The sequence below is a fragment of the Rhodococcus sp. YH1 genome, from assembly GCF_009939605.1.
In the GTDB taxonomy this organism is placed as follows: domain Bacteria; phylum Actinomycetota; class Actinomycetes; order Mycobacteriales; family Mycobacteriaceae; genus Rhodococcus; species Rhodococcus aetherivorans.
In genome coordinates this window covers 1-112,297 of record NZ_WVTE01000211.1, presented here as the reverse complement: position 1 = coordinate 112,297, position 112,297 = coordinate 1, and the positions used below count along the sequence as shown (strand labels likewise).

93 protein-coding genes, 6 pseudogenes, 1 CRISPR repeat array and 1 other annotated feature are annotated in these 112,297 nt (G+C 69.0%); of the genes and pseudogenes, 47 read left to right on the top strand and 52 right to left on the bottom strand.

What is annotated here, in order from left to right:
* Positions 1-117, top strand: a pseudogene (locus AIIKEEIJ_RS33105) (NYN domain-containing protein); the annotation flags it as partial.
* Between the two features lie 55 nt (positions 118-172).
* On the opposite strand, the gene AIIKEEIJ_RS15700 reads toward AIIKEEIJ_RS33105, so the two are convergent.
* The 3 genes from AIIKEEIJ_RS15700 to AIIKEEIJ_RS15690 all read right to left on the bottom strand — a co-directional run bounded on the left by AIIKEEIJ_RS15700 (position 173) and on the right by AIIKEEIJ_RS15690 (position 3,463).
* Positions 173-1,159, bottom strand: coding sequence for an NYN domain-containing protein (locus tag AIIKEEIJ_RS15700; protein ID WP_010596688.1), 987 nt, complete (start codon positions 1,157-1,159; stop codon positions 173-175).
* A gap of 1,452 nt (positions 1,160-2,611) precedes the next feature.
* Positions 2,612-3,235, bottom strand: coding sequence for a Fic family protein (locus tag AIIKEEIJ_RS15695; RefSeq protein ID WP_161996046.1), 624 nt, complete (start codon positions 3,233-3,235; stop codon positions 2,612-2,614).
* 36 nt (positions 3,236-3,271) lie between these two features.
* Positions 3,272-3,463 (bottom strand): hypothetical protein, encoded by a 192-nt coding sequence (locus tag AIIKEEIJ_RS15690; protein WP_017682291.1) that lies wholly within the window; start codon positions 3,461-3,463, stop codon positions 3,272-3,274.
* A 572-nt stretch (positions 3,464-4,035) separates the two neighbouring features.
* On the opposite strand from AIIKEEIJ_RS15690, the gene AIIKEEIJ_RS15685 reads away from it, so the two are divergent.
* The 7 genes from AIIKEEIJ_RS15685 (at position 4,036) to AIIKEEIJ_RS15660 (ending at position 16,434) form a co-directional block, all read left to right on the top strand.
* On the top strand, positions 4,036-4,668 hold the full coding sequence (locus AIIKEEIJ_RS15685; RefSeq protein ID WP_161996045.1) for a hypothetical protein: 633 nt from the start codon (positions 4,036-4,038) through the stop codon (positions 4,666-4,668).
* Between the two features lie 161 nt (positions 4,669-4,829).
* Complete coding sequence (locus AIIKEEIJ_RS15680; RefSeq protein WP_238406413.1) at positions 4,830-11,801, top strand: DEAD/DEAH box helicase family protein; 6,972 nt, start codon at positions 4,830-4,832, stop codon at positions 11,799-11,801.
* A gap of 62 nt (positions 11,802-11,863) precedes the next feature.
* On the top strand, positions 11,864-12,295 hold the full coding sequence (locus tag AIIKEEIJ_RS33100) for a hypothetical protein (protein WP_238406411.1): 432 nt from the start codon (positions 11,864-11,866) through the stop codon (positions 12,293-12,295).
* Positions 12,228-13,501, top strand: a protein-coding gene (locus tag AIIKEEIJ_RS15675; RefSeq protein ID WP_119699219.1) for an IS3 family transposase whose coding sequence is annotated in 2 segments (ribosomal slippage) — positions 12,228-12,504 and positions 12,504-13,501 — 1,275 coding nt in all. Because the reading frame shifts where the segments join, the coding sequence is not laid out codon by codon here. Before AIIKEEIJ_RS33100 ends, AIIKEEIJ_RS15675 begins: the two co-directional genes overlap by 68 nt.
* Positions 12,500-12,631: a sequence feature (AL1L pseudoknot), on the top strand. It overlaps the preceding gene by 132 nt.
* 83 nt (positions 13,502-13,584) lie before the next feature.
* Positions 13,585-15,198: a hypothetical protein gene (locus AIIKEEIJ_RS15670; RefSeq protein WP_238406410.1), complete on the top strand. Its 1,614-nt coding sequence runs from the start codon at positions 13,585-13,587 to the stop codon at positions 15,196-15,198.
* Positions 15,199-15,278: 80 nt separating this feature from the next.
* Positions 15,279-15,467 (top strand): hypothetical protein, encoded by a 189-nt coding sequence (locus AIIKEEIJ_RS15665; RefSeq protein WP_029547296.1) that lies wholly within the window; start codon positions 15,279-15,281, stop codon positions 15,465-15,467.
* Between the two features lies 1 nt (position 15,468).
* Positions 15,469-16,434: a Fic family protein gene (locus tag AIIKEEIJ_RS15660; protein WP_238406408.1), complete on the top strand. Its 966-nt coding sequence runs from the start codon at positions 15,469-15,471 to the stop codon at positions 16,432-16,434.
* 184 nt (positions 16,435-16,618) lie between these two features.
* On the opposite strand, the gene AIIKEEIJ_RS15655 is transcribed toward AIIKEEIJ_RS15660, so the two are convergent.
* The 5 genes from AIIKEEIJ_RS15655 to AIIKEEIJ_RS15635 all read right to left on the bottom strand — a co-directional run bounded on the left by AIIKEEIJ_RS15655 (position 16,619) and on the right by AIIKEEIJ_RS15635 (position 21,271).
* A complete protein-coding gene (locus AIIKEEIJ_RS15655) occupies positions 16,619-17,431 on the bottom strand; it encodes a hypothetical protein (protein ID WP_161996044.1) in 813 nt (270 codons plus the stop codon).
* Positions 17,424-18,419 carry a hypothetical protein gene (locus AIIKEEIJ_RS15650; RefSeq protein WP_161996043.1) on the bottom strand — a complete coding sequence of 332 codons (996 nt, stop codon included), beginning with the start codon at positions 18,417-18,419 and terminating at the stop codon, positions 17,424-17,426. The genes AIIKEEIJ_RS15655 and AIIKEEIJ_RS15650 overlap by 8 nt, the downstream gene beginning before the upstream one ends.
* Positions 18,420-18,599: 180 nt before the next feature.
* A complete protein-coding gene (locus AIIKEEIJ_RS15645; protein ID WP_338020964.1) occupies positions 18,600-20,051 on the bottom strand; it encodes a plasmid pRiA4b ORF-3 family protein in 1,452 nt (483 codons plus the stop codon).
* A complete protein-coding gene (locus tag AIIKEEIJ_RS15640; RefSeq protein ID WP_238406402.1) occupies positions 20,009-20,584 on the bottom strand; it encodes a hypothetical protein in 576 nt (191 codons plus the stop codon). Before AIIKEEIJ_RS15640 ends, AIIKEEIJ_RS15645 begins: the two co-directional genes overlap by 43 nt.
* A gap of 114 nt (positions 20,585-20,698) precedes the next feature.
* Positions 20,699-21,271: a hypothetical protein gene (locus tag AIIKEEIJ_RS15635; RefSeq protein WP_161996042.1), complete on the bottom strand. Its 573-nt coding sequence runs from the start codon at positions 21,269-21,271 to the stop codon at positions 20,699-20,701.
* 248 nt (positions 21,272-21,519) lie between these two features.
* Between AIIKEEIJ_RS15635 and mobF the strand changes: the two genes are divergently transcribed.
* The 4 genes from mobF to AIIKEEIJ_RS15615 all read left to right on the top strand — a co-directional run bounded on the left by mobF (position 21,520) and on the right by AIIKEEIJ_RS15615 (position 28,433).
* Positions 21,520-25,797, top strand: coding sequence for a MobF family relaxase (mobF, locus tag AIIKEEIJ_RS15630; RefSeq protein ID WP_161996041.1), 4,278 nt, complete (start codon positions 21,520-21,522; stop codon positions 25,795-25,797).
* 48 nt (positions 25,798-25,845) lie between these two features.
* Positions 25,846-26,964 (top strand): hypothetical protein, encoded by a 1,119-nt coding sequence (locus AIIKEEIJ_RS15625; protein ID WP_161996040.1) that lies wholly within the window; start codon positions 25,846-25,848, stop codon positions 26,962-26,964.
* A 333-nt stretch (positions 26,965-27,297) separates the two neighbouring features.
* Complete coding sequence (locus tag AIIKEEIJ_RS15620; RefSeq protein WP_029547237.1) at positions 27,298-27,648, top strand: hypothetical protein; 351 nt, start codon at positions 27,298-27,300, stop codon at positions 27,646-27,648.
* The gene (locus tag AIIKEEIJ_RS15615) at positions 27,645-28,433 is read left to right on the top strand and encodes a hypothetical protein (protein ID WP_029540258.1); all 789 of its coding nucleotides are present in this window, start codon (positions 27,645-27,647) and stop codon (positions 28,431-28,433) included. Before AIIKEEIJ_RS15620 ends, AIIKEEIJ_RS15615 begins: the two co-directional genes overlap by 4 nt.
* 97 nt (positions 28,434-28,530) lie before the next feature.
* On the opposite strand, the gene AIIKEEIJ_RS15610 is transcribed toward AIIKEEIJ_RS15615, so the two are convergent.
* The 17 genes from AIIKEEIJ_RS15610 to AIIKEEIJ_RS15530 form a co-directional block, all read right to left on the bottom strand.
* Entirely contained in the window at positions 28,531-29,031 is a 501-nt protein-coding gene (locus AIIKEEIJ_RS15610) for a DUF4913 domain-containing protein (protein WP_010596717.1), read from the bottom strand.
* Between the two features lie 4 nt (positions 29,032-29,035).
* Positions 29,036-31,027 carry a type IV secretory system conjugative DNA transfer family protein gene (locus AIIKEEIJ_RS15605; RefSeq protein ID WP_010596718.1) on the bottom strand — a complete coding sequence of 664 codons (1,992 nt, stop codon included), beginning with the start codon at positions 31,025-31,027 and terminating at the stop codon, positions 29,036-29,038.
* Between the two features lie 15 nt (positions 31,028-31,042).
* Positions 31,043-31,591, bottom strand: a complete 549-nt coding sequence (locus AIIKEEIJ_RS15600; protein WP_010596719.1) for a hypothetical protein — start codon at positions 31,589-31,591, stop codon at positions 31,043-31,045.
* A gap of 14 nt (positions 31,592-31,605) precedes the next feature.
* Positions 31,606-33,237, bottom strand: a complete 1,632-nt coding sequence (locus AIIKEEIJ_RS15595; protein WP_161996039.1) for a peptidoglycan DD-metalloendopeptidase family protein — start codon at positions 33,235-33,237, stop codon at positions 31,606-31,608.
* Entirely contained in the window at positions 33,234-33,548 is a 315-nt protein-coding gene (locus AIIKEEIJ_RS15590) for a hypothetical protein (protein ID WP_161996038.1), read from the bottom strand. Before AIIKEEIJ_RS15590 ends, AIIKEEIJ_RS15595 begins: the two co-directional genes overlap by 4 nt.
* Positions 33,545-35,305, bottom strand: a complete 1,761-nt coding sequence (locus AIIKEEIJ_RS15585; RefSeq protein ID WP_161996037.1) for an ATP-binding protein — start codon at positions 35,303-35,305, stop codon at positions 33,545-33,547. The genes AIIKEEIJ_RS15590 and AIIKEEIJ_RS15585 overlap by 4 nt, the downstream gene beginning before the upstream one ends.
* A 19-nt stretch (positions 35,306-35,324) precedes the next feature.
* Entirely contained in the window at positions 35,325-36,830 is a 1,506-nt protein-coding gene (locus AIIKEEIJ_RS15580; protein ID WP_161996036.1) for an SCO6880 family protein, read from the bottom strand.
* Positions 36,827-38,398, bottom strand: coding sequence for a hypothetical protein (locus AIIKEEIJ_RS15575; RefSeq protein ID WP_443217108.1), 1,572 nt, complete (start codon positions 38,396-38,398; stop codon positions 36,827-36,829). The genes AIIKEEIJ_RS15580 and AIIKEEIJ_RS15575 overlap by 4 nt, the downstream gene beginning before the upstream one ends.
* Complete coding sequence (locus tag AIIKEEIJ_RS15570) at positions 38,389-39,231, bottom strand: hypothetical protein (protein ID WP_161996035.1); 843 nt, start codon at positions 39,229-39,231, stop codon at positions 38,389-38,391. Before AIIKEEIJ_RS15570 ends, AIIKEEIJ_RS15575 begins: the two co-directional genes overlap by 10 nt.
* The gene (locus AIIKEEIJ_RS15565) at positions 39,228-39,836 is read right to left on the bottom strand and encodes a hypothetical protein (protein ID WP_161996034.1); all 609 of its coding nucleotides are present in this window, start codon (positions 39,834-39,836) and stop codon (positions 39,228-39,230) included. The genes AIIKEEIJ_RS15570 and AIIKEEIJ_RS15565 overlap by 4 nt, the downstream gene beginning before the upstream one ends.
* Positions 39,833-40,204 carry a hypothetical protein gene (locus AIIKEEIJ_RS15560; protein WP_161996033.1) on the bottom strand — a complete coding sequence of 124 codons (372 nt, stop codon included), beginning with the start codon at positions 40,202-40,204 and terminating at the stop codon, positions 39,833-39,835. The genes AIIKEEIJ_RS15565 and AIIKEEIJ_RS15560 overlap by 4 nt, the downstream gene beginning before the upstream one ends.
* 13 nt (positions 40,205-40,217) lie before the next feature.
* On the bottom strand, positions 40,218-40,511 hold the full coding sequence (locus AIIKEEIJ_RS15555; protein ID WP_161996032.1) for a hypothetical protein: 294 nt from the start codon (positions 40,509-40,511) through the stop codon (positions 40,218-40,220).
* 17 nt (positions 40,512-40,528) lie between these two features.
* Positions 40,529-41,101, bottom strand: a complete 573-nt coding sequence (locus tag AIIKEEIJ_RS15550) for a DUF6668 family protein (RefSeq protein WP_161996031.1) — start codon at positions 41,099-41,101, stop codon at positions 40,529-40,531.
* Positions 41,098-41,871 carry a hypothetical protein gene (locus AIIKEEIJ_RS15545; protein WP_161996030.1) on the bottom strand — a complete coding sequence of 258 codons (774 nt, stop codon included), beginning with the start codon at positions 41,869-41,871 and terminating at the stop codon, positions 41,098-41,100. The genes AIIKEEIJ_RS15550 and AIIKEEIJ_RS15545 overlap by 4 nt, the downstream gene beginning before the upstream one ends.
* Positions 41,868-42,971: a hypothetical protein gene (locus AIIKEEIJ_RS15540; protein ID WP_161996029.1), complete on the bottom strand. Its 1,104-nt coding sequence runs from the start codon at positions 42,969-42,971 to the stop codon at positions 41,868-41,870. Before AIIKEEIJ_RS15540 ends, AIIKEEIJ_RS15545 begins: the two co-directional genes overlap by 4 nt.
* A 103-nt stretch (positions 42,972-43,074) precedes the next feature.
* Entirely contained in the window at positions 43,075-44,199 is a 1,125-nt protein-coding gene (locus tag AIIKEEIJ_RS15535; RefSeq protein WP_202917088.1) for an insoluble domain protein, read from the bottom strand.
* A gap of 39 nt (positions 44,200-44,238) precedes the next feature.
* Complete coding sequence (locus AIIKEEIJ_RS15530) at positions 44,239-45,831, bottom strand: cutinase family protein (protein WP_238406416.1); 1,593 nt, start codon at positions 45,829-45,831, stop codon at positions 44,239-44,241.
* Positions 45,832-46,268: 437 nt separating this feature from the next.
* On the opposite strand from AIIKEEIJ_RS15530, the gene AIIKEEIJ_RS15525 reads away from it, so the two are divergent.
* Positions 46,269-46,958 (top strand): helix-turn-helix domain-containing protein, encoded by a 690-nt coding sequence (locus AIIKEEIJ_RS15525; protein WP_161996027.1) that lies wholly within the window; start codon positions 46,269-46,271, stop codon positions 46,956-46,958.
* Positions 46,955-47,374 carry a hypothetical protein gene (locus AIIKEEIJ_RS15520; RefSeq protein WP_006933563.1) on the top strand — a complete coding sequence of 140 codons (420 nt, stop codon included), beginning with the start codon at positions 46,955-46,957 and terminating at the stop codon, positions 47,372-47,374. The genes AIIKEEIJ_RS15525 and AIIKEEIJ_RS15520 overlap by 4 nt, the downstream gene beginning before the upstream one ends.
* Here the strand turns inward: AIIKEEIJ_RS15520 and AIIKEEIJ_RS15515 are convergent.
* The 3 genes from AIIKEEIJ_RS15515 to AIIKEEIJ_RS15505 are packed head-to-tail and all read right to left on the bottom strand — an operon-like array spanning position 47,361 to position 50,303.
* The gene (locus tag AIIKEEIJ_RS15515; protein WP_006933565.1) at positions 47,361-48,707 is read right to left on the bottom strand and encodes a cytochrome P450; all 1,347 of its coding nucleotides are present in this window, start codon (positions 48,705-48,707) and stop codon (positions 47,361-47,363) included. The genes AIIKEEIJ_RS15520 and AIIKEEIJ_RS15515 overlap by 14 nt on opposite strands.
* 19 nt (positions 48,708-48,726) lie before the next feature.
* Positions 48,727-49,854, bottom strand: coding sequence for a DUF6545 domain-containing protein (locus AIIKEEIJ_RS15510; RefSeq protein WP_006933567.1), 1,128 nt, complete (start codon positions 49,852-49,854; stop codon positions 48,727-48,729).
* Positions 49,851-50,303 carry a hypothetical protein gene (locus AIIKEEIJ_RS15505; protein ID WP_231386047.1) on the bottom strand — a complete coding sequence of 151 codons (453 nt, stop codon included), beginning with the start codon at positions 50,301-50,303 and terminating at the stop codon, positions 49,851-49,853. The genes AIIKEEIJ_RS15510 and AIIKEEIJ_RS15505 overlap by 4 nt, the downstream gene beginning before the upstream one ends.
* 316 nt (positions 50,304-50,619) lie before the next feature.
* On the opposite strand from AIIKEEIJ_RS15505, the gene AIIKEEIJ_RS15500 reads away from it, so the two are divergent.
* From AIIKEEIJ_RS15500 to AIIKEEIJ_RS15475, 6 genes and pseudogenes are all read left to right on the top strand, one after another.
* Complete coding sequence (locus AIIKEEIJ_RS15500; protein WP_029547261.1) at positions 50,620-50,823, top strand: hypothetical protein; 204 nt, start codon at positions 50,620-50,622, stop codon at positions 50,821-50,823.
* A gap of 286 nt (positions 50,824-51,109) precedes the next feature.
* Positions 51,110-52,909, top strand: a complete 1,800-nt coding sequence (locus AIIKEEIJ_RS15495) for a hypothetical protein (RefSeq protein WP_161996050.1) — start codon at positions 51,110-51,112, stop codon at positions 52,907-52,909.
* 346 nt (positions 52,910-53,255) lie between these two features.
* Positions 53,256-53,714, top strand: a pseudogene (locus AIIKEEIJ_RS33095) (dihydrofolate reductase family protein); the annotation flags it as partial.
* Between the two features lie 372 nt (positions 53,715-54,086).
* The gene (locus AIIKEEIJ_RS15485; RefSeq protein WP_044475753.1) at positions 54,087-54,869 is read left to right on the top strand and encodes a ParA family protein; all 783 of its coding nucleotides are present in this window, start codon (positions 54,087-54,089) and stop codon (positions 54,867-54,869) included.
* A 149-nt stretch (positions 54,870-55,018) separates the two neighbouring features.
* Positions 55,019-55,171 (top strand): hypothetical protein, encoded by a 153-nt coding sequence (locus AIIKEEIJ_RS33090; RefSeq protein ID WP_006933579.1) that lies wholly within the window; start codon positions 55,019-55,021, stop codon positions 55,169-55,171.
* Between the two features lie 133 nt (positions 55,172-55,304).
* Positions 55,305-56,375 carry a DUF2637 domain-containing protein gene (locus AIIKEEIJ_RS15475; RefSeq protein ID WP_238406400.1) on the top strand — a complete coding sequence of 357 codons (1,071 nt, stop codon included), beginning with the start codon at positions 55,305-55,307 and terminating at the stop codon, positions 56,373-56,375.
* An 886-nt stretch (positions 56,376-57,261) separates the two neighbouring features.
* Here AIIKEEIJ_RS15475 and AIIKEEIJ_RS15470 read toward each other — a convergent pair.
* The gene (locus tag AIIKEEIJ_RS15470) at positions 57,262-57,462 is read right to left on the bottom strand and encodes a hypothetical protein (RefSeq protein WP_155948114.1); all 201 of its coding nucleotides are present in this window, start codon (positions 57,460-57,462) and stop codon (positions 57,262-57,264) included.
* 627 nt (positions 57,463-58,089) lie between these two features.
* On the opposite strand from AIIKEEIJ_RS15470, the gene AIIKEEIJ_RS15465 reads away from it, so the two are divergent.
* The 6 genes from AIIKEEIJ_RS15465 (at position 58,090) to AIIKEEIJ_RS15445 (ending at position 62,901) form a co-directional block, all read left to right on the top strand.
* Positions 58,090-58,272, top strand: a complete 183-nt coding sequence (locus AIIKEEIJ_RS15465; RefSeq protein ID WP_006934733.1) for a hypothetical protein — start codon at positions 58,090-58,092, stop codon at positions 58,270-58,272.
* Positions 58,273-59,187: 915 nt separating this feature from the next.
* Entirely contained in the window at positions 59,188-59,709 is a 522-nt protein-coding gene (locus tag AIIKEEIJ_RS15460) for a hypothetical protein (RefSeq protein ID WP_006934725.1), read from the top strand.
* A gap of 138 nt (positions 59,710-59,847) precedes the next feature.
* Positions 59,848-60,156: a hypothetical protein gene (locus tag AIIKEEIJ_RS15455; RefSeq protein ID WP_044475832.1), complete on the top strand. Its 309-nt coding sequence runs from the start codon at positions 59,848-59,850 to the stop codon at positions 60,154-60,156.
* A gap of 368 nt (positions 60,157-60,524) precedes the next feature.
* Positions 60,525-60,653, top strand: a complete 129-nt coding sequence (locus AIIKEEIJ_RS33680) for a hypothetical protein (RefSeq protein ID WP_260325618.1) — start codon at positions 60,525-60,527, stop codon at positions 60,651-60,653.
* A 160-nt stretch (positions 60,654-60,813) separates the two neighbouring features.
* Complete coding sequence (locus AIIKEEIJ_RS15450) at positions 60,814-61,842, top strand: PDDEXK nuclease domain-containing protein (protein WP_161996026.1); 1,029 nt, start codon at positions 60,814-60,816, stop codon at positions 61,840-61,842.
* 216 nt (positions 61,843-62,058) lie between these two features.
* Positions 62,059-62,901, top strand: a complete 843-nt coding sequence (locus tag AIIKEEIJ_RS15445) for a hypothetical protein (protein ID WP_161996025.1) — start codon at positions 62,059-62,061, stop codon at positions 62,899-62,901.
* A gap of 768 nt (positions 62,902-63,669) precedes the next feature.
* Here AIIKEEIJ_RS15445 and AIIKEEIJ_RS15440 read toward each other — a convergent pair.
* Positions 63,670-65,042 (bottom strand): annotated as a pseudogene (locus tag AIIKEEIJ_RS15440) (ISL3 family transposase).
* Positions 65,043-65,135: 93 nt separating this feature from the next.
* On the opposite strand from AIIKEEIJ_RS15440, the gene AIIKEEIJ_RS15435 reads away from it, so the two are divergent.
* From AIIKEEIJ_RS15435 to AIIKEEIJ_RS15425, 5 genes are all read left to right on the top strand, one after another.
* Positions 65,136-65,462, top strand: coding sequence for a hypothetical protein (locus AIIKEEIJ_RS15435; RefSeq protein WP_161996024.1), 327 nt, complete (start codon positions 65,136-65,138; stop codon positions 65,460-65,462).
* Entirely contained in the window at positions 65,431-65,604 is a 174-nt protein-coding gene (locus AIIKEEIJ_RS32635; RefSeq protein ID WP_006944704.1) for a hypothetical protein, read from the top strand. The genes AIIKEEIJ_RS15435 and AIIKEEIJ_RS32635 overlap by 32 nt, the downstream gene beginning before the upstream one ends.
* 935 nt (positions 65,605-66,539) lie before the next feature.
* Positions 66,540-66,815 carry a hypothetical protein gene (locus tag AIIKEEIJ_RS33085; RefSeq protein WP_238406398.1) on the top strand — a complete coding sequence of 92 codons (276 nt, stop codon included), beginning with the start codon at positions 66,540-66,542 and terminating at the stop codon, positions 66,813-66,815.
* Positions 66,803-67,273, top strand: coding sequence for a hypothetical protein (locus AIIKEEIJ_RS15430; protein ID WP_238406396.1), 471 nt, complete (start codon positions 66,803-66,805; stop codon positions 67,271-67,273). The genes AIIKEEIJ_RS33085 and AIIKEEIJ_RS15430 overlap by 13 nt, the downstream gene beginning before the upstream one ends.
* A 644-nt stretch (positions 67,274-67,917) precedes the next feature.
* The gene (locus AIIKEEIJ_RS15425) at positions 67,918-68,526 is read left to right on the top strand and encodes a BPL-N domain-containing protein (RefSeq protein ID WP_338020961.1); all 609 of its coding nucleotides are present in this window, start codon (positions 67,918-67,920) and stop codon (positions 68,524-68,526) included.
* On the opposite strand, the gene AIIKEEIJ_RS15420 is transcribed toward AIIKEEIJ_RS15425, so the two are convergent.
* Genes AIIKEEIJ_RS15420 through AIIKEEIJ_RS15410 form a run of 3 tightly spaced genes read right to left on the bottom strand, consistent with a single transcriptional unit; the run spans position 68,501 to position 74,330 of the window.
* Positions 68,501-69,736 (bottom strand): heparan-alpha-glucosaminide N-acetyltransferase domain-containing protein, encoded by a 1,236-nt coding sequence (locus AIIKEEIJ_RS15420; protein ID WP_161996023.1) that lies wholly within the window; start codon positions 69,734-69,736, stop codon positions 68,501-68,503. The two genes, AIIKEEIJ_RS15425 and AIIKEEIJ_RS15420, sit on opposite strands and share 26 nt — an antisense overlap.
* The gene (locus AIIKEEIJ_RS15415; RefSeq protein WP_161996022.1) at positions 69,733-70,434 is read right to left on the bottom strand and encodes a BPL-N domain-containing protein; all 702 of its coding nucleotides are present in this window, start codon (positions 70,432-70,434) and stop codon (positions 69,733-69,735) included. The genes AIIKEEIJ_RS15420 and AIIKEEIJ_RS15415 overlap by 4 nt, the downstream gene beginning before the upstream one ends.
* Entirely contained in the window at positions 70,434-74,330 is a 3,897-nt protein-coding gene (locus tag AIIKEEIJ_RS15410; protein ID WP_161996021.1) for a Pls/PosA family non-ribosomal peptide synthetase, read from the bottom strand. The genes AIIKEEIJ_RS15415 and AIIKEEIJ_RS15410 overlap by 1 nt, the downstream gene beginning before the upstream one ends.
* Before the next feature lie 79 nt (positions 74,331-74,409).
* Here AIIKEEIJ_RS15410 and AIIKEEIJ_RS15405 point away from each other — a divergent pair, with 79 nt between their 5' ends.
* The 6 genes from AIIKEEIJ_RS15405 (at position 74,410) to AIIKEEIJ_RS15380 (ending at position 78,579) form a co-directional block, all read left to right on the top strand.
* Entirely contained in the window at positions 74,410-74,547 is a 138-nt protein-coding gene (locus AIIKEEIJ_RS15405; RefSeq protein WP_161996020.1) for a hypothetical protein, read from the top strand.
* 909 nt (positions 74,548-75,456) lie between these two features.
* Positions 75,457-75,837, top strand: a complete 381-nt coding sequence (locus tag AIIKEEIJ_RS15400) for a PLDc N-terminal domain-containing protein (protein WP_161996019.1) — start codon at positions 75,457-75,459, stop codon at positions 75,835-75,837.
* Positions 75,838-75,956: 119 nt separating this feature from the next.
* Positions 75,957-77,528, top strand: coding sequence for an alpha/beta hydrolase (locus tag AIIKEEIJ_RS15395; protein ID WP_161996018.1), 1,572 nt, complete (start codon positions 75,957-75,959; stop codon positions 77,526-77,528).
* 45 nt (positions 77,529-77,573) lie between these two features.
* The gene (locus AIIKEEIJ_RS15390) at positions 77,574-77,999 is read left to right on the top strand and encodes a DUF6325 family protein (protein ID WP_161996017.1); all 426 of its coding nucleotides are present in this window, start codon (positions 77,574-77,576) and stop codon (positions 77,997-77,999) included.
* Positions 78,000-78,032: 33 nt separating this feature from the next.
* Positions 78,033-78,305: an SHOCT domain-containing protein gene (locus AIIKEEIJ_RS15385; RefSeq protein ID WP_006944725.1), complete on the top strand. Its 273-nt coding sequence runs from the start codon at positions 78,033-78,035 to the stop codon at positions 78,303-78,305.
* A gap of 46 nt (positions 78,306-78,351) precedes the next feature.
* Positions 78,352-78,579, top strand: a complete 228-nt coding sequence (locus AIIKEEIJ_RS15380) for a LapA family protein (protein ID WP_006944726.1) — start codon at positions 78,352-78,354, stop codon at positions 78,577-78,579.
* A gap of 446 nt (positions 78,580-79,025) precedes the next feature.
* Here AIIKEEIJ_RS15380 and AIIKEEIJ_RS15375 read toward each other — a convergent pair whose 3' ends face one another.
* The 3 genes from AIIKEEIJ_RS15375 to AIIKEEIJ_RS15365 form a co-directional block, all read right to left on the bottom strand.
* Positions 79,026-81,434, bottom strand: coding sequence for a helix-turn-helix transcriptional regulator (locus AIIKEEIJ_RS15375; protein WP_338020960.1), 2,409 nt, complete (start codon positions 81,432-81,434; stop codon positions 79,026-79,028).
* A gap of 730 nt (positions 81,435-82,164) precedes the next feature.
* Complete coding sequence (locus tag AIIKEEIJ_RS15370; RefSeq protein ID WP_161996016.1) at positions 82,165-82,569, bottom strand: hypothetical protein; 405 nt, start codon at positions 82,567-82,569, stop codon at positions 82,165-82,167.
* A 135-nt stretch (positions 82,570-82,704) separates the two neighbouring features.
* Positions 82,705-83,229 (bottom strand): LysE family translocator, encoded by a 525-nt coding sequence (locus AIIKEEIJ_RS15365; protein ID WP_338020965.1) that lies wholly within the window; start codon positions 83,227-83,229, stop codon positions 82,705-82,707.
* 230 nt (positions 83,230-83,459) lie between these two features.
* On the opposite strand from AIIKEEIJ_RS15365, the gene AIIKEEIJ_RS15360 reads away from it, so the two are divergent.
* On the top strand, positions 83,460-83,840 hold the full coding sequence (locus AIIKEEIJ_RS15360; protein WP_161996015.1) for a hypothetical protein: 381 nt from the start codon (positions 83,460-83,462) through the stop codon (positions 83,838-83,840).
* On the opposite strand, the gene AIIKEEIJ_RS15355 is transcribed toward AIIKEEIJ_RS15360, so the two are convergent.
* From AIIKEEIJ_RS15355 to AIIKEEIJ_RS15335, 5 genes are all read right to left on the bottom strand, one after another.
* Positions 83,815-84,630 (bottom strand): cutinase family protein, encoded by an 816-nt coding sequence (locus tag AIIKEEIJ_RS15355; protein ID WP_161996014.1) that lies wholly within the window; start codon positions 84,628-84,630, stop codon positions 83,815-83,817. The genes AIIKEEIJ_RS15360 and AIIKEEIJ_RS15355 overlap by 26 nt on opposite strands.
* A gap of 468 nt (positions 84,631-85,098) precedes the next feature.
* On the bottom strand, positions 85,099-85,377 hold the full coding sequence (cas2, locus tag AIIKEEIJ_RS15350; protein ID WP_161996013.1) for a CRISPR-associated endonuclease Cas2: 279 nt from the start codon (positions 85,375-85,377) through the stop codon (positions 85,099-85,101).
* Positions 85,378-85,405: 28 nt separating this feature from the next.
* Entirely contained in the window at positions 85,406-87,256 is a 1,851-nt protein-coding gene (gene cas1, locus AIIKEEIJ_RS15345) for a CRISPR-associated endonuclease Cas1 (protein ID WP_161996012.1), read from the bottom strand.
* Positions 87,257-87,584: 328 nt separating this feature from the next.
* A CRISPR array of direct repeats spans positions 87,585-88,177; the repeat unit is 36 nt; unit sequence GTCGACACGCTCCATCCGGCCTACGGGCACAGAAAC.
* A gap of 213 nt (positions 88,178-88,390) precedes the next feature.
* Positions 88,391-88,987, bottom strand: coding sequence for an NYN domain-containing protein (locus AIIKEEIJ_RS15340; RefSeq protein ID WP_161996011.1), 597 nt, complete (start codon positions 88,985-88,987; stop codon positions 88,391-88,393).
* Between the two features lie 345 nt (positions 88,988-89,332).
* Positions 89,333-91,090, bottom strand: coding sequence for an IS1634 family transposase (locus AIIKEEIJ_RS15335; RefSeq protein ID WP_202917086.1), 1,758 nt, complete (start codon positions 91,088-91,090; stop codon positions 89,333-89,335).
* 162 nt (positions 91,091-91,252) lie between these two features.
* On the opposite strand from AIIKEEIJ_RS15335, the pseudogene AIIKEEIJ_RS15330 reads away from it, so the two are divergent.
* Together AIIKEEIJ_RS15330 and AIIKEEIJ_RS15325 are read left to right on the top strand one after the other, a co-directional pair.
* Positions 91,253-92,469: pseudogene (locus AIIKEEIJ_RS15330) on the top strand (integrase catalytic domain-containing protein).
* Positions 92,470-92,803: 334 nt separating this feature from the next.
* A complete protein-coding gene (locus tag AIIKEEIJ_RS15325) occupies positions 92,804-93,466 on the top strand; it encodes a CRISPR system precrRNA processing endoribonuclease RAMP protein Cas6 (RefSeq protein WP_161996009.1) in 663 nt (220 codons plus the stop codon).
* A 36-nt stretch (positions 93,467-93,502) separates the two neighbouring features.
* On the opposite strand, the gene AIIKEEIJ_RS15320 is transcribed toward AIIKEEIJ_RS15325, so the two are convergent.
* The 3 genes from AIIKEEIJ_RS15320 to AIIKEEIJ_RS15310 form a co-directional block, all read right to left on the bottom strand.
* Entirely contained in the window at positions 93,503-93,862 is a 360-nt protein-coding gene (locus tag AIIKEEIJ_RS15320) for a hypothetical protein (RefSeq protein ID WP_161996008.1), read from the bottom strand.
* A gap of 28 nt (positions 93,863-93,890) precedes the next feature.
* Positions 93,891-95,087, bottom strand: a complete 1,197-nt coding sequence (locus AIIKEEIJ_RS15315) for an OmpA family protein (RefSeq protein ID WP_161996007.1) — start codon at positions 95,085-95,087, stop codon at positions 93,891-93,893.
* 118 nt (positions 95,088-95,205) lie between these two features.
* On the bottom strand, positions 95,206-96,138 hold the full coding sequence (locus tag AIIKEEIJ_RS15310) for a hypothetical protein (protein ID WP_161996006.1): 933 nt from the start codon (positions 96,136-96,138) through the stop codon (positions 95,206-95,208).
* A 275-nt stretch (positions 96,139-96,413) separates the two neighbouring features.
* On the opposite strand from AIIKEEIJ_RS15310, the gene AIIKEEIJ_RS15305 reads away from it, so the two are divergent.
* Positions 96,414-97,490 (top strand): hypothetical protein, encoded by a 1,077-nt coding sequence (locus AIIKEEIJ_RS15305; RefSeq protein WP_161996005.1) that lies wholly within the window; start codon positions 96,414-96,416, stop codon positions 97,488-97,490.
* 166 nt (positions 97,491-97,656) lie between these two features.
* On the opposite strand, the gene AIIKEEIJ_RS15300 is transcribed toward AIIKEEIJ_RS15305, so the two are convergent.
* Positions 97,657-97,812, bottom strand: a complete 156-nt coding sequence (locus AIIKEEIJ_RS15300; RefSeq protein ID WP_161996004.1) for a hypothetical protein — start codon at positions 97,810-97,812, stop codon at positions 97,657-97,659.
* Positions 97,813-97,945: 133 nt separating this feature from the next.
* Here AIIKEEIJ_RS15300 and AIIKEEIJ_RS15295 point away from each other — a divergent pair, with 133 nt between their 5' ends.
* From AIIKEEIJ_RS15295 to AIIKEEIJ_RS15285, 3 genes are all read left to right on the top strand, one after another.
* On the top strand, positions 97,946-100,171 hold the full coding sequence (locus AIIKEEIJ_RS15295) for a hypothetical protein (protein WP_161996003.1): 2,226 nt from the start codon (positions 97,946-97,948) through the stop codon (positions 100,169-100,171).
* 153 nt (positions 100,172-100,324) lie between these two features.
* Positions 100,325-100,909 (top strand): hypothetical protein, encoded by a 585-nt coding sequence (locus AIIKEEIJ_RS15290; RefSeq protein WP_161996002.1) that lies wholly within the window; start codon positions 100,325-100,327, stop codon positions 100,907-100,909.
* 69 nt (positions 100,910-100,978) lie between these two features.
* Positions 100,979-101,446, top strand: coding sequence for a hypothetical protein (locus AIIKEEIJ_RS15285; protein ID WP_161996001.1), 468 nt, complete (start codon positions 100,979-100,981; stop codon positions 101,444-101,446).
* A 26-nt stretch (positions 101,447-101,472) separates the two neighbouring features.
* Here the strand turns inward: AIIKEEIJ_RS15285 and AIIKEEIJ_RS15280 are convergent, their stop codons facing one another.
* The 6 genes from AIIKEEIJ_RS15280 to AIIKEEIJ_RS15255 form a co-directional block, all read right to left on the bottom strand.
* On the bottom strand, positions 101,473-103,767 hold the full coding sequence (locus AIIKEEIJ_RS15280) for an RAMP superfamily CRISPR-associated protein (protein WP_161996000.1): 2,295 nt from the start codon (positions 103,765-103,767) through the stop codon (positions 101,473-101,475).
* Positions 103,764-104,402 carry a hypothetical protein gene (locus tag AIIKEEIJ_RS15275; protein WP_161995999.1) on the bottom strand — a complete coding sequence of 213 codons (639 nt, stop codon included), beginning with the start codon at positions 104,400-104,402 and terminating at the stop codon, positions 103,764-103,766. Before AIIKEEIJ_RS15275 ends, AIIKEEIJ_RS15280 begins: the two co-directional genes overlap by 4 nt.
* Positions 104,392-105,948 (bottom strand): RAMP superfamily CRISPR-associated protein, encoded by a 1,557-nt coding sequence (locus AIIKEEIJ_RS15270; RefSeq protein ID WP_161995998.1) that lies wholly within the window; start codon positions 105,946-105,948, stop codon positions 104,392-104,394. The genes AIIKEEIJ_RS15275 and AIIKEEIJ_RS15270 overlap by 11 nt, the downstream gene beginning before the upstream one ends.
* Positions 105,945-107,519 carry a hypothetical protein gene (locus tag AIIKEEIJ_RS15265; protein WP_161995997.1) on the bottom strand — a complete coding sequence of 525 codons (1,575 nt, stop codon included), beginning with the start codon at positions 107,517-107,519 and terminating at the stop codon, positions 105,945-105,947. The genes AIIKEEIJ_RS15270 and AIIKEEIJ_RS15265 overlap by 4 nt, the downstream gene beginning before the upstream one ends.
* The gene (locus AIIKEEIJ_RS15260) at positions 107,516-108,127 is read right to left on the bottom strand and encodes a hypothetical protein (RefSeq protein WP_161995996.1); all 612 of its coding nucleotides are present in this window, start codon (positions 108,125-108,127) and stop codon (positions 107,516-107,518) included. Before AIIKEEIJ_RS15260 ends, AIIKEEIJ_RS15265 begins: the two co-directional genes overlap by 4 nt.
* Positions 108,128-108,201: 74 nt before the next feature.
* Entirely contained in the window at positions 108,202-109,815 is a 1,614-nt protein-coding gene (locus AIIKEEIJ_RS15255; protein ID WP_161995995.1) for a hypothetical protein, read from the bottom strand.
* Positions 109,816-109,856: 41 nt separating this feature from the next.
* On the opposite strand from AIIKEEIJ_RS15255, the gene AIIKEEIJ_RS15250 reads away from it, so the two are divergent.
* Entirely contained in the window at positions 109,857-110,000 is a 144-nt protein-coding gene (locus AIIKEEIJ_RS15250) for a hypothetical protein (protein ID WP_161995994.1), read from the top strand.
* A 191-nt stretch (positions 110,001-110,191) separates the two neighbouring features.
* Here AIIKEEIJ_RS15250 and AIIKEEIJ_RS15245 read toward each other — a convergent pair.
* Positions 110,192-111,443: pseudogene (locus AIIKEEIJ_RS15245) on the bottom strand (IS3 family transposase).
* Positions 111,444-111,613: 170 nt separating this feature from the next.
* Between AIIKEEIJ_RS15245 and AIIKEEIJ_RS32630 the strand changes: the two are divergent.
* Positions 111,614-111,955, top strand: a complete 342-nt coding sequence (locus AIIKEEIJ_RS32630; RefSeq protein WP_202917085.1) for a hypothetical protein — start codon at positions 111,614-111,616, stop codon at positions 111,953-111,955.
* Positions 111,956-112,018: 63 nt separating this feature from the next.
* Positions 112,019-112,297 (top strand): annotated as a pseudogene (locus AIIKEEIJ_RS32625) (ISNCY family transposase); the annotation flags it as partial.

Genomic DNA, 112,297 nt, shown 5'->3' with positions numbered 1-112,297 from the left:
GAAAGCGCCACCGCCGACGAGAAGCTCGAGCTCGATCGGGCCAGGCCCTCGATCCCGCGGGAGATCGACCGGGCCCTGCTGCTCGACGCGTCCGTCGCGATGCAGCACTACGACATGCACCTCGACCATCCGGTCGGATGCGGACGAGCTGGGAGATGCCTACGGGTGGGTCTCAGCCCTCGTCGTACTTCTCCCAGAAGCGGGCCCGCAACCGGTACCGGCTGTCCTCGTCCAGGTCGTAGTGCTGCATCGCGACGGACGCGTCGAGCAGCAGGGCCCGGTCGATCTCCCGCGGGATCGAGGGCCTGGCCCGATCGAGCTCGAGCTTCTCGTCGGCGGTGGCGCTTTCCCGGAACGAGGCCAGCACCCGCATCACCACCTCGTCGATCGCGTGGTCGTCCTCGGTCTCGTCGTTGCGGTCGTAGCCCGGCAGCACCTGAGCGGGGGAGCCGGTGGTGCTGCTGTAGGCGAGCACACTGGTCCGACGCGGGGCCGACGAGGCCGGTACCCGCGCCGCCACGTCCAGAGGGGTCCGGCCAGCCGGCCGGACCGCCGGGACCACGGCGGGCGTGGGCGCCGGTGGCGTGGGAATCGGTGCGGGCACCGGTTGACGGTCGACCTTGAGCACCGCGTCATCGACGACTCCGCCGTCGATGACGTCGAGCTCGTCGGCAGCGCGGATCAGGTGCCGGCTGACCCCGTGCGAGGTGCCCACCGCGGTCGGGACGGCGAGCAGCACGACTTGAACGCCGTGAACCTGAGCCTCTTCGACGGCTTCGGTCAGGTCATCGTCGCCGGAGACGAGGAAGAACACATCCGAGGCTCCGTTGCGAGCGTGAGCCACCAAGTCCAGGCCGATACGCAGGTCCACGCCCTTCTGCTCGCCGTTGACACCGAAGCGGCCGAGGCGAAGCTTGACCTTGGCAAGCTCACCGATGCGTTCTTGCTGCGCGTCGGGGATGCCGTTGCGGGCCGAGTCGTACCAATACACCCGCAACACCGGCAGCCCCGACCGGTCCTGCGCGGTGTCCACCAGCGAGCTGATCAGCGTGGAGTAGTCGACGTGAATACCGCTGCGTAGCGACGTGCCGGTCACGCGAGTTGCAGCCGAGGCAAGCAGATATCCGGCATCGATGTAGAGCGAGCAGGTCGACCGCATGCGCTCACTATGACATGCAGAAACGACAGGGACGGCACACTGTGACCAGCCCATGCGCCCCTTTCACTGGTGGGAGCACGGGACAGCCTCGACCACCGCGAAGCGCCTGCCTGCAGGCGATGCTCGCACCCGGCGTCCTGGCAGGACTCGCGGTATGCCGCGTACGCGCGGTAAGCGGTGTGCGACTGGTATCGGGTAGCCGGAACGCAGAACCTTGCCTCTCCGCTGGTCACGGACGGTCTGCACACGGCAGCCGAGGTACCGAAGCGATGCCGCAGGGAAGGCCGAATGATGCATCGGATGCAATAACGGGCGTGCGAGTTGACATAATCACGCTTATCGGCATTTCGTGACAGGTTGTGCCACAGCAGGTTTCGTGGGATATCGGCGTTGTCTCGCGGGAACGAGGCGCGGGGCGGGCGCACCGGCGCGGTCAAGTCCACGGCGTCGGCGCGTCCCGGGCGCTGTTCGCTGCCGCCGACGCGGCTGGATCGACCGACTGGGACGGTCTCGGTCCTGGATGAGTCTGAATTCGTGTTCCTGCGCGACGGGCGTCGTCGGCGCCAAGGCATCTCGCAGCCCGCCGTTAAGTTCAGTCCTGTTGCACCGCAACATGAATCATGGATAATCGTGCTTATCCATCCCGGACAACCATGAGTGCACCGGCGACACTTCACTCCTTCGGGTCCTGATCGATGCTGCCTCGCACGCCAGGACCTAGGCGCCGACTCGGCGGGGCCGAATGGCCATGGCTCGTTGGTTGCGGCGCCGGGCACGAACGGGGACTGGCGGGACGAGCTTGCAGCGTCGCGTGGGCATGATGGTTCGACTCCTGTGACGGCCGGTAGCAGACAGGTATGGGCAGGGAACCTCACGGCGCCGTTGTCTGTTTCGGTAAGGTTTTCGCGTCACCGTCATACCCCTGCGCGGTGATCGAGGCCCTCGGAGTTGCCCCAAACTCTCTCCGGCGGGGCTTCTCGGTTCCATCTCAGGCCGATCTTGACCGAGCGCGCGACACTGCAGGGCGGCCGGGTCGGACTGCGCCGTGCAGGGGGTGGCACAGTGCGGGCCGGCTCTTGTCGTCTTCCGTCCGGAGTTCCGTCGGCGCTTGCGCTGACGGAACTGGATCCTCCACGTACTGGGAGGGTGGCGGTGTCCCCGACACGATGGATCGACGTACGCTGCCGGAAACATGCGTGCATTGCATGCACGCCACGCATGCAACCTTGCGTCGCCGTGGGCCGAGCCTCCAGTTCGACACCGCCGCCTCGGGTCTGCGCACTCGGTAAGCGCTTGTTTCGCTTGTGGTCGAGGTCCTCGGCCCCAGCTCGCAGCACAGCCGCGTTCGTACTCGCTCGGATCTCTGCTGTGCGTGCGTGTCCAGCATCTTCGACCGGAGCTCACGGGCGGCACCTGCTCCCCCGGATCGACGCTGCGTCGCGGGCAGGGCCCTCAGTCCTGATCGTCCAGTGATGCGAAACGAACGTCCCGCCAGAATTCGCACAGCAGGGTCAGCGACCTGTGCTGATCCCATTCCCGCAGCGCCGTCACATATCGGGCATGTTGGGTGGTGTCGCGTTCGACGCTGAGTTCGAGGACGGGAAAGTCCAGCCGCCGCATCGCTTCGGCGACCATCGCCCTCACCGCTCTACCGTTGAAATCCTCGAACGGATGCACGTGCAGTGCCTGAGCCTCCAGGTAGGCGAGGGCTTCGAGTTGAAGCTCGACGTCGTCGGCGCAGTAGTCGAGCCGGCCGGTGAAGCTGTGGAACAGCTCCCGCATCTGTCGGTCCACGTGGATGTGTTCCGGCGGATAGTGGCCTCCCACCCGGACCGGCTTGGTGCGCCACCGGCCGGCGATGTCGGGCATCACGTCGATCAGGATCCGGCGATGGAACTCGCGGAGCAAATCCACGTCCATCGCCTCGTCGGCGAAGCGACCGGAGGCCACCTCGTCGAGCAGCCGGCGTAGTGGCTCGGCGATCAGATCGGCGACCTCGTGGTAGGTCTTCGTGCCGAACAGTGTCTCGAACTGGCGGGTGCTGCCGGTATCGACCGGCTCCGGCGGCTCACCCACGGGCCACCGCTGCTGCGCGGGTCCGTGCGTGCACGATCAGTGCGAGCCCAGCACGGCCCGCTGACGCTGCCGTGCCTGCTCGATCCACCGGTCGGAGACCGGCTCGCCTTCCATCGCCATGCTGTGGATCACGTGATCGACCACGGCGGCGCGCCGCCGATAGACCTTCTCCTCGGTGGGCAGCGCACGCCACCGTGCGACCAGTGCCCGAACATCGTGTGTGGTCACGGCGTGCTCCCTTCCGTCTCGATCCGGTCCGCTGTACCCCCCCATGATGGCAGCCGGTGGCGACAGCGAGCAATCGAGACGGGCTCTGCCGGCCTGCGGACGTTGTGCGGACCGCGGCGTTGTCGGCGCCGTGGTGTAGGCACAGCTGGACGACGAGACGGCGGATGGGCCTGTCGCGCCCACCGAGGTAGGGGGATCGCATGGTTGTGCTGCTCATCTTCAATGTGCTCGGAATCGTGGCCGCGCTCGTCTGTGCGCACCGGTCGTATCGCCGGTACGGTCGCCCGGGTCGGGCGGTGGCGGCCGGCGTCGGAGGGCTTCTCGTTCTTCCGCTGATCGTCGTGGTGGCGGTCGCGGCGGCTGCCCCGCGGGCATCACGGACCGGCTAGTGGAACAACGGGTAATCGCAGTTCAGGACGTATTTCGAGTACAGTGCTCGAGTAGAATTGATCTTGAAATGTTCCCGGATTCGGGGGGAGCTCCGCCCAGGGTCGGGCGCAGTCGAGGAGGTCGCGTGGCGGACGAGAACGCCAACCAGGACACGTTCGGGACAGAGGATCAGGGAGGACGAAATGGCTCCGCAGAGCGAGGATTTCAGGGTGCAGGTCGAGGGGATCGACCTGACGATCGCGGCCGAGACCAGGCGGATTCTGGTCGAGTGGCTGGGGATCGATCCGGCGACCGAGCAGGAGCGGATCGACCGGGAAGCGCTGCGTCTGCAGCAGATGACCGAGGACGCGGCCGAGCAGTTCGAGCAGGCGACCCTGACGACCCCGGACGCGACGTACTGGGACGCGGTGCAGGCCAAGGCAACAGCGTGGCGGGCAGCGCGGGAGATGGTGCTGGAGGGCGAGCTGTATCCGCAGGTGACGCCGGAGATTCGGGCAGCGCAGGAGGAGTTCGAGGTGGGGCTCGATCAGCGGATCGAGGAACGCTGGGAGGCAGCCCGGGCAGCGCAGGATCCCGGTCGGTGGCGGACGCGGAACGTTCGGCCGAACCCGACCGCGGGTCGAGTCGTGGAAAGGGTGTGGGTGTCGAAGCCGGGATGGTTCCTGTCGCTGGCGGAGGCGCTGATCGCGCAGCGGATCGAGGACAACCTGCCGGTGCCGATGACCTCCCGCGATCCGTTGGCGGACGAGCTGGCGGCGATGATCGAGGACGAGATGCGGCGCAACCCGCCGCAGGACCCGGATCTGCCGTTCTGATCCAGGCACAGTGGGCGCAGGTCCGCGACGAACTGTTTGGCCTGCGTAAACAGGGCGAGAAGCTCGTTGATCGTCTGGCCGAGGCCAGGAAGGCTCTGGCGACCGCGCAGGAACGCGGACTGGGCCGTGGCGTCGACATCAACGGTCAGCGAGTCGCTGCGTTGACCGAGCACCTCGAACGTCTCCGTGGGCAATGGTGGGAGCTGCGTGGCCGGGAGAATCAGCTGCGCAGTGAGCTGCACGTTCTGGGGATCGACCCGGAGGGCGTCCCCAGGCCGGTGGTGGGTGAGGTCGCTTCTGCGCAACCGGCCTGGCGTGAACACCCCGCCACCGCCCGCCAGTTGCGGGCCCTCGAACGCCTTGCCCGCGAGACGGACGTGCCGTTCGTCGTCGAAGACGGCATCACCAAAGGCCAGGCCCACGATCTGATCGCGTCGCTGCTGGCTGGCAACATTCCGCAGGCACAGTTCCCCGACCGTCCCGCGGGGCCGATGTTCCTCCCGGCCGCGACACCGGCCGGGCCGGCCGCGCCGGACACTGCCCCGGCGCTTGAGCCGCCCCCGGCCGAGACTCCGCAGCCGGTGATCGATCCGGTGGCCGAGGTCGAGCGTCGTTTGCTCGAGCGTCTCGCCGAACCGGATGCCGAGGTCGATGTTGCCGTGAACCTCGAGGTCAACACGGCGGCGCAGTTCTTTTCCTGGGCCGACGGGCATTTCAAGGTCAAGGCCCAGGTCGCGCTGGCCGATCTGATGACCGACCGTGCCTCGCTGACCGACGAGATGTTCGTGGTGTGCCGGTCGATCCTGGCGGATCCGAAACGCTGGGGCGAACTCGGTCACCGCGCCGCCGAGGCGTACTGGCAGGCCCGCACCGGCGAGCCGGTGCAGCATCCGGTCACCGCCGAGGTGACCGACACGATCGTCGACGCCCGCGCCCGCGAGGACCGCGCCGTCGCCGAGGACTTCCTCGACACCACCCAAGTCGTTCTCGAGGCGCAGGAACCGGCCGAGCTCGACACTGTCGAGCAGCGCAGTGACCACGTCGATGCGGTGCTGGACGGCATCGACCGGGCCGCCACGGTCGAGGTCGAGCAGTGGTGGGCGCGGGGCCGGGCCGCCTACGACCCCGACGATCCGCTGACGCTGCCGCAGCCGGACACCGACCCGCAGGTCGCTGCCGCGCTCGAGGCGGTGCGCGGCCGCAAGGCCCGCGACGAGATCCGCGCCCAGTGGTTCGCCGGTGTCGAGCAGGGACGCCGTGAGGCCACCGCCGCGCAGCGCCAGGCCTTGATCGCCGAGGTCGCCGTCGCCCCGAGGCTCATCGCCAAGGTTGAGGGTCGGCGTCCGGACTACCTGCCTGCCGTCGCCCGCGACGACGCCAAGACCCTGATCGCCGAGGCCGCCCGCGCCGGCTCACCGCTGCGGCAGGCCGCAGCGAAAGTTCTGCTCGAATACCACCCGCTGCCGGCCGAGCTGTACGAGCGGGCCTACGCCGAATGGGACCGCCTCCACGGACCCGAGCTGACCTGGGACCAGGACACCGCCGGGGAGTGGACGGCGTGGATGACCCTGCAGCTGCGCCGCGACCCGCTGGTCGGGTCGTGGGCCGGTCTGCCGATGTGGACCCGCACCGATCTGATCGAGTTCGGTATCGAGACCGCCTTCGCGGTCATGGCCGAGGAACGCCCCGATCTGATCAAAGCCACCGCGGGCATTCCCCCCGAGCGTCTGGCTGCCGAGCTGCGCGGAAACATCATCCCGAACCTGCCGCAACCCGAGGCATCGGATGTCTCCGCCGGGTTCGTCGCGACCGGCGAATTCCGCCAACTCCGCTTGCGGGACTATGTGGAATCGAGGGTGCAGCACTACTCGATTCACGGGTGGGCATACACCCTCGACGGCGGCGGCACGTCCACCACCGCCGGCCACAATCCGCGGGTGGCGATCGGTGCGCTGCTCGACGCCCGCACCAAGCCGATCCCGGAGTGGATCGAACGCATCTACCGGCCCTACGCCCAGGCCCGCACCACCGTGGTGACCAGGGCGATCGCCTACGCCCGGAACAACGAGTTCTACCACGCTGCGGCCCGGTCGGATCTGCTGTGGAAGTACGACGAGTCCGGCACCTTCGTTGCCGCCCACTCGCTCCTCGAGGACGTGCGTAGCGGCATCATCGAGCAGCTGCGCAGCGCTGTCCCGGCCGAGGTCGACCTGCTCGAATCCCTCGGGATCGATCTGGAGTGGACCCTCGGTCACGACGTGGACCCGACGGTGCTGCGCGACATTCGGGCCGCAGGGGACGACCTGTACAGCCTCACCTCCACCGACCTGACCTTCGCCGGGGCGGGAGATGTGGTCGTTGGTGATCCTGACGGCCGGCACGTCACGATCCGCTCTGGGTGGGCACCGAACAGCAGTGACCACATTACCTACGTCGATCGTCAGTCCCGTCCCGAGCTGACGATGCGGGACGCGATCGCCGACGCCCGCGCCGTCCTCGCCGCCGACCCCCAGGCCGAACAGCTCGACCCAGAGCGCACCACCGGCGTCGAGGCCGAACTCGACACCGGCACCGAGGCTGAAGCCGAGGTGGATACCCACGACCAACCGACCATCGAGACCGAGCAACCGCAGGTCGGTGAGGAGGCCCCGCCGTCCCCCCGAGTCTTAACGCCTGCGGTCGAGGACACAGGCGCGGTGATCTTCGAAGCGGTCGAATCGGCTCCCACCGAGCCGTCGGACCCTCACCCGGCCGGCACCGACACGGCTGCGACCTCGTGGGTGCTCACCGATCGTCCGATGCTCGGCCACATCGGACCGACCACCGCACCCACCCCCGCGCCCGAACCGGAACCGGAACCGGAGGCTGCCGCCGAGCCGGCCTCAGTGCCGGCGCAGACCGAACCGGTTGCGGACACCGACGAGCTGGTCGTTCCCGACACCGAATACGGCGAGCCACTGACCAGCCCCCTGTGGCGAAACGGCGGTCTGGTCAAGGCCCGCAAGGAATCCGGCGGATACGTCTACCTCTCCCCGGCCACCGCCGCCCAGTACGCCGCTGCCGATGTGTCCGCCGAACCGCAGACCGCCGTTGAGCAGCCGCAAAGCGACGCCACTGCCGCGGCCGAGCTATCCGAGACTGTCGCGGAGGTCACCGCTCCTACCCCGGACACCGGTGGTGACCAGGCCGAACCGGAGACCGGCGCCGCGGCCGCGCAGACCGCCCCGCAGGTCGAGACCCCGGTGGTGCGTCCTGCACCGCCGACCGCGGCGGCGCAGGACTTCACCCTCGGTACCGAGGTGCTGGTCCCGTCCGGGGCGAAGGCCCGGGCGCGGGCGAACATCGCCGCCCTGCGCCTGGTGCGCCGGCTCGACGAACAGCAGCGACCGGCCACCGCCGCCGAGCAGGCGGTGCTGGCGCAGTGGTCCGGCTGGGGAGCGATCCCGGAGGTCTTCGACAACCGCGCGAAGATCCTCGCGCAGTGGGGCGACGAGCACGCCGAACTGCTCGATCTGCTCGGGGACAAGGGCTTCGCCCAGGCCCGCCAGACCACCCTCAACGCCCACTACACCGACCCGGCGATCGTCGCCGAACTGTGGCGGGCGGCGGCGCGGGCCGGACTGCCCGACGGTGCGCTGTTGCTCGAACCGGGCTGCGGGGCCGGTCATTTCGTCGGCACCGCCCCGGAGACGGTGCGCATGGTCGGCGTCGAGATCGAGCCGATCAGCGCGAAGATCGCGCACTACCTGTATCCCTCGCAGCAGATCCGCAACCACGGCTTCGAACGCAACTTCGCCCCCGCCGGCACCTTCACCGGGGCGATCGGCAACGTCCCGTTCGGCAAGTTCGCGCCCGTCGATCCGATCCACAATGCCGAGGGTCTGGCGATCCACAACCACTTCATCGCCAAATCCCTCGCGCTGACCGCCCCCGGGGGCTACGTCGCCGTGGTGACGAGCATGTTCACCTCGGATGCCCGCCGCGCCGAACAACGCGCCGTGATCACCGCGACAGGTGATCTGATCGGTGCGGTGCGTCTGCCCACCGGCGCGTTCGACCGGCAGGCCGGCACCGACGTGGTCACCGACGTGCTCATCTTCCGCCGCCGCGAGGACGGAGCCACCCCCACCGAGGACACCCTCGAATGGGCACAGCCCGCCGTGCAGGTCGAAGCAGTCGACGCCAAGACCGGTGAACAGGCCCGGACCTGGATCAACCCGTACTTCGCGAAGTACCCGGAGCGGGTGCTGGGCACCCTCACCGTCGGCGGCGGCATGTATGCCGGGGGCTCGCTGCGGGTCACCGCGCACACCGGCGCCGCCCTGGCCGAGCAGCTGCGCACCCAGCTCGATCCGCTCATCGACCGGGCCGTCGCCCGCGGTCTCGGGTTCACCGCCCCGGCCCCCGATCCGGCGGGGGTAGAAGCGTTCACCACGCCGGGGCTGCGCACCGGAACAGGTCTCGACTCCAACGAGGTGCTGCCCGGCGCGATGCGATTCAACGAGACCGAGAATCGCTTCGAGCAGTTCACCCTCGGCCGGGGCTGGGCCGAGGCCGGCTGCCGCGGCAAGGACCTGGCGCGGCAGTGGAAGGTGCTCATCGCTCTCGGGGAGACGGTGATGGAGCTGTCCGAGGCCAGCCGCTCCCGCACGCATACCGTCGCCGACCGTGACGTGATCCGGGGCCGGCTGAACTCGCTCTACGACGGCTATGTGCGCCGGTGGGGGCCGCTGAACCGGTTCAAGCTCACCGACCCGACCCCGCTGTCGGAGGCGAAGATCGCCGCTCGCCTGGACAAGGCGATCACCGAGTGGCGGCTCGAGACCGGCCGCGACGAGGCTATTGCCGACGGCCTCGACCCGAAGGATGCCGGACCGTACACCGGATCGATTCCCGACGAGGTGTACGAGGAGCTGCGCGAGAAGGCGGCCGAGCAGCCACAGCCGCGGCGGTATTCCGCGCATCTGCAGGGCGCGATCGCCCGCGACCCGCGCCTGGGCATGGTGCTGGCGATCGAGAACTTCCAGTCGCGCTTCGACGGCAGCGAGGCGGTGGCGACCAAGACGGCGATCTTCACCGAGGACACCACCCCGTTCAAGGACAAGGCCACCGGCGCCGCCGACCTCGACGAGGCGTTGGCGATCTGCTTCGACGAGCTCGGACACATCGCCCCGCACCGGGTCGCCGAGCTGCTGAACCTGTCCGTCGAGGACGCCCTCGACCAGGCCCAGGGCCGGATCTATCCGTCCCTGCACGCCGATGACCAGTGGGAACTCGCCACCGTCGCGTTGTCCGGGCAGGTCCGCGACAAGCTCGCCCTCGCCCGGGTCAAGGCCAACCAGGACCCCCGCTACGCCCCGCTGGTGCAGGCCCTCGAATCGGTGGTGCCGGCGGATGTGGACCCCGCCGACATCGGGGTGCGCATCGGCGCGACCTGGGTGCCGATCGAGGACTATCGCGCGTTCCTGATCCACGAGTTCGGGCTGCGCCCGGACCGGCTCACCGTCGAGCACGACAAGGTCAGCGGCAGCTGGGAGATCTCCACCGACCAGAAAAGCCGCCACGAGTTCTCCAGCGGCTATCCCGACAAGTACGGCACCGGCCGGCTCCCCGGGGTGAAGATGTTCGAGCTGCTCGCCAACAACAAACCCATCCAGGTGACCAAGACCGCCGACGAGCTCGAGCGCTCCCCCAAGCCGCGGTTCCACGTCAAGCTCACCGAACAGGCCCACGCCTCCGCTGGTGCGCTGGCCGAGCGGTTCGAGAAGTGGCTGTGGGAGGACGGTGACCGCTATCTGCGCCTGGCCGCCACCTTCAACGAGCGCTACAACTCGTTCGTCAAGCCGGTCCACGACGGACGCAGCAAGTCTTTCCCCGGCCTGAATCCGAAGTACACGCCCTACGACTATCAGGCCGCCGCGGTGCAGCGGTTCCTGCACGACGAGACGATCCTGCTCGACCACGTGGTCGGGGCCGGCAAGACCCTGACGATCACCGCCTCGTGCATGGAAGCCACACGTCTCGGGCAGATCCGCCAACCGTGGATCGTGGTGCCCAACCACCTGCTCGCGCAGTGGTCGGTCGAGGCCCGCGACGCCTACCCGAACGCGAACATCCTCGTCGCCTCCGAACTCGACGGCCGCGATGACCGGCAACGCTTCGTCGGGCAGAGCGCCGTCGGCGACTGGGATCTGGTGATCGTGCCGCAGTCGGTGTTCGGCAAGATCGCCATGCGCCGCGAAGCGCAGATCGAATACCTCGACAGCGAAATCTCCGAACTACGGCAGGCTCTCGACGCCGCCAACAGCCAAGGAGCGGAGTTCACGGTCAAGCAGATCGAGAACGCGATCAAGGCCGCCGAAGGCCGCATCGAGAAGATCATCGACGCCAAGGCCACCGACGACGGGCTGACCTTCGAGCAATCGGGCTGCGATTTCCTGTTCGTCGACGAGGCCCACGACTACAAGAACCTCACCCGCCCGTCCAACAGCGCCGACCTGGCGGTCCCGACCGGCTCCCAACGCGCCACCGACCTGGAGATGAAAGCCAAGTATCTGCGCGAGCAGGCCCGCGCTCGCAACGCCGAGCAGGGGATGCCGCACGCGCCGGCCAAAGCGATCGCGTTCGCCACGGGCACCCCGATCACCAACTCGCTGTCGGAGATCTGGGTGATGACCAAGTACCTGCGCCCGGACCTGCTGCACGCCGCCGGCCTCGGGCGCATCGACAACTGGGCGGGCACCTTCGCCAAGCCGGTGTCGGTGGCGGAGATGAACACCACCGCCACCCGCATCCAGATGCGCACCCGCATGGCCGAATACGCCAACGTCCCCCAGCTGGTGGCGATGTTCGACCAGTTCCGCGACGTGGTGACCGCCGATCGCATCCCGGTGCGCCTGCCCACCCTCGACGGCGGCACGCCGCAGATCGTCGAGTTCGACCTGGGCCCCGACGCCCTCGACGCGATGGCCGACCTCGATGTGCGTATGTCCCAGATTCAGGGTGATCGGATGGACCTGGACAACAGCCTCAAGATCGCCACCGACGGGCGGAATCTGACGATGTATCCCGCGCTGGCGAACCTGGGCGCCCCGAGCCCGAGCACAGCCGCATCGAACACGCCGCCGATCTGATCTGGCAGGTCCACCGCGACCACGCCGACCTGCACATCCCGGCCGACAAGTACGGCCCCGAGATGACCGGGGTGTTCCAGCTGGTGTTCTGCGACCGCGGCACCCCCAAGGCCGGAGCCGGCCCCAAGGCACGCAACCTCTACACCGAGCTGCGCGACGCCCTGGTGACCCGGGGAATGCAGCCCGACGAAATCGCGTTCATGCACGACTACGAGGGCCCCAAAGCCAAAGCGAGGCTGGTCGAAGCGTGTGCGGACGGGCGAATCCGGGTGCTGCTCACCTCCACCAAGAAGGGCGGCACCGGCCTGAACGTCCAACGGGCACTCAAGCAGATGATCAACCTCGACCCGGCGTGGACCGCCGCCGACATGGAACTGAATCGTCCCGGGTTTGATGCACACCTTCTTTCTTGGGAAGGTGAACCTTATGCCGAATGTCTATCCAGCCGAGGTACGGGAGAAGGCCGTGCGCCTGGTCCTCGAGCACCGTGGTGACTACGCCTCGGAGTACGAGGCGATCCGCACAATCGCCGAACGGATGTCACTGAAGACGGAGACCGTACGGGTGTGGGTCCGCAAGGCCGAAGCGGCGGGTGACGGCACCCATGCCGCGTCGGCGTCCGAGGCGGAGATCGAACTGCGGGCATTGCGCCGGAAGAACGCCGAGCTCGAAAAGACCATCGAAATACTCAAAGCCGCAACATCTTTCTTCGCGCGGGAGTGCGACCCGCCACGCAAGTGATCTGCCGATTCATCGCCGAACACCGCGATCAGTTCGGGGTCGTACCGATCTGCCGCGTGCTCACCGAGCACGGGTGCACGATCGCCCCGAGAACCTTCTACGCCTGGCTGGCGCGCCCGCTGTCGAAGCGCGCCTTGTGGGACGCCACCATCACCGCGGTGCTGGCCTCGTACTACGTCGAGCGGGACGAGTACGGCAGACGCAAACCGGAGTCGTTGTACGGCTCGCTGAAGATGTGGGCCCACCTGCGGCGTCAGGGCATCGAGGTGGCCCGCTGCACCGTGGAGCGGCTGATGCGCGTGGGCGGGTGGCGCGGCGCCACCCGGGCGAAGAGGGTCCGCACCACGATCGCGGAGCCGTCGGCGCCGCGGCCACCGGACCTGGTCGACCGGAACTTCCGGGTCGACCGGCCCGATGCGCTCTATGTCGCCGACTTCACGTACGTGCGGATGGTGCCCTGCTTCGCGTACACCGCGTTCGTGATCGATGCGTTCGCCGGCACGATCGTCGGTTGGGAGGTGTCGACGTCGAAGGAAACCGCGTTCGTAGAGCGGGCGGTGAATCAGGCCTGCATGCTGCGGTCGATGCAAGGCAATCCGTTGCGCGAGAGGACTATTCACCACTCGGATGCGGGCTCTCAATATACGGCTCTGCGCTTCGGGGAAACCCTGTTCCTGCAAGGACTTCGGCCGTCGATCGGGTCGGTAGGTGACGCCTACGACAACGCCCTCGCGGAGACGACGATCGGGCTCTACAAGGCCGAGTGCGTCGCCGATGATTCCCCGTTCCGCAAGGGGCCGCTGCGCACCATCGGTGACGTCGAGGAGGCCACCTCGGCGTGGGTGCATTGGTATAACACCGGCCGGCTCATGCATCGTCTCGGGCGGATCCCACCGGCCGAGTACGAAGCCAAGTACTACGCTGAACACGGTGCCGATCAACCGGTCGCACACAAATGACAGTGTGTGCATGAGACCCGGGATGGTTCAAACAACGCCTCGGCCGCATCATCCGCCAGGGCAACGTCCACGAGACCGTCAGCGTGGTCAACCTCGTGGCCCGCCGCTCCTACGACGCGATGATGTACCAGTACGTGGCCCGCAAATCGAACTTCGTCGCCATGATCCGCAAGGCCGACGTGCCCCCCACGATGGAAGACCTCGGCGGCGACCTGACCGTCTCATGGGCACAGAGCAAGGCCGCCGCCACCGGCGATCCGGTCTTCGTCCAACAGGTCGAAGCCGACCAGCAAGTCGCCGAACTCGAAGCCCGCCGCGACGCCGTCCAGGGCGCCAACGCCGCCCGCAGCGCCGCGATCCGGGCCTTGAGCAAGTCCATCACCACCGACGAGACCCGGCTGCCCGACGTCCGCGCCACGGTCGACAAGCTCGCCGCCTGGAACAGCATCGACGACCGCGCCACGAAGATCTGGAACTTCCCCCACGCCGCGATCCCCGACTCGGAAACCGCCGACCTGGCCGACGCGCTGCGAAGCTCGTTGATCCGACTCGAGGAGGAGGTGACCCGCAGCAACGACGAGGTGGTCTTCGGGGCCATAGGCGGCGTGCCCCTCGAACTCGGCTACACCCAGGTCCTCGGCCAGTTCTACATCTCCGTTGGCGAGGAGATCGCCTGGTACGACCGCGACCGGTTCCTCAACGCGGTCGAGAAAACCAGTGGGGCGCAGGGGATGCTGACCACCCTCCGCAATCTCGCCGAGAAGGCCACCCGACAGCTGCCGGTCATCGAAGCGCGGATCGAACACAACCGGGGCCGGCTCGCCGACGCCGAGGCCGAACCGGAACTCGAGTTCACCGCCACGGCCGAACTCGAGGCCGCGAAACTGCGGGCCGAAGAGCTGCGGCTCGAGGTCAACGCCCGCGAGAACTCCCCCGACGCACTGCGCCGAGCCCGCGAAGAACGCGAGCGCCGGGCCGCGGACGGGCAGTACCCGCAGTGGACCCTCGACCTGAACCCCACCGATGCCTGGGCCGCAGAACACAGCATGAGCAAAGAAGACCTCATCGCCTCGGTCCCGGCCCGCATGGCCGCCGCCCGGCAGGAATGGCTCGACGGCGCCGAGCAGCGCGACGCGAACCGCAAGGCCGACCCGTGGGTGGCTCTCGACGAGACCGAAGCGCTCTGGCAGTACGGCTTCGACACCGGCACCGGCCGGCCCGGTGCCCGGGTGTACTGGGACGATCGGCAATGGCACCTCGAAGCCTGGGACGGGGACGGCGCGCTCGACCGCGACGCGGTCAACACCCGAGGCGAGGCATTCAGCCTCGGCATCCGCGTGGTCGAACAGTTCGCCGCCGACCGGCAGATCCCCCGCGAGGCGATTCACCAGGTCGGCATCGACCGCCGCGAACGCCGCGACAACGCCGCGTCCCCCACGACGGTGGAACCGACCGCCGCGGTGGTCGAACCCGCCGACGCGATCGTGGAGCCGACCGAGACGATCAGCGCCGCCACCGGCACCTTCGAGCTCGATGACACGCTCGCCCACGGATTGCGTGCCGCAGGCGACGTTCGCCCACTGCACAAGTTCAATCCCCACGGCACGCGGCCGCAACAGCAGCAGCACATCGACCCGACACGGCAGTACGAAGCCGAATACGGAGGTGGATACGAGGAAGACGGCCGCGCCGTCTGACCGCGTCTCCAGCCTCGACACCACCGGTGGGGCAGGACCCGACGGTCCTGCCCCACCACACCACCGACCAGGGGGAACCTGTGACACCACGCAAGACCGAAGCCGAAGCCCGCGCCGCCGTCGCCGCGATGGAACCGATCATGGCCATCGAAGGCCGCGAGATGAGCGACGCCGACAAGGAACTGCTGGTCGAACTGATCCAAGGCACCACGACCATCGACGAAGTCACCAAGATCATGGCTCGCGAAGCCGGCTACGAGATCGACTGACATGGCCCCGCGCTACTCCCGCGAATGGCTCGACTACTTCATCCCCGACACGGTCGACTGGCACCCGGACGGAATGCCCGACACCAGCCGCGCCGTGATGAAAAGCCTGGTCCTGCGATCGGACAAATGGCCGCACGGCATCCCCGACGCCGACCTGCTGCACCGCACCGAAGGCGTCATCAGCTACATGCGCATGCAGGAGCTGGCCGACGATCCGATCCCCGGCCGGTTCGACCTGCCACACTTCCAACGCATCCATCACCACCTGTTCCAGGACGTCTACCCCTGGGCCGGGCAACTGCGCACCGCACCACGGGACTGGCCGATGGTCAAGATGGGGCCGGACGTCGCGGCCGTGCGCAACGGTCAGCGCCGGGTCACCGAGATCCCGCATTCGTACTTCAAGGCCCGCGACGTCCCCGAGGCCAGCGCCCTGGTTCTCGATCGCATCGCCGCCAAGGACAACCTCCGCGGACTCGGACGAGAACAGTTCCTCGACGAGCTGACGAAAGTGTGGGTGCGGATCAATCACGTTCACAGCTTTCGCGAGGGCAACACCCGAAGCCAATTCGCGTTCTTCCGGCAGCTGTGCACCGAGGCCGGCTACACCCTTCACACCGACCGCTTCATCGCCGTCAAGAAAGCCGACCTCACCCACAACCCTCTGCTCGGAGACCTCCGCGAGCAATTCGTCTGGGGGCGCTTCGAGTACATGCAGACCGGCGACACCCGCCTGATGCGCGAAGTACTCGACATGGCGATCATCGACGCCGGCGACCCGCTGCCCGTCGGTCCGATCATCGACCACGGCGTCGATCTGCGCGCCCTTGCCGCCGCGACCCTCGGCCACCCCCGATCACCACGAGCGATGGTCGACAGCGCACCCTCACCTGATGGAGACCCCACGAACGCCGTCGTCACCGAACCCGGTCGCACCCACCAGCAAGGCCGTGGCCTCGGCTTCTGATCGAGGTGCACGGAATTCAGTGGTCCAGCTCGAGGCCGGAACCCCGCCGGTGGCCGTGGTCGGGGTTCGGTGCACCGTCGCCCAGGATCGATGTCGCCCGCCGAGGAGGGGCTGTCGACGCCGCAGACAAGGGGGCGAGTCGTCTGTTACGTCCTTCGGGCGTGTTCGAATCCTACTGGATGACTTAGGTGTTCGATCCGTATGGGCCGAGGGAGCCGGGCGCCGGTGGTGTGGCCGGATCGGCGACGTAGCGCCGGATCAGGGCGGCGAGCCGGGCCGGCACCATCGTCAGTCCCTCGATCTGCTGGTGCCGCTCGATCATCGCGACGAGATCGTAGAGCGCGCGAGCGGCGTCGCCTCGCGCGCCTTTCCGGACGGTGTCGAGCTTCCACCCGGCCAGGTCGTTGCGGTGCTCGAACACGATCGTCATCAGTGCACACAGGTCCCCGACGTCCTTCGCGGCGAGGCGAGAGCGCCAGGCGAGCGCCTTGAGGACGACGGCCGCCTCGACGTCGGGGACCGGCACGTCGAAGACCACCGTGTCGTCGGTGGTCAAGCGCGCATGGACCCGCACCTCGAGCGGCTCGGACGACAGGGCCAAATGCAGCCCGGGTATGGCATCGAAACCGCGACCGTCGTGCTCGACCCTCTCCCACCGTCGGCCGCTGGTGCTGGGCACCAGCAGGTCGACGGCCAGGGTTCCCTCGGAGCCCGAGGATGCTTCGTAGTGGTTGCCCCGCACGCGGCGGTACCCGCGTCGCACGAGGGCTTCGTGCAGGTCGGCGCCGGCGGCGACCACGGGGTCCATGCCGGCATCGGCGTCGGCGGTGACGCGGGCACTCTGTTCGGCGGTGGGGTAGACCCGGCCGAGAAGGTGCACCATGTGCCCGCCGATGACCCGGTAGTTGCTGCCGTGGGCGGCGGCGGCGAGATCCGCCAACGCGCGCAGGCCCCGATCGGCGGCGTTCGACGCTGCGAGGAGGTGTACCTCAGCCACGGAAGGTGCCCTCCTCGATCGCTCTGCGCAGGTGCCCGGCGGCATCGCGGGCGTCGGGTCCGGAGCTGCGTAGCACATCGTGCGTCGCGATCACCGGATCGACCAGGATCACCGGCGCGTCGGACACCATACGGGCGGTGCGCCACAGCGTCGGATCGGCGGGGACGATCACCTCGAGGGTGTGTGCGCCGGCGGTCGCGGGAGTGAACCCGGCCGCGGTGAAGTCGAGGAACTGCGGGACGTAGAGCACCGCCCGGGTCGGCAGCCGCCACGGCGCGTACACATCGGCGGCCACGTCGCCGCTCTGCAGCACAGGAACGCCGATCTCCGAACAGAATCGGGCCGCGTCGGTGGCCTGCCGGAGCACCGGATCGAGCCCGTACCAGTACGTCGAGGCGCCGCCGGGGCCGGGATATTCGGTCAGGTGCTCGTCGAGCAGTTCGCTGCGGGGCTCGGCGATCCATCCGCCGGATCTGCGGTGCAGGTGCCGGCTCTGCCGCACCGCCAGGGAGACGGCCTGCTGGGTGACCTTGAGGGCGGCGGCCAGGTTCGGCTGGGTTATCGGGTGCTCGGCCAGCAGCAGCGCCCGCTCGGTCGCCCATCGGATCCACGGTTTGCGGCCGCGGCCGGGGCGGACGGGCGGGGTCGGCGCCGGTGCGGGGGCCGGTACGTCGTAGCGGGTGCCGAGGACGATGAGCAGCTCTTCGTCGGGTGCGATCACATCGACCGCGCCGTCGTGGGCGAGAGCCCGCAGGTGCGCGGTGGTGCGGGGGGTCACCACCAGCAGGCGGGACTCGGGATGCTTGCTGCGGAGCTTCGCGAGGAGGTGTGGGGTGGGGGGTCGCGGCTGCACCGTGACGTGCGCGGCGACCTCACGGCCGTCGGGGAGGACCAGGTCCAGACCGTCCAACGAGCCCGCCACGATGCGGGTATCGGTGCGCCGCAGCAGGTGCAGGGCGTCCGAGAGGGCATGGGATGCCGCGTCCATCTCCTCCGCCCTTTTGTCGTCTACCAGCACATACAAGTATATGCGGCAATCAATGTTTTAGCTTGTGCAGGGGGAGGGTGGCGGCCACTGCTCACCACGGGGACGACGCTGGTGCGCACCCCTGCGGCACGCGTGACCCGGCCGTACCGATAAGCCCATCCGTGGACGGTGTCCTGGGGGTCAGGGGCCGATCACCGTGCGGGCGGTGGCAGCGACCGCGGGACGGGGACCGGTGAGTCGGCCGTGGCGGGTGGTGCCCGCGAGAAGTTCGAGGACGTCGAGGGTGGGGCTGGCGACGGCCGGAGCGAGCGACGGGCGGCCGTCGACGCGCCACCCCAGTGCCAGCAGCACAGCGCGGATCTCGGTGTGCCAGTGTTCGGCCGGGAGGCCGCTGGCGACGACCGCCAGGGCCGACCAGCCGGCGTGCCGGTCGAACTCGGTCCTGCCCACCGGCAGCCGGGACACGATGTGCTGCCACAGCGCCAGGGGCCGGTCCCGGTGTCGACGGGCGAGCGTGGTCGGTGTCAGCCGACCGTGTCGGACACGGAGCAGACCGAGTGCTCGCGCGCTGGTGCGCAGCTGGGCGAGCGGCCAGGTCAGGTCCTCGCGGTTCGCCTTGCCGATCCACCATCCGGTCAGACCGGTCCGGTCGGCGAGGTGCTCGACCAGTGTCGGCGGGAGGTAGCCGGCGCTGGTCAGCCGCACCCCGTCGCCGATCAGGTCGAGCAGCACGCGATACGGCTCGAGCAGGTGTGCGGCGTCGGCCTCGCCCACCTCGACCACCGGGTGCGCGGCCGAGCGTGCCAACAGCTGCGTCAGCGTCGGGTCGCCGTGGCGTTCGAGGTGGGCGCGCAGCGCCGCCAGCTCCTCGGCCACCGGCACCGGCGCGGCCATCGCCGCCGCAACAGCGGCGGTGGCGTCGGCGGGATCGAACCGGTCGGGATGCCAGCCCAGTGGCAGCCAGCCGCGAGCGTGGTCGAGGTCGTCGAACGGCGGCGGGACCGACGACGGGTCGCACCCGCCCCGCACCCACGCCGCCAGCTCCGCGTACCCCCACATGCCCCCGCAATCCTCGGGCGGACAGGCCATCCGACCGGCAGTACAGCGCACCGCGGTGGGCGGTTCGTCGAGGACCGCCTCCACCGCAAGCACGTGGTCCCAGCCGTCACCGAAGTCGTATTCGTACCACAGGCGATCCCCGGTGCCGGTCAGCAGCTGATCGAGCCGGACCGTCGATTCGAGCACGCCGTCGTCGCCGTCCTCGACGTCGAACGCGGTGACGAAGTGCGGGGACCGGGGATCGCTCCCGGTGCGGAAGCGGTGCAGGTGGCCGTCGAGCCACCCCATCGCGGCCTGGATCACCACGTGCACCCGGTCGAGGGTCAGATCGCCGGGCAGCTCGAGGCGCCGCCACACCGGCGGCTTGGCACCGACCAGATCGAGCCGGACCCGGAAGCCGCGAAGGCGGGCCGGTGCCTCACCGACCACAGGGTCCGGGGTGCCCAGCATGTCGTCGAGCCACGCCGCCGCACCGTCGGCGCGGATCGCGTCCACCATCGCCTGGTGTTGCTGCGGGGGCAACGCGGCCATCAGCTGTTCGGCGCGCCGGCGGGCATCGTCTGAGGTCGCCACGACCACCAGTGAACCATCGATCGTGAGCGGCCTGCCGAGGCGACCGGCCGTCGAAGCGAAGTGCCCTGCCCGTCACCGGGATCGGTCTCGGCGCACAGCAGTGCCTCCTTCTCGTACGCCTCCTGGCCGTACCTGCCCCGCAGCGCGTCACCGATCGCCAGGGACCGCTCGTACCGCGAGCGTCTCTGTTGGTCGAGCAGCGAATGCCCCGAGACAGCCTTCCGAGGACGATCGCGTAGCGCACGTTCTCGCTGTGTGCACTGCACGTGGTGATCGTGTCCCGCACGCACGCACCACGGCGCGTTGCACTTGTGCTCGCACACCACGTTCGGCTCGAGAGGTCCGTGCATCAGCTCCACCGAGAAGCGATGCACCAGCAGCGTTCGTTGCCGATTCGCGCGTTGGAAGTTGAAAAGTCCGTACCCCCCGGGCGCACCGATCGCACCGACCCAGTACCAGTACGTCGGTGACTTGACGACCTTCGCCCAGAACGCTGCGACGTTCGCCGTCGACGACTGCAACGAGTTGTCCACCACCCGCACCCGCCGCGGTTGATCCGACGGCTCTGGAGCGACGTACCCGACCTCGGCATCCGGGAACCCGAAGTCGAGCGACGGCTCGCCGGGGCGCTCATGACAGGCGCAACGTCATGACGCCGCGGTCACCGGCTGCGTGTCGTCGGCAACAGGCGCCGGGGCCGGCGCGGCCGTGGCGGGCGAGGCGGCAGTGCCGGAGCCATCCAGGTCGTCCTTCGCCTGCTCGATGATCATCTTCGCCTCCCGCTGGCTGACGCCGAGCAGCGGCGCAAGTTCGGCGGCCGACGCGTTCTCGCTGAACTCCACGATCGCGAGTGCGTACCTGCGCAGCAGCGACGACTCCTGCCCCTGCTCTTCCGGCGTCAGGTGCGCGCCGGCCGACTCTGCTTCGGCCTGCACCGCCTCGATCTTGGCGGCGTACTCCGCTTGGATTTTCTGGATGCGGCGATCTCGTGCCTTCTCCAGCTGCTCGATCTTGCGCTGCGGTGCCGCAGAGCGTGATTCGACCACCGCGTCGAGCTTCGCCAGTTGCGCCGCCGCGTCATGGATTGGAGTTGCCAACGATTCGAGTTCGGCCTGGCGTGCGAGGAACCGCTCTTTCTCGCGCCGGAGGTTCTCGCGCACGTTCGGGGTGGTGTGCGGGCGCAGGGAGCGGCGCGCTGCCGCCTTCGAAGACGTGGCCATGGCCCGGGAGTGTATCGGCTCGCCGCGGTTCCGGACGGCTTCACACTCGGCAGCTGTGTCGTCGTGTCAATTCACAACTCTGGTCTCTCTTCCCGCCGGACCCCTCCCCTATTGCCCCCGTCGGCAGTCCCGTCACGTGCCCAGAACCGTCGAGGTTCTGGGCACGTTGGGGCTGACCTGTGGTCAGCCCCAAAACTTCTACACACCTCATGCACTAAAGCTGCCACGTGGCATGATCACCTCCCGTGATGACCGTCCACAAGCTCCAAGCGGGGGACGGCTATGTCTATCTGACCAAGCATGTCGCGGCTGGGGATGCGACCGAGACCCGCAAGGCGGATGCGGTCGACTATTACGTCGCCAAGGGCACCCCACCGGGGGTGTGGTGCGGCAAGTTGGCAAAGAAGGTCGGTGTCGAGGTCGGCACCGAAGTCACCGAGGATGCGATGCGTTCGGTGTTCGGCGCCGCCCGTACCCCAAATGCTTTCGCGACCCGCCCGGGGAAGGGGTCGCCCCTGCAAGAACGCCTCGACTGGTCCGCAAGCACCGCTCTCGGGCGGGCGTTTTCGTGGTTCGAGAACAGCCAGGAGTACGTCAACGACGTCGAGGACCTGTGCAGCGCGTACAAGGGTCGGCACGGCGAGTACCCGGATGCAGAGACCAAGAAGGCGATCCAGTTCGCCACCGCCCGCAAGCACCTGCAGCGCTCGAACGGTGAGCGCGCCGACCTGCTCGGTGACGACGAGATCTGGACGTTCGTCGCCGAGCAGTACAACAAGGCCCGTCAGCCGGTGGCCGGCTACGACCTGGTGTTCACCCCGATGAAGTCGATCTCGTTGCTGTGGGGTCTCGGGGACGAGAAGGTCAAGGCCGCGGTCGAAGAAGCGCACAGGCAGGCCGTGGACGAAGCATTGGCCTGGATCGAAGATCAGGTGATCTACACCCGCCGCGGTAAGGGCGGCGAGCGCAAGATCAAGGCCGAAGGGCTGTTGATCGCCCGGTTCGATCACTTCGACAATCGCGCTGCGGACCCGAACCTGCACACCCACAGCGCGGTGCTCAATCGTGTCTATGCCGAGGGCCGCTGGACCACCATCGACGGCTCGGTTCTCTACAAGGCGAACGTCGCGGCGTCGGAGAAGTACAACACCCGGGTGGCCGATCTGGTGGCCCGCAAGCTCGGGGTCACCTTTGCCCCGAGAGCGGATACGCCGGTCGGCAAGCAACCGGTCTACGAGGTAGACGGCATCCCTCTGTCACTCATCGAGGAGTTCTCCCGCCGGGCGGCGATCGAGGCACGCCAGGAAGAGCTGGCCCGCGAGTACAAGACCCGCTACGGCAAGAATCCGCCGAAGAAGGTGCAGTACGCCCACGCGCAACAGGCCACCCTCGACACCCGCAACGCCAAGAATCCCCCCCGCTCCCTGGCCGAGTTGCGGGCCGAATGGCGTGAGCGGGCCGAGGCGATTCTCGCCGGGAACAATCCCGCAGAGCTGGTCGACTCCGTCCGCAGTGCGCGTGATCGCCGCCCGAAACTGGCACCCGAGCAGGTGCCGATTCTGGTGAACGAGGTCGTCGACACGCTCTCGCACAAGGTCGGGTCGTGGACGGTGTTCTCGGTGACCGCCGAGATCGAGAGGCGACTGCGAGAGTTCAGTTTCGCCGATGACGAGCAGCTGCACGTCATTCACGATGACGCGCTCGAACTCGCCCTGCGCGACTACTGCCTGCCCGTCGACGTCGAGGAATACCACCTGCCCGAGCGGATCAGCGACCGCGTCGAGCGGGGGCGGCGGCGCAGTCTGCTGGTCGATCGCGCGCAGATGCGCTACACCGCTCAGTCGGTTCTCGACGCCGAGGACTTCATGCGCCGGCAGGCCGACATCGGCGACGTGCACACCGTGGCCGAGCGGATCATCCGCCGCACGTTGCGCCGGATCGAGCAGGCGAACGGGCACGAGCTCGGTGCCGATCAGCTCGCGCTGATCACGCACTTCCTCACCGCCCGCACGCGTGTGGCCGTGGCGGTCGGTGCGGCCGGTGCCGGCAAGACCACCGCGGCCACCGTGATCGCCCGGGCCTGGGAAGCGGTCAACGGCAACGTCATCGCCCTGGGGCCGTCGGCCCGGGCCGCCGAGGTGCTCGGGGAGGAGATTGCGGTGGAGGGACGCACCATCGCCGATGTGCTCACCCGCCACCGTGTCGGCATCCCGACCGGCATCGGCAGGGGTGATCTTCTGCTGGTGGACGAGGCGGGCATGGCCTCGGCCCGCGACCTGGCGGACCTGACGCGCATCGCCACCGAGGCCGGGGCGGTGGTGCGTTTGTTGGGTGATCCGCAGCAGCTCGCCTCCGTCGAAGCCGGTGGTGTGTTGCGGGATCTGGCCGATCGCACCAATGCCCCGTTCCTGCGCAAGGTCCACCGGTTCGCCACCGACGGCGAGGCCGAGGCGAGCCTGCGGTTGCGCACGGGCGATGTGTCGGTGCTCGAGTGGTACGACGAGAACAATCGCATCCGGCAGGGCATGGCGCACGAGTTGGCCGATCTGGTCTTCGCCGCCTACGTCGCCGATGTCGAGGCCGGGCAGGTTGCGTTGATGGTCGCCCCGACCAACGATCTGGTGCGCCAGCTCAACGAGAAGGCCGCCGCCTACTACCGCGCCAATGGCACCGTCACCGGCCCCGGCATCGTCCTGGCCGACGGTCTCGAGGCCGCGGTCGGGGACGTGGTGGTCACACGGAAGAACAATTCCAAGTACGTCGTGAAGGACTCCGACGGCAAGAAGGCCGGTCGGGTGAAGAACGGCGATTTGTGGACCGTGGCCGCAATCGGCACCGACGGCTCGCTGCGGCTGCGCAACAACATCAGCGGCGGCCAGGTCACCGTCGCCGCCGACTACATCACCGACAACGTGCAACTCGGGTACGCGACCACGGTGCACCGCTCGCAGGGCATGACGGTGGGAAGCTGCCACGTGCTCGCCGGGGCGAACATGGACCGGCAGTCGCTGTACGTGGCGCTCAGCCGCGGCAAGAACACCAACATCGTCTATGCCGCGCACGACGAGCTGCCCGACTGGGATTTCGAACATCACCCCGACGAGCATCCCGGCGCGATGGGTCTGCTGGCGAAGATCATCGCCCGCGACGGCTCGCAGCGCACCGTGCATCAGATGATCGAAGACGAACAGCGCAAGGCCGCGTCCTGGTCGACGATCACCAACAGCTACATGTTGGCCCTCGGGGAGCTGTACGAGGACTACACCGAGCAGCTGCTCAGCCGGATCCTCACCGACGAGCAGTTCGGCTGGGTGCACAGCCTCGGCGGATGGGATCAGATCGTCACCTCCGTCGCCCAGTCGGAAACCTTCGGCTGGGACACCGAGGCCCTGCTGCGCCAGGCAGCGTCGGTGATGAGCGCCGAAGGCAAGGCCGGCCGGATCGACACCGACCGCAACTCCCCCGGCCGGGTCATCGCCCGCGCCCTGAAAGAGCGCATCGATGCCGAGGACGCAGCGCAGCTGCCACGCCGCCGCACCGACGCGGTGGCCGCCTACCGCGTGCCCGCGTTGACCGAGGCCGCGGCCGAAGCGGATCCGATCCTCGCCGCCTACGCCCGCTCGTGCGAGCAGCAGATGCACGCGTTCATCGACTCCTACACCACCACCGCACTCGAACGCAGCGCCCCGTGGATCGTCGCCGTCGGCCAGCGGGGAACGGACCCCCGTCGGGTGCGCCTGTGGGAGTCCACGGTGCGGGAGATCGCGATCTCGCGGGTGCTCGCCCACGCACCCGACGACGAGAACGACCCGATGGCACACATCCGCGAAGCCCGGAAGACAGCCCTCACCGCGACCATCGAACGGTTGCACCGACCCGAACACACCATCGACGAGGTGGTCGGCCCGTACGCCCGCTACACCGACGCCGAACTGCATTCGGCACGGGCGCTCAGCCAAGGCCGGCTCACCGAAGACGCGATGCTGCTGTCGCTGGCCAAGGACGAGCTCGACCGGGCACGAGGCGAGGCGTCCGCTCTCGGAGCCGTCGAACGGTCCCTGGCGCAGGTCGAGATCGACGAACGCAACATCGCGGCGGTGCGCGATGCCCGCGCCCGCCTCGACGCCCTGACCCGTTCCCCGCAGGCCACCGAACAGCAGATCGATGCCGCTCGCGCCGCCGTGGCCGCAGCCGAACAGGTGGCACCACTCGAGCGTCGCTGGGCCGTGATCGAACGCGGCGCCCAGCACTACCGGGCTGCCGAAGCTGCCAAGGCCCGCGCCCGCGCCACCGACGAGCGGGCCCTCGGCCGGATCACCGACCGCATCACCCGACTCGAAGAATCGATCACCGCCGAACGCACCATCCTCGGCCAGATCGACGCCGAACTCGCCCGCCGCAACGCCGGCGGAACCGACTTCACCGGCGGCCACGAGCCGCGACGGACACAGGCGGCCTCGGCAGCGAACGCCCCTATCGACCGCGACCCGCTCGAACACGACAACGGTCCAGAACGGGAACTGTAAGCCCGCCGGCTACGACCCCCGACCCCGAATGGCACAAGGAGAAGGACGATGGCGGACAACGACCAGAAGCGACGGTTTCTGCGCAACCGCGGACGGTCGGCCCACCCCACCGACGCCTCGATTCCGCCGTTCTCGGAGACCGTGGCTCCGGCCGGTGTGCCGGCGGTGCCGCAGCGCAGGCCGGCCAGGGCGCAGGCCACCCAGGACGTTGTCGACCTCGTGGGTTTTCTCCGTGCAGCGGAGAATCGACGCGCTCAGGGCCGGCCGGCACCCACACCGAAGTCGATGCGCGACGTTCTCGGTGCGTTCCGTGGACAGCCCGCGCAGCAGACCTCCATCCAGGTTCTGGCAGCGGCAGCGACCACTCGACACCTGGGCGCGCAGGCGCAGAACACCCGCAGGTGGGAGCGGTTGGCGCAGGAGAATGCTGCGCGACTCGAAGCGCTGCGAGCACAGCAGTACCGGCAAGAACAGCAGCGGTACGTGCAGGTGCAGATGCGCCCGGACGAGATCGACCGGCTCATTGCCGAGCGACAGGCTGCCGACCGGGACGCCGACAAGCGTGTCTTCGACGCCGCTGCGGCGGTCGCGTTGAGCTACGTCGCGGCCAAGAGTGTGCCGTCGTTCGACAAGCTCGCCGACCTGTCCGCCCAGCACCTCGAGGTGGTCGAACCCACCGCGGACGTGCCGGCCTCAGTGGCCGAAGCCTTCGCCCGCGCTGCCGACGCCGACACCGTAGAGATGAACTTCGACAAGGACGCGGACGGTTCGCTCGCGCCCGGCGGCCCCGATGCACGCACCGAACCGGTGGTCGACGGCCACGAAGCGGATGTGTCCGACCAGCTCGAACGGGTCGAAGCGCCCGCACCCACGGACCGTGGGGATCTGGGCAGGATCGGGGCGGTGCTCGAGTCCGCCGGCCGGGGTCTGGCCACCGCGGTCGGCCCGATCAACGGTGACGACGAAGTCGCCCCTCCCCTGTCTCCGGTCAACCTGAACCAGCTCAGTCAGGAACTGCTCGATGCGATCGGTGCTGCGATGAGCAGTCACCCCCGGTCGGTGGCCGAGATGCTCAACATCGAACGCCGACCCGACCACACCAACGAGGCCGCGTTTGTTCCCGCGATGGGTATCGAACACAGCCAGGAAGCAACACTCAGTTGCTGATCGTGATGGCTATGCCGTGCCGGGCAGATCCGGAACCGAGGGCAGGACTGCGCGAGCCTGATTGGATCGCTCAGCGAGTGCCATCAATCTGTAGAGGAAGTGGCCGCTACGAGTCTGAGCATCTCGCTCTCCAGAATGGCCACGGCTTCGCCTTCGCGCGCGTTGGAGTCCATGTGCGCTCCTATTCGGAGAAAGGACGCTCCGGTGTCCTGTGGCGGCGGGGAGCTCAGACCTGCTTCGGCACACCGAGGTGGACATGAAACGGCTGTACAGTCCACCTATCATGGGAAGGGCCAGGGCCGAGTGTGGGAAGTCAGAGTAGGGGTGGGACAGATGAGCGTCGTCACGCCGAAGACCCTGCGTCAACAGCTCGTGCAGTCCGCGGTCCTGGACAAGATCGTGACCAGCGGCATCTCGATCGACACCGAACCCGTGCGCCGCAGCCTCCAGACGATCCGCCGACAGGTCAACCGCAGTCCGCTGATGGACCGCTACATCGATCGCTGGGACAGGATCGTCCGCGACAACGATATCGACGGTATCCGCAAGATCGTTGAGTCGGACGATGACACCAGCCGGGAGATGCGGAATCTGTCCCCGCTGTCGGTGCTGCTCAGCGAGGACGAACGCCGACGCGTGCTCACCGAGTTCGGAACCCGGTTCAAAGCCGGCACGACACGGTGAATCGGGAAGAACTCGGTCGCGCGATCAAAGCTGCGTGCGCCAATCTCGACGAGCCTCGTGTGATCGTCCTCGGCTCTCAATCAATCCTCGGTAGCTTCGATACCGATGAGCTGCCCCCTGCGACCTTCCTGTCCCGTGAAGTCGATATCCTGCCGTTGAGTGGGATCACGGACCCGCCCTCGGTCGAGGACAAACTTCTGTTGCTCGATGCCCGGCTCGGCGAGGACTCCCCTTTCCACACTGCCTTCGGTTTCTACGTCGAAGGTATCCACAAGGACGTCGTGGTCCTGCCGACGAACTGGGACAATCGGCTCGTCCACTTCGTTGTCGACGACGACGCATCCAGCCTGTACGGCCGGGCCGGGCTGTGTCTGGACCCGGTGGATCTGTGTGTGGCCAAGACGATCGCCGGTAGAGAAAAGGACTACGAGTTCGTCGCGGCACTTGTAGCGGAACAACTCGTCACGGCCGCCGACATCCAGGCCCGGATAGCCGGCGGCATCGACTGGCCGCCGACCTACACCGAAAACAAGGAACGGTCCCTTGCCAGGGCTCAGAGCTGGCTGGACTATCTGTCGAGTTCGGCTGCGGTGCGTCCCGACGGAGGCGCCACCACACCCATGTCACCGCCGACGGCTGGACCCGACATCACTGCTGCACTCCTCGGGCATCCGCGCCCGATCAAGCAGATGTTGAGTCGAAGGACCCGAGAGCCGAACAGCGCGGGACCGGAGCTTCCCGATGACGGCCCTGTACGAGAGGCAGGGCCCGACCTGTCGCGTTGACGGCCTCGCCGTCGGCGAGGCAGCTGTGTTCGGCATCGACCGTATCCATGAGATGCAGCACGAAGGAACGACATACGCTCGATCCTGCTCTCATCACTCATCGTTCGTTCTGCCTCGAGAGTGCGTCGAGGACCGTTGGCGGTACGGGATCGGAGGGCATGGCCGGCCAGCCCATGAAGCTGCGGTCGGCTTTGGCGTTGGCCATCGGTCCGGTGTCGCCGTCGAGGATGACCCGCAGGTGGGGTTCGAGGTGCTGTATCCACCAGGAGGACATGGCGGACATCGAGTCCGAGGCGCGTGCTTCTTCCCATGCCTGGTGCAGTGCGGCCAGTCGGGCGAGGACCTCGGGGTAGGCCCACCACCGCGGGTCCCAGGACATGCCGCCGTCGTTGTCGCTGATGCGGCGGCGGATCACCGGCAGGAAGAACCCTTCGACGAACTCGACGACATTGGCGAAGGCCGGCTCGATGATCGCTTCCTCGGTGTCGTCGGGCTCGTCCTGGTAGTCCTGCGCGACAGTGTCGTCGTACGCGTCGCTGTCGGGTGCTTCGTTGTTTGTGTCCCACGCCTGGGATGCGGCGGTGTCGAGGGCAACCATGATGTCAGTCCTTCGTCAGAAATTCGGAGTGGAAGAGCGCGTGGGCGCGAGATTCGGTGGTGGGCTCGGGGCCGGTGACCGTCGGTGGCTCGCCTGCGCAGTGTTTGTCCAGCAGCACCGTGGCCACGGGTTCGGGCTGGTCGGTGTATCCGACCGGCAGCGCTTTCTGCCCCGCTGCGGCGAGCTGGTTGCTCTCGCGCTGGGACTGGCGGATCGCCTCGGCGAACGGTAAGTCGCCCCAGAAGGCTTTGCGGACCAGGATCGGGGTGGCGCCACCGATCGTGACGAGGGCGCGGGTTTTCGGTAGTGCTCGCAGGTCCCGCTTTTCGAAGATGGTTTCCTTCTGCCAGCTGCTCGACACGCTCGCCTGACCGCCCGGGAAGAAGCCGGCGGGGCGACTGCGGGATTCGGTGTCGACGTAGTGGGTGCCGACGGCATCGACCAGGCCGGACAGGAAGGCGTCGTCTTCGACGTTGCCGCCGTACCAGATCACGCTGCACGCATCGACCATGGCTTTGAACGCTTCGCGGCCCCAGACCTTCTCCCCTTGGGAGGGGGACTGGAAGAAGGTGATGAGGATGATGCCGCGGCCGCCGAAGTGTGAGTACCAGCGGGGCAGGTCTTCGAGCTTGCAGATGTTGGCGGCCTCGTCGAGCACCGCCGTCAGCGGGAGCGGCATCCGTTCCGATTGCTGCTGCTCGGAGTATTCCTCGGCGCAGGTGAGGATCTGGCCGACCAGGGCACTCGAGATCGCCGAGGACGAGCCGGGCCCGTCCTTCGACATCGCGTACATCGTGTCGGTGCGCTTGACGAACTCGTCGGCGAGGAATTCCGGCAGGTCGTGAACGCGGCGGCCGGGGGTGACGGTGACCTGGCCGTTCGTGTCGGTGCCGATGACCACCCGGCGGTTCGGCAGGACCGCGTCGGCGTAGCGAGGTTCGTCCAACGGGGACAAAAAGCGGCGGGCCATGTCGTAGAAGCCGTCGCGTTGCTTGGCGTTGACGGCCTGCTTGCCGCGCATCGTACGGGCGAGTTCCGGGTAGCCGTACTGCTCGAGCACCGCCGGGGGGATCTGCGATTGGGTGTGGGTCAGCCACTCGACCACATGTCGGATGTCCCCGCCGGCCAGGGCGGCGGCGAGCAGGTAGGAGGCGAACAGGTCCCGGGCGTTGCCGTCGAAGTAGGCATCGACCCGGGCACCGGCGTCGGTGGCGGCGGAGATGAAGTAGCCGCACACCGCCGCAGCGGAGGGCAGGTCGGTGACCGTGCGCAGCGGGTTGAACCAGAAACTCGCGCGCTGCTGCCGGTTACCGGTGCTCACCCCTTGCAGGTCGAACACCCATACCCGCCCGCTCTGGCGGCGGAGACCGACGGTGTGCGAGTACACATCGCCGCGGTTCGAGGCCACCAGCGCCGCTCCCGGGGCGTGGCAGATCGCCGGGATCGCGAAGCCGGCGGATTTGCCCATCCGGGCGCCGGCGAACGCGATCGCCACGAACTCCCAGGTCATCCGCACGGTGCGACCCCCGACCACGGTGTCACCGAGGGGGATACCGAGGTAGCCGGGATGATTTTTCGGGATCGCGGGGGCGAGCCGGTCGGTGGAGGCGGCGAGGTACGTCGGGTCGGCCTCGTCGACCTCCTTCGGGTCGACCATCGTGCGGGCGAGACGATCGATGCGCTTTTCGAACTGCTTGCCCTCGAGCGTCTCGAGGACCCCGAACCGGCGCAGCGCCCACCAGCCTGCCCCGGCGACCACCGCCAGCAGGACCAGCTCGACACCGAGGACGATGGTTGCCCCGGCCGGCCAGCTCGTCGCCCCCAGTGCCAGAGCGAACAGCAGGCCGATCGGATTCCAGGTGGGGCGGTTTCCCCCGCCGGTGTTGTAGGCGATCGTCGGCAGGTACGCCACGACCACCAGGACGGGAAGTGCCTTGAGGAACATCTCGTCGGCGCCCGAGGAGGTGCGGGGCCGGTCGCGTCGCGTCTGTGCCATGGTCGTGCGCCTCTTCTACTGCTGGTATCGGTAGCCGGTCAGTCGCCACCCGTCGTCGGTGCGGACGGTGGTGGTGCGCCAGGTCTGGGGTGTCAGGCGGGTGCTGCGCCCGCTCGCGTGCAGCACCGTCTGGGTGCAGGTCACGTCGATGACGAGGGTGCGCATCCCGGCCGGTGCGGCCGGGGTCGACTCGGCCCGCACACAGGTCGCGGCCACCGCGTCCTTCGACGCCGCCCACTGCTGCCAGTCCGCATCCGGGCGCACCTCGGCACGGGTGCCGGATTCGGCGACGGCGAGCAGGTCCCCGCCGAGATACGCCTTCGCCCGGAGCAGCGCGTCGGCCTTGCTCTCATCGATCGCGGGCTGCCAGGACAGGATCATCCCCATGGCGGTGATCGCGGTCTGGTCGGCGCCCGTCTGCTGGGGCGAGAGCGACTCGATCACCTGGTGGTCGTCGCTGCCCTCATGCACGTGCTGGCCGTCGGGGGTGTCGCTGCCACAGCCCGCCAACGCGACGGCGGCCGCGGTGCACACCGCCGCGACGGTGATGCGTGTGATCCTCACGGGCGTACCACTTTTCACTGGTCGCTCATCGCCCGGTACTGCGGTTCGGCGGCGATGATCGTGTCGGCGTAGGGGCGGGTCTGGACCACGTAGTCGGTGTGCCCGGTCGGGAAGCCCCCGGAGGCCAGGACCGCGCCTTCGCCGGCGTTGTAGCCGGCCAGGTACAGCTCGGTGCGCCCGTTCGGTGCGGAGACCACCCCGTCTGCGATCGCGCCGTCGACGGTGGCGGCGATGGTGCACATGTAGTGGCCCTGGGCCATGACCGCATCGCCGATGCTGTTGGGATCGACCGTCCCGTCGCCGTCGTAGTCCTGGCCGTAGGACGCCCACGTGCCGGGCATGAATTGCGCCGGTCCCCTCGCCCCGGTCACCGACACCGGAGCGTCGGTGCCGTGGCGGAAGCCGTTCTCGGCGGCGAGCTGGGCGGCGAGCAGCGACGGTGTGATCTGCGGGCAGATCGACCCGGCCCGCTCGAGCCACACCGCGAACTCGTCCGGCACGGTGCCGTCGGCGAGCCGATCGCCCAGTCCCTCACCGGAGACGAGGCAGTCCGCGGCCGCGGCGGTGGCGTTGCCGCGGCCGCCGGGCAGCGCTCCCCACGACACCAACCTCTCGTCGGTGCCCTGACCCCGGACGCTGATGTGCACGTGGTCGTAGTGGTTCTGGGTTTCGCTGCCGCGGTCCTCCATCAGGCTCGGGGCACCCCCGACGGGGTAATAGGTCTGCCGCCAGATCACGTATTCGACATTGAAAGCATCCGCGTTGGCCAGGATGTAGTCGGTGATCTCGTCCCCGAGGGCCACCCCGTCGCCGGAGCGGTGGTGCGGGATCATCACATCGATGGCCCGGCCTTCGGTGTGGTCGGTGGCGTAGCCGCCGTCGGCGCGCCACCCGCCGATACCCGCGATCCGGTCGCCGAACGTCAGGTGGGCTGCGCGAGCGACCTTTTTTGCATCGACCTGTAGGCCCTGCTCGGAGCCGGCCGACGGCGGCAACGGCTGCGCCAGATTCCCCTGGGACGGGACCGGCGGCACCGGGGTGGTCGGCCCGGCCGAGGACTGTCCCGGGGCGGGGGCGGCTTCGTAGTACGGCAGCGGATCCACCGCTTCGGTGCCCCAGCCGCCGGGCCAGAGTTCCCAGTGCAGGTGCGGGCCGGTCGACTGGCCCCGGTTGCCGAGGGTGGCGATCTGCTGACCGGCGCGGACCTGCTCACCGACTTCGACGGTGTAGGTGTCGATGTGTCCGTACACGGTGGACACCAACTGCCCACCCTGCACATGGTCGAGGACCACCCACTGCCCGAACCCGCTGGCGGGGCCGGCATGGCGCACCACCGCGTCGGCCGAGGCATAGATGGGGGTGCCGACGGCGCCGGCCAGGTCGATGCCCTGATGCTGGGTCCCCCACCGCTCACCGAACCTGGAGGTGAGGGTGACCGCGGAGGGATCGACCGGCTTGAGGAACGAGCCCCTCGGGGCGAGCCGGTCCCCCGACCCCACACCCGAACCGGGGCCGAGGCAGGTCGTGCCGTTCTCGCGGTCTTCCTCGTCCGCAATTCCCATCACCAGCACGAGGAGCAGGAAGAACGGAATGAGCGTAAGCGCCAGGATCAGCGCGATCAGCCCGGTGCCCCCCTTGCCTGTCACCGCAGACTCAGACCCTCGACCACGACCCCGTGCGTGCGCGCCAACGCCCGGTTCAGCTCCTGCGCCAGCGCCAGCTCCGCTTCCAACGCGGCGACATCGCGTTCGGTGCGGCGCGGGCGACGGCCGGAGCGGTTGACCCAGCCCCGCACCGTCGTCTCGGCCACATCCAGCTGCGCCGCGGCGGCTCGCGTCGCGGCGGTGAAGCTGTCCCCGGCCTGCATGCGCTGAAGGACCGCCTCGATCGCGGCCTCACGGGTGAGGTCATCGACCAGGGTGTACCGGCGAGTGCCGGGACGGCCACGCCGGCTCATGCTGCGAACTCCGTGCCCCGGTCTTCGTCGGCGGCCCGCAGACGGGCATCGGTGTCGTGAATCCCGGAGTCCTTCTCCGCCTGGGGCACCCACACCTTGAACGGGGTGCCGGGTGTCGCGCCCTCGCCGAGCTTGAGCAGAAAATGCCCGACTCCGGCCGCGGTGCGCGTGCCGTCCGCCACGCCGGGAGCACCGTCAGCCGAGGCCAGCGCCTTGCGGCGGGCTTGGCGCAGTGTCTTCTTCTCGTCCACCGAGGAGGTGGTGTCGTTGGCCCAGCCGGTGACCATCGCGCGTTCTGCCTGCGAGAACTTCATGAACTTACCGAGGCGGTCGAGTTCGGCCTCGGGGACCGGGCCGATGATCCGGGCGCGGGAGCGTTCGATCATGCCCAGCGCGCCGACCTTCTCGAAGTCCGCGAGCGAGTGGGTGACCAGCGTCATCGCCACGCCCATCGACCGCTGCAACCGCTGCACCGCGTCCAGGCGCGCCACCGCCGAGCTGCCGGTCTGGATCACCTGCCACACCTCGTCCAAGATGATGTGGGCCGCGATCGACTTCGCGCCGGGCACCTGGTTGTCGGCCAGGATGTGCGCCGCCTCCACCGCCGCGAACGCCTCGTTCCATCCGGCGAGCAGCACCGCAGCCCGCATCAATTCGTCCCCCGGCGGCACCGAGGACATGTCCAAATCGACCATCGGTTTGGTGAGGTCGATGCGCACGGTGCTGTGCCGGTTGAAGGTCTCCCCGAACCGGCCCTTGACCAACGCGCGCAGCGAGCGCAACAGCGGTTTGATCTGACCGCGGTATTCCTCGGCGGTGTCGGCCACCGCGTCGTCCCTCAGCTCCTCGGGGCCGGTCGAGATCAGCGTCAGCAGGTCCTCGATCCGGGCCGCGTGGTCGTTGTCGAACTGCGAGCCCGGTGCGTAGAGCAGCCGGATCGCCGAGGCGAGCAGGGTTTCCTCGAAGTCCTTGAGCGGGCCGCGGCGGACGATCTCGAGCAGCGCGCAGATCATGTTGAGCTGGCGGGCGTGCAGTGCGAACTCGGCCTTCTCCCGCTCCAGGGAGCCGGCGGGCAGCCTCACGATCGCATCGCCGATCGGGCCGCGGTCGAGCGGGTTGATCGCGCCGGTGCCGTAGCCGACCTCGCTGACCTGCCCGCCGACCTGCTCGGCGAGCACCCGCAGGTCCGGCTTGACGTCGCCGGGCACGAGCACGAGCGTGCCGCGGGCGATGTCGCCGAGGGCGATGCGGCGCAGCAGGGTGGATTTGCCGAAGCCGTTGAGGGCGCAGATGAAACACGACGGGGCGGTGATCGCCTTCATCTTCCAGGCGTAGAGCGGATCGAACCCGACTGCGGCGCCGGTGGTCAGGTGCCGGCCGAGCGGGGTGCCCAGCAGCGGGGCCTTCGCGCCGACGATCCACGGGTAGATCCCGGCGACCTGCACACTCGTGCCGCGGTATTCGACCGGGGGCATCACCGTGGACATCCGTCCCCCGCCGGGGCCGTCGAATCCGCGGGCGTCGAGATCGGCGACCTGTCGGTCGAAGCCGTCGGTGTTGATTCGGGTCAACCGCTCCACCGTCGCCCGGCGACTGTACTGGCGGGTGACCAGGCTTTTCTTCCATGCCTTCTTGAGTCCGGTTGCGGTGGCGGCCTGCTCTTCGAGGCGGGAGAGCTCGTCGTCCGGCAGCAGAGTCTTGGCGATCTTCTCCGCTGTGAGCAGCCGCGACGATCTCGTGGCGTTGCGTGCACTCATGCCTATAGCCCTTTGCGTGTCAGTTGCTGAGGAAGCTGGGAATGGTGGTGTGGTCGGGGGCGAGGACCCCGACACCGAGGCAGGCCGCGAACGCTGCGGCCTGCCAGCACCAGGAGCGGCGGATCGTCAGCCGGCTCTGGCGCGAGAGGTCTTCGATGAGGGCGTCGATCTTCGGCACATCGGCGCTGCCGGCCGGTTCGGTGACGGTGATGAGCACCCCGAAGCGCACCATGCCCGCACCGCGGGCCTGCTCCATGCGGGCTTGCGAGGTGGCGGCGACCTCGATCTGCGACTTGGCCGAGGCGATCGAGCCGTTCTTGAGCGAGCCGCCGTGGGCCTCGGCCATCGCGTTGCGGTAGTCGCGGTCGGCGATGTCGGTGGCATCGCCGGCCGAATGCGGCCGGTAGAGCACCGACACCCGCTTGAGCGGCACCGCCTCGTTCGGCGCCAGCAGGCGCGCCAGCACCCGTTCGGTCACCGCGCCCTTGGGGGCCTCGCGCATCTCCCAGGTCACCGAGACTGCGCCGTCGTGGACGTATTTGCCGCCGTCCGGGCTTTCGTGGGCGGTGCGGGGACCGCAGTCCTCCCAGGTCAATCCGGTGCCGTCGCCGGAGTGCAGGCCGGTCTCCACGTCGACGAGCGAGGCCGGGTCGTAGGAGCGGCGCACGAACGCCATGATCTCGTCGGCGTCCATCGGTGAGCACGGCACCCCGGACCGTGCCGCGGCCGCGGTCAAGCCGGGCAGCCGGCGGCCGAGCTCGACGGCCTGCTCGGAGGGGTCCTGCCTGCGCTCGGTGGTCTTGGCCTCGAAGGTGAGCGCGATCCGCGCAGCCAGACGGATCCCGCCCGTGGTCAGCCCGGTGGCGAGCTGGTAGGCCGCGTCGCGGGCCAGCTGCGGGGCATCGGCGCGGGTGTTCTGGTGGACCGTCTCGTACAGCTCGATGCCGGTCTCGGGCAGGGTTTCGACGGTGGTGACCACCGCGAGGATGTCCGAGGTCTCCCCCGCCGCGGACAGGAACTGCGCCCAGTTGCCGACGTAGTGGTCGATCACGTCCTGATCGACGGCCTCCGCACCTTGCGGGTAGGCGTCGAACACGACCGTGTAGGCACCCCGGCTGGGCATGTGGATCATCCCGAAGGTGCGCCCGTCCGAATCGATGCCCTCGTACAGCTCGGTGTCGGCGAGCACCCCGGGCAGCCGGTACGCCCGGCCGGGAACGCGGGAGAACGTGCCCGAGGCGTAGGTGTGCTCACCGCGACGGCGGCCGCGCCAGAACTGCAGTCGCATCAGTGCCCTTTCGTAACCGGAACGCCCGTCACGGGAGATGACCAGGGGGATGAAGCACACGATCACCGGGATCGCCAGCAGCAACGACACCCGCAGGCCGAAGAACAGACCCGCGATGATGACGGTGGCTGCGGCGGCGATCGCGGCGATCGAGGTGCCGAAGGTGGCACCGAGCAGGCCCGTTTCGCGGGGTCGGCGCCAGTTGCCGTAGGTATGGAAAGTCGGTTCGCCGCTCATTGCTCGAATCCCCCTCGGTGGAATTGGTGGCCGGCCCCCGATGCGACAGGGGCAGCGGAGGCTGCGTTCTCCGGCGATCCCTCGCTGGGGGTTCCGGTCGCATTGCCACCGGGTTGCCCACCGGCTCCCCCACCAGAGGCACCCGAGGTGTTGCCCTGCGGAGTTCCTTGCTGATTGCCCGCCGGGCTTGCACCTGCGGCACCGAAGCCGACCGGGGCACCGGAGGGAGGAGCCCCACCCCCAGGAGGCGAACCATCGTCATCGCCTCGCTTCGTCGCAGTGAATGCTGCGCCGGACACTGCGCCACTGGCACCGCCGCTGGCGATCATCCCGGCGGTTTTCGCGCCCGCACCGACCACACCCGCCAATCCCGCGGCGGCCGCCAGACCGCTGCCGCCGCCACCGAGTGCGCCGATGTTCGGGACGATCAACCGCATCAAGGACGGCAGGACCAGGGCCGCGGCGCACAAGGTGATGACCCCGGACAGGGCCATGAACCCGTCGCCGTTCTCGGGGTCGGTGATGGTCGGGGTGGCCTCGAGGAACAGGATCGCCGAGACCCCGATCACGAACGCTCCGACCGGTTTGACCAGCAGGAACGCGATCGTCCAGGCCAGCATCTTCTCGTATGCCTGGCTGCCGACCTTGGTGCCTCCGGCCGCGCCCGCGATCGGCAGCGCCGCTGCCATGAGCACGAGGATGCCGGTGCGCAGCAGCATCAAGAACGCCATCATCAACCCGCCGAGCATGCCGATGATGCCGATCAGGAACAGCAGGCCCACACCGGCCGGACCGGAGTACAGGTAGATCGACACCATCGCTTCGGCCAGGCGGGACGGATCGGAGCCGACCGCACTGTCCATGAACCAGGCCGAAATCTGGTCGGACAGTTCGGTGCCGAGCACGATCAGCGTCGATGCTCCCCCGGCGAGCACCGCCGCACGGGCCATCTGCCTGAGGCCCTCTTCCGAGGTGTCGCGGATCGCCCCCGACCGGGCCAGCGCCAGACGCCCGCCGAGCAGGATCAGCGACAACGACAAGGCGGAGACCTGGATGTAGAAGGTGTAGTCGTTGACCGTGGCCACGGTCCTCTGGAAGGTGTCCCCGTCCATCTCGGTGCCGGTGATCCACCACCCGAGAGCGAACTTCAACACCGCCACACCGGCATTACCGATCCACAGCGCGGTCTTCTCGACCGCGCCCGCAGCGGCGTCATTGATGCCGTCTTCGATCGCGCCCGTACCGGCATCGACGACGTTGCCGGCTGCGTCCACGCAGTCGGGAATGTCTACATCCAAGACCATCTCGCCCAGCGCGCCGACGACGTTCCCGGCGGTGCTGGCGCAGCTCAAGGCCCCAGCACCCGTTTCCAGCCAGTCGAAACCCAAGTCCCCATCGCCCTGTTCCTCGACCTCGGCACTGTCGATGCTGCCCCCGGACGAATCCCCCGAGGGCTCGGAGTCCTGGGCGAAGGCCGCACCCGCTGCGCCGATGCCGACGACCATGACAGCGCAGAGCACGGCAACCAGCCGAAGAACGACTGGGGGCAGGCTGCGGTTTACCACCACTGCTGCCACCCTTCGGACGACACCGGCTCGAACTCGGTACCAAAAGCGGTCGAGTCCAGCTGGACAACCCAACCGGTACCCTCGCGCCACACCACCGGAATCTTCACCACCCTGATCTCGGTAGCCCCGTTCGGCCGCTCGACGGTGGCGCCGAACTTCACCAGGGTCAGATCCGGATGGAAAGTCACGTTGACCATCGGCATCACCGCAGTCGGCGTGTCGTCGGCCAGCCTGACTCCCGACAACTGTCCGGTCGGGTCCGACACCCGGCCTGCTTCGGTGACCATCTCGACCCGGTTGTCCCCGGCTGCGACGTACCCGATGTAGTGGGCTGCAGCCAGCGCCGCTCCCTGCGCCGTGTGCGAAAATCCGGTGGCGACACCGTTGTCGGTGAACCCGGTGGGGCCGTCGGAGGTCGAGAACGGAAGATCCATGTTGCCGTGGATGCGCTGGAGCATCACCCCACTCGGTGCCTGCTCGACCGGCCGGTTCCCGGTGGCGAGGGTGTCGGACAGGATCACCCCGTGGGGGTCGAGCGGCACGTAGATGACGCGGTGGAGCTTGTCGAAGACGGGTTCCGGCATGAACTGGAGGTCGTCGAGTCGGGCGGTGGCCCCGTTGTCGGTGGTCGGGTCGAGCGAGACCAGCGGTTCGGCATCGTCACCGCGGAAGAGCATCACGATGCTCAGCACGAGACCGACGACGACGATCACGGCCACTGCCGCCAACCCGTTGGTGAGTTTCGTTGCTGCCGAGGCGCGCTCGTTCTCGGCGCCCTCGAGTGAGGAAGTGTTCGTGTCCCCGGTCTGGCCGGTGGTGTTCTGCTCGGTCACTTGCGGGTCTCCTCGAGGTCGACCAGCTCCGACGGCAGCGCGTCGAGGGCGGTGATGGTGGCGGTGTCGTTGCTGGGCAGGTTCAGCCGCCAGTCGTCGTCGATCCACACCACCTGGGTGGTCGCGGAGGCGAGCGAGTTGTCGGAGAACCGCTGGATGACGTCGACGGTGGCGGCGGTGTCGCTGTAGTCGGCGAGGGTGTAGCCGACGATGGTCGGCACCATCTCGGGGTCGGTGCCCGACATCTCCACCAGGGAGCGGTGGGCGGCGTAGAGGTCGCGGCCTTCGCCGGGGGCGGCCACCCCGGCCAGGATCGTCGGCCAGGTGCGATCGGACGCGGTGGCCAGCTGCACCGACTGGGTGATCGCCGCCAGAGCCGCACCCTGCGGGGTGTGGCTGAACCCGGCGAACGGCTCCCACTCACCGCCTCGCGGTCCGTCGGTGGTGCCGATCGGCACCTCGATGCCACCGACGGTGACCCACCGGCTGATCTGCGGCGGATCGGTCAGCGACACCGGGCTCTCGCCTGTGTCCGATCCCCCGCAGCTGGTAGCCACCAGCGCCACCGCGACCACCGCGGCTCGCGCCCACCGACGCCTCCTCATTCGTTCTCCTCGTTGCCGGATTGCTGCTGTTGCTGGAGCTGTTCGAGCTGCTCGATGACGGTCGGGGAATGGCCGCCTCCGAGCTGGTGGGCCTGGGGCCCCTGGGCGGTGGCCAGCAGGATCGTGGCGAGGGTGGCGGCCACACCGCCGGCGAGGATCGCGCCGATGTTCGCCGCCAGGAACTCCGCGGCGGTGGGGGATTCGAGACCGGCCCCGTGCTTGTGGTCCCACGCCAGGCGTGCACCGACGAAGATCACCTTGGCCACACACAGGAGGAAAACGATCCCGGCCGCGTAGCCCAGGAGCGTCTGGAACCCGTCGAGGACGTCGGGGGGCGGGCTGACCACGCCCTGTACGGACACCTCCATCGCTGACCCCGCCTTATGCCGCGTTGGTGACGGCGCTGAGGATCTGGTTGGCGGAGATGGCGACGATCGCGCCGACGAGGGCACCGACGAGCATCTTCGGCGAGTCACCGGAGCCGTGCTGCCACTTCTCCCACGCGAACTTCCCGCCCGAGAAGATCAGGGCGGCCACGCACGCGAGCGTGACGCCCCACAGCAGCCAGTTCAGCAGCTTGAGCAGGCCGTTCGCGCCCGGCGGCACCTCCGGGTTGATGTCGAAGTTGACCGAACCTTGTGCGAGATACGCAACGTCCACGACGGTCTGAAGCATGACGTGTCCTCCGTGTCTTACTGCCCCGACCACAAGGCGGGCAGGGCGGATTGGATTGCCGTGACGATGCCGACGCCGGCAGCGATCACGTCCTCGGGAACTGCGATCACGGCTCCCTTGGTCTGAATCGGCACGCCGTCGAGGGCGCGCCAGGTGGGCAGGCTCGACCGGGCCGCCGAGGCCAGGAAGCGATGCCAGCCGATCGCCCAGTGCGCAGCCACCGCACCGGTGACGATCGAGCGCAGCTGACGCACATCCTTCGGGGGCTGACCGGGCGCGTTCGCGACGGTGACCAGGCCGAGCAGCTCGCACGCCAACCCGCGGTTGCGGTGCTCGAGGATCAGATCGTGGGCGCTGGACAGACCCTCGATGGTGTCGCGGCAGACCACCACCACATACGGCGATTCGGTCTCACGGGCGTCACCGCACGGCCACTGATGCCGAGCATCCTCGGCGAAGTCCCAGTACTGGGCGAGGGTGGAGACCCCGGCCCCGCCGTGCGCGCCGAGCAGCCACACTGCAGGTCCGGGCGCAGCCACCGGGTACGGATCGACCCTCACCTCGACGCTGGTGCGTTCGCGGGTGGTCATGCCAGCTCCCCCGCCCCGGCCTGGTGATCGGTGTCGCGCTGGCCGGCCTCGATGCGGCCCAACGCGTCGAGCACGTCGGTCCAGGCGTCGATCGAGGCGGCCGACAGGCGGCGGTGATCGACGGTGCCCGGTCGCGCCAAGGTCGCATCGAAGGGCACTTCGACGAATCCGGCGACCCGTGGGGCCAGGTGCTCTCGGATCGGGGTCAGATCCACCAGGCGGTGCGGCATCTGGTGCGAGATCGACACCACCGTGCGCGTCAGCACGCCGCGCCCGTAGGTGCCGATGAGCCATTCGAGGCCGTCGCGCATCCGGGCCAGCGGTTCCGAGCGGGCCGGGGCGACGATCACGATCGCGGCCCCGGCATCGAGCAACGGGGCCAGACGCCGTGAGCGCAACGCTGTTCCGACGTCGTGGATGCGGGCCAGATGCCGGTCGGCGAGCAGGCTGTCCACCAGCGCCGTGTCCGTGGCGTCGCCGTGGCCGACGACGACGGCCCCGGTGCTGCTGAGAGCCATGCGCGAGCCGAGCTGGCGGATCGCTCGGGCCGGGTCGATCGGTTCGACACCGACCCGGTCGAGCAGGTTGCCGCCGCCGAAGGTGCCGTCGATCGCCGCGACCTGCACATCGGTGCCCAGGCGCAGGGCGGTGGCCAGGCCGAAGCAGGTGGTGGTCGCGCCCGCTCCCCCGGCGCCGGCCACCACGATGGTCGAGAGGTCTTCGGGCTGCTCGAGTTTCGGGCTACGACGCAGTGCGACAACGTTGTTCATCGATTCTCCACGTTCGCGATCTTCAACCCGCCGTCGGCGGGCAGGGTGGTGATCCACTGCTTGTGGATGCCTTCGTCTCCCACGGGCGGGAACTTCAGCAGCACATCGACCGACCAGCGGTTCGGGTCCTCGGTCGGCAGCACGCTCACGCAGTGCTCGGTCCCGACCGGAACGGCGTCGATGAACGACTGAATATCGGTGCCCGGCAGGACCATCAGGTCCGCGACGGCCGTGCCGTCACGTTCGACGTAGTAGGCGTGCTCGAACGCCTGGATCACCGCGGGGCCGGTGTCGCGGCCACCGGGACCGTTGCCGACGATCCGGCCGGGTTCGGTGACCGGGGCGCACCACGCCGGAGCCGCGACCGTCGACGTCGAGGTGGTGGTGGACGAGGACACCGCCGTCGGCGAGGGCAGCGGCGGCACCTGCGGTTCGTCGGTGGTGCCGACCGTCGCGGTGACCACCGCTGCGGAGACCACCGCCAGCACCGCGACACCGCCGCCGACGAGCATCCAGGTGCGGGATCGATCGGGGCGGGCCGTCGCGGCCGCAGAGGCGCTGTCGGTGACCGGCTGGGCGGTCCTCTCCTCGACGACCTCGACCGGAGCCGCAGCCGGAGCTGCGGCAGGGGTCGGGCGAGCAGGTCGGGCACGGCCGATCGCGGACTTCAATCCCCCACGGGTGCGTTCGGGGATCATCAGCGGGCCACGGGGAAGGTGGGCGCGGACCCACTCCGGGGCGCCTGCATAGGGGTCGACCTCGGTCGCCGTATCGCCGTATCCGGCCCCGCCGTGCTCGTCGTCGGCCAGGTTCTGATCGTCGTATCCGGCAGGGCCGTGGGCTGAGTGATCGGCAGGATGGACCGGGACCGGGTAGATCTCGGCTGCGGATTCGGCAGCGACGATCGGTTCGAGGTCGGTCTGGATGACCGACTCGTCGTCGGTAGCAGGCTGTTCGGGGACGCAGGCCGCATCGACCGGGTGGAGGTCCGATGCCGGCACCCCCGCGGCGTCGAGGGTTTCGTCCGGGATCGGGAAGTGCACCGATCCGGTCTCTCGTTCGTCGCTCGCAGTCGGCTCCGGCCCGTACCGCTCGGTCACGTCCGGGAAGAGTTGTCCTCGATTGCCGGTCGACAATGTGTCCTCCGTCGTCGGGTGGTGGGGGCGGGGCTACCCGCCCCCACCGGCGAGATGTTCGGGCAGGTCAGGCCGGGTTGATGCCGTCCGCGGCCGCGGTCGAGATCATCTCGGCGGCAGTGCCGGCCGAACCGTCGAAGAACGTGGTCAGCACGGTGTCCGCTCCCGCGACGACACCTTCGCCACCGGGCTGGACCTTCACCCACTCGCGGACCTGCGAATCGACCTGCGGAGCGGTGGTCACGACGCTGCGCACGGCGTCGGCCGCGGCCTGCCCAACCGGACCGGAGGACTGCCACTGCTCGACCGTGGCATCGGCCTGCTCGGTGAGCGCCTCCTGGTGCACATCCGGCAGCTGCACCTCGAGGGGCTGGCCCTCGTCGTCCCCGGCACCGAAGGCGGTTCCGGCCGCCAGACCGGCCGCCCCGCCGACCACCGCGCCGGGGACCGCGCCGACCGCAGCGCCGATCGCTGCGCCCGCCGCGGTCCCGGCCACGCCGGTGGTCACCGCGGGCAGCACCGGGATCGGCAGCGGCACCACACCTCCGGCCGCCGCCCCGGCGATCCCGCCGATGGTGCCGCCGATCAGCGCGCCGGGAACCGCCCCGGCCGCCCCGCCGGCCGCAGCACCGGCCACCGTCGCACCGATCTGCGCAGCAGCGACCCGATCGGCACGGCTGGCATCGACACCGACCGACTTGTAGAAGGTGGCGACCTCGGAGCGGATCAGACCGGCGGTGTTGTTGGTGCGTTCGCGGTCGTCGTCGGTGACCCAGTTCGGCTGGTTGACGTGGACATCGCCGATCATGATCTTCTCGGGTGGAGCGAGGTAGATCGGCTCCGGGGTGACCGGCTGCGGCGCCCGCAGCGTCATCGGGTCGATCGGCGGCGGAGCGCTATGCCGCTCGTAACGGTTCGTGTCGTAGTTGTAGTTCGGCAGCGGCGCGTACTGACGCTGCTGCGCCGGAGGCGGGGTCCAGTAGATCTGCTTGGCCGGAGGAGCCGGGGCCGGCTTCGGGGCGCTGGTGGTGCCGCCCTGGGTGGACGGTGCCGGGGTGCTCACCCCGCCCTGCGAGGGCAGCTCGACCGGAGCGGCCGAGGCCAGCCCCGACCCTGCTGCCACGATCGCTGCGGCCGTGGCGGGCACGACGCTCGCCTTGGCGAGCCGCGAAGCCCTGCGATGTGTGCTCATGATCGCTTCTCTCTCTCATGTGTGTGTCGGGGCGTGGAATCAGTTGAGTGCGGCGGCCGAGACGCCGCCCTGCTCGAGCACCGTCGGTCCCGCATCGACCACATGCGTCGTGGTCACGGCCGGTGCCGCGGTGGTGGAGGCGACCGTGGGCGACGGCGTGGCCGAGACGGTCTCGGTGGTGGTCGTCGGCCGGGTCGGCGTGGTGGTCGGGGCCGTTGTCGTGGAGGTCACCGTCTTCGTCGTGGTCGTGGACGTGGACGATGCCGAGGAGGCGGCGGCGTCGAGGTCGGCTGCGACCGCAGCGAGCCAGGACGCGACGAATCGTGTCGGGGCCTGCCCACTGGCGGTGGCCGGAACCGACCCGTAGGAGCCGTGCTCGGCGGCGACGTTGCGCACCGTCGTCATCGCCACCAGATCGAAGGCATCGCGGTTGGCCTCGACCTCGTTCTGCACGACCTGGAACGCCTGGCGCACGAGCCGCTGCGAGGTCGCCGGCGGAACCAGCTCGGGCAGCACACCGACCGTCTTGGCGGCGAGCACCCCGAACGCCGCGGCCGGATTGGCCAGCCCGACCGCCGCGACTGCCGCGATCGTCTCCGGGGTGAGTACCTTCTTGGCGACCGTGACAGCCGCGTTGAGGCCGATCAGACCGACCTTCATCAACGCCGCGGTCACTTCCTGCCCGGTCGGGGGTGTGGCCCGCGGATCGGACGCTTCCGCCAGACGCTGCGAGATGGTCTTCTTCGGCTGGATCGACACCGCCTCGAGGGCGTTCCTCGGAGCCGCAATGTCCTCGTTGACCACCTCGACGGCGGTGGTGAACGCCGTCGAGGCCAAGGCCCGCCCGACCGTGGCGACGGCGACGAACGGATCACCGCCGACCTCGACCTGCCCGGCGACGTTGACCACCGCCCGCACGATCGGCGCATTCGCCGGGGCGTCGCACGCCAGATCCCCGGTCTGGCACCAGGACGACACCCGCCCCGAGAGGCCGCCGTAGTCCTCGGTCAGATCGGCGACGGGGCCGATTCCGCCGCCTGCCGGGGCGGTGAACGCCACCGACGACAGCGCCTTGACCGCCCCGCCCGTGGTGCCGGGAACCGGCGACGGGGCGCTCTGCGAGGTGCCGGGGAACAGCCCCGAGGCGGCGCTGCGGGTCGGCGCGCCGAACAGGGCACCGGCCGCGATCGAGCCGGCCGGCACCGCTCCGGTGCCCTTGCCGACCGAGCGCAGGAAGTTCGAGGCGGCGTGAGCGCCCTGGGAGTAGCCGACCACCGCGAGTTTGGCCGACGGGCACTGCTCGAGCACCGTCTGCGCCGCTCGGGACAGGTTCTGCTCCCCCTCGGTGACGGACTCGACGTACGACCGGCTACCACCGGGGGTGAGGCCGCCGAACGATCCCGGATACGGGACGTAGGCCCGATCGACGCTCGCGCCCAGCTCACGAGCCTGGTCGAGCATCGGACCCATGATGTTCGACAGCATCCCGGTATCGACCTTCACCGGCGCATCCGGCGACGACTCCGTCGTGCCCTGCATCCCCAGCACATACAGATCCGGGCACCCGTCGACCAGTCCGTCGAGCCAATGCGTCTGCGCGTGCACCGGGACCAGACCACCCACACCAGCCATGACCGCAGCCGTGGTGACGGCGGTGGCCACAGTCCGCGTCCCCCAACCCTTCATCTCTCTCCATCCCTCAAACAGTCGGTCCTCAAGACCCGTAGTGATCACCCCCGCTGTTCCGGCTCTGGGGTGCCGAGCTTGTGCGGAAGCCCTGCACCCCAAAGCCGGTACGCCACAGGGCGCTGCACTGCTGTGAGTGCGCACAGCCCTTCGGGACCCGGTCCTCCGAGACAGTGGCCGCCCCGGCTGGGGACCGGCGCAAAACCCCTGTTCGCAAATTCTTGGCAAAGCATATACTCGAAAATCTCGAAACAAAAGCAAAAAACTATGAAACTTTAGCGAAGGGGGTGACGGTGACGGTTGAAGCAGAGCGTCGCAAATCCCCAGCTCTTTCGAGGTACCGAAGGCGTCTGATTCAGACATTGGCCGGTAAGGTCGATGCGATGACAAACGAGCGGGCGCGTTTTGCGCGAATAGTTGCCGAGCGGAGGCGCCTGCTTGGCTTGACTCTCGACCAGCTGCAACAAGCCGGCGGGCCGTCCGACGTGACTACGGGCAAGATAGAAAAAGGCGCCATCGCTTCCCCGAGCGCCCGTACTCTGCGACGCCTCGACACCGGTCTGCAGTGGACCGAGGGATCTGCGGCGAGGGCCTTCGCCGGCGGGGATCCCACTGCCTTGGAGGAGGTCCCGTCCATACGGCGCTCGACTCCCGGTGCGGTCAACGCCGCTGCGGACTCGGTGACCCTCTCGCTGACCGTGGTCAACGAGTTGTCCGACCTCGCGAAGCGGTACGAGAAGTTGGCGGGGACGATCGAGGACCGGGAACTGGTCGCCGAACTGGGTCAAATCAACGCCGATTTCGACTTGTTGGTCGATCGCATCCTGCGGGCATGGTTGATCGCCCAGCTCGAACGCAAGTCGGCGCCGGACTCACCGGTGCGAGGTGATCCGGTGGTGGAGATGCTGATCGGGGACTACCTCAATCGCACTCCTGAGCCCCCGTCTGTCGAGGACGCCCACGAGCTGCTGTACCTGCGGTGGCTGACGGGTCGGGCCGGGGAGATCGACGAAGCGACCGAGCACGCGTTCGTCACACAGTGGAGCAAAGCGCAGAAGGAGGACCGTCCGTGAACTACCTGGCCCCGTCCCTCGGGCAGAAGCTCGAGCGGCTTCTTGCGTTCTACCACCACCGCAACGAACCCGAGTTGACGTTGCAGGCGGTGGCCACCATCGTCGGACAGCGCATCGGCGAGCCGGTCCCGGTGGAACTGCTCGAAGAGGTCCGCTCCGGTGAGCGGACCTCGCTGCCGGTCACTGTCACCGACGCGCTGTGCGACGCCTTCAAGGTCGACCGTGACTACCTGCGCCTGAGCGGTGGCCGGGATATCGACATCGATCAACGGTTGCGGCTGTGGATCACCATCCGGGACCGCGGGCTGCACCACTTCGCCGCGCGTGCCACCAGCCTGACGCGCGAAGACCTCGAGCGACTCATCGCGGAAATCGAGCGGATGACGCCGCAGACCGGCGGACTCAGACAGGCGTGAAGCGCAGACGAAGGCCCTTCGGGCGCAACGTCAGAGTTTCTTCCACCTCGAGCGCATAGCCGGGTTCGGGGGTGATGTCGAACCGCAGCACCAGGGTCGCCAGGGCCAGGGTCATCTCGTGTAAGGCGAACTGCCGGCCGATGCACGAGCGGATGCCGGTGCCGAACGGTTTGAACAGCTCCGGTGCCCGAGCACGGTTGTGCTCGGGGGCGAAGCGATCCGGGTTGAACCGGTCGGCGTCGGAACCCCAGGCCGGATCGCGTTGTACCGCCAGTAGCAGCACGAACACCCATTCCCCGGCCGTGAACTCGTGCTCGCCCACCCGGGTGTCCTTTTTGGCGGAGCGGAAGAAGCCCGGAGCCGTGGGCCACAGCCGCAGTGCTTCGTTGATCACCTGGCGCGTGTAGCGCAACCGCGGCACGTCCTCGTACCGGACGGAGCCGTCGCCGAGGATCCCGCGAGCCTCCTCGCGCATCCGGGAGGCCACCGCCGGGTCTTGGGCGATGAAGTGCAGCGCGAAGCTCAGGGCGTTGACGGAGGTCTCGTGGCCGGCCACGAGGAAGGTCAGCACCTGATTGCGGATGTTCTCCGGATCGAGCGTGGCACCGTCGTCCGGATGCAGCATCCGGTCCAGCAGATCACTCCGGCGCTCGCCCGACCGCTGCCGGGCCGTAATCACCTCGTCCACGGTCTCGACCAGCAAGGCATGGTCGAGCTCGTTCTGTTTCTCGTCCTTGCGCTGCAGGAACTTACCGACGAAGGGCACCGGGATCGCACTGTTCTGCGCGAAGGTCAGTGCTCGGCTCATCGCGGCCACGAAGGGATGCTCGCTGCCGCCGAACGAATCGAACGAGTAGCCGAAGCCACAGCGACCGATCACCTCGAGGGTGAGCTTGCCCATCTCGTCCACGACCGGTACGTGTGCGTCCGTGCCGGCGAGGTCCTTGCCCAGCTCGTCGACGACCTCGACCATCACGTCGTGGTAGGAGACCATCGCCTCCTTGGTGAAGCCGGGCATGAGGACCTCGTGTGCTCGGGCCCAGCTCGATTCCCAGTTGTAGGCGGTGAAGAGCCCGTCCGCCACCAGCGGTCGCAGCCGTTCGAGAGGCCGGCCGACGTACTTCTCCCACACCGTGTCGTCGAAGACCTGCGCGGCGAGCTCCGCGGAGCCGACGAAGGTCAGGTCCGTCCCGAGAATGGAGCGCCGGTAGATCGGCCCGAGCTCCTCGAACCGCTGCAACGTGGTCTGGTTCGGTTTCTCCTTGGACATTCCCAGGACATCGCCGATGAACGGCACCCGCCGCGGCGGATGCGGAATCGTCGTGTTCGGCACTAGCCGTTCCTTCCCCTTGTCACACGCTCACGGCGTCGGCCGGGCGTTTGGTCCATGCTTGCGCGATGCGCAGCAGTTCGTCTTCGTCGGCGAGCCACCGTGGCGTGGTCACGCGGGATTCCGCCGCCCCGGCTCTGCGCCGCTCGAGCGCGTTGACGATCGCGGCGCACCGCTGCGCCGGGGTGGCCTCATCCCGCCGCTCCTGCTCGGTCATGTACGGCAGGAGGGTGAACACCGCGTCCTCGCACTCGATCCGCATCCGGTGCTCGCGATCGACACTGTTCGGCAGCAGCCCCGTCGATTCGATCGACATGGCCGGCAATGCGGTCGACAGGTCCTGCCACATCGGCGTCAACGTCAGCACGGCCACCGACGACGGATCGTTGCGCAGTTTCGCCCGGACCGCCGCGAACACCGGAGCGGCGACGACAGCCGCCAACACGCACGCGGTCGGCAAGAAGAGCACATCGTTGGACTGGCTGCGCCAGTCGGTGAACCCGTTGGTCACCTCCGCGGACATCAACACGGCGTTGGCGAATCGTGTCAGGTGATCGAAGGCCGACACGCCGCCGGTGCCCAGGATCAGTCCTGCCCACAGCCGAGTGGACCGGTTCTGCTCACCGTCGCGGAGGATGCGCAGGCACGCGTACGCCACCGCGGCCACCGCCAGCGGCATCTGGGCCGCGTAGATCGCCATGTACGTCACGGTCCGCACCGAGCGCAGCTCCTCGATGGCGACACCGGCGGAGCGGGCCGGCGCGCTGATCCAGGCCATCACCAGCATCCACCCCACGATCAGGGCGTAGCACCCGACGATCGTGCGCCGCGGAATCTTCCGCACCTTGCGGTAGGCCAGGACGATAAGGAAGATCGCGGCCGCCCCGAGCATGGCGAAGCCGTGGGTGAGTAGGCGAATGTCCGACAGGGTCAGGGGTGTGGCCCCCAGCAGAACGGTCTGTACCGCACCGTCTCGGAGCAGTGAGGCGCCCAGCCACCACACCAATAACCAGGTGATCTGCTGGTCGAGTTGGCGTTCGGAGACGAAAAGAGCCCGGGCCACGATGACCAGGGCGAGGAAGCCCATCATGGGGATGCTTGCCCACTCCGGCAGCGCGGAGGTGGCCTCCTGATGCAGCAGAGCGCTCATCGCAGCGGGGCGAAGACGCCGGCGATTCGATGCAGATCACCGTGACTGTCCAGGTCGATCGGGCCGCGACTGAGCACCGCCAGGTGCGTGCCGAGCAATTCGGCTTCCGCCTCGGTCGGAGAGTCGAAGGTCGAACGCCGCATCATGTACTCGATTCCCTCCAAGCTCAGCCCCTCGGTCAGGGCACTTTCCGTCGGGCGGAATGGCTCTCCCGGGTGCTGACCGAGCACATGGCCGACCTCGTGAAAGATCTGCTGACGCTGATGGCGAACCGAGCGAGCCGGGTCATAGCGGATGACGTATCGCGTCGGGCCACCGAAGAGCAGCCCGCATCGGGTCTGCAGATCCGTCGACAGGCCCGGCCACGGCTCCAACTCCACCGCCTTCCCGGTGTCCTCTTCCAGCCAGCTGAGGAACTCCGCGACCGTCCACGGCGGCTCGAGGGGCACCCGATCGAGGATCTGCGCGATCCGTTCGCGTCGATCGCCCCCGCGTCTCAGCACTCGCTACCTCCCCTTCAGGCCTCCCCTGCCAGATGGCGGAACCTTCGGAGCATAACGCAAGCCATACTCTCGCCAGGCATCACTAAACGAAGGCAAAGAATTAGCGAATAGTATGAAAGAATCCGAGTTGGCGGTCGAGGCGTGGGCGTGTCGGACATGTTTTACGCCTCACCTGTCACAAGATGGTCAAGGCATCGCCTCGGCTCGGGCCGACCGGCCATGTTGGCACAGGTTGAACGGTGGAGGGAGAACTGCAGTGGGAATGGCTAGCAAGGGTGCCCGTACCCGCGTGGTCACCCGCGTCCCGGACGAAGTCTACGAAGCCCTCGAGGAGGGTCGCCGAGCTGCTGGGGTCGAATCGATCAGCCAGTACGTCGCGGACCTGCTCGCAGTGACCACCGGCCACCATCTACTCGTCCGCGAGCTTCAGCGCCATCGCGAGGAGGAGGTTCGTATGTCTGCGTAGCTCACGAGTGGCTTCAGCAACTTCATAAGCAAAACGCAGACCACATGAGAAAACCCCCAGCCGTGCGGGGCTGAGGGTCCTCAAAGTTGGTGAGAGCTAAGCGGCCAAACTCGGCTCTCGTACTGCTTTCCCCGAAGGGACTGTCTTGCCGGACAGGTCTCAGGGTACATCGCGCCCTGAATCAGAGCCAACGATCGCTGCGCGTGTCGCCACTTTCACCGGTGACACCTCACCGAATCGTCACCTTTTCGACGTGTGCACGCGCCGCTGGTCGCCGCGTGCCCGGGTGCGGATCGACCCGGATCGTACCCACACGTATGCCACCACGATGGCCATGCCCGCCCAGGCGCCCGGATTTCCGTGGGCGCTCTACCTGGCCGGCGCGGACCATCGCTACCGCCTGCTGGCGTTCGACCTCGACAGCGGGCGCCACGGCCCCGAGGTCGCGCGCGCCGATGCCGACCGGTTGGCCGCGCACCTCACAGAGCTGGGTGTTCCGCATCTGCGCGCTCGGTCCGGGCCCAGCGGTGGGCAGCACCTCTGGCTGCGCCTCGCCGCGCCGGGCGCCGCCCCGGACGAGGTGCGTCGCCTCGCCCACGCCCTGCGCCAGCACTATCCCAGCCTCGACACCGCCCCGTTGACCAACCCCGCCACCGGCGCCGTCCGCCCGCCCGGGGCCCCGCACCGCCGCGGCGGGCAGTCCCGACCCCACCTGCACGGCGCCGCCCTCGACGCCGCCCTCGCCCGCCTCGACACCGAAACCGCTCCGGAGGTGGTGGACTGGTTGCTGGCCCGGCACCCCCACTCCGCCGCCTCGGCCCCCCGCCGCCCCGCCGGGGCGGTGCGCATCGTCGATCCGGTCTCCAATCCCCGGCTGGACCGGCCGCGGCGCCCGCTCACCGACACCACCCGGGCCCTGCTCGATGCTGCGCCGGCACCCGGCGCGGACCGCTCGGCGATCGTGCACAGCATCTTTCTGGGTATGGCCCGCGCCGGCCACAGTCTCGCCGACGCCCGGGCGGCCGCCGCGACGGCGCCGGGACTGGTCCGGCTGCGTGAGGACCGCGCCCGCGGCCGCGAGGACACCGACCGGCAATGGCGCCGCGCCCTGGACACCGCCGCGCACTTCGCCCCCACTCCCCCGCCCACCCGGGCACCGGTCGACGACGAACTCGACCGCATCGAGGCCGCCATCGGAGCCGCCCCGGCGCACTGGGCCCGCCCCGGCGGGGCCAGCGACGAACGCATCCTCTACGCCCTGCTCGCGCTCGCCCGCACCGCGCGCACCCGCGTCCTGGACATCGACTGCCGCCGCCTCGCCCAGGCCGCGGCCGTCGACGCCTCCACCGTCTCCCGTCGGCTGCGGGTGCTGGCCCACGAGTCCTGGGTGCGGTGCATCCGCACCGGAAGCGGAACCCGCGCCGCCACCTGGCAACTCGAACTCCCCGACCCGGGGGCATCGCTACCGGTTGCAACACAAGGGGAACCCGCCCCCGCTCCGGGGCACCCCTCCGCCCTGCTGGAGCACCACACGCACGACCTCTGGGCGAACCGGTCCGGGCTGGGTGGGGCGGCTGCCCGTATCCACTGGGCCGTAGTTTCGGAAAAACCTTCTATTTCCGGAGCGGGCAGAAATTCGATTGAGGTGGCTGCCCTGACCGGGTACAGCCTCGCCACCGTCACTCGTACCCTGTCCATCCTCGCCCGATTGGGCGTGCCTACCGATGTGCGAGCCGATATCCCCTCTCTCCGGGACAAACTCGATGACGCGGCGGATCGTGTCGGAACCGCCGGTGTCGGAGCACAGCGGGTCCGACGTCATCTTCTCGATCGGGAGCTGCACCGTTGGTGGCTCGAAGAGCAGGGATGGCGCTGCCGACGCGGCAAGAAGACCGGCGTACCCCGCACGGTCTCGCTGACCATCGCCCTGCCGATCGACGCGCCCGCTCGGCTGCGGTACGGCCGATTTCCGGTGACCGATACCGGCCGCGCCGACTATCGTGCGGCGCGAGCCGTGGTGACCCGCTTATTCTCCCTGGTCGGGACTCCCCCGACGGAGTCAGGTCAATGCAATGAGGCGGCTTGAACACCCTCAGGCATTTACTTCGTGAGATCGGTACGAGTCCACTTCGGCGATCTGAGCGAGGATGAGCGCGGCCGAGGCCCGCGATTCCACGATTGGAACGATCGCAGGCCCAGTTACGGATTGCCAAGCCGCAGATCGCGCCGGTGACTTGCGGGGATGGTGGCCGCCGCGCACTACAAACTACGTGCCGGTGCGCCGCCCCGACCTAGTGGCGTGAACAGGGCAAGGACCCCCGACCGCGGGAGGGGGTGACCGATGCACCGCGCAAGGCGGTGACACACGAAGCAAGAGGTCGTTGCAGCGATGAGTCTGCCCCACGCCCGCAGTTAATCTCTGCGACCGAGACATCCCACTTCATTGGGAGCCGAGCCATGGGCCTGATCCAGACGGAGTGGACTTCTCGTTCGGCGGCCGGCAGGCACCCCTGCTCGCCGAGACCACGGGCGCGCAGATCGCTGCCGGCTACCAGAGCACCGACGCCCTGCTGCTCGGTCTGCGGACCTACGACATCTTCGCCGCCTGTTGGCCGTACCAGGGCAGCCGGCGAGGACGACGAGATCGCCACACGCTTTAACAGCGTCCCCGAGTACGTGGCCTCCCGCGGCCCGGCCAGACCTCTCCTGGTCCGGCTCCGCGCAGTTGTGTCCAGATCTCGTCGGCGCGGTGCGCGAGATCCGGGGACCGGTACGTGCACATCAAGGGCGTCGGGAGCCTGAGCCTGGTCCAGCCGCTCCTGCGCGAGAAACTCTTCGACCGTCTCGACCTCTGGGTGCATCCGATCGTGCTCGGTGTGGGGAAGAATATGCGCGCCGTTAGAAGCATGCACGGCATGCATGCAACGCATGCCGTGCATAGGGATTCATCCGTTGCAGGTGGCACATGCAAGCCGCGCTCTGCATGGAAACGATGCGCTGCATGCGAGGGATGCACTCCCAGGCGAGCAAGCTCTCCAGGCAGTGCGGGCCGAGCACTGCGATCTTGTGATGCGTTTTATGCATGCATCGCATGCAAAGCACGGCATGCATGCAGTGCACGCCTTGCGTGTGACGCGAAGTTTGCATAACGTGCGGCGTGTGCACGAGGCGCATGCCGTGTTGCACGTGCAAACTGTGCAAGGCACGTCTGCACCGCACGACGTGCATGACACGCACTTCTTGCACTGACCGAAAGGCTTGCAATGCAACCGCGCAAAATCGCTATCGCCAATCAGAAGGGCGGCGTAGGGAAGACCGCAACGGCCCTCGGGCTCGCAAGTGCGGTGTCCGCCAAAGGTGGCAAAGTCCTGATCATCGACGCAGACTCGCAGGGCAACGCAACCAACGGCCTTGGCGTCACCGTCGATGCAGGCATGCTCACCACCTATCACCTGATGAACCGCACGGCGGAAGGAAGTGCCGCGGACGCCGTGGTTGCAACAGAGTGGGAAGGCGTCGACCTCATCCCGGCAGACGAAGAACTGGGCAAGATCGAATCGGACGGATCGAACGATCTCGTGTTCCGCCTGGACGTCGCCTTCGAGGGTCTGGATCTAAGCCCCTACGACATCGTTCTGTTCGACTGCGCGCCCAGTCTCGGCAAAGTGCTGTTCGCGGTCCTTATCGCCGCGGACGGGGTAGTGGCCGTCACCGAGCCAACAATCGACAGCGTGCAAGGCGTTGAGAAACTCGACGAAACCATCCGCACCGTCCGCAAACGCGCAAACCCGAAGCTGGCTTTCGACAAGGTAGTCCTCAGTCGGCGCCGCAACACCGGGGAACATATCTTTCGCGAGCAGGAACTTCGGGACAGCTACGGCGATCTCGTCGCTCGCACGATCATCCCGGAGTTGGCGGCCCGCCAGGACGCCCACAGCCTCCGTCAGCCCATCCATCAGTTCCGTGGCGGACGCGCTCTTTCCCTCCAGACCGCATACAGCGATCTCCTTACCGAACTCGCGATTCTTTCCGGAGGCACACAGTGACGGCTCAACGGCAACCGGCGATCCGCAAGACTCACCCGGCCGAAGACCTGCCGGAGCGGCCACTCCGGTCAGATGTTGCACCCATTCCATCTCCCGCGGTGCCAGCGTCGACCGTCATAGCGGGGGAGCAGGGATCAGAAGGTCTCACCATGACTCACAACACGCGGATCCGGCCCAGCCTCAAAGCGCGGCTTCGCAGGGGAGTGGACAAGCTCCGCTACGAAACCGGGGATCGGACAATCAGCGAGGCGTCGCTTACCGACAAGGCCCTTGAGGAATACCTCGACAAGCACGGACTGTGACCATTGCATGCACGCTTTGCATGCCTTGCATGCAGTGCGTTGAACGCATGGCTAAGTGCACTGCAGTCAAGCTGGTTGCGCTGCCTCCAAGACCCGACCGCAACGGCACTCTTAAAGGAAGAACAACTTCGCCATGAAGGACGATCTCGTGCAGAGTGCACGCCGACGATTGCACTCGAAGACCACGGCCCTGGGTGCTGTTGCAGCGATGACGCTGGTGCTTGCAGCGCTGGCGTTCACCTTGTCGTTCGATGCGTTGCGTCAGCTCACCTTGGAAATCGGTGTGCGCCCGGAACTGGCCTGGATGGCGCCGGTGGCACTCGATGTTGCACAGGCCGCCGCCGCGCTGGCTCTCGTTGCATTGGGGACCGACGACGAGTTCCGCGGTGCCCGTCGGTACTGCAAGGCCCTGGCCACGGGCACGGTCCTGCTCAGCGTGGCCGGCAACGGCTACCACGCCTTCCGTCTGGCCGGGCAGCGGCACGCGCAGGCCGCGGCCGGTGTCGATGTCGGGTACCAGCCGCAACCGGCTGCCATCGCCGCCTGCATTGCGATGATCGTGCCGCTGCTGTTTTTGGCCCTGTTGCATCTGTTCACCACAATCGTGCGGGCGCTGGCCGTCGAACGCGGCCGCTACAACGAGGCGGTGCACGACGCGCACCTGATGACCCCCCAGGAGCAGCCCGCGAGCACACCCGGGGCATCGGAGGTGCACGACTCTGCAGAGGATGCACCCGTCGGGCACGACGTGCATTACCCCGGTGCACGCGTGCACACCGATGCCTCCGCCGTTGCCGCCGAGCCTGCAACGGTGCAGCCGCAAGGCACCGGGCGCCACGGCGAGGATGCATCGGGGGAGGCCGTCGTGCAGGCCCCGGCTCCTGTCGATGCACCGCCCGAGCCGCACCTTGCGCCGACGTTCGGTGGCTATCGGCAGACGGTCGACGGCCTGCGCGAGTTCCTGGCCGGGTGCACGCTGCGCAGTGAAGAGAAGGAGGTCGCGGCGATCCTGCTGGACCGCCCGCAGCTGACCTATGCGCAGGTGGCCACCGAGCTGGAGGACACCCCGTCCCCGTCGACGGTGTGCCGGCGCTGGCAGCGCTTCAAGAACGCCGCCTACGCCGAAGGCTTCGAAATCCCGCCGGTGGTGCCGCTTCCGCTCGACGCAGTCACTCCCCGCGAGGAGCAGTTGGTGCCAGTGTGACCAGACTCCACCCGGGGTTGCACGCCAGGCCGTGCGGGTAGGTGCCCGGAGCACCGAACGAACCGTGGCCCGGCGAGGCGCGCGGAGTGGAGGCGGAGAAAACAGTGACGCCAGGACGGCGCTTCCCCCGCCGTCCCGGCGTCGAGTCCCACTCTAACAGAACTGTTCGAACAAGTGTTCCCATTAGCGGGAAAGTGGTGCGACCATCATGGATGTGGCCCTGCATGAGCGAGCACCGACGATCTGCCCAGCGGGGCACCGGCTCACACGGAACACCGTTCTGGTGGGATGGATCCCGTGCGACTGCACCCCCGGCACCGGCGGCCACCGCACCTGGACGTGCCGCACCTGCGAGCTCACCATCGGCTCACCGCCCCATGTCGGCCCGCCGCGGCCGGGAGTGCGGTGGTCCTGAAACAAGCGAACGCCCCGGGGTGTTGGGTGCCGGGGCGCTCACCGGGCAGCGTACGACGCCTGTCCGACATCCCGCCCCGGCGTGTGAGGCGGTGTTGGTTCCGTGGGGCGTCGGTTCTGTGTATTGTCGCCAGGTCACGCACGGTCCCCTCGGACGTGCGGGGCCCGCGTGCCCCGGCGCTTCACCCCCCGCCGCCGGGGCACCGGCCTACCCGGCGGATGCAACGACCGCGCTGAGGGTGGCTCGCGGGGACGGTGATGCCCGGTCGTGTCGAGCACCCGGGCGGCCACATAGGGCGCCGGCCGGTGTCACGGTGACGGTCCGCTCCCGGGTCCCGTGGGCATTCCCGAATACGTGGTGCGGGGCGGTGAGGGAGTGGCCCGCTATCGTTGAGGGTGTCCTGGCGAAGAGTCAGGAAAGTGAGGCCGGGAGCCCGCACGTTTTGCGTGGTCGCCCGGCCTTTGCGCTTGTCTACGGCACCCGAGCCGCGGTGACCGGCGAGTCGATCGCACGCCGCAGCTGTCCGCTGGCGGTGTAGGCGTAGGCGATCAGGTCCGCGGCCCACAGCAACTCGTGCGCGTACCGGCGGTCCACCCTCGCCCGCACCGTCGTGGGCGCCCCGATGTGGGCGAGGGCGCCGGTGCGCCGCGAGATCCTGCGTGTCCTGGGCACAGGATTCAACCAGGATGCGGCGCGCCCCGAGCTCGGCGCTGTGCACCGCCAACGCCGCCGGCAACCGGCCTGGGACCTGCCGGTGCGGGCGACCGGCAATTCGGGGCGGTGCATAGGTGGGCCTGCCGGATCTTCCGATGTGCGGGCGAAGGCCGCCACGATCCGCCACCGGTTCTGCCGGGCGCTCGTCGCGGCGGTGCCGCCGGCCGGCGGTTGTGCGGCCTCGAGCGCGCGCATCGTCGTGCGGGCCGGGAGCCGGAACCTCGGAAACCGCCACCACCGCGCAGAGCAGATAGTCCTTCGTCTTCGCCTCGTCGACGACGATCTCCACGGTCGCCCGTCGCACCTTCTTCCTCCGGTATCCGGCCCACGGCATGGTCGCCGATCACTACAGCCCGCCCCACATCCACCGGTAGTCCGCGACCTGCCCGGTCCGGACCGGCTTTTCCGCCGAGCCTCACTGAATGCCGGGGCCGGTCCTGCCGGCACGGCCCACGCACGGCTCCCAACCTGGCCGGAGCCTGCTCGGCGCGCCTGCCCAAGAACCTGTGCCGCCTCGGTTACGGTCGCGGCAGCTCGCGAGTTGAGGGGCGAGAGCGCCCCCGGATCATCGAGGGGGCGCCCGGCATGGAGACCGACGAACAGCTGCACCAGTGGGCGTGGCAGCTGCGCCACGACGGCCGCGACTGGAGCGAGGTCGCCACCGAACTCGGCTGCACCGAAGACCTCGCCCGCGCCATGGCCGACCGGCACCGCCGCGACACCGAAACCCAGGCCCAGGCCGACCAATTCTCCCTGTTCGACCTGTAACCCCCGACCGGAGCAACACCCCCGGCACAGCCTCCAGTGCCGCCGACGACGTCGGTACGCGCACTGCCGGCGCGCGCACCCGAAGGTCGGATTCACGTCGATCAGGAGAACGGCACGCGTACCGCCATCCGCCGCGCCCACGGCGAACCTCACCCGCTGCGGGGGCGGTGGCGGTGTCCTCCGCAGGAACTACCCTTTGCATGGTGGCGCCCGGCGGAAACGGGGACGTCCCTCGGCACCAATTCGGGCGTTGTAGCGCTATAACGCGCGGAGCGGGTGCCTCCCAGGCTCCGTGCGCCGCGGCCCGTCCGGAAACACCCTCTCGCTGGGGCCTTTCCGGACGGCAACGGCCTTGCAGACCGGTCTCGGTCGGCTACAGCCTTCCCGCCCCGTGAGAGACTCTGCCGTCGGGCCGTCACCCGGTCGACATCCCCCAGCGACACCGGCCCGGCGCAGGGGAGAGGGACGAGCACGCTGCGCCGCCGGCACGACGGCCGCCGCCTCACTCCAGAGGAAGTGGGGCTCGCCCTGGTGGGTGTTCAGGAGCCTTCGTGGCCGTGATCTCGTGGCGCGCACCGCCGGTCGCCGTGGCCAGGGGCGTTGTCGACCTCGGGCGTGGTCCGTGGTGCGCCTGCAGCGCACACCGAATCGAGCTCCGCTGCGCTCCGCCCTGCACAAGAGCCTGATTTGCCCTTCTGGCCTTCCGATTTTGACCGGCGGTCCGCTGCGCGCAACCCCTGGGCGCTGCGCGGCCTGACGGCCCGGAAAATTCTCTTCTCCGCTGCGCTCCGGCGAGATTTTTCCGTCCCAGAAGTTGCACTCCACGGCCCTCATGCCGGTCCAAATGCTCCCTGCCAGAAGGGCAAAAGAACAGGCGGACCCGCGCCGGTTCTCACCTCCAGCAGGAAGGTCGCCATGACCGCGCCGCAGACCCCGAGCTTTCCGAGCTTGACCACCCGCACCACCATCCTGATCGCCGGAGCCTCGCAGGAGGTGCGCCTGGATGTGACCAGCGCCCTGACCGCGAGCGCGGCGGTGTTCGCCACCATCGGCGCGGTACGGATGGTCTTCACCGACCCGGCGGTCGCCCGGGGCCTGGTGGCGGTGCTGCGCCGCCCCGCCACCGGTGGGTTTCTTATGGCATTGCCCGAGCAGTTCCTGCTGCGCCCGGACCGCTTCACGATCGACGAGCATCTGGTGACGGTGAACTGGTCCCAGGTCCCCACCTCCAAGGTCACCGCCGGTGGGGCGTTCGATTCGCAGCGTCGCCGTCACGTCCACTGGGTCGACGTCGAGGTCGGTCCGTTGGTCTTCCGGTTCTTCGACAAGGCCGGACACGCCGCGTTCGTTGCCGAGCTGGCCCGCACGGTGCAGGTGGCCCGGTCGGTGCTGCTCCCGGCCGACGAGAAGGCCCTCGTCCAGGGCGGTGGCCGCTGACCCCCGGTGAGTTGTCCACAGTAGGGCCGGTTCTCCACAGAACCGGCCCTACTGCCTATGTGCGCCCCGGTCGGGGTCGAGGTGGCCGGGCACACTGGCGTGCACCGAAGCAGTACCGACCAGATGGAGGACACGCTCGTGCACACCTGGACCGTCACCTGCGATCCGGCCGTCGCGCAGGCCTCCGGCACCGCCGCCACCGAAGTCGACGCCGTGATCGCCGGCGCCGCCGCACTGCGCCGCCTCCTGCGTACCACCCACCGGCCGGGGCAGGACTCACCCTTCGTGCATCTGAGCATCGACACCCGTCCCCGGATCGGGATCACGGCCGGGGTGGACGGCCCCGACGCCGTGCTCGAGTGGATCGACGACTACGAACACCAGGCCACGATCGCGGCCGCGGTCAACGACAGCATCCTTCACCGCACCCACCGCGAGGCGCGCTGACCCCGGACCCCACGCCGACCACGACAAGGACACGAGGAGCGGCTACCACCGGCGCGGACATCGAGCCGGCTGCGCGGCGCCCGGTCTCGCTGTTTCGGTTTCGTCGCCTCTCGTGGCCGTCGACCGGGTACCGGAGAGCATCAGAGGCGGATCCCGGAGCCGGTACTCGACCGGGTCAGGCGCCTTTTCGGCGCACCGATGCGTCCGCGGGCCGCGGCTGTCGGACCGGGGTGCCTCGTCTTCTCGCCGGGGCCGCAGGGCGCCGCGTCGGACCACCGTGGGGTGGGGAGGTCGTCCTCGAGGGCGACGGTCGGACGAGGCGCACCGCGCGATGGGGAGGACACCCCTTCCTGAAGGACCTTGCCGCAGTGTCCGACCACGACGGTGGGGGCGCCGACGCGTTCGCAGAAGCGGTCGAGCCGGGTCGCCTCGACGGCGGCCCGGGGGCTGCCGCGCCGGGATGGGTCCTGGAGCGGGGTGAGCAGTTGTCGGTGTAGGTCGTCGAGCTCGGCGGCCGGCTCGCCGATCGCGCGTGCGGTGAACCTGGTCGGCGCCGCGGACCGACTGCGCCTGCCACCCGCCCCGTCCGGGTGAGCGGTTCCGCCGCCCCCCCGGGAGGGGCCGTGGTGGGGGCGCGAGGTCCACTAGCGTCGAGGAATGTCTTCCCTCGTCCCGACCGACTACGCCGACACGCTCGAGAGCATCAAGCGGCTCGTGCACCAGGCGCGCTACATCGCCCAGCGCCGGGTGAACACCGAACTGCTCCGGCTCTACTGGCAGATCGGTGCGACGATCATCGAGCGACAGAAGACAGCCCCCTGGGGCAGCAAGGTCCTGGCCCGGCTCTCGGTGGATCTGCGCGCCGAGTTCCCCACGGTGAAGGGGTTCTCCCCGGCCAACCTCAAGTACATGCGCCGGTTCGCCGAGGCGTGGCCCGACGCCGACGCAATCGGTCAACGACCCGTTGGCCAATTGCCCTGGGGGCATGTCATCGAGTTGCTCGAAAAGCTCGACGACGCCGAGTTGCGCGACTGGTACAGCGCCAAGGACCTCGCCCACGGCTGGAGTCGGCCCGTGTTGGCCCACCAGATCACCACCCGGCTGCACCTGCGGGAGGGCGCGGCCCCGTCCAACTTCCCGCACGCGCTCGAACGCACCGATTCCGAGCTCGCGCAGCAGATCACCAAGGACCCGTTCACCCTCGAGTTCCTCGCCATCGACGGCGACGCCGTCGAGCGAGAGCTCGAGGATCGGCTCGTCGAGCGCATCATCGACACCCTGCGCGAACTCGGACCCGGCTTCGCGTTCGTCGGCCGCCAGGTCCACTTCGAGGTCGAGGGCGACGACTTCTTCGTCGACCTGCTGTTCTTCCACGTCGAACAACTCCGGTACGTGGTCATCGAACTCAAGACCACCAAATTCGACCCGCGCGACGCCGGCCAGCTCGGCTTCTACGTCACCCTCGTCGAGGACCGGCTGCGGCGACCGCAGCACCAGCCCACGGTCGGGATGCTGCTGGTCGCCGACAAGAACGAGTCCGTCGTCCGGTACGCCCTCGCCGGCACCACCCAGCCGATCGCCGTCTCCCGCTACGACCTCACCCCCGCCGAGCAGGCCGCGCTCCCCGCCGAGGACGCCCTCACCCGCGCGGTCGCCCTCGAACTCGACGACCACACCCCGCAGTAGGCGCAACCCCCCGTCAGGTGAGGAACGCGCCACCACGCCGCCGGCCAGGTTGAGAAACGCGGCGGATCTGGAAGGAGAACCGGCAGATGTCCTCGACAGCCGCCCGGTTGCGGAGTGCTCAACCCAATCGTTTCGTACGTATCCTGTTACGTGCGAAACGATACGTACGGGGTAGCATCGATCGTGACTCAGGCGCGAGCGGGAGGGGGCGGGGCGATGACCGAGGGCACCAGGGGAGGGCGGCGCCGGGAGTACGCCTCGGATGCGGACCGGGTCCGGGCCTGGCGGCAACGGCAGAAGGAGGCGGCCCGCGTCGAGCGGCTCGAGGCGGCCACCCCGACCGATCCGGCGGCGGCCGTGTCCACCCTCGCGCAGGCGGTCCCGCTGCTGCGGCAGGAAACCGAGGCTGCCCTCGCCCGGTTGAGTGAGGTGGCCGCGTCGATCACCGCGGCCACCGCGCTGCTGGCCGACCCGGCCGCGGTCGAGGCGCACCTGCGCCGGGCCCGGGCCGATGCCGACAAGGTCCGTGCCGACGCCGCTGCCGAGATCGCAGTGCTGCGCGAACAACTCGACACCGCGCGCGAGGAACGCGCCGACGCCGATGCGGCCGCGGCCGCCGCCGACGCCGAGACCACCGCGGCGCTCGCGCAACTCACCGAGGTGCGCCGGGAGCACGCCGAGGCGCTCGCACACCTGCAACAGGAGCTCGACCGGGCCGCCGAGACGCACCGGGAGCAGACCGCCGGCCTCGAGGGCCGGATCGCGGCCCTCACCGCGCAGGTCGCCGAGCACCGCGACCGGCTGTCCCGGGCGGTGGCCGAGAAGGACACCGTGGCCGCGGCCGCGGCCGACACCGCCCGGCGGCTCGAAGCGGAGATCGCGGCGGCCCGCAGCGCGGCGGCGGCCGAACGGGACCGCGCCGAGACGGTGCGCGCCGACCTCGAGGCCGCCCGCACCGAGGCTGCTACCGCGCACGCGCAGGCCGACGCCGCTCGGGAGCGTGTCGACGAACTCCGCGGCGAACTGCGTGAGCTGCGGGCGCACCCGTCCGGGTCCTGACCCGGGTTCCGGATGCTCCGGGGCTGGGGGGGAGCGTTCGAGGCGCACGGTGGCCCGGGCGCTGTCGCGCTGTCGCAGGGGATCGTCCCCGGGGTCCGCGCCGAGCGGTGAACCATGTCGCGGGCGTTCGACGACAAGAGACAGGGACGCTGACCATCGGCGTATCGGAGTACCCGCCACCTAGGGTCACCCCCGACGATCCGGGGGTGGCGGGCCACGGCCACCCACCCACCCACCCACCCACCCCTGCCCGGGTGGCTCGTGGGAAGGGCCTGAAGCCTCGACCCGAACCCCCGCCGGTCGATGCTTCGGACTCACGGGGGTGTTCTCCGGCGGAGACGATGTGTGCCCAGGTCCTCGATCGAACTCCCTGCTCGGACCCCGGTGGAGACGGCTACCTCGGCACGGGTGTGGCCCTACCGACCTCGAGGCCGCTCGTGCTCCCCGCCCCGGCCGACGCTGCCTGGGAACGCGGCCACCCCACGAAGCGCGTGACGGCGGTCAGCTGCGCTCGAGGCGGCGCCGGACCACTGAACCCCCGGCATCGATGCTGGTGGACCTGTCCGCCGCGAGTCCCGCGACGGCTCGAGGCTCGCGGGTGGGGGCCCCAGACGTGGCCACCACGCAGGATGATGCGTCGGCGGTGGCCTCGAGCACGCTCGAGGTGGTCCTGTCTTCCGGTGCCGCGGACGCGGTGCCGCGACGGGCTGATCCTCGATGCCATACTGGCGCGGTGCCGGCAGTGCAGATCATTCTGGCTCTTCGCAGTTAGCAGTGGCATTGACGCCGACTGGGTGTGCTCCGCCGGGAGCGGCGGGTGCAGGCCCACCGTACCCTGCGTCGCTGGTTGTCGGGGTTGCGGAATCCGAATGCGATCCGCCCGACGTGCTTGACGATTCGGTTGTAGCCCTCGCTGCGCGCGTTGGACAGGCCCGTCTGGATGGCCCGGACGATGGGGTCCTGCCAGGTCTCGACGGTGCGGGCCAGCGCGGTGACCTCGGGCACCGAGCAGGCCGCACAGAACTTGTAGAACCGATACAACGCGGCCCGGATCTCGTGCCGCAGCCCGCCGCGGGCGGTGCACGCGAGCAGGTCCCGCAGCAGCTCCTTGGCGATCCAGGCGGCGGCGATCTCCTCGCTGGGGTCGGCGGCGAGCAGCTTGGTGAACAGCTCGGTGCGCTGCTCGGCGGTGAGAGTCTCGGCGCCGCGCAGCAGCCGGCGACGGTTGATCCATTCGACATCGGACTTGCGGCCGCGCCGACCGCGGTGGGTCTGGGTGACCCGCCGGCGCACCGCATCGACGACTTCGTTGGCCTTCTTGACCAGGTGGAACCGGTCGACCACCAATTCGGCGTGCGGCAGCGCCTCACGTACCGCCTTGGCGTAGACCGACGACAGGTCGATAGTGATGTGGGTGATCTGCCGTCGCCACTGCTCGTCGCGTGCGTCGAGCCAGTCGATCACCGTCGCCGCGCTGCGGCCGTTGACCTGGGCGAGCAGGCCCTGATCGCCGCCGATGTCGACCAGGCCGGTGTCCCACCGGTCCACCCACCGCCGGGTTCCGGTGACCGGGTCGGTCTCCCACTTCGCCTTGCCGCGGCGGGTCTCGTCGATACCGAGGACGGTCACCGGCCCGGGCTCGTCGTCGAGGACGGTGTCGGCGACGGTGACGACCCGATCGTGGACGGTGTGCCAGCCGCACCGGTACTCGGCGGCGACGGCGGCCACCGAGCGGTCGTCGTCGAGGACGGCCGCGGCCATCATCGTCTTCGCCCGCGGGGTGACCCTGCTGCGGGGAGGGATGCCGGGCACGGACTCGGTGAACACCTTCCGATCGCATGAGGTGTTGGTGCACAACCACTTCCGCTTGTCCCATTCGAGTCGGGGGCGGTCGGGGCCGACCTGCACGTCGCGGGGACGGGTGGTCACCCAGCCCTTCGACCGTGTCGATTTCTGCCCGCACTGCGGGCACACCCCGACCCACCGGGGGTCGGTGCCGAGCCGGACGATCCGGCTGCCGTCGTCGAGGCGCCGCACCGATTCGACGACGACGCCGTCGAGATCGAGCAGCAGTGAACCACTACTGTGGAGCATGCCCGCGTTCCTTGCTGGTCTGGTTGCCTGAAGAACACCCAGCTCACAAGGGCGCGGGCCCTTTTTCAATCACCGACACGGCACGGGGTCGGACAACATCACGCCCCTACGAAGTGCGAAGAGCCATCATTCTCAGCGTCTTGACGCTGATCGCGGCCGGAACCAGTGCCTTTTTGGTGTGGCGGGCCAATACCCGCGCCACCGAACAGCGGGAGCAGCAGGCACGAGGGGAGGAATGGTGGCGTCGGTTCCAGTACGCCACCGAACTCGCCCTCGACCTCGACAACCCGCACCGGTCCAATGTCGGCGTCCAGCTCGTCAGGGCAATGATCACCAGTTCTCTGGCGGGCCGTGACGAACTCCTCGCCGCCGATACCGTGCTTGATGAGGTCCTCGCCCTGGGCGATGCTGGCAGCAACGAAGCGGAGGAGCACGATGGCGACCACAACAGCACCGAGGGCGACTGACGCACAGATCAACGCCGCCCGGGGCAAACTCGCCATCGACAAGAAGCTCGGCCGCTCCTCGTCTGCCCGGATCAAAGCGATCGCTGCGAAGAAGACCAGCAGCGAAAAGCACGACGTCGGCCCCGACACCCTCGCAAGCTGAGCGCGCCCTCGGTACCCGGTGGTACCGCGTCGCTTCCCCGTAGTCCCTGCACCGCGGTCGACGGTGGGAGATTTCGAACACGTGTTCGGTATGAATGGAACTCTGCAGGAGCGAGCGGAACAGACGTGCCCCACGGGTACACGACCGTAAGGCCGGGGTGCCGGTGCGCATCGACGACTACTGGGAACGCGACGGATTCCCAGGTGAGGAGTGCGGTGTGATTCCGGCCCGCGAGGATGCCGGGGGCGGGAGGAGATTTCGGGTGGCCTCGACGGGCCCAGCACTGGTGATCTCCTGGCGGTCGCTGGAGCGGTCAGCGGCGTAGCGCATCCAGTCGGCACCTGCGCGTTCGGCGTAGTCCAGGGCGGTCTTGGGACTGTTGCCGAGGGCCTGAGCGACGACGTGCGGTGGGGCATGTCGCACGAGTTGGTGCCACGTGGTGTTCTCGGCCGGCCAGAGATGGGACCCCATGGTTGCGGCGAGCCTGGCCCATCGATTCACGCCGGACGTGTCGACCCCGTCCCGGGTGGGCCTCGCGTCCGGTATCTGCGCTGTGGAAGGGGGCGAATCGGTGCCCGGCCGGGTGCCGGCGCTGCCGGTCCGACCGTCCCGCGGAGGGCGTAGGTTGGCGGCCGTTCGGACGGGCCCGCGGAGGGCGTAGGTTGGCGGCCGTTCGGACGGGCGAGGGGAGGGCCACGGCGGAGGGCGCAGGGCTCCTCAGATCAGCGATCAGCGATCGAATTCTGCAACATACGGAGATGAATGATTCTCCGAATCCTCTACCTTGCGCCGCACCCACCTGCACAAGACCGCACAGCTCGAACCATCGCCTCGTCCGAAGCTAAGGCGCGGTCCGAGGACCTGGCGTGCTCCCCGCTAGGGGAGGATGCCGGATGGTTCCCGGGGCGGTCGCCAGGCCCTCGTAGGGTTCTGGCGTGGATAACGTGGACAACACCGAACTCGCCGTGGCGACCTGGAACACCATGTGGGCGAGTGGATCGACCTCGCGCGCGGTGCGGGTACGCCGCCGCCTCCGCGAGGTGGATGCGGACCTGCTGGTGGTGACCGAGGGCCAACGCGACCTGCTCCCGGACGGCGGCCACGTCGCCGACGCCGGCACGCACTCTGGGGGTACGACATCACCTCCCATCCCCGCCGGCGCAAGACCTTGCTGTGGTCGCGGTGGCCGCTCACCGAGGTGGCAGCGCTGACGACCGGAGCGGGTGCCGGCCGGGTCCTGACCGCACAGACCGTGACTTCGATCGGTGCGGTGAGGGTCGTGGCGGTGTGTATCCCGTGGGCGAGCGCCCATGTGAGCACCGGGCGCCGGGACGCGACGACCTGGTCCGAACATCTCGAATGTTGCGATCAGATCGAGCAGCTCGCGGCGCAGTTCGATCCGCGGATCCCCACTGTCGTCGCCGGCGATTTCAACCAACGTGTTCCCCGGCGGCGGCAACCGCTCCGGGTGTCCACGCGACTGAGCGAGGTGCTGGCACGCTGGACGCTGCACACCGCGGGTGACGTCGAGCACGGCCCGCTGATCGACCACATCGCCTCGGACCTGGACTGCACCACGGTGCGCACCTGGCCGGGCAGCGACGAGGAAGCTCGGTTGAGCGATCACGCCGGGGTGATGTGCACATTGCGCCCCGCCGACGTGGGATAGAGGCGGACACAGTCGAGGAGCCATTGACCTGCGAAATCGGCAGTATTCTCTCCCTGTGTACCGCCCCCTGCTTTACCACTGTCGTGGGGGCTTCGTTTCGCCGATCCTGCCGCGTCAGGGGCGCGGGGACGCCCGATACGATCGGTGTCGTGGGTTGACGGTGAGGGGAGCGAGCAGCGGTGTGGGCCGCGCGGTCGGTATCGCCGTCGCCGACAGCCGCGCTGGCTCCCGGTCCTCGGCGTAGTCGGTGCGGTCCTCGAGGCCACCGGCCGGACCATCCGGCACAAGCAAGAATGCGGGGCCGTGCCGGCGTCTGCTGAGGATGCGCAGACGGTGCTGCCGGTGCGGCGCGAAAGCACGCAGCGGACACGGCTGGCTGGATCCCGTTCCAGCGTGCATGTTCCTAGCTGATACCGCATGGCACACCGTCTCGGTCCTCGAAGTGGCCTCTGTGCGAGGTGGGCACGCTGTCTCGGTGGGCGGGTGAGGCGGCTACGGTCGTCGGGGTGAGACGTAGGGCGTTGATGGCCGGGGTGGGGGCGCTGGCGCTGTCGGGTGCGGCGGCGACGTGGATGGGGCGGGACGAGCGGGCGGTGGCGTTGGTGTATCGGGGCCCGGCGTCGGTGCCCGGGTGTCCGGAGGCGGTGGCGGCGTTGATCGACACCGGTCCGGTGGCCTTGCGGGCGGTGTTCTGCGGTCCGCAGGAGAAGGTGCCGCTGTCGTCGGGCGTGTTGGCCGAAGCGGCGGTCTTCGTCCAGCCGGGTGGTGGAACGTTGCGTGAGGGCTGGGAGCATATGCGCCCGTATGCTGGCGTCATTCGGGAGTTCACCGCGGCGGGCGGCCGGTATCTGGGGTTCTGCCTGGGTGGATATCTGGCGGGGGCGACACCGGGGTTTGCGCTGTTGCCGGGTGATACCGCCCGCTATATCGATACCGCCGGTGCTGCGGTGCGCACTCCGGAGGAGACGGTGGTGCCGGTGCGGTGGCGAAACCAGGGCCGGCATCTGTTCTTTCAGGACGGTCCGGTCTTCCGGTTGCGGGAGGGCGGGGTGACGGTGTTGGCCCGCTACGGCAACGGCGAGATCGCCGCGGCGGTGGCCGGGTATGGGGCGGGAACGGTGGGGGTGGTCGGTCCGCATCCCGAAGCCGATCGGTCGTGGTATCGGGACGGGGTGGTGAACCCGGACGGGATCCGGTTCGATCTCGGGCACGATCTGATCGCCGCGGTCATGGCCGAGCAGACTTCGTCGTAAGCGCGCGCCGGGCGCGGGTGGCTGCGGCGGTGGTCAGGGCCTCGAGGGGGCCGCGGCCGGCGGTGGATCGGACGGCGAGCCCGACGATCAGGGCGGCAGCGACCTGGATGAGGTAGCCGACGGTCGGGCTGTAGGTGTCGTAGGCGGAGTTGACGAACCAGATGTGGGCGACATACAGCGTCAGCGTCATCGATCCGGCTGCGGCGAGCGGGACGAGGAGCACCTCGAGTAGCGGACGTACCCGGCGGGCGGTGACGTGCCCGGCGAGCAGCATCACCGCGAGCACGATCAGCGACGAGCCGATGGTGGCGACCAGGTCGGCGGTGGTGCTGGTGTGGGGGGCGTCGACGGCCAGCCACCACCAGGTGCGGGCCGGCAGCAGGCCGTCCTGTCCGAAGGTCAGGATCTGGGTCAGGTCCTGGTCGGAGAGGCCGGTGGTGGCCAGGATCCGGTCGTTGCCGCCGAGGCGGTGCAGCAGCAGGTGCGAGGTCAGGTGCGCGCCGACGGCGAGGGTCGTGCCGACGAGCAGCAGCGCCGCGGCGACGTCGATGTGCTCCAGGCGCAGCCGGCCGACGACGAGGCCGGCGCACAGGTAGGCCGTCCACGGCAGGGCGGGAAATTCACCGACGAGGGTGAGTTCGAGCAGCCAGTGGCCGGGATCGGCGATCAGGTCCCCGGCACCGGGGTTGTCGATCATCGGTTCGGGCAGCACGTCGGCGGCCCAGGTCAGTGCGGCGGGGACGACCGTCGCCGCGCCGAGCCCGATCGCGGCCACCAGCGGGGTGGGCAGGAGCACCAGTGGGACGGCCAGAACGAACAGCACCGCGTAGAAGGGCAGGATCACCACGGCGTACTCGACGTCGGCGTAGCCGAGGACCAGACCGATCGCGCCGATCACGGCGGCGCGGGTGAGCAGGGCGGCGGCGACCGGTGCGGCGTCGGTGCCCCCGACGCGGCGGCGGCCGGTGAGCAGGGCGATGCCGACGCCGGCGAGCACGGCGAACAACGCCGCCGACCGTCCGGCGGCGAGGGTGAACGCGGTGGTGGGGTTGCCGTCGTCGTCGACGAGGAGCAGGGCGTGCACGGCCATCATGCCCAGCAGGGCGACACCGCGGGCGGCGTCGAGGCCGAGCAGTCTCGCCCGGCGGGGTGGGGTGACCGGCGTGGGGTCGGGGAGGAGGGCGGTGGCGGGGTGCGGGGTGGTGCTCATGGGGTCATCACCGTGTCGATCAGGTCGTGGCCGAGGTCGAACCGGATCCCGTCCGGGTTGACCAGGCCCGGCGGGTACCAGGTGGCGTCGGCTTCGGGATGCGGGCCGATGACCGCGACCCGTCCGCCGCCGTGCGCGACGACGAGGGCGGCGATGGTGCCGTTGCGGTAGCGGGCCACGACGGCGGCCGGGGTGTCGTAGAACAGGTCGTGGTGCGGGTGCAGCCAGAAGTAGGGGCCGTCCTGGAAGTACAGGTGCCGCAGGGCCCCACGCCAGCGCACGGCGACGACGGCGTCGTGCGGGGCGGTGACGGTCGCGTCCGGTAGGTCGATGTAGCGGTCGGCGTCGCCGGGCAGCAGGTCGAAGCCGGGGGTGGCGCCGGCGAGATAACCACCGAGACAGATCCCGAGGTAGCGGCCGCCGTCGTGGATGTAGGAGCGGAGGGTCTCGGTGTGGGGGCGCAGGTGCTGGTAGGCCGGTTCGAGGTCACCGCCGCCGGGTTGGACGTACAGCGCCGCCGACCGCAACGTCGGGGCGTCGAGCGGTAGGGACTCGTGGGGGCCGACGTAACGGACGTCGAAGCCCCACCGGGTGCGGCGCAGCAGCGCGGCCGCGGCGGCGGCGCAGTCGTCGGTGGTGGCCGGTCCGCGATACACCAGGGCGCGGGGGCGGGGGCCGCGGCGGGTGTGCCGGCCCATCAGCGTGCCCCCTCGGCGGGAATTCCGAGCCAGCGGGTGCGCGCGGGGAGGTGTTCGCCCTTCATCGCCAGCGACAGCGATCCCAGATGGGTGTCGGCGCCGACCACGGCGTCGTAGAGCACGATGGCGCGGGTGCCGACGGTCGCGCCGTCGGCGACGGTGACGATCGACATCTTCATCACCCGGTCCTCGAACAGGTGGGTCTGCAGCGAGGCCTCGGTGCCGATCACGGCGTCGTCCCCGATGTGCACGAGGTCGAATTCGGTGAGATAGGTGGTGCCGATCCAGGTGCGCCGGCCGATGCGGGCGCCGAACCAGCGCAACACCACCGGCAGCATCGGGGTGCCGACGAGCATGCCCACCCCGACGGGCACTGCCGCGCCTTCGTAGAGGCCGGTGGCGAACTCCGAGCGGCGCACGAACCCGCTCCACAGTGGTTCGACGCGGGGCCGGTAGGTGCCGACGACGTTGCGTTTGACCGAGGCGCAGAACGCGATGACCGCCGTGGCCGCGGCGATCGCCACGGCCGGCGCCACCAACGCCGGAACCAGCAGATCGCGGCCGGAGGCCAGTGCCGACAACACGGTCAGATACAGGTAGAAGCTGACACCGAGCACCGTCGGAGGCAGGGTGATGCGGAAGAACTCGATCACCAGACGACGGCGCACCACCGCGGGGGTGGGCCGGAAGGTCAGGGTCTGGTCGAAGCTGCCGCTGTCCTGGCGTCGGGGCAGATGCATCGCGGGGGAACCGAGCCAGGAGCTGCCGTCGGGCACGCCCGCCGGTGGGGGCACGGTGCCCACCCCGAGCAGGGCGTCGTCGCCGAGCTCGGCTCCGGCCGGGACCACGGCGGCGTTGCCGACGAAGGTCCGCCGTCCGACACTGGTGGGGCAGAGCAGCACCCGGCCGTTGGCGAACGAGGCGCTGCCGACGCTGGCCATGTCGGCGACGAAGCTGTCGGCCCCGATGGTGAGCAGGTCCGGATCGATGTGCGCGACGGTGGACACTTCCGAGCCGGGGCCGATTCGGGCGCCGAGCAGCCGCAGCCAGGGCGCGGTGTAGAGCGTCGCGTACAGCGGATTGGTGAAGGTGAGACTGAACTCGAGCAGCTTGTCGACCATCCACTTGCGCACCCCGAGCGAGGACCGGACGTGGTGGATGCCCACCGGGGAGCGGTGCAGCAGCAGCCGTTTCCCGGCCGCGACGAACGCGCTGACGGTGGCGACGTAGATCGGGCCGGCGAGCAGGGTGGCCAGAAGACCGACCATGACTCCTCCGGTGAGCAGGGCCCACCAGACGAACGCGACGCCGGGCACGAGGACCGCCACGGCACCGACCTCGAGTGCCAGCAGCCCGAGCGCCGAGGCGAGCAGGTGCCGCGCCTTCCATCGGGCCCGCGAACTGGACTGGCGCATCAGCGCCTCGACCGCGTCGTCGAGCCGGTCGGTGGGTGCGGCTGGGGAGCCGGTCCAGCGGGAGTCGACGGCGATGTCCTGCTCGGCGGTGAGCACCGACTGCGCGCCGACCGCGGCGCGGGCGGCGACGGTGCTGCCCGGTTCGAGCACCACGTTCGGGCCGAGATAGGCGCCGGCGCCGACCACGATGCGGTCGACGAGCACCCGACCGGCGTCGACCCGCCAGGGCCGCAGCACCGCGCCGTAGCCGATCGAGGCGCCGTCGGCGATGTGCACCAGGGTGGGCAGGGAGATCGCGGCGGTGGCGACGGTGGTGCGGTGCCCGACGCGGGCACCGAGCGCGCGCAGGTAGGTCGACATCAGCGCCGAGCCGCTCAGCGACGGCAGTGCCCCCATCGCCAGCACCAGGTCGAGCAGCCACAGGCGCAGGTAGGTCGGTCCCCACAGCCGGTAGCGGCCGGGTGTGATGCCGGCCGCGAGCGGACGGGCGAGCAGCAGCGGCAGGACCCAGCGCACCGCCAGGTAGGTGATCAAGATGGCGGTCATCATCTCGGCGAGGACGGCCACCGACACGTCCCCGTCGTTGACGGTGTAGACGTAGGTCACCGGCAGGGTGATCACCAGCAGCAGCAGGTACAGGCTCGCGGCTTGGACGGTGCCGGCCGCGGCGACCCGCCGGGAGGAGTGCCGCAGCGGCGGGGCCTCGGCGCCGCGGGCCGGAGGCGGCGGGGTGGTGGTGTCGAGATGGGCGGCGAGCCGGCGCACCGTGGGATGGGTGTACAGGTCGCGTACCGCCACGGTCTGTTCCGGCCGGTCGGCGCGCAGCGCGGAGACGACCGCGGCTGCAGCCAACGAGTGCCCGCCGAGGTCGGTGAAGAAGTCCGCCTCGACCGAGATCGCCTCGGGGTCGAGCCCGAGGGCTTGCGCCCAGGTGCGGCGGAGTTCGGTTTCGGTGTCGGTGCTCGGTCCGGTGATCCGGTCGGTGTCGGCGAGCAGTCGCCCGCTCGGGGTGGGCAGTTGCTTGCGGTCGACCTTGCCGCTGGGCATCGTCGGCAGGGCGGTCAGCACGTCGAGGAAGGTGGGCACCATGTACCCGGGCAGACGTTCGTGCAGGCGGTGGCGCAGGCGGGGTGCCACCGCGCCGGGGGCCGGCTCGTCGGCACGGCCGTCGCCGAGCACCACGTACGCTGCCAGGGCCGGGGCAGCGCCGCTACCGGTGGCGGCGACGGTGACCACGGCCTCGGCGACCGCGGGATCTTCGAGCAGCACACTTTCGATCTCCCCGAGATCGACGCGGTGGCCCCGGATCTTGACCTCGGCGTCGGCCCGTCCGAGGTATTCGATCTGTCCGTCGTCGCTCCAGCGCCCCAGATCTCCGGTGCGGTAGAGCTTGCTGCCGGGCGGGGCGAGAGGATGGTCGATGAACCGGTCGGCGGTCAGGTCGGGTCGACCGACGTAGCCGCGGGCCACCCCGGGTCCGCCGATGCAGATCTCCCCGACCTGCCCGTGCGGTACGGGTGCGCGCTCCTCGTCGAGGATCACCACCGAGTAGGTGGGCAGGGGCCGTCCGATCGTTACCGGACGGCCGGGCAGCAACTCGCCCCAGGTGGCGGTGACCGTGGCCTCGGTGGGCCCGTAGGTGTTGAGGATCCGCCGACCGGGGCGGGCCCAGCGTTCGACCAGCTCCCGGGGACACGCCTCGCCCCCGACGAGCAGATTGCGCACCCGCGGCAGCTCCCGCGGAATCGTGGCGAGCAGGGTCGGCACGCAGTACACCGTGGTGATCGCGTGCTCGTCGAGGAAGTCGGCGAGGTCGGCGCCGAGCCGGCGGGTATCGGTGGGTCCGGCCACCAGGGTGGCTCCGCGCGCCCAGGTCGGCCAGATCTCTTCGATGGAGAAGTCGAACGAGATCGTCATACCCTGGTAGACCCGGTCGTCGGGGCGCACGTCGTAGACCCCGGGCACGATGTCGAGGAAGTTGCAGATGCTCGACTGGGCGACCTCCACGCCTTTCGGTCGCCCGCTCGAACCGGAGGTGTAGAGGATGTAGCAGGCCGGGTCGGGGTCCGAGTCCGGATCCAGCGGTGGACGGTGACAGGGCCGGCGGTCGAGCACCTGTCCGGCGGTGTCCATCGTCAGTGACCGCACCGGCAGCTCCTGCACCGCCGCCACCAGCGCGGTCGTGGTCAGAACGAAGTCGACGCCCGCATCGTCGACGACGTAGGCGACCCGATCGGCTGGTGCGCCGGGGTCGATCGGCACGAACGCCGCCCCGGCTTTGAGGACCCCGAGCAGGCTCACATAGGTGTCGAGCGAGCGAGGCAGCAAGATCGCCACCCGAGAGCCCACCGTGATGCCCTGCCCGCGCAGGTAGTGCGCCACCTGGTTGGCGCGGGCATCGAGTTGCGCGTAGGTCACCACATACCCGTCGGCCTCGACTGCCGTCGCCTGCGGGCACCGCGCCACGGACGCTTCGAACACATGCTCGAGACGCCGCGCCGCCCCCCGGCTCGAGCAGCGGGCAGGAGGGAGCGAGGACACAACAGAAGGTGAGGACATCGTGGCGTTTTCTGTGCAGGCCGGATCCGGCCGTCCTGACGGTGCGCGCTGCGGCCCCACCCCGGAACGGGCCCGGGTCGGCGTCGCCACCGCGATCGGCGCGGAGCAGGGAAACGGTCTCGTCGGACAGGGGCTCTAGGGGAGGTTGCGTCCTACCCGAGGGAGGCGGTTGTGCGCCGGATGGGCGGCCGAGAGGTCGGCGAGCGCGGCGGGAGCCGTCCGCGGTGGAGTTTCGTTGCTCCGATGCGCGGGGCCGTCCTCGGCGGCGGCGGTGACAGGAGTCGGCATGTGAGGGGTCCTTCGTCCGGCGGGATCTTTCTCGCCCGGTCCGCCCGCCGGTGCACATCGATGCACCGACTCACTCTCGGATCCGCTGGGGGCCGAGTGTGCGGGAGGCACCACGCCCCTCAACCAAGGCGTGGTGCTTCGTGTCACCAGGTTCGACGAGCCCCGACCGGGCGCCCATCTGAACAGGCGACCAACTCGCCGTCCGGACGCTACACGATTGAACGTTGAAGCACCCACGATGTGATTACTTTCACTTTACGTTCACGGAAAGCGTTGTGAGAAAAAAACCATTCGGACCGTTTGTCTTCGGAAACGCCCTCCGGAATCGACCCACGACCCGTGCCCCGCGCCTCGACGAACATCCCGATCCCGGCAGTACGGGTGAAAAACAGGGTGATTCCCCGCCGCCCGGCGGGCATGCCGCAACGGTCGGCGTCGAGGCCTACGAGTGCCGCCCCCGCGCCGAACACGTCGCGGTCGAAACCGGAGACGTCACACGACGTAGCGTCCCCAATTCCGCTCTACGGCAGTATGTTCGAAGGAACAAACCGGACGGGGAGGTGTCGGACGCTCCCGCTGTCGGGTGTGTTCGGCCACCCGGCAGCCGGGAATTCCACCACCACCCGGTGGCAGGCCACCAGACCGGCACAGTGCGACCCGTCACGTTGCACGCCGGCGCCACCGGCTGTACCTGTAAGCACTCGGGTGTCCCGCTCGTCCCTGTCCTCGGACCCCACTTTTTTTCGAAAGGCATACGCCGGTGTTGGATTCGTTGTGGGACTTGTTGTGGTACACGCTGGTCGTCTTCGCGTTCGTCGCTTACCTGCTGATCCTGTTCCAGGTGCTGACGGACCTGTTCCGTGATCGCTCCACGTCCGCCGTGGTCAAGGTCGTGTGGATCGTCTTCCTGATCGTCCTGCCGTACCTGACCGCGTTCGTCTACCTGCTGGTGCGGGGCCGCGGCATGGCCGAGCGGTCCGCCGCCGCCCACGACGCGGCCCAGCACGCCGCCGACGACTACATCCGCAAGGTGGCCGGACGATCCCCCGCCGCCGAGATCGCCGAGGCCCAGGCCCTGCTCGAGGCCGGGACGATCACCGGCGACGAGTTCGACCGGCTCAAGGCCAAGGCCCTGCGCTGACCGCCGCGGCCGAACTCCGACCCACGCAGGCGGGCACCCCGCGCGCTCGGCTGCGCAGCTACGGGCGCCGGTTCCACCCGGTCGGGCTGGGTCTGGCGCTGGTGTTCTTCGTGGGGTCGATGACGCCGTCGCTGCTGCCGCGCGTGTGGTACCTGCAGGCGGTCGCGACGGGAATCAGCGTCGCCATCGGCTACGGGGTGGGCTGCCTGATCGCCTGGGTGGTCCGGCGCTGCGGCGTCGAGCCGCACTGGTCCGAGCGGACCCGGCGGATCGGCTGGTGGGTGCTCGCCGGCGCGGCGCTGGTCCTGGCGCCGACCTTCCTGGTGCTCGGGTCGTGGTGGCAGCAGATCGTCCGCGATCTGGTGGGCGTGCCGCGAGCGCAGCGCGCCTTCTACCTGCTGGTGCTGCTGATCGCGCTGGCCGTCGCGTTGCTGCTGCTCGCGGCGGCCCGCGCCGTGCGCCGGGGCACCGACCGGTTGACCCGCTTCGCCGGCCGGTTCGTGCCCGGGCCCGTCGCCCGCGTGGCCGCGGTGCTCGTCGTCGTGGTGCTGGCGGTGTTCGTGCTCGACGGCGCCGTCGACCGGGTCCTGCTCGGCGTCGCGGAGCGGTCGGCGGCCGTCGCCGACACGGGCACCGCCGAGGGCGTCACCCAGCCCCAGCTGACGGAACGGTCCGGGTCGCCGGCGTCGAACGAGCCGTGGGACAGCCTCGGCCGGGAGGGCCGCACCTTCGTCGCGGGCGGCCCGGCCGCCGAGCAGATCGAAGCCGTCACCGGCGCGCCCGCGCGCACCCCGATCCGGGTGTACGCCGGCCGCGAATCCGCGGACTCCGTCGAGGGGATCGCCGAGCGGGTCGTCGCCGAACTCGAACGCACGAACGCGTTCGACCGCCGGGTGCTGGCGGTGGTGACCACCACCGGCCGCGGCTGGGTGAACGCGAACGTCGCGGGGGCATTCGAGTACGTCAACGGCGGGGACTCGGCGATCGCCGCCATGCAGTACTCGTTCCTGCCCAGCGCGCTGTCGTTCGTCGCGGACCGCGACACCCCGCAGCAGGCCGGGCGGGCGCTGTTCGAGGCGGTGTACCGGCAGTGGTCGGCCCGGCCCGAGGGGCAGCGTCCGAAGCTGGTGGTGTTCGGCGAGAGCCTCGGCTCGTACGGCGGGCAGGCGGCGTTCGCGTCGGGACAGGACATCGTGGCGCGCACCGACGGGGCGCTGCTGGTGGGCACCCCCAACTTCGCGCAGCCGTGGGGCCGGATCACCGCGGACCGCGACCCCGGTTCCCTCGAGCGGCTGCCCGTGGTGGACGACGGCCGCAACATCCGGTTCGCGTCCCGGCCCGGCGACGCGGACCTGCCGGGGCCGTGGGAGTTCCCCCGCGTGGTGTTCTGGCAGCACGCGAGCGATCCGATCACCTGGTGGTCGTTCCGGCTGCTGCTGCAGCGGCCGGACTGGCTGCGCGAACCGCTCGGCCCGGATGTGGACCCCGGGATGCGCTGGCTGCCGTTCGTCACGTTCTGGCAGGTCACGCTGGACATGGTGTTCTCCGCGGACGTGCCGTCCGGGTTCGGGCACGCCTACGGTCCCGAGGCCGCCGAGCTGTGGACGGACATCCTGGCCCCCGCAGGCTGGGACGACGCCGACACCGTCCGGGTCAGCGACGCACTGACCGCACCCCTTGCACACGACTGAACATCACGTTCTTGCGGACACTCTTCGGCAGAAAGAGGCACGGCCATGACCACGCCCGACCGATTCGGTCCCGTCGACTTCGTCGTCGTCGAATTCCCCGACGCACGTCTCGGCCTCGCCGGGTTCGCCGGGCTGCTTCGCCTGGTCGACCAGGCCGCCGTGCGAGTGCTCGACCTCGAATTCGTCACCGTCACCGACGGCCGCCCCCGCGTCGTGCCGATCGGTGAGCTCGGCGAGGACCTGACCGCCTTCGCCGGTGCATCCTCGGGCCTGCTCGATCCGCAGGATCTGGACCTCGTCGCGGCGAGCTTGCGGCCCGGTGGAGTCGCCGCAGTGCTGATCTACGAAGAACTTTCGATGCTCACCGTGCTCGACGCGTGGAAGGACGGCGGGGCGAGGGTGATCGCGGAGGGGCCGATCTCCCTCGACGAACTCGCCGCCGCCCTCGACACCACCGAGCCCGCACCCTAGTTCCGTCCCGCCCGACCCCTGGAGGATCAGATCATGAGCCTGCTCAAGACCGCCGCCCGCACCGCCGTCGCCAGCTCCGTCCACGGCCGGGTGCAGCGCCGTCAACAAGCCCGGTGGGCCGCCGCCCACCACGACCCCGCACCGGCCGCGTCGTCACCGGCGCCGGCCGCCGGCCCGGCACCTGCTGCCGCGCCGCAGGACGTGGACGTCATGCTCGCCCAGCTCGAACGGCTCGGCCGGCTCCATGCCTCCGGCGTGCTCACCGACGCCGAGTTCACGGCTCAGAAGGCGCGTCTCCTCTCCTGACTCCCTCCTTCCGATCCTCACCCGCCTCCGCAAGGAGTACCCCAAAGTGACCGATACCTCCCGCACCAGGTCGACGCCGTTCACCCCGGCCCGCATCGCGGCGGTGCTGCTGGCCGCCCTCGCGGTGATGTTCGTGGTGCAGAACCGCACCACGACAGCCATCACCGTGTTCTGGATCCAGGTTCAGGCCCCCCTGTGGTTCACCCTGCTGACCATCTTCGTCATCGGATGGCTGGTGGGAGTGCTGGTGTCGCGGCGCCGCGCCGCAGCCTGACGGTTCGCCCTCGAAAGATCGCCGCGGCCGCTCGTACCTGGAATCAGACGGCGAACACCGCGTGGCCGATACTCATGATCGTGCTGCTGACGCTCTGCGGACGAATTCCGGTGTGCCCGCGTCATTTTAGACCGGCGACCGCATCAGTTGCTGGGGCCGGTCGATCGAGAAGAACCGCGGTGCAGCGACGTGACCTGCCAGACTGCGCGAGTGCACCGGCGCCGGGGTGCATCCTCGGCACCAGGTGGTGTCACTCGGCAGTGTCACCGACCGGTGGAGACCGACGACGGCATCCCACTTCCGCCCCTGATCGCCACGATGCCGCCCGTCCGCGGTCGTCGTGGCCGGGGCTCTGGCGGACTGCAGGTCGAGCGCGGCGGTGAGGCCGTGCCCCGGGCACCGCTGCAGGATCGAGGCGGCTCAGCATCCAATGGTGGCACGGTCACTCAGCCCAGACCCAGACGGCGGGCGGCAGCGATGGCGTCTTTGCGGGAGTGCACTCCGAGCTTGCGATACAGCGACCGCAGTTGGGACTTGACGGTGTTGATGCTGACGAACTCGGCCGCCGCGATCGACGAGGCGGTGCCGCCGACGAGCACCGCATCGAGAACAGCACGTTCTCGCGGGGTCAGCCGCACGATCGGCTGGTAGACCGGAAAGACCACGAACTGCGCGGCGGCCTGGTGTGCGTCCAGTGGCAGGTCCATGCCGAGCGTGGCCAGCTCCTGCAACATCGGCGCGGGGAGCAAGGTGAACGGCCGCAGCATTCCCCGTTGCCGCGACAGGGCGATCGCACGGCCCAGATGCCGCTGCGCCTGACACCGGTCTCCACCGGCCGCCGCGGCCACGGCGCCGAGCACGGCCAGCTCCATCGACTCGCGAAAAGTGCCGGCCGGATCGGTTCGGTGGCGGTCGACGACCGCTTCCGCGCCCGCGGGATCGGCAGCGAGCAACCGGATCCGGGCACGCACCGGGGCGGTGAGCGGATGAGTTCTTCCCTCGACCAGCCGCTCCGCCTGCGCGACGTGTCCACAGGCCAGATGCAGGTCCGCGCGCACCGCCTCGAGGAGCGCGGCGGACAAACCCCCGTACAACTTCGGGTAGCGCCGGATCTGAGCGTCGATATCGCGCAGCCCGTCGGCCGGCATCCCGGCGAGCAGCGCGTGCTGTCCGTGCGTATAGAGCACGAATCCCCAGAACTCCTCGTTGTCGGCGGGGGTGCCGAGTTCGGTGAGGATGTCGAGCGCCTGCTCGGTGTCGAGCCGGTCGAGTGCCACCAAAGCCGCAGCAACGCAGCCGGCGGTGCGCACCAGCTTCTCGCTCTCCTGTGGCAGCGGGGGATGCCGACGCTCCTCGTCGAGCCACGCCTGCGCGTCGGTGCACGCGCCACGCAGCGCGTAGGTCAGGGCGAGTTTCCCGGCAGCGTCGCGCTCGACGAACGAGCCTGCTCCGGCACTGTGGGCCCGCCGGAACATCGTCGTCGCCTCGTCTGCGCGGTCGACGAGCAGATAGGTGATGCCGATATGGAGGTAGTAGAAGGCGTAGGCGTGCCGGACGTGATCGTCGAGGTCGTCGAACACCGGTACCGGTTCGGCGGCGACCGCATCGCAGACCGCGGCCGCCTCGGTGAACCGGCCGTCGATCCGCAACGTCATCGTGCGCATGACCGTCTCGGCAGGCGCGGGGGTGACACCGGCCGCGGTGTCGGGTTCGGCGGCGACGACGGGCACATCCCGGGGTGCAGCGAACTGCCGGTGCAGGCGGCGGATGGCCGCGATCGTCGGATGGGCGTCGGCGATCGCGGGCGGGATGCGTTCGACCAGCGCGGGACCGAGGGTGTCGAGGAACCCACCGGTGTACAGCGCCGTCCAGTGCTCGTCCACGATCTGCAGCGCCTGCTGCCAGTGCCGGCCCTCGACGGCCAGCGCCAGCGCCGCATGGGGGTCTCCGCCATCGAGCCGGTGCCGGATCAGCGCCGACTCGGCCGCCCGCAGCGCGTTCGGGCATTCCCGCTCGGCCAGACGCCGCAACGAAACCCGGACCGCCTCGGGGTACCGCCCCACCGCACGGTTCGGGTCCTCCGCCGGGTCGGGCCCGCCGCTGCAGTCGCTCTCGAGCAGGCCGGCGGCGGCCAGCGTGCTCATCAGGTCGGGAGCGTGGTCGGTCCACACCGCCAGCACCTCCATCGGTGCCGACGCCGCCGACGACACCAGAATTGCCTGCCGTGCCGGCACCAACGCGGGGTCGGCGAGCGCACCGAGCACGACGGAGTCGACCGCGCTGTCGATGAGCTCGCCGAGCCGGTCCGTCTCTGCATCGACCGGTGCGGGAGGGTCCGGTGCGGGAGGGTCCGGTGCGGGAGGGTGCTGAAGGCTCGCGCGCACGCCGTCGATCAACGCCGGCAACCCGTCGGTCCGGCGGTGGATCCACTGCACCGCCCGCATGGTCTGCGGCACCCCGGACACCCGTAGATGCACCGCGGTCTCGTCCTCGGTGAAGCCCAGCCCGGTCGACGACAGCATCATCCGGTCCCGGTGCCCGTCGACGAGCCGCGCCCACGAGCCCTTCGTCCGGGTGGTCACCACGACACGCAGTCGAGGACAACGATCGAGAAGTTCCCCGACACCCTGCTCGATCGCCTCGACACCCTCGACACCGTCGAGAACCAGGACCCTCGAGCGGTCCGCTACGGCGACGTACAACGCTTCGAACGAGCCGGACCCGTCCGAACCCCTACCCCCGCAGCACGCCGCCACCTCGGCCCAGTACTCGTCCGCAGTGGCCGAGGCTGCCGGGGCGTCGACGAACACCACGGCTGCGTCCGGGACAGGGCCGGTTGCCAGCCATGTGCGCACCAAGGTTGTCTTCCCCGCGAACCGTCCGCCGTGGAGCACCACCAACGACGCCCGGGTCGACAACACCGAAAACAGGCGCTCACGAAACAAGTAGACAGATTCCGGCACAGGTCGGGGACTCTCTTCTCACACCGCGTGTCCACGCGCCCCCGATGCGCACACCACACTCGGCTCACTGACAACATCGGAAACAGTAGCGATAGACCCGCAGACCGGACAAAACACCCCTGGTCCGAACAACGGCACTTTTCTCCACCGACCGACGGCTCGGTCGTGCCTACGAGTTCCATAGACCCCGCATCGTGTGCGGTGGACTGCAACGCCACCGATGCGGTGTGCCCGACCGCCGGCGGCACGATCGAACCGTCGTCGATCAGTCCGTAGCGGAACCGACCGCAGTATCGGTGCCAGGAAAGTCAGGCTCCGGGGAGTCGTCCGATCATGTACAGCCAGTGCAGGAAATCGGCGAACATCTACCGCCACGACTACAGCAGCCGGGCGCGCCCCTCGGTGCCCAGAGGGCTGGCCACCGCGGTGCCGTCCCCGAGGGTGACAAACCAGTGATGGCCCGGATCCCCGTGGCTGCTCGGATCACGGTCACGTGCTCCTCCGCACTCCGATCGAGGCGAGCGATACCACGCCCGCGTGATCCTGCACGGAACGACATGAGGTGGGCCGCTCCGAGGTGCGTGACGCCCGGCCTGAGGCCATCCCATCCGTCCTGCAGCAACTACCTTCTCCGTGTCTTCTTCGCCGCCGATACCCCGGCGACCAGCAGCACGAGCGAGGAGAGCGTCATCAGCCACAGTCCCCACCCGATCTGCACTCCGAGTCGCGGGCCGAAGAACTCGATGCCGACCGAGGCCACCTCGGAAAGATCGAGCACCGCGATGATCAGGCAGAGGGCTCCGATCAGCGGGCTGGCCCACCGGCGCCCGAACCCCGCTGTGCCCCCGCCTCGAACAACAGAGACCAGGGTGGCAGCTGCGAGTGCTCCCAGGACCAGGGTGACGGCGCCGTCACCTTCGATGCCGTGCGTGGACAACGCCAGAAAGCTCACCCACGGGCCGACGCTGCCGATCATCACGCCCACACTGGCAACCAGCGAGACGAGCACCGCCGGCAGGTAGGACAACCGCGTGCCCGCACCCGTAGGCCTCGCCGCCGGCTCCGGCGGGGGAAGCGGCGCCGCACCCCCACCCACCCCGGGGGTCGGTGTCGGTGGGCCCAGCGGGGGCGGCGCACCGGACCCGCGGTCACCGGCGGGGGGTCAGGTGAGCAGTTCTGTTGTGCCCGAACACAGTACGATCCCGGCGAGAATCACCAGGACCGCGGCGGTGGTGCGGGCGAACGCGTGGGCATGGGACCGCAGCCAGTGGTCGACGACCCTGGTGGTGGCGAACCAGGTGAGGGTACCGAACCACGCGGCCTCGGAGGCGATCAGCAACACCGCCACGGTGAGCTTGTCCGCTCCGGAGGCGTGCTGCGGTATCAGCGTGGCGAACACCGCCAGGAAGAACACCACCGCTTTCGGATTGGTGATGTTGGTGGCGACCCCGAGCGCAAAGGACGCCGACGGGGACCGCGGGGGTGCGTCCGGGTCGGTGTCGGTGAGGGGCCGCGCTCGCAGGGTCGCCACGGCCAGCGACAGCAGCAGCACGGCCCCGAGGAGTTGGACGACGGCGAGCACCTTCGGTGGTCCGATCGCCACCCCCAGCATCGCCACGGTGACCCAGACCGCGTCCGAGTGAACCGTCCGGAGGGGTGCGCCCGTCCTCTTCTTTTCGGCACCGATCGGTGGTGTATCTGTCGAGTCCCCGAACTACCTGGTCCGATTGGCCAACTTCAGTGGCACTTCACATATGCAGAACCTACCGATGTGAGACTCCCACCGGGATGTCAGTGCGCCGAACTGGGTTTTCCCCACTCGATGTCGGTAGGGTCCGGTTCGAGCCGAGAGGTGCTGAGCCTGGTACTTTGCGGGCGAGCAGGATCTTTGCTCACCGCGGGCCGACTAGCACGGCCGTGTCCACCTGGCGGAGGCCGTGCCGCTGCTACGGCAGTCAACGCATACCGCGGCATACCGCGTTCGAGCATCTGATCGAGGTGGTCGCGTCGATCACCGCGGCGACCGGGCTGCTGGCCGACCCGAATGTGCTCGATGCGTATCGGCGCCGGGTCCAGGCCGACGCCGACAGGGTTGGCGCCGCTGCGGGCGTCGAGATCGCCCGGTTGGACAAACAACTCGTCGCCTTCGGCGATTGGCCACACTGGATCGGCTCGACCAGTTCACCACTCCGGAGGAGATCGAGCGACAGCGGTGGGATCGGGTCGGGTGCCGGGACGAAGAGACCCCGGGACCGGATCCGTTGCGACCTGGTCACCACTGTTCTTCGGCGGCCATGAGTTGTCCGTAGGTGTACGCGGCGGACCTGCCTGTCGGCGCGTAGGTTGCGGTGGCGTAGCGGCCGTGCAGCTCGACCGAGGTGCCGGGGGTGCAGACGATGTCGCCGACGAAGCAGATCGAGTAGACCGGATCGTCCTCGTCGAAGCTGACCCGGGGTGCGGGTCCGGCGCGGCCCGAGTCGACCGGGGTGAAGGTGTTCGTCTTCGCGTCGTAGCGCAGAGCCTGGGTGCGGGCGCCGTACCCGACGAACCCGGGGTCGGCCAGCAGCAGTGCACCGGCGAGGCGGTCGGGGGCGATCGGGGTGTGCTCGTGCAGGATCGTCTGGGCGAGATCGCCGGCGATGTGGGCGCCCTGGCTGTATCCGATCAGCGCGAACCGTGATTCCGGGCACGCCCGCGCCCAGGTGTGGAGGGTGTGGTAGGTGCGGGCGTAGCCGGTGTCCTTCGACGCGGTGTACTTGCCGTCGGTGAAGTTGAGGCTGAGCACGGCGGGGTAGCTCACCGCTTCGGCGATGACCGGGTGGTCGCTGCCGGCGCGGGCGCCGGCGACGGCGTCGGCGACCGTCGCCCCGTACACCTCGCGCGCCTGCGTGGATCCCGGGTGGTGGGCGGCGCCTTCGGTGCTTCCCGGGATCCCGAGCACCATCACCGGGGTGCAGGCAGGGGTAGGGGCGGCGGTCGCGGTGACGGTGCCGAGTGCTGTCAGTGTCGCGGCCGCGATGGTGGTGGCCAGTAGTCGCGGTGCCGCGGTGCGCACGGTGCGGGTGGCGGGGCGGGTGGGGTCGGTCATGTCGGTGTCCTTGCCGTGTCGGGCGAGCAACTCGCCGGGGGTACCGGGATACTCAGGGACCGAGGCGTTCACGTGTGCGAAGCGAGCGCCCCGACGTCACCGACACGCCCATTTGGCGCGGTTCGTCGTCGAGGTGAAGCTGCACCGATCGTTGAGTGTGTGCCCGCCGCCGACCGTGGCCGGGTGCAGGCACCATCGCAGCAATGGTGGCGCATTCTCGAGACGCGGTCGCCCCAGACGTTCCGGAACGAAGCCGCTACTTTCCGGGCCGCTACGCGTGAACGAGTGCACCTGAGAGTTTCGAAAACTCGGAGCCCGACGCCGAGGACCTCGCGGCCACAGGGCGGGCCCCACCCCACGCGGTCCCGCCCGGCGCGTCGGCTGGTGGCCGGGTGCGTTCACCGCCCGCATTGTATGTCTGCCGTCCTCATCGCGGACGGTGTCTCGTGGGCGGCTCACCCGAGTCGATCACACGATGAGATACGGCAGACGTTCTTGCAGCACCCGGTTTCCCAGGATGATGCGGTCCTCCCTGAGGGTAGGCACGGTGTAGATGCGCACCTGGTCGTGGTGGTGATCGATGATGCCGGTGAGCCTGTCGCACAGCATGGTCAGATCACGGTGACGGGCCAGCTCGAGTTCGAACACACTCAGCTGCACTCGCGGTCCGGAGTCGGCGAGAAGTTCGGAGACACGTGCCCGGCGGCGGTCGGAGGCGATGTCGTACATCGCCAGAGCGAACGGCATAAAGATCACCTCCAGCATCGTGTGGGGGTCAACGCCAGGACACGTGCATATACGGTCCTTGCGTCTGCGGGCTGGTGACCAGGTTCGCGACGTGCCGGCTCTGGTGTTCGATGTACTCACGGTAGGTCATCTTCTGCCGCAGATACGGGTGGGTAACGACGGTGAGCAGCCGCCGTTCGAGTTCGGTGACCAAGGACCGCTTGGTGCCGGTGTCCATCCGGCATCCCTGCTCTTTCGTGGTGGTGAAGCCGGACAGCTGGACTGCGCCGGTCGCGATCAACCGCAGGACACAGGTGTCCACGATGAGGGCCCGGAACTCTTCCATCACGTCGAGGGCGAGGCTGGGGCGCCCCCGATACGGCCGGTGCAGGAAACCACGGTTCGGATCCAAACCGGCGAGTTGCACGGCGCGAGTGACCTCACCGAGCAGCACGGTGTAGGAGTAGGAGAGCATCGCGTTGACCGGGTCGGTCGGTGGCCGCCGTCGGCGACCGAGGAATCCGTACTCGTCCGGCACCAGCGTGCGCAGTCCCTGGAAGTACAAACGGGCGGCACTGCCCTCGACACCGAGAAGAGCCTGCACGGTCTCCGTCTCCCGACTCCGGGTGCGCAGATGCTGCAGGCGTGCGAGAACATCAGCCGGGACACGCCGTCGCCGGGCCGGTGTCCTGCGTAGCAGAGTGATGCTGTTGGCGATCTTGCCTTCGACGATGCCCCGCGCCACGGTCAACGCGAACTTCGCATCGCCCTGGGCGGTTCGCTGTGCGTACGCGGTGTCGTAGCGCGCGCCGGCCAGGGACAGGAACCCGGTCAGACCCGCATGACGGTCGATGATCGCCACCTCGACATCGTGTCGTGCCGCCAGCGTCAGGGCCGCGGTCGAGACCAGCGTGCGGTCGTGACACACGATCATGCGCGTGCGCGGCGCCGGATGGACGGTGCTCACGCCGTGCTGGGTGACGACGAACTTGGTTCCTCGCGCCCGCAACGCCGAGCCACGGCTGGTGATGTGCAGCGTGATCCGGGAAGGACAGGCGAGGCGATGCTCAGGATGCGGATCAGCGCCGGTGACGGTGCGTCCGAGAAACGGCACACCGCGATCGGCGTCGACAATCGACGTCTTTTTCTCGTGCACGCGCAGTCCCCTACTTGCCAGGCTTGTACGCACGAGTTCCAGCTGCGCACGTGCTTCCTCGCGGGTGTCGCAGGCCACGGCGATGTCGTCGACGTAGCGGATCGCCTCGACACCGTGCATCCACAGCTCCTGGTCGAGGCCATCGAGGTAGACGTTGAGCAGCACCGGTGACAACGGTGACCCCTGCGGAATCCCGACGACGCCCGCGCCGCCGTCGGGCGGGTCGATCCGCCGGCGGACCAACTCCACGAGGTCGGGGTCGTCGACGAAGTCGGCCAGTGCCCGGACGCACCCGCGGCGGGACACGCTGTCGAAGCACGCAGCGATGTCCGTACGGACGATCCACCGGCGCCCGGCGCTGATTCGCTGTTGGAGATCCTCGACGGCATCGGCGACACCGAGACCGGGGCGGAAGCCGTATGAGCTCGACTGCAGCCGAACGTCGACCGCCCTGGTGATCACCGCCGCCAAGGCGCGTTCGGTGACCCGATCCACGACGGTCGGGATGCCAAGTGCCCGGGTGCCGCCGGACTGCGTCGCGATCTCGATGTGCCGCATGGGCTGGGGCATCCAGGAACGATCCCGCAGGGAGGAACTGATTGCCGTCAGGTGCGCGAGCAGGTTGGTGGTGAAGGCCTGTATCTCGGCGTTGGGGGCGGGTTCCCATGCCAGGCGGGATTTCGTCGTCTGCCAGGCATCGAGGACGTTCTGCTGGGCTGCCGCCTCGTTGAGTGCCTTACCCATCGTGCCACCCCCATTCGCTCACCGTTGTTCGTAGAGTGGCTCAGGGACAAGAACCTTGAGTTCTTCCCAGGCAGGGATCTGGGGCAAGTCGACCCAGCTTCCCCACACCCGGATCGAGTATTGGGGGGGGCAGAACCGCGTGTCGCTGACACCGGACGCTGCGCTCCATCCGGAGAGCGACGCGATACGCGTACGAGGTGCGCGCATGCGTTTGTGCAGGTAGAGCGAAAGTGAGGTCACCCTGCATCCAAGGATGTGAGGCCGATTGGCAGGGTGCGTGTTTTCTTGCCGTGTCTATGCTGGTCAAGACCCCCTAATCCGCGTTAGGGTCGACACGCTCCATCCGGCCTACGGGCACAGAAACGACCACTCAGGGAACTGGATCAGCGCCGAGAAGACGTCGACACGCTCCATCCGGCCTACGGGCACAGAAACCCAATGGCGAGCCATTTTGCGCGCTTAGCCTTCGTCGACACGCTCCATCCGGCCTACGGGCACAGAAACGCGACCTGGTTCGCGAGATCGGTGATCTGCTGAAGTCGACACGCTCCATCCGGCCTACGGGCACAGAAACCGATCCTCCGCAGCGGAATGACCTTCGGGCCGGTCGACACGCTCCATCCGGCCTACGGGCACAGAAACGCTGTTACGAACTCTTCGACATCCCCATCTTCTAGGTCGACACGCTCCATCCGGCCTACGGGCACAGAAACGTGTAGTCTGCCGTCGGAGCCGGCGGCGGAGTGTCGACACGCTCCATCCGGCCTACGGGCACAGAAACACGATCGGGGCGGCCTGCGGAGCGAACTGCTGAACAGTCGACACGCTCCATCCGGCCTACGGGCACAGAAACATCGGCACCCACCGCATACCGGTCCACTCATCGTCGACATGAACCATCCGGCCTACGGGCACAGAAACCGGGCGATCTTCACGCTGGCTGGCGTGAAGTAGTCGACACGCTCCATCCGCCTACGGGGGTTCTATCTACGGGCCCAGGAGCGCGCACGAGCTGCTGCCGAGCGAATCTGCTCCGAAGTGCGCACCGGGTCGTCCGCTTGCAGTCGCAGAATCCGTGACCGCGGTTCCTTCCAGGGCACGAACCGATAGCGGTGTGTGTCTGCGGTACGGATGTCAGATATAGGTTGTGCGGTCGCGGACTGCTTCAAAGTCTTCTTCGTCGAGGAAGTGGCAGTACGGCAGCAGTCTTTTGTTGCGTTTTTCCTCGGGGAACCACAGTGCCCGGTTCCCTTTGGCCCAGGCAGCGATCTCGACGCGGGGGCCGGGTCGGTAGAAGGCAAATTCGAGTGCGGGAAGGATGTCGGTGTCCGAGGTGAATGCGATCAGCACGTCGGCCTGCTCTTCGATGGCAGCGCGAACGAGATCGATCGACAGTGCGACGTCGATACCCTTCTCTTGAGGTTTCTGCTCCGGATAGTGCCGGTAGTTCAGGGGGCGGCGGGTGACTACAACCCGTTCGTCGCGCTGCCAAGCCGCAGTTTGCGCATCGTTGGCAGCAGCGGTTTTCGGTGCGAGGTCTGGGCGGGGGCGGCCCCGGAAAACGCGGACCGAGGTGAGTTCGCCACCGAACTTGCGTTTGGCGACGATGCGCTCGGCGAGGGCCAGCGGATGCACGATCGAGTGTTCCTTACGGCCGTCGGGTCGGTATACCTTATGCGCGCCCAGGTGGACATTCTGATAGTCGAGGAATACGGCGATCCGGTCCGACACGGCATCTCCTACCTGCAAAAAGCCCCGCCAGTTCTTCAGTATCCCGAAGAACGGCGGGGAGCAATGCGCGAAACTATATCTCCCTCTGATTGCGAAGTCAATCCTACGCGTTGACTCATCCAAAATGCCCGCGTAGCCCTCTTCGTTGACTCACTCGAGAATGCCCGCGTGTGGCGTGTCGTTCGAGGGTGCGCTCGGAGTTGCGCTACCGCCGAAGGATGGGATTGACGACCTGAGTTCCGCAGCTCCGGTGTGGGAAGGTGACGCGGATTGGGGTCGTGACCTGCGGGAAGGCGCGTTTGCCCGGTGACACGGCGTGTCACTAGGACTGTCGGAGTGCGGTGTTCAGTCGGCGGTGGCGAGTTCGAGGATCCGCGGCGGGGGCATCACGCCGAGGGCGGTGAAGATGCCGCGTTGCGCCGGGGTGAGCGCGGTGCTCTGACGGTAGCTGCCGGCGGGGCCGGTGAAGTGACCGACGTGCAGACGCTGCAGCTCCCGCCGCACGGTGGTCCAGGTGTCGCCGGTGGTGGTCTCAACGATCCGGATCAGCAGCAGCGCCAGCCAGCACAACAGCACGTGCGCCCGGATCCGCTCCTCGAGCCGGTGGTGCACCGGCCGCAGGTCGAGGATCTGCTTCATGTCCCGCCAACCACGTTCGACCTCGAGCAGCTGCTTGTAGCCGAGGGTGACGTCCTCGGCGGACAGGTGCTGTTCGTTGGTGCGCAGCAGGTACTTGCCGTCCAGCTTGGCCTCGGCGGTGACCGCCTTCGCGTCGACCCGCAGCAACCCACCCGCGGTGACCCGCAGGTAGCGGTGCAGGCCCGGCTTGGTGGAGAGCACCCCGCGCAGCTCGGCCCGCTTGGTGGCGGTGAGCGTGTCCGAGCCGGCGATCGTCTCGCGGAGCCGGTCGAGCATCTCGGCGCGGATCGCGGCATCACGGTCGGCGGCCTCCGGGTTGTGCGCGATCACGAACCGCTCACCCTCACCGAGGCGCACCTCCTTCACCCGCAGGCCGTCGGCGACGTCCCGGTACCGGCCCTGCCGGGCGAGGGCCGCGGTGGCCTCGGCCGACCCGGACCGCAGCCGCTCGCCGAGGATGTAGCCGCCGCCGGCGCGCTGCAGGTACCGCCGGTTTTCCGCGGAGGCGAACCCGCGGTCGGCCACCCAGACGATGCGCGAGAGGTTCCAGTCCCGCATGTCGGCCTTGACCTGCCGGATCAACGCCGAATCCGCGGTGTTTCCCGGCCAGGACCACACCCGCACCGGGATCCCGGTGCGGGTGACGGCCATCCCGATCACCACCTGCGGCAGGTCGTCGCGGTGGTCCTTGGACTTCCCGTAGGCACGGAACCCGGCCTGCCGCACCGATCCCGCCGGCGGCTCGGGACTGCCGGCGCCGTCAGCGCCGGACTTTTCGCCCGTGCCGTCGCCCGAATCGTCGACGGGCCGTCCGTGCTCGTCGCGCCAGCACGGCGGGTCGGCCTCGTCGGTCTCGAAGTAGGTGGAGGTGGTGTCGAAGAACAGCAGGTCGACCTCGAGGTTCAACAGGTCCGCCACCGACCCGTACACGGTGCGTGCCAGCTGCTCCTCGACGCCGACGAGCCAGTCCATTGCCCGATAGCAGGCGTCGTCGCTCGTGACTGCCAGCCCGGGGATGTGTACGTCCTGGCCGATCCAGGACGACGCGGCCAGCTTCGACGACGGCGCCAACGCCCGGTTCGCGACCAGCGCGAACAGCACCCGCTCGGTGGTCGCGGCGTCCCGCCGGCCGCCGGCCAGCAGCGTCCGCATCGCGGCGCCGACGCCGAGCCGCGCCCACAGGCCGTCGAGCAGCCACGCCCCGCCCAGGGGGCGGGACTCGCAGAACGTCAGCCCCGCACCCGGCTCCACGGTCTCGGACGGGACCGGGGTGTCCAGCAACCGGGTCAGCGACGCGATCAGCCGCTCGATCCCGGCCCGGTCCACATCCTCGGCACGACCGAAGTTGTAGAGCACCTTCATCTTCGACGACTTGCTCGCCGGATCCCACTGGTTGTGGGCCAGCTGCAGGTACCGCACCGTGGTGCCGTCCTTGTTCCGCCGTGACGAGGTCCTCACGAACATGTCACCGGACACTACCAGAGAAAAGACTGCTCATGTAGGAGAAAAAGACAAATTCGTGTCACTAGGAATTTCCGGCTGTGTCAGCATCTCGCAGGCCGCTGACCTGCGCACTTACCTTCCGTCATGTCCTGGTAACCCGATTAGCTGCGGAACTCGGGGACGATGGTCGAGCGCAAAGCCGTGACCAAGACGATCGCGAACCGCTACATGCGGGCCGACAAGGCCGGTAAAGCGCGGATCCTGGACGAGTTGTGTGCCACCACCGGCTGGCATCGTGATCACGCCCGTAAGGCACTGCGGGGCGCGCTGCGGCCGCGAGTGGTGCGTCCGCGGACACCCCGACCACCGATCTACGGCCCGAAGGCCGTTGCTGCACTCGTCTTCTGCTGGGCAGTGTTGGGGATGCCGGCCGGCAAGCGGCTGGCTCCGGTCCTGGCCGAGCTGGTGCCGCGGCTACGCCACTTCGGGGAGTTGGACATCGACGACGAGACCGCCGCGTTGCTGGTGCGGATGTCCGCAGCCACCATCGACCGGCGCTTGGCTCCGGAACGGAAGAAACACCAATTGCGAGGTCGCAGCCACACCAAACCGGGGTCGCTGCTCAAGTCGCAAATCCCGATCCGCACCTGGGCGCAGTGGGACGATGCGAAACCAGGGTTCGTCGAGATCGACCTGGTCGGCCACGAGGGCGGCAACGCAGTCGGCGATCATGCCTACACCCTGACGGTCACCGACATCGCCACCGGATGGACCGAGAACCGCAGCGTGCGCAACAAGGCGCGTAGATGGGTGATCGCCGCCCTCGACGAGATCGCCGGCATCATGCCGTTCCCGATCCTCGGCGTGGACAGCGACACGGCAGTGAGTTCATCAATCATCACCTGCTCGCGTGGTGCGACAAACGCAAGATCACCTTCACCCGGTCCCGGCCGGGCAACTCCAACGACGGTTGCCATGTGGAGCAGAAGAACTGGGCGATCGTGCGTACCGTGGTCGGTTACCACCGCTACGACACCGAGGCAGAACTGCTGCTGCTCGACAAGATTTGGGTGTTGCAGTCGCAGCTGGCCAACTACTTCTGCCCGCAACAGAAACTGATCTCGAAGGTCCGTGAGGGCGCGAAGGTGATCAAGAAGTACGACACGGCGGCCACTCCGCATCGGCGTGCTGAACGACACGACGAACTCACCGAGGAAGACCTCGCCATCCTTGCCGACACCTACGCTCGCCTGAACCCCGCCGCCCTCCAGCGGGGGATCCAGGCGCTGACTACCGAGCTGTTGACGCTGACGACCAGCAAGGCGGGGCCCGCGCGAAGGGCACCCGTCACGCGGGCATCGGCACATGAGTCAACGAAGCAGTCCTCGCGGGCATCTTGACATGAGGCAATAGGTCCTAGTGGAGGGGCCCGCGGGTTCGGCGCGACACGCGCGGTGTGCTGGGTTCGCTCGCGGCGGATGCCGCCCTGCCCTCATGGGGGTTGTCGACCCTGAAGCGGCCGGGGTAGGGGCGCTACCGGTTTGGGTGGTGCGGGGAGGCGGTCACCGGGAACTGTGGTGTTAGCTCTCGGGTGTGCAACGTGTGCAGGTGGAATTCGACATCGCAGGGGGCGGCCGGTGCCCGCGATTGCGACCGGCTCAGTACGCCGAGATCGGTCGATGGCTGATCGGCGAACACGAAGGTACCCATAACGACCCGGTTAAACCGCGTGCCGTGCAGGTCGGCACGGCCCCCGGAACTGGGAGCCTGACGATGTCGGTGGTGTGGTTGACCGATCGGTACAGCTGGCCGAGGCACCCGCACCACCGTCGCGGACAGTGCTTCGAGGTGGCCAAGGGGCCGAAGCTCGAGTGCACCCCGGTCGGTGAAATCGTCGAGCACTCCCAGGTCGAGTGGATCCGGCGAGCACACTCCGGGCGGGTGATGCCGGCCGAGTCCTTGCGGGTACGCAGTGTGACGCCGTGGGCGTGGTCCGATCCGGCGGAGGTCGTTTTCGAACCGGGCCTGGTGACCGAGAGGTTGGCCCGGCGTTGGAACGACATGTTGTCGTGGACGCCGGTGTCCGGGGTGCGGCGTGACCCGGGCCGGTGGGCGGTGCCGGCGACGGTCAAGCAGGAGTTGCGCCGGTGCACGATCGCCACCTCGATCCGGCAAGTGCTGCCAAGCGGTGACGAGCAGGTCGCGTACAAGAACGGAGCGGCGCACACGCGCCCCACATCGACGGTGGATGTGGTGCTGCAATGCATGTCCGCGTCCGCAGCGGCCGTCGTGTGGTTCGAAGCACTGTGGCGGTTCGCGACCTGGTCCGGGGTCGGCGTCGACACCACGGGGGGACTCGGGCAGGTCGAGGTTCAGGCACTCGACCACCAGGCCTGACCACGTCGTGACGCTGACCGCGGCCGCGCCGGCCGATCACCGTCCCCCTCCGGGTGGGAAGTGCAGATGCAGCAGCGCAGAACAGCCCGCAAGCCCGGTGCGGGGGTCGAGGTACACCGGTCCGGGAACGAACAGGTCGGTGCGGTGCGGTGCGGCCGCCGCGACGAGTCGGCCGACGACGTACACAGTGCCGGGGCACGGTTCCGGGAGAGAGTCGACCGTGGTGCCGGTGTCGAGTTCGACGACGGGCATGGTGAGATCGGGCAGGCACCGCCGTCCGGGGCGGTCGGTGTCGGGAACGCGCGGTGGCCGGGGGCAGGCGGGCAGCACGAGCGGCGGCTGGGGGGTGGGGCGGTGCAGCACCACCGGGTGCGCGGTGAGGTTGATCAGCTGCATGGCGGATCCTTCCGGTCCGGTGGGCGGGTCAGTGCACGGTGATGCGTACGGTGCGGTTCTGCGCGGCCGGACCGGGCAGGAGGGTGCCGTCGGCGTCGAGATCGGTGACGAACTCGACGAAGGCGGTACCGACCCCGTAGGTGGTGATCCGATCCGGGGCGATCCCGGCCGCGATCAGACGCCCGGCGATGGTGCTGGCGCGGGCGCCGGACAGGGTCACCGGATCGGGGCCGTGCCCGGTCCCGCTTGCGCAGGTGCCGGTGAGGGTGACGGTGCGCTCGGGTTCTTCGGTGAGCCGCGCGATCAGCGGTGCCAGAATCTGATCGGCGGCGGCCGGGTCGACCAGGTCGGCGGTGTCGGGGCGGAACGCGACTGTGGTGGCGTCGAGCACGATCGGTCCGGTGTCGGCGGCGGTGACGCTGACCGGGTCGGGGACGGGCACCGGCGAGACCGGGGGAACGTCGCCGACGGCCGCGGTGGACGGGGTGTGGTCGACGACGGCGACGCACCGCGCCCCCGCTGCCTCGGCGAGGGCGCGGTAGAGCGCTTCGAGGTGTGCGACCTGGCTGTCGGTGAGCCGGTCCTGCGGTGCGGCGGTGGCGCCGAGGCCGGCGTAGAGCACCGCGGTGCCGCTCAAGTCGGGGAGTTGTCCGCTCGCGCGTAGGAACTGCACGACCTCGGCGGGGTCGGCGGCGAGGATCCCGGGTCGGGTGAAGTCGAGCGGTGCGACGGTCTGCAGACCCGAGTCGACCAGCACGACGGTGCCCTCGGGGCCGGCGGCGCGGGCCGCGTCCGCGGTGACCGCGAGCGCGGTGAGCACATCGGCTTCGGGGGCAGCGGCCCGCACTCCGGAGACGGCGCCGGTCACCGCGGTTACGGCCTCGGTGGCGGCCTCGGCGGCAGCGGCGGAGCTGTTCGGCAGGTCGACGGCGGGGAACTTGCGCACGGCTGCCGGGTCGCCGTCGACGGCGACAACGGTTACCGGGGCCGCGGCCTCGACGGCGCGGGCAAGCACCGCCCGCACGGTCCCGTCGATCCGGACAGCGGGGGTGTTCTGCCGCTGTCCCACGGCGAGCCCGACCGGGCCGGCGCCGACGTCACAGGGCAGCGGCGCGGCGGTCGGGGCGGGCGCGGAGCCGCAGCTGATCACCGTGAGGGCGGCAGCAACCCCGACGGCGAGGGCGGACACGGTCGTGCGACCGGCAGTGGTGGTGTGGTGGTTCATGGAGGTGGCCTTTCGGGTGAGGGGGTGCCGGTGCAGTCAGGGACAGACCTGTGTGGGCGGAGCGCCCGGTGCCCCACCGCTCCCTGGGAGTGGACCGGAGGGTGGGGCACCGGAGCGGTCACCGGCGGGTGGAAGGATCGTCGGCGAGGGCCGTGGTGGCTTCGGGGCGGCCTTGCCGGTACGACAAGTGGTGCCGGACGGTGGTTTTCGCGCGGTCGAAGCGGGCGTCGAGGACGTCGAGCAGGGCCGCAGCCTGCACGTCCCGGTCCTGCATGCTGTCCTGCCGGGCGGCGACGCGCCGCTCGGCGCCGGCATGCGCCGCGGCTGCGGCGGCGGCCCGGGCCGCGGCGGCGTGAGCCGCGCGTCGGGACAGGTGCAGGCTCAGCGCCTGGTGCCGGGGCGCGGCGGTGAACCCGATCCACACCGCCAGCGCGGCGAGCAGCGCCATGACCGAGATCGTGAACATCAGGTCCGGCCAGAACGTCTGCCCCCACGCCTGCTCGCGGGTGAGGTTCTGCTGCTCGATGCTCGGGGGATCGATGCTGGTGTCGAGCAGCGTGGTCACCGCCCTCGATCCGGCTTTGTCGGCCAACGACAGCGCGCGGCGGACGGCGACACCGAGCAGCGCCAGCACCGACACGGTCAGCAGCACGACCCCCAGCGCCCCGAACGCCGGGTTCAGACGGCGGGCGGTGCCGCTGCTGCTGCTGGCCAGGTACAGCTGGCGTGCCTCGGCGATCCGGTGCCCGACCGCGTGCCACAACGCCACGTACACCGCCAGGTACGCCAGCGCCGCGATCGCCAACGCCCGGTCCCCGGCACTCGGCATCACCAGCGCCAACGTCGATGTGACGAGGGGGTGTTCGAGCACGACGGCAGCGGCGACGATCACCCACCAACCGGCCTCGCGGGCGAGCAGCGCCCACAGCGGCAACGCCAGGGCCCGTACCTGCAGCTGGCGGGCGTGCTCACGCAGGGTGGAGCGGTGGACGTGCTCACCGTCGGCGCCCGAGACACCGGCAACGAGGTCGGTGGGATCGAATGTGGTCATCGGTTTTCCCTTCCGGAGCGGCGCGGCGGACCGATCCCCCGCGCGGGGACACCGCAACAGTCAGGGACACACCCAGGTCGTCACCCCCGGGCGACGTGAGAGGGCCTGCGGTGAGGGCTTGACACGATGATCGATCTCGAGCCAAGATTGCCGTCCGCCGGATTTCTCCGGTCACAACTTCATCGATGGTCTCCTCCGACACCGGACGACTTCCCGATCGGGAATCGCCCAGTCGACAGCAGTCGACAGGTTCCCGGCGAGGAAGAGGTCATCACATGCAGTTCAACTCCCGCCGGACCACCGACTCCATCGGGTGCGATCAGCAGCGCCCCTGCTTCTCCGAAGCGCAGGAAGAGCTGCTCGTCCCCATCGCCCGCGACGCCGCCGCGACCGTGCTGGGCCGGCGTCTCTGCTGGCCGGGCGAGGTGTTCGTGCCCGGATCCACGATCCCCGACTCCGACCCCCTCGTCGAAGACCAGGTGGTGCGGGCCCTGACGGTGCTGCTGGCCGCGGCCCGGTGCCGCCGGCACCGCCCGGACATCGCACTCGGAGACGCGGTACGCGGACGCCTGTACACGGCGATCGTCGGGTTCCTGACCTCCGACGCCGCCCGCCGCCACACCACCGCCCGAGACCTGCACCGGGCCGCGGTCCACGGGCTGCGCTCCTCTCAGTACTCGGCGCTGTGGTCGAGCACGGTGCAGTCGCTGCGCGACCACGGTCGTCAGCTCACCGCGGGAACGGTGCACACCGCCCGCCCCGAACGGGCAGCGGCGAGGTACACCGGGCGCGACGGCCGACGGCTGTTCACCGACGCCGGATGCGAGATCTACAAGATCCTCGTCCGTGGGCTGGCCAGCGGCGAGCGCATCGCCGCGCAGGCGCTGCTCGGTCTGTGCCCCGATGACCAGGCCGTCGGATACCTGCGCCGCGTCGCGGTGCAGAACTACCGCAATCCCCTCTCCCAGGGCGCAAGCCATCTCGTCGACCTCGACGACGTCGAGGTGGCCGCGCAGCTGTGGGCCTTCCGGGACCGGGAAACCTGGATGGAGGGCGGTGAGAAGGCGCACCGCGCGTACGCGGCGCTGGTCCTGGCGGCCAGGGAACTCGTCGGGACCCGTCTCGACGAGAACTGGGACCGTCCCGACGACCAGCGTCCCGAAACGCAGGTCCACGACAGCGTCTTCGGCACCGACACCGCGCCGGTACTCGACGGCGCCGGGGAACTGAGGATCTGGCGCAGCGTCCGCGACGCCGGGTTCCGGCTCGGATCCCGCGTCTTCGACACCGACGAACGCCGACGCATCGAGGCGCGCATCGCCGAACTCGACGACCTCTACGGCGACGAGTAGACGATGAGCACGGTGTCACCTCACCGCGGTCGCGGTGGGGCCGGAACCCGAGTCCGGCCCCACCGCCACCGCCGGTGACAGGTCGCCACCTGCAGCGCACCTTCGGGTCTCGCGATCCGGACGCGCCGAGGCCGCGGGGGCGAACCCCCGCGGCCTCGGCCCGGCGTCACCGGTTCTGCTTGCTCTCCTGCGCCTTGCGGCGCATCTCGGCGGCGAGGTTCTTCTTGCGTTCCTCGTCGCGTCGGCGCTGGATCTTGCGTTGTTCCTGCGCGTAGCGGACTTCGCTGGTCTGCGGGGTGAGCGGCGGCTGGTCGATCGGCATGACCGTGATCCTTTCGTCGGTGGTGTCGTGCACCGACACCCTCAGGGACAACCCGCGCCCGGCGCCGATCCGTCGAGTCGCGCTCGGTGCGTCCGACCGGCGCCGGGGTGGACGGTTGGGAATAATGCGGCAGATGGATTTCGACTGGGGCGTAGCCGCCGACGAGCAGGACTTCACCGACGGTCCGGATGTGTTGGTGGTGACGGTCGGGTTGAGTCCGCTGCCGGTCGCTCTGGCGATCCTCACCCTCGACTGCCCGCAGGTGATCCTGGCCCACACCACCGCCACCGCACCGGTGGCTCGCTGCATCGCCCAGGTCCTCGCCCCGATCCGCACCGCCCGGAACCTGCCGGCCGCATTCGAGTTGGTCGACTGCGGCGACGGGGACGACCTGGCCGCCACCGCCACCTGCTTCACCGAGCTCGCGGAGACGATCGGTGACCGCGACTTCCGGTTGGACTATTCGGGCGGCACGAAGGTGATGACCGTGGCCGCGGTCGTCGCGCACATGGACCACCACCACGAGCGCGGCCTGCCCGACCGGGGCGGGCAGTGGCGCACCTGGATCGACGACACCTACGGCACCCTCGTTCCCGGCAGTGCACGCGCCGAACACCGGGCTGTGGAGACCTCGACGCTGAGCACCGAGTTGATCGCGGCTCTGCACGGCATGCGGTTGCAAGGCTTCTACCGTTGCGCACCCGTCCCCACAGCCGAGTGGTCGACTCAGATCGATGACACGATCGGCCTGCTCGACCGGGCCGATGTCGTGGACCGCAACGATCCGGAGTACCCCGCATGGATCACCTGCCTGCAGAATCACGCCGCTGTTCTCGCCACCGCACTCGGGCTCGACGATCCGCATCGTCTCGTCACCTCGATGCGCACACTGGACGATGCGCGGGGAAGTGTTCGCGAACTGCTGGTGGCCTTGATCTGCGCATGGGCCCTGCACGGTGCTCACCCCGCAGGCGGGTGGGAGCTGATGGTCAACGTCCACGCCGTTCCCGCCGATCGCAACGAGGGCACCACCGCAGTGAGCGAAGCGGACGTGGTGGTGCGCAAGGGACATCATGTGCTGGCCATCGAGGTCAAATCCAATGCCGACAAGGCGCTCAAACTGCTCGGGGACCGTGTGGTGAGCATGCGCTGGGCCTTCGGCACCGCCGTCACATCCTGGGTGACCGGCGCGCAAGGACATCAGCGCAAGGACGACACGCGCCCTGCCGTCCCGTGGAGCCGAGTCGAGCACACGTGCCAGGACATCACGGCCACGATGCCGTCGATGGGCAAGGTCGCGGCCGGTCGCCTCGACGCCGACACCGGCAGCAAAGACGTCGACGACCTTCTCGCCGCCTGGCTGCAGTCGCTCAAGCGGGAGAGCACATTCCAGTCCAGAACTGTACCCGTCGACGTCACCGGCGCCGCAGTCACCGTGGTGCCGGTCGACGGCACACCTCTGGCCGTTCAAGCCGCAATCCGCAGTGCGCCGACCCATGTTCTCGGCATCGGGACCGCAGAAACGAACACGCGGCTCGCCGACGCCTTCACCAAGCTCGGCAAGAACGATGCCGGCACCTATCTCCGGGTTCCCGCAGCGGGGGAAGCGGCCACGGTCGCCGCGTTGAAAGGCATTCGCCCGGCGGCGGTCATGGTCACCCCCGGACCGAAAGGCGTCACCGCCGGGCTGCTCCGCGTCGCCCTCGACGCAGGCCGACGCGAGGCGGCGGTCCATCTCGGGATCGACGGCACGGTGCAACGACTGGGAACATCCGGAACCGAGGCGGAGATCACCGATTTCGCGGTGGACTGGCCCGCCCAGTTCGGTGACCGCTACATCCCTCTCGCCGCGGACCCGGCCGACCCCGCAGCGCGCGCGATCCTCGGCCGGATCCGCCGCGCACTCGAGGCGGCCGGGGACCGGCTGGAGGTGTTCGTTCCGGCCGACCCGGCCACACTCGACATCGGCGTGGCGGCCCCGCTGATCGTCGCCGGCCGCCGCGGATGCGCCTCGGTCCACATCCACATTCCCAAGACGTTTCCCGAGCCGAAGTCGAAAGAGGAAATATCCAGCAATAAGAATCAGCTGAAGGATGCGTGGAGGGACTTCAAGACTGCGGTGAAGTCCCGCTCGACGCAGGTCGCTGCGGTGGTCGGCGACGCCCACAAACCACTCCTCGTTTTGGGCACCGACATCTCGGACGCGCGTGTGACCGAGTTCGCCCGTCAGCAGGTGCGCGAGCGGTGGCTGCCGTTCGCCCGATTCGACACCGGCACCGGCACCGTGCGGTTCGGACGGACCGACGACCAGGACGGCGAGGCTCTGAAGCGGGTGGCGTCCCATCTGACCGGCCGCTGACGCCTTCGCCTCGAGACAAATCCCCCGCTCGTCCCTGAGAGGTCCGATGCGCGGCTCCCGCCGCGCATCCCGCTCCGAGAAGGGACAAAGACCATGATTCGTCGGCAATCGACCCCCGCGACCCGTGCCCGCACCGGCGACGGAGTGTCGCCGGTGGCCACCGTGGATCTGACCGAGGCCACTGTCGTGGTAGTCCCGTCCGTGTTCAGCCGCTGGGCCGCGGCCTGGGCCGGTCGCCGCGATGGGCGCCGCGGCATCGTCCCCGACCCGCAGACCGGTATCACCCCGTACCTACACACCTTGATCAGCACCAACGCGACCATGATCGAATCCGAACGGCTCCGCACCCAGGCCCACGTCGCACCGATCGACCAGGAGCGGGCAGTGCACGTTCACCGTCGCGAACGCGCCCTGGCGGCCCTCGACGACATCGATACGACCTCGATCGACGGCGACGACACCGCCCGGATTCGCGGCGACCGTACCCGCACCGCCCGCCGGCAGAGCCTGCGTGAGCAGATCGACGCCGCCACCGAGCGCATCGGCGTGCTCGACGAGCTCCGCGCCGACCGGGTCACTGTCGGAGCGCTGCGCATCCAACGCTGCACCGAACGCACCGAATCGCTGGTCGCCCGCTACTGGCGAGCGTTCGCCCGACGACACCCCGAACTGCCCGAGCTCCGCGCCGGATACACCGTCCCGGCGGTGCCGGTACCCCCGCACCCGCTCGGGCTGTGACCACCGGTCCGGCCCCTGCCCGGTCCCTGATCTTCCCGACACCCCCGATCCGACACCCGGAGGCCCACCGTGTCCATCCTGTCCCGCCTGCGTCGCCGCCGCCCCACCGCGATTCCCGCCGACCAGGATCAACGCACCCTGCGCACCGTCGACGCCCCGTCGTCGCTGCCGCTGCCCTTCGAGCCGTTGCCCGACATCGACGGCCTCGTCGCCGACGCCGCCGACAAAGCCACCCAGCTCAGCGACACCGGCGCCGCCGACGAGTTCTGCGGACACGTCTTCGACCGGTACTTCGACCATTGGCGCACCGAATCGAAAACCGGGGTGTGTCTACACGCCGGGGAACGGCGGCGGGTGGACCGGGCGCTGATCGACGAGGCCCGCGACGAAGCCGATCGTGCGGCCGCGCGGGCCGCACTCGCCGACGCCCGGGCCCGCGACGCTGCCGCCGTCGCGACGGCGGTGTGGCAGGCCTACCTACCCGACCTCCCGAACCGGGCGGCGAACACCGACACGACCGCCCCGTCCGCCCGGTGACCCGGCGCGGGCAGGCGGCCGCTCGATTACGTGCTCTGCTTCGCGATCTCGAACACATCGAGCATCGGGAGCTTGGACCGGAACGCCGACGGCCCGCACGGTGCGGTCGCGTCCGGTGCCGGACGGTGCTCCCACCGGTGAACCATCAGCCACGCCGCCACATGTGGCGGCCATCGACGTCCGGTCTCGGCGACGTACACCCACTCGTCGGTCGCATCCTTCTCGTCCTCGATGCGCCACCGCGCCGCGGCCAGGAACACCTCGATGAACCCGGCGGGGTCGACCACTTCGTCACCGGGGTCGTCGAGATCGGCGTGGCGCCGCGGTGACAACACGTGCACGCTCGCCTCCACCTGCATCGAGCCGAGGCCGAGGGGTTTGCCGCCGCCGAGTTTGTGCGCGAACGCGGCCGGACCGGCCGGATCGGATGCCGGTGCTGCGGGGAAGAGCAGCACGAACAGCACCGCCCCCAACTCCGTGGGGGTGAGGTTGGCGAAGGGGATGCGGCTGGTGAACGTCGAGCCGATCGGCAGTGGCGCCATCGAGGTTGCAGTGTCGTCCGTGGGGGCGGTCTCGTCCCCGTCGAACTGCGTCCGGTACGCCTGGGCGTGCAAAGACCACGTCGCGGCGCCGTCTCCCTCCCACTGTCCACGGTGCCAATAGAATTGGCGTCCCCGCGCGGCGGGCGCGGTGTTGGCGTAGCTGATCAATTCCTTGCTGCCGCTTTGATTCTGCCCCTTACTGCCGTTTCGGTTCTGCAATCGGGTGGCCGCGGATTCGAGGTGGGCTCCGAGTAGGGCCACGGATTCGGCCGGCAGCGCGGTGATCTCGGTGGTGGCGGTGCCGTGCCCGACATCGAGCCTGCCGTGGATACGGTGGGTGTCGTCGATCGCCCCGAACAGCGCATCGACCGCGTCGTTGTCCGCGCCGGCCGCGTGCAGTGTCCGGGTCCACCGGCCCCCGGCATTTTCCACGGAGTCCTTGACCGTGTTCGGGCTCCACACCGGGAACCCGCCGCTCGCCCCGAGATGGGTGACCTGGTTTCGGCTGTCGGTGTCGAAGAACACCGGCCATCCGCCTTCTGCCTCCCACGGCCGGCGCCGGTCCAGGACCGGTTTCCAGTACCGGCGCGTGGTCAGCATCGCTGTGAACTCGTGTACTGCGTGTTCGGTGACGACCAGGTCAATGACGGGTGGGTTGTAGAACACACCGCCATCGGCGGCCAGGAACCCGCCGGGAACCTCGAGCAGATAGCAGTTCGCCGCATTGCCGGTGGGGCGGCCCTCGCGGGTGAGATTGGACATGTTCGTCGGGAAGAACACCATCTCCCACGCGCGCGGAGCGTGCGTCGGTTCCCAGGTGTCGTCGAGGAAATGCTGGAACACACACCGCCCCGGCGCCACTACCCCCATCCCGCTTCTGTCGTGTCGGGTCGCGGCGTTGTGTTCGGCTTCGGCGGCAGTCAGCCCGATCCCGACCGCTGCCGGACGGGGAATACCGCCAACCGTCACCTGCGCCCACACCACGTGCACGGTCTCGCCGAGCCGTTCCTGCAGCCAGACTCGCGCATCGATCCCGGCGGCATGGGTGGCGAGCAGATCGTCGCGCACCACAGCCCAGCGGATCGTGGGGACCTTCCGGATGTTGTTCTTCGGCGGGTTTGGGCGTCTGTGGGTGGGGCGTGCGCTGATCAGGAACTGCGGGCATTCGCGCACGACCAGCCCGGCCTCCGTCTTGGTCAGCAACCCGACGCGTTGCTTCCCGGGTTGTGCCGTCGCCGCTCTGTCCCGAGGGTCGATGCCGGGGTTGCGAAGTCCGGTGTAAGAATTTCTCGCGACGGCGGTCAGCGGATGGTCGTTGTCGGAGACAGGATTCCGGATAGCCGGGCGCAGATCGTCGCTTTCGGACAGGCCGAGGGCACTGCCGAGCAGTGCCTCGACCCCGCCGCGCAGGCAGCCCCGGATCCCGGTTCCGGGAATGCCGTACCGCCGCGGGTGCCCGTCGGTTGCCGGCCACCGGAAACTCTCGGTGGTGCGGTCGGCGTCGCCGAAGAACACCGGGCTCAACGCGGTCAGCGTCAACTCGGCATATCCGCGGACGGTGCCGGGCACCACCTGATCGAACGAGGCGGTCGGATCCGCATCGACCTGGTCGTGTGCCCAGAGGTGCGCGGCGCTGATCGTCGGCCCGAACGGCACATGGGTGTAAGGGGACGTCGGCGGCAGTGCCTCGGTGGAGAGCGCAGTCGGCCGACGTCGCGGCCCCGGGGTGGGGGAGGGAACGGGCCGTCGCGGTCCCGGGATGGGGCGGTCGGTGGTCATCGTCGCGTACCTTTCCGGGAGTCGGCTGGGGTCGGGACATCGCTGTATCCGGTCCAGGTCACTGCGGCGACGAACACCGCGCCCGTGCCCGGGTCGGTGCTGAAGAATTCGCGGGTGTGCCCGAGCGGTGTGCCGCGGTCGGAGAATTCGAACGGATGCACGGTGAACTGTCCCGACAACTGGCGGATGCGGGTGAACCCCGCGGCCCGGTCTCGCCGTGCCCCGGGTATATCGCACAGCAGATACGTCCGAGACCGCGGCTCGAGCCACGGATGGGTGGTTTCCTCCGGGTCGGTCCGCGACCAGCATCCGGCGAAACCGTGCGCGGTGCGCCAGACCACCAGTTCACTGTCGGCCCCGAACAGACGCACCCGGTCGAGACCGTGGCGCGGGCCAGGTGTGGGATGACCGGGCCGGCCGGCGAATTCCGATACGGCCGATGCCCACCGCCAGATGCCGTCGAGCTGCCGTGCAGTGTCGTAGCCGTGTTCGTACTCGGCGATCAGGTACTCGACCTCGGCTCCGACCGACGAGATGGTCGCCGCGGTGGCGGTCACCGCCACGACGATCTCATCGACGAGTCCGGTGTCGGCGGGGGCGGTCAGCAGACCGTGGACGAGGGGCTCAGCAGACATTGTCGAACTCCTCCACGAAACGTCGGTGCCGCTCGACGATCCACTCGTCGCCCCGGATCTCATCCCAACTGTTCCAGCGGTGCGGCACCACCTCCGGTGCCGCACCGTCCGGCTCGTCGTACCGGCCCAGCACGGACACCGCGAGCCGGCGACCGTTACCGCTGGCCGCGTCGGCCCCCACCCTGGCACCGTTGCCGGCGTGCAGCTCCTTGAGCACCACCGTGAACAGGCCGAGGTCGAAGTCGGTAGGGTCGACGATCTGTATCGTGACCGTTCGGCCCCCGCCAAACACCGGTTGTGTCATCGCCAGCGCTCCGGAAATCGGCAGATGCGCGATCGGGTTGAGCGCCACCTGCGGCTGCGTCACAACGGCGGCGCCGACGAAGGCGTCCTCGTCGACGGCGATCCGCGAGGCCTGCACCTCGGTGACGTCGTCGGCCGGGTGCGAGCCGAACAGGTCGACAAACCGGATCCGGGCAGCGCGCAGTGCCGCCGCCGGCTTCGGGCTCGCCGAGGCCAACTCGGTCAACACCTGCCAGCAGGTGCGACGCAGCATGCTCAACGCGGCGGTACCCGAGTCGATCGGTGCCTCCCGGACCGTCCCGTCGTCGCCGACCACGGGACGGGTCAACGCGGCGGTGAGGTTGTCGCCGGTACTCGGGCCGCCGAGCAGCACCGCGGTGGGCACCCGGCGGTCGCCGTGGACTTCCTCGTTGCGCAGATGCACCGCGAGTTCGAGCACCCCGACCGGAGCGATCTCGGGTTCGGCGAAGGTGATCGCGGCACCACCGGGTGCCGCCCATTCGGACAACGCCGTCGTCAGCGCCGCCGCCGGAGTCGCGGCGGGATCGGGCGGCGGGGTGAGCCTCGGCTGTCCGGTGTATCCGGCGCTGTACCACACCTTGTGGTCCTCGACGCGGCCGCACATGTCGAACAACCGCGCCGACCAGCGAGTCCCGCGCACCCGCCCCCGCCCGGCATGGGTCCGTTGCCCGAGCCGGATCCGGCCCTGCGCCAACGCGGTCGCCGCGGCCACCACCACCTCGAGCAGTGGGGTGGCCTCCCGCGGATCGGGGGGCACCTCGATCTCCCACACCAGCGGAAATTCGGTACCGGCACTGACAACCTCGCTGCTGAACAGGGCCGCCTCGGCCGCCGTGGCGGTGCCTGGAGCGACCGCCACCGACTCGCGGTGCCCGGTCGTCGGATACCCCGGTGTCGGCACCGCATCGCGCGGTCTCACCCGTGCCTGGTGATCTTCGCTGCCGAACACCGCGTCCGCCGCCGCCTCGGGCACCGTCGGCATGCGAGACAGATAGGCGCGCAGTGCACCGGTCAGGCTCGGTCCCTCGATCATCGGGAAGCCGGTGTCCAGATCCCGGATTACCGTGATGTCGTCCACCGGGTCGCCGCTGCCGCCGTCCCCGATGGTGGTGTCGGTGAGCACTACCAACGTAGCGGTCACCAGCACGATGTTGCGGCGCGGCAGTGAACCACCGGCGCCCTGGAACCGGCGCAGCAATTGCTGGTCGGACGGTGCTGTCATCGCTGTCCTCCGCGCTGGCCGAGCAGTACCAGATCCCGCGCCAGGTAGAGTAATTGCGCATCCAGGTCGGCTTTCACGTACTTGCCGACCGCGTGATCTTCCGGCACGGTCAACGACACCGCCCTCAGCTCTTTTCGCCACCGGTTTCGAATACGTTCTGGAAGCGATGCGAATGCAGTCGGCCCGTGGCCGCCGGCAGCGGCACGTATCCAGGACCCCACCCACCCCCCGGCCAGCTCGCCAGCCAAGGACGCCAGCAGCGCGCGGTCGTGCATCACTGCGCGCAGCCGTCCCCATACTGCAGCAGGCACCGTATTGCCCGACGCCGAGGCGAGGTCCACCACTGCGTCCCGGCGCCATCGTTCGGACGCCGCGGCGAACAACTCGTTCTGCAGGATCGTCAACTGCTGCCCGGCCCGGTCCTGACCCCACTCCGGTGCCGGCCGCGGCGCCACCGCCGGGCCGGACGACAGCAGCACCATGCCCTCCGGGGGCTGCACCTGCGCCGGACGGTGCGGCTCGAGAAGACCGCCACCGTCACCGTCGAGTGGTTCGACCCCGAGGATGCCGAATCCGTCGACCACGCGATGCCCCACCCGGTGGCCCAGGATCTGCGGCCAGTCCCGTGCCCGGATCGGACCGCCTGCCCGTACCCGGATCACCGATCCGGGCGCCGCCGCCCACGGCGCCGGCCTCATCCGTCCGTATCCGGCGTGGGCACCGCCGGCCCGCACCCGCCCTACCGACGCCGACACCGACACTGCCGGCATACCCAACCGCGTGAACAACTCGTCGAGATGCGTGCGCACCGCATCGGGAAGGTAATGCCCGGCGGGGGAGACCACCAATGCCGGTGACCGCAACACCACATCGACCTCGTCCCCGGCGGCGAGATCGTCGACCGAGACCGGTTCCGCGGCCTTGTCGAGACCCGCACCGACGGTGAACACTGCATCGCCGCCGTACGCGCCGTCCTTACCGCTACCCAACGAAACAGTCTTCTGATCCAACAGCTCACGCAGCATCTGTGCGAGCTCCTCGCACCGGGCGCGGTCGCCCCGCAACCGGAATCGTGCGGTGAACACCTGCTGCGCCGACACGGTGGTGAACGTCATCGGGCCCAGACCTTCGACTGTCCCGCCCGTTCGTGGTCGTACCAGCCGCTGGGTCGTCCGAGTCTGCACCGTCACCGGCGTCCACGCCCGACCCCGGTGCGCAGCCATACCGCCGAGCCGTCGCACCGCAACATCTCTGCCGAGTGTGGCGCGTTCGTCGACGACTCGGTCCCCGTCCGGGTGGGCGGCGACCAGCGTGGTCCGAGGCGTCGGCTGGCCGATCACCCCGGCCCCGGCATCGGGGAATGCCGGTGCTGCCGCGACATCCCCGGACACGATGAGGTGTTCGAGCCACGCCGGATCCCGCGTCCGGCACAGTTGCGCGATCACACCCCGCAACCGTGTTCCCGCCACCACCGACTCCGACTGCGGCGACACTGCCGCCCCGTCCTGCGGCAGCAGCACCTCCTCACCGAACGTCACCGTCACCGGCACGAACCAGAACTGATCCATCATGCTTCTCCGTACGCCAGACGAATCGTCGTTTCCCGGTCCCCGTCGAGAGCACACTCGACCCTGCCCTGGTGGTCGGACTCGCCGTGCCCGATCTGCTCGACCGCCAGCACACACCGCGCCAGAAACCGAAGCTCGGGCCCCGTGGGGGGGCGGGTCCACGACAACTCGGACTCGAACACCACACCGGGCCGGACCGCCCGGACCTCGCGCAACGATCCGCGGCGCGGCGCCTTCCGATCGTCGAGCGCGGTTCTGAGTATCGTCGTGGTCAACGCTGCCGTGACGTTCTCCCGCATCGCACCGGAGCCACCGTAGCGATCCTCGTGCGCACGAATCGCCGCCACCACGGTCGCTTGCGAGTCCCGAGGCCACTGCGCACGCCCCACCCGTACCGCCCGGTCCTGCTCGGCGGTGGTCTCGCTCGCACCGAACAAGGCCACCGCGGCGTCCAGATCCGCCGGGGTGGCACCGGCCTCGCCGAGTACCCGCAACGCCGCGTCCCGTAGCCGCGCCGACATGCGGTTCTTCGGGATGTACGGGATACCGAACTTGTCCACCACCGTCCCCAGATCGACGTCGAGGTCGTCGCCGTCGTCGACGCCGACCACGCACGGCCTCAGTATCCCCACCGTCATTATTGACGCCATCTTCTTGCACCCGGACATTGGAGACATCTGGTCGGTCATGACGTCACGCCCCAGGTCGCGGCAGTCAGATGCAGATGCTCATCACGCAGATCCAGCGCATCGAGAACCCCACCCGCCCACATCACCGGGAGCGACAACTCCGGTAGATCCCGTAGGGCGCGTTTGCGGTTGAGCTCACCCACCACGGCGGCAACAGCATCATCGGCCGTTTCATCCATCGATGTTCCCGAGCGTGCCGCCGTCGACAACCGTCGACGGACCGTGCTGCGCAACGTCGCCCACCTCGACCCTCGGAGACTCCTCTCGCCGGGTCCGAGCCACTGGTGTTCGAACATCGGGAAGCCCATGGCCCGGTTGTCGGCGAACCACGCCCTTGGGCGCCCGGTGCCCGGATACCGGCGCGTCCGCAGCTCGTCGATCCGTTCCGGATCGATCACACCCCGGTGCCAGTCGAGTCCGTGCGGAGTTCGGGACCCGAACGAGTGTGCCTTCGCGGCCGCTTTCGCCGACGACCCTACTTTCTGGGCGATCCCGTGTGCCCGAGTCAACGACACCCCGTGCGGCACCACCGCGACCCCCACCGCCACACTCAGCCGTGCCCCGAACAACTCCTGCAGGATCGAACGGGGATCACCGGGCGGTGCGTCGGCATCGAGCCACGCGATCATCTCTGCCGCCACCGACCAGGAGATACGCGACTCGCATACCAGCACCACATCGTCACCGGCGCCGATCCACGGTCGGACCGGCATCAACCATCGCTTCGTCTCGCCGGTGTAGGGCAGCGGGAACTGCAGCGACTCCGGAAAACCCTGGACCACCGGCGTGTCGTCGACCACCTGAATCGAATCGGCCACCATTTCGACCACACGCGCGCACCAGCGATGGCGCAACTCGGTCAACGCAGCCATCGCCGTGCCGACGTCGTCAGGGGCAGTTGCCGCCACCTGCCGCAGATGCGCGCCCACACCGTTGAGATCGGCCACTACCACCGCGATCTTGCTGCTCTTCCCCGCGCTGCGACCGAGATCGCCCATCTGTTTCGGCAACGCGAACAGGTCCCTGTACCGCGCCGGGATCAGCTCCACTTCTTGGTCGCGGTGCCATTGCCGGGCCGCGGCGTCCGCGGCCGAGACTTCCCGCGCTACCGCTCGCAGCTCGGTCCCTGTCCGTCGGTCGAACGACTCGGCGAATGCGCCGGTCACCACGCACTGCACCGCACCCCACGCCGGTTCCCCCGCCATCGTCGCCGGCATATCGTGGCGCGCCTGCCGCAACCGTGCCGCCGCCGACAGCACCCGATCCGCTTCGTCGGCGCCCTCCTGATCGATCCACACCACCGGGGTCAACGCGTCGGAAACCTCGGAGACCTCGCGGGTGTACCAGCCGACGAACTCGTGGGCATTACCCGAGGTGATCTCACAACTGAAATGGCCGACTCCAGAGGCCAACACGCGACCCACCTGGCCGTGCGGCCACGAGACTACGAACTGTGTGCTGGTCAGCTGTGCGATCCAACGGGAACGGCCGATGGTGTCCAACAACGTTCGCGACCGGAAGACGAAGCTCTGGATACCGGGAAACTCCACATGCACCACAACGGCTGGCGCTCCGTCAGCGAATCCGTATACATCGACCATTTCGGACACACTAAAGCACCACTGCTGATGACGCCGCCGAACAATAAGTAGTGTCGCTGAAGAACTTCAAAGCGACATTGATAAGCAGGCGCATCAACGTGCGCCGCCCCGATTCTCGGATGGGCGCGTCCATGAAGATGGTGTACAAACAGGATCTGCGCGGCGGCCGCGTGTCGGGCGCGCTGGCAGGATGACAGAGCCTGACCAAGTGTGTCGTCCGCCCACCTCCACGCTCGGTGCTCCGCAGACCTGAGGTTCGACGGGCCAAGGTTCTGTATAGGCCCGTGGCATGTTCACATCACGCGGGAAAGCACAGGTAGGTCGCATGCAGGCGACGTGCGACTCTGCATGAAAATGTCAAGCCCCGGGTTTTGTAGAGAGTCGATCAGCTGGTTTTCAGTAGCGAAGTCTGTTGCAGGTCCTCGTCGTGCTGTGCCTGCCAGTGGTGTGCTTCGAATTCGGCCGGTGGGACATGACCGAGCTCGCCGTGGAGCCGTCGCTGGTTGAACCAGTCGACGTACTCGGCAACGGCGATCTCGACGTCGTCGATGCCGTGCCAGGGGCCCTTGTTGCGGATCAACTCGGCCTTGAACAGGCTGTTGTACGCTTCTGCCATCGCGTTGTCGTACGAATCACCGCGTGAGCCAACGGAAGCCACCGCGTCTGCCTCGGCGAGGCGTTCGGTGTAGCGCACGGCACGGTATTGCACACCACGGTCGGAGTGGTGGATCAGGCCCGACAGGTCCGCCCCGCCGTGGGTGCGTCGCCAGAGCGCCATCTCCAACGCATCGAGCGCCAGGTCGGTGTACAGGGAGGTCGCGACCTGCCAGCCGACGACCATGCGGGAGAAGACGTCGATGACGAAGGCGGCGTATACCCAGCCGGAGAACGTCTCTCCCATGAGGTGATGTCGGCGATCCACAACTCGTTCGGGGCGTCGGCGACGAACCGTCGCTCGACCAGATCTGCGGGTCGTTCGGTCTCCGCCCTCGGTCTGGTTGTGCGGGGACTCTTCGACCGCACAACACCTTTCAGTCCAGCCTTTCTCATCAGTCGTTCCACAGTGCAGCGCGCCACCGGTATTTCTTGTCGCTTCAGTTCGGCGTGGACCTTGCGTACGCCGTAGACGCTGTAGTTCTCGGAATGGATCGTGGGGATCCGCTCGGTCAGCTCCCGGTCGCGGAGGGTGCGCTCGGATTCGCGACGTGTCGTAGCGGCGTAGTAGGTGCTCGGCGCGATCGCGGCGTCGGTCTGTTCCAACGCCTCGCAGATCGGCTGGACGCCGTGCTCGTGCTTGTAACGGTCGATGAACTCGACCTTCATCGGTGTGGACGGTCCAGCTCCGTCGCGAAGAAAACCGATGCCTGCTTCAAGATCGTGTTCGCGCGGCGCAGCTCGCGGTTCTCGCGCTCGAGCTCGGCGATGCGAGCCGCATCGTCGCTGGTGGTGCCCGGCCGAAGACCTTCGTCGGTTTCGGCCCGCTTGACCCAGGTCCGCAGCGCCTCGGGATGGACACCGAGCTGGTCCGCGATGCGTTTGAGGGCGCCGGCCCGGGTTGCCGGGTCCTTGCGGGCCTCGATGGCCATCCGGGTGGCGCGTTCGCGCAGCTCATCGGGGTACTTCCGTGGTGCGACCATGCCGGTCATCCTTCCGGGTTTTGATTGTCTCCATCAAACCCGGGGCACTTCAAAATGTCAGTGGGTTCTCGTCGTGAAGAGTGTCAGTAAACCGGGGGTGTTGACGGCTGGAGCGTGATCGAATGTCCGCGGGCTCGCCCGTTCGCGGGTAGCCAACGGGTCGAGGGGTAATGCTGGTGGTCGATCCGAGCGGGCGTGCGCTGCGTCGGATCGCCGTGGATCGGCTGGCCACCTTGAATCAGGCGGGGGATCTGACCAGCGAACATGTTCGGCTGATCACCCAGGCCCTGGGCGTGACCGAGCGGACGGTCTGGCGCTGGGTGAGAGCACACCGGATGCCACCGCCACCACCGAAGAAGCGAGATCGATTCCGGATCGACGCGGATCTTCGAGTGCGCCTTGCCTATTGGCGTGGCAATGCGTCGGCGCTGCATCGTGAGCTGCTCGAGCAGGAGAAGCAGGGCGGGGCGCCGGCACCGAGCCTGGCGACGCTGCATCGCGCGATCCGGTAGGATCTCGCGCCCGGGGACAGGGCCGGGTTGCGCGCCGGTGAGCGGGCGCGCAGGAGGTTCGACGTGTTCCTGCAGCGGCCCCCGTCGCACCGCAACGCGGTGTGGGAGGCCGACCATGTCGAGGCGCCGGTCCAGGTCGAGGCGGACGGGCGGCTGGTCACCCCGTGGGTGACGTGGTTCGTCGATGCCGCCTGTGACGTGATCCTCGGTGTGGCGGTGACGCCGCGGACTCCGAACCGGGGGAGCGTGCTGGCGGCGCTGCGGGCGGCGGTGATGCGGCGGGAGCCGTACGGGCCGGCCGGTGGTCTGCCCGCGGCGGTGCGCATCGACCGGGGCAAGGAC

Excerpts from the sequence above, each read along its gene's own strand:
- AIIKEEIJ_RS15700 (WP_010596688.1), bottom strand. The coding sequence starts at position 1,159 with ATGCGGTCGACCTGCTCGCTCTACATCGATGCCGGATATCTGCTTGCC.
- AIIKEEIJ_RS15685 (WP_161996045.1), top strand. The coding sequence starts at position 4,036 with ATGGCTCCGCAGAGCGAGGATTTCAGGGTGCAGGTCGAGGGGATCGAC.
- AIIKEEIJ_RS33100 (WP_238406411.1), top strand. The coding sequence starts at position 11,864 with ATGACCGGGGTGTTCCAGCTGGTGTTCTGCGACCGCGGCACCCCCAAG.
- AIIKEEIJ_RS15660 (WP_238406408.1), top strand. The coding sequence starts at position 15,469 with ATGGCCCCGCGCTACTCCCGCGAATGGCTCGACTACTTCATCCCCGAC.
- AIIKEEIJ_RS15650 (WP_161996043.1), bottom strand. The coding sequence starts at position 18,419 with ATGGACGCGGCATCCCATGCCCTCTCGGACGCCCTGCACCTGCTGCGG.
- AIIKEEIJ_RS15635 (WP_161996042.1), bottom strand. The coding sequence starts at position 21,271 with ATGGCCACGTCTTCGAAGGCGGCAGCGCGCCGCTCCCTGCGCCCGCAC.
- mobF (WP_161996041.1), top strand. The coding sequence starts at position 21,520 with ATGACCGTCCACAAGCTCCAAGCGGGGGACGGCTATGTCTATCTGACC.
- AIIKEEIJ_RS15625 (WP_161996040.1), top strand. The coding sequence starts at position 25,846 with ATGGCGGACAACGACCAGAAGCGACGGTTTCTGCGCAACCGCGGACGG.
- AIIKEEIJ_RS15620 (WP_029547237.1), top strand. The coding sequence starts at position 27,298 with ATGAGCGTCGTCACGCCGAAGACCCTGCGTCAACAGCTCGTGCAGTCC.
- AIIKEEIJ_RS15610 (WP_010596717.1), bottom strand. The coding sequence starts at position 29,031 with ATGGTTGCCCTCGACACCGCCGCATCCCAGGCGTGGGACACAAACAAC.
- AIIKEEIJ_RS15605 (WP_010596718.1), bottom strand. The coding sequence starts at position 31,027 with ATGGCACAGACGCGACGCGACCGGCCCCGCACCTCCTCGGGCGCCGAC.
- AIIKEEIJ_RS15590 (WP_161996038.1), bottom strand. The coding sequence starts at position 33,548 with ATGAGCCGGCGTGGCCGTCCCGGCACTCGCCGGTACACCCTGGTCGAT.
- AIIKEEIJ_RS15585 (WP_161996037.1), bottom strand. The coding sequence starts at position 35,305 with ATGAGTGCACGCAACGCCACGAGATCGTCGCGGCTGCTCACAGCGGAG.
- AIIKEEIJ_RS15580 (WP_161996036.1), bottom strand. The coding sequence starts at position 36,830 with ATGAGCGGCGAACCGACTTTCCATACCTACGGCAACTGGCGCCGACCC.
- AIIKEEIJ_RS15565 (WP_161996034.1), bottom strand. The coding sequence starts at position 39,836 with ATGAGGAGGCGTCGGTGGGCGCGAGCCGCGGTGGTCGCGGTGGCGCTG.
- AIIKEEIJ_RS15560 (WP_161996033.1), bottom strand. The coding sequence starts at position 40,204 with ATGGAGGTGTCCGTACAGGGCGTGGTCAGCCCGCCCCCCGACGTCCTC.
- AIIKEEIJ_RS15555 (WP_161996032.1), bottom strand. The coding sequence starts at position 40,511 with ATGCTTCAGACCGTCGTGGACGTTGCGTATCTCGCACAAGGTTCGGTC.
- AIIKEEIJ_RS15550 (WP_161996031.1), bottom strand. The coding sequence starts at position 41,101 with ATGACCACCCGCGAACGCACCAGCGTCGAGGTGAGGGTCGATCCGTAC.
- AIIKEEIJ_RS15545 (WP_161996030.1), bottom strand. The coding sequence starts at position 41,871 with ATGAACAACGTTGTCGCACTGCGTCGTAGCCCGAAACTCGAGCAGCCC.
- AIIKEEIJ_RS15535 (WP_202917088.1), bottom strand. The coding sequence starts at position 44,199 with ATGAGCACACATCGCAGGGCTTCGCGGCTCGCCAAGGCGAGCGTCGTG.
- AIIKEEIJ_RS15530 (WP_238406416.1), bottom strand. The coding sequence starts at position 45,831 with ATGGCTGGTGTGGGTGGTCTGGTCCCGGTGCACGCGCAGACGCATTGG.
- AIIKEEIJ_RS15525 (WP_161996027.1), top strand. The coding sequence starts at position 46,269 with ATGACAAACGAGCGGGCGCGTTTTGCGCGAATAGTTGCCGAGCGGAGG.
- AIIKEEIJ_RS15510 (WP_006933567.1), bottom strand. The coding sequence starts at position 49,854 with ATGAGCGCTCTGCTGCATCAGGAGGCCACCTCCGCGCTGCCGGAGTGG.
- AIIKEEIJ_RS15500 (WP_029547261.1), top strand. The coding sequence starts at position 50,620 with ATGGCTAGCAAGGGTGCCCGTACCCGCGTGGTCACCCGCGTCCCGGAC.
- AIIKEEIJ_RS15485 (WP_044475753.1), top strand. The coding sequence starts at position 54,087 with ATGCAACCGCGCAAAATCGCTATCGCCAATCAGAAGGGCGGCGTAGGG.
- AIIKEEIJ_RS33090 (WP_006933579.1), top strand. The coding sequence starts at position 55,019 with ATGACTCACAACACGCGGATCCGGCCCAGCCTCAAAGCGCGGCTTCGC.
- AIIKEEIJ_RS15475 (WP_238406400.1), top strand. The coding sequence starts at position 55,305 with ATGAAGGACGATCTCGTGCAGAGTGCACGCCGACGATTGCACTCGAAG.
- AIIKEEIJ_RS15465 (WP_006934733.1), top strand. The coding sequence starts at position 58,090 with ATGGAGACCGACGAACAGCTGCACCAGTGGGCGTGGCAGCTGCGCCAC.
- AIIKEEIJ_RS15460 (WP_006934725.1), top strand. The coding sequence starts at position 59,188 with ATGACCGCGCCGCAGACCCCGAGCTTTCCGAGCTTGACCACCCGCACC.
- AIIKEEIJ_RS15450 (WP_161996026.1), top strand. The coding sequence starts at position 60,814 with ATGTCTTCCCTCGTCCCGACCGACTACGCCGACACGCTCGAGAGCATC.
- AIIKEEIJ_RS15445 (WP_161996025.1), top strand. The coding sequence starts at position 62,059 with ATGACCGAGGGCACCAGGGGAGGGCGGCGCCGGGAGTACGCCTCGGAT.
- AIIKEEIJ_RS32635 (WP_006944704.1), top strand. The coding sequence starts at position 65,431 with ATGGCGACCACAACAGCACCGAGGGCGACTGACGCACAGATCAACGCC.
- AIIKEEIJ_RS15420 (WP_161996023.1), bottom strand. The coding sequence starts at position 69,736 with ATGAGCACCACCCCGCACCCCGCCACCGCCCTCCTCCCCGACCCCACG.
- AIIKEEIJ_RS15415 (WP_161996022.1), bottom strand. The coding sequence starts at position 70,434 with ATGGGCCGGCACACCCGCCGCGGCCCCCGCCCCCGCGCCCTGGTGTAT.
- AIIKEEIJ_RS15395 (WP_161996018.1), top strand. The coding sequence starts at position 75,957 with ATGACGCCGTCGCTGCTGCCGCGCGTGTGGTACCTGCAGGCGGTCGCG.
- AIIKEEIJ_RS15390 (WP_161996017.1), top strand. The coding sequence starts at position 77,574 with ATGACCACGCCCGACCGATTCGGTCCCGTCGACTTCGTCGTCGTCGAA.
- AIIKEEIJ_RS15385 (WP_006944725.1), top strand. The coding sequence starts at position 78,033 with ATGAGCCTGCTCAAGACCGCCGCCCGCACCGCCGTCGCCAGCTCCGTC.
- AIIKEEIJ_RS15355 (WP_161996014.1), bottom strand. The coding sequence starts at position 84,630 with ATGACCGACCCCACCCGCCCCGCCACCCGCACCGTGCGCACCGCGGCA.
- cas2 (WP_161996013.1), bottom strand. The coding sequence starts at position 85,377 with ATGCCGTTCGCTCTGGCGATGTACGACATCGCCTCCGACCGCCGCCGG.
- cas1 (WP_161996012.1), bottom strand. The coding sequence starts at position 87,256 with ATGGGTAAGGCACTCAACGAGGCGGCAGCCCAGCAGAACGTCCTCGAT.
- AIIKEEIJ_RS15335 (WP_202917086.1), bottom strand. The coding sequence starts at position 91,090 with ATGTTCGTGAGGACCTCGTCACGGCGGAACAAGGACGGCACCACGGTG.
- AIIKEEIJ_RS15320 (WP_161996008.1), bottom strand. The coding sequence starts at position 93,862 with ATGCAGCTGATCAACCTCACCGCGCACCCGGTGGTGCTGCACCGCCCC.
- AIIKEEIJ_RS15315 (WP_161996007.1), bottom strand. The coding sequence starts at position 95,087 with ATGAACCACCACACCACCACTGCCGGTCGCACGACCGTGTCCGCCCTC.
- AIIKEEIJ_RS15310 (WP_161996006.1), bottom strand. The coding sequence starts at position 96,138 with ATGACCACATTCGATCCCACCGACCTCGTTGCCGGTGTCTCGGGCGCC.
- AIIKEEIJ_RS15305 (WP_161996005.1), top strand. The coding sequence starts at position 96,414 with ATGCAGTTCAACTCCCGCCGGACCACCGACTCCATCGGGTGCGATCAG.
- AIIKEEIJ_RS15300 (WP_161996004.1), bottom strand. The coding sequence starts at position 97,812 with ATGCCGATCGACCAGCCGCCGCTCACCCCGCAGACCAGCGAAGTCCGC.
- AIIKEEIJ_RS15295 (WP_161996003.1), top strand. The coding sequence starts at position 97,946 with ATGGATTTCGACTGGGGCGTAGCCGCCGACGAGCAGGACTTCACCGAC.
- AIIKEEIJ_RS15280 (WP_161996000.1), bottom strand. The coding sequence starts at position 103,767 with ATGACCACCGACCGCCCCATCCCGGGACCGCGACGGCCCGTTCCCTCC.
- AIIKEEIJ_RS15275 (WP_161995999.1), bottom strand. The coding sequence starts at position 104,402 with ATGTCTGCTGAGCCCCTCGTCCACGGTCTGCTGACCGCCCCCGCCGAC.
- AIIKEEIJ_RS15270 (WP_161995998.1), bottom strand. The coding sequence starts at position 105,948 with ATGACAGCACCGTCCGACCAGCAATTGCTGCGCCGGTTCCAGGGCGCC.
- AIIKEEIJ_RS15265 (WP_161995997.1), bottom strand. The coding sequence starts at position 107,519 with ATGATGGATCAGTTCTGGTTCGTGCCGGTGACGGTGACGTTCGGTGAG.
- AIIKEEIJ_RS32630 (WP_202917085.1), top strand. The coding sequence starts at position 111,614 with ATGCTGGTGGTCGATCCGAGCGGGCGTGCGCTGCGTCGGATCGCCGTG.